This is a genomic window from Streptomyces sp. NPDC005266, from assembly GCF_040607655.1.
Classification (GTDB): domain Bacteria; phylum Actinomycetota; class Actinomycetes; order Streptomycetales; family Streptomycetaceae; genus Streptomyces.
The window spans coordinates 79,745-193,669 of record NZ_JBEXHC010000003.1 but is presented as its reverse complement, the minus strand read 5'-3'; the positions used below and the strand labels follow the sequence as shown (position 1 = coordinate 193,669).

Sequence of the window (113,925 nt, the reverse complement as noted above, 5' to 3'; positions counted from 1 at the left end):
CGTGGCCCGTGCCGCCTCACGAGGTGCAGGATGGAGTGACCGGCACCCATCGCCAGGAGGTCCCGATGCTGACCGACACTGTCTGCGCCGCGGTGTCCGCGGCCGGTCTGGGCATCGCCTGTCTGACCGCGTACCGCAAGCGTTTCCTGGCCGCGACCCGGATCGCCGCCTTCGCGCTGATCCCGGTGGGCCTCGCGATGACCGGAGTTCTGGACTGGCTGGCCGATCTCGTCTTCAAGCCGAGCGTATGGCTGGGGTTCGGCCTCCTCGGTCTCTCCTGGGCGCTCCTCGCGGTGAGCCGAGCGGTCGAGCGCCGCGCCGGCGGCACCCGCAAGGAGCGGCGTGCGGCGGCCGCGGCCGAGCGGGGCGGGGCACTCGCGCCGGCCGCCTCGGATCCCTCCGAGCCGTCCAAGGCGCCGAAGGCATCCAAGCCGAAGGCCGGAACAGGTTCGGGCACAGAAGACTTCTCAGACATCGAAGCCATTCTCAAAAAGCACGGGATCTGACGAAGTACCGGTCAAAAATCACACGCTGGTCGCAGCCGGGCTCCGGGCTGCGTCATGATCTTTCGCGAGATGCTGCAATCACCCGGGGAGCAGTCCCCTGTCGAAGGTATCGAACGCCCCCCTGTGCCCCCCAGCGAGGAACCGCGTGGCTGTCTCTTCGCTCTCTCCCAGCCGCCGCTGATGCTTTTCCTGGCGGTCATATTCACCCTGCTCCTCGGCACCGCCGTGCATGATCTCTACCGGTGGTGAGGTCAGTTCGCGGCCTCACGGCGCCGGGCGCGATACGCGGCGACATGCAGCCGATTGCCACAGGTGCGGCTGTCGCAGTAGCGCCGGGAGCGATTGCGGGACAGATCCACGAAGGCGTACCCGCAGTCCGGGGCCTCGCAGCCGCGCAGTCGCTCCCGCTCGCCCGCGACCACCAGGAACGCGAGGGCCATGCCGCCGTCGGCGGCGAGGTGGTCGGCGAGCGACGCGCCCGGCGCGAAGTAGTGCACATGCCAGTCGTAGCCGTCGTGGTCGGTGAGACGGGGTGTGGTGCCCGCCGCGGCGATCATGGCGTTGAGCAGCTCGGCGGTGCGCCGGGTGGCGGTCTCGCTCCCGGCGGCGGCGAAGACCTCGGCGAACCTGGTCCGCACGGCCTGTACGGCGGCGAGGTCCCCCTCGCTCAGCGTGCCGATATCGCTGATGGCGTTGCGCTCGACGAACCGGCGCAGCGCCGCGAGGTCGGCGAGGTCGTCCTGGTCCCCGCCCTCCGGCGCGGTGTTCACCAGATCGACGACCACGTCGAGCGCGCACCGGGTGTCGTGGTTGATCAGCACGATTGCTCCCTGGCCGGCTGGGGTCGGCGGCTGCCCTTGGCTGCCCCTCGATCTGCCCGACTCTAGCCGCGTACGGCTACGGTCGTGACACGACGGTGCCGTCGCCGCGGACGGTTCCGCGGCGACGGCACCGTCGCCCGCCTCTGCTCTGCCGTGGTCGGGATGCCTTTGTCGGGATGCCATGGTCGGGATGGTCTCTACCGGAATGTCGCGTCCCGGCTCGCGCCGTCTCCCCGAGTCGGACGGCCGCGCGCTCAGCTCTCGCCGGGTCTCAGCTCTCCGCCAGGATGTGGGAGAGCTCTGTGTCGAGGTCGAAATGGCGGTGTTCGGTGCCGGGTGGCACAGCGGCGTCGGTCCGCTTCAGGAACGACTCCAGGGCCCGCGCCGGGGCCTCGAGCAGGGCCTCTCCCTCCGGGGAGCTCAGGGCGATGCAGACGACGCCCTGGCCGTGGCTGCGGGACGGCCACACCCGGACGTCGCCGGTGCCGGTGGGCCGGTGCAGGCCCTCGGCGAGAAGATCGCGGGCGAACACCCATTCGACCGTCTCTTCGGCTCCGGTGTGGAAGGTGGCGTGCACGGCGTAAGGGTCGGCCGTGTCATACCGCAGGCCCGCGGGTACAGGCAGTGAGGATTCGCTCGACACAACGAGGCGCAGGTGCAGCTCGCAGCTGACCGTGGTGTTCATAAGCGCCAGGGCCTTTCGCTCAGTGTGCGCTCGGGGATTCGCACGTCGGCGAAATCGACATGCCACCTACGGTGCCGTTGTAAACCCCTCTGACCGTTTTGTGGGTGTTCCGGTAGCTCGTGCGGCCCAGCTCTCGGGCGGCCTCTACCACCATTCCGGTGACTTCGGCCGATCAGGTAAGTTGGGTCACATGGATGCGGAGAGTGACGAGCGGCGGGAGGGTGCCACACCGGCGCCGCCTCAGGCCGCGACGGGGGACGATGCGCCGACGAAGGAGCCGGTCTTCGGCTCCCGGGCACCCGGATTCATCCGGCGGTCGCGCGCGCTGCACCTGAGCTGGCAGGTCGGCGTGTTCATCGTGGGGCTCGCGGTCGTGGGCGCGGGCATCATCATGCTGCCCCTGCCCGGTCCGGGGTGGCTGGTGATCTTCGCCGGCATGGCGATCTGGGCCACCGAGTTCGTCTGGGCCCAAATGGTGCTGCTGTGGACCAAGCGCAAGGTCACCGAGGCGGCGAAGCGCGCCCTCGACCCGAGGGTGCGCCGGCGGAACATCCTCCTCACCACGATCGCGGTGGTGATCTGCGCCGTGGCGATCTCGGTGTACGTGTGGAAGTTCGGCGCCATGATGCCGTGGAAGATCGAGCAGTGACCGGTCCCCGGTCGCGGGACTGGTCATGAGCACGGCCCGGCATACGCTAATCTTAGGCGTGCGCCAGGGCGATTAGCTCAGCGGGAGAGCGCTTCGTTCACACCGAAGAGGTCACTGGTTCGATCCCAGTATCGCCCACCCCGGACCGAGGGCCCGGAGGCTCCATGCCTCCGGGCCCTCGGCGTTGAGGCACGTCCCAGCCGGCCGCGAGCCGCAGCGCGAGCGCCGCTCGGCAACAGGCTCCCCCGGACAGCCCGGGCGGCCGCAGACTGGCGGCATGGACTGGTGCCACTACCGCTTCCGCAGCCGCTGGGACCTCGACGCTCCCCCCGACGCCGTCTACGCGGCGCTCGCGGACGGCGACGCCTATCCGCGGTGGTGGCCCCAGGTCCGTGAGGTGCGGCGGATCGACGGCCGCAGGGGCGCAGCCCGCTTCCGCTCCCTCGTCCCGTACGACCTGCACGTGACCGTCAGCCAGGCACGCCAGGACCCGGCGGACGGAGTGCTGGAGGCCGCCGTCTCCGGCGATTTGGAGGGATGGGTGCGCTGGACGGTGAGGGCGCACGGCGCCGGCACCCGCGCCCTCTTCGAACAGGAGGTCGTGGCCCGCAAGCCCCTGCTGCGCCGTCTCGCGCTTCCTGGCCGCCCGGTCTTCCGCGCCAACCACGCCCTGATGATGCGCGCGGGACGGCGGGGGCTGCGGGCGCACCTGGCGGCGTCGTCACCCGGGCCGTCCGGCGGGAAAGCGGTTTGAACCGAACCCGCCGCGACCTGTATTGTTCAGATCGTTCCGCCGGGGGAGACCCCGACCGGACAACCCGGGCGATTAGCTCAGTGGGAGAGCGCTTCGTTCACACCGAAGAGGTCACTGGTTCGAACCCAGTATCGCCCACCACCTAGCGATCATCTCATTTGGCATGACCTGTGGTCTGTCTGTGTGTGATGGCGAAGCGGTTGGTCCCGGACGGACTGTGGGAGTTGGTCCAGCGGGTGGTGCCGGAGGCGCCGACGCGTCCGCAACGGGGATGGTCGACGTCGGCACGATGACCGCGAGTTACTGGCGCCGATCATCTTTGTGGCCACGACAGGCCGCACGTGGGCGCAGATTCCCCCCGTTTTCCGCCCGTCCAGGGCGATGGCCCACCGTCGGTTCATGGCGGCCGCCGCACGACCGCACCAGTGGCCGGCGCTGTCGCCCGCACCATGCGCTTGCCCGAGTCCCTCGGCCATCAGGTGGAGGAGGCCAAGGTCGACCTCGGAGTCGACTGGGAAGAGTTCGTCCTGGCCAACGCCCGTCTGTGGACGGCGAATCCAGAGAGCCTTGAGGTGGGACCACACGGCCTCGACCGGGGTTCAGCTCCGGCGCATACGAGGGCAGCCGGCAGACCACGAGCCAGGTCCGGGCGGCGATCAGCTGTTAAGGCCGGGCCGCCAGCAGGCGGCCCGGCCTTCGCCGTTGTGCGCCTACATCCCGGCCGTCGGGGTATCCGGAGAAAACTTCCGTGGGTGATGACTGGAGGGGAACTCATGGCCGTTGTGACCGCCGCCGTTCTGTCCCTGGACTGTGCCGAGCCCGAAGAACTCGCCGAGTTCTACGCCAAGGTGCTCGGCGCCGAGATCCAGGCGATCACGACCCTCGACCGCATAGACATCGCCGCACCCGGCGGGACCCGCATGGCCTTCCTCCGGGACCACGGCTACGCCCCGCCGAGCTGGCCGCGGCCCGACGACTCCCAGCAGGCACATCTGGAACTGCTGGTCGAGGACATCGACGCCGCCGAGCGCAAGGTCGTGGACCTGGGCGCCCGGCCGCTGGACACCAAGGACAACGGAGGCCCGCGCGACGTCCGGCTCTACTCCGACCCGGCGGGGCACCCCTTCCGGCTCCGCCTCGTCTGATCCGCCTCGTCCGAGGGGCGGGGGCGGGTGCGGGCGGGGCCCGCGGGACGCCGGACGCCCGTCAGGCGGCGGCCGGGAGGTCCGGTCGCAGCGGCCAGGCCGGATCGCAGACCTCGTCCGACCCGTTGAGCGCGAACCAGGCCTGCAGGCCGCGGGCCTGCGCCGCGTACCAGGCCGTCTGGCGGGCGTGCAGCTCGGTGGGCGTCAGCGTCTCCACCCGTGAGGCGAACCGGCGGCCCACCGCCCGTACGACATCCAGGGCGGCCATGGCGTCCGCCGCCGCGTCATGCGCCCCCATCAGCTCCACGCCGTAGTGCTCGCACAGATCGGTGAGCGTTCGGCGCCCCTTGCGATAGCGGTCCAAGTGCTTGTCCAGCACCCGGGGATCGAGCACACACAGCGAGCGCAGCGACAGATAGCCCGCCAGACTCGTATTGCGGTGCCGCTTCAACTCGCGGTCCAGCAGCGTCAGATCGAACGGCGCGTTCATCACCACCAGCGGGGTGCCGCGCGCGGTCTGCTCCGCTATCGCCCGCGCCACCTCCTCCATCACCGGCGCGGGCCACCTGCCGTTATGCTGCAGGTGAGCGTCGGTCAGGCCGTGTATCCGCGTGGCGGAAGCGGGTACCGGCACGCCTGGACTGACCAGCCACCGCCGGATCTCCGGCAGACTGCCGGTCCCGCGCTGCACCACCAGGGCGGCCGACACGATCCGGTCGTGCTCGACATCGACGCCCGTGGTCTCCGTGTCGAACGCGGCGAGCGGCCCCTCGAACCAGGACGGCATGGCCTCAACTCCTCGTGCGTGGAACGGCGATGACACCTACAACCCGCCCCGACCAGGTGATACCCGAAGCCGGGTGGCCGAACCGCCGCTGTTTGCCGCGGTCCTGACGCGGAGACAACACAGATGTACGTGTAAGGCCGGCAACGACCGGAAGGCGTCACGGACATGGCGCTCGCGCAGCCCGATCCGGCCCCGACGGCGAGCGGTCTGCTTCCCGAGCGGATCGCCCCGGCGCGCGGCCATATCGCCACCACCGCTTGTATGGAGACCCTTCAGGTGGGCTATCTGCACGCGGTCGCGGCGGCCGCGGGCTGCTCGCTGGCCCAGCCCTTCCCGGACCACGGCATCGACTGGCATGTCAGCCACAGCTCACGAGGCCACACCGTGGACGACGAGGTGACGATCAAGGTGCAGCTGAAGGCCACCTACCAGCTGCCGCCGCGTCCGCGCGGCCCGACCTTCGCCTTCACGCTCGACAACGACCACCTGGTCAAGCTCGCCCGCACCCCGGTCTCCGTGCACAAGATTCTCGTCGTGATGATCGTGCCGCGCAGCCAGGACGACTGGCTGCGGGCCGGCCACGACCGCCTCGCACTGCGGCACTGCTGCTACTGGATCAACCTGGCGGGCCACCCGGTCACGGGCAGCCGCCGGACCACCGTGCGGATCCCGACCTCGCGCGTCTTCGACGACCGCGCCCTCTGCGAGATCATGACCCGGGTCGGGGCGGGAGGGAGACCGTGATGGACCGGTACCGGCCGGGGGACGAGCCCGCGCCCCCAGCGGCCCCGCACCCCGATGAGATCGAGCCGGCCGTCCTCGGCGCCCTGCTCGCCCGGCACGGCTGGCGCCGCCGCGGCGGCGCCCCGGGGCGGTACGCCCGCTGGACCCCGCCGGGCCGGCTCGCGGGCGGCACCAGCCTGCTCGTCCCCGAGAACCGGGACTTCCCCGACAGCGGCGATCTGCTCGCCGAGGCACTGCTGGCCCTCACTCACAGCGCCGCCCCCTCCGCCCGCGAGGTGCTCACCGGCCTCGCCGTGCCCAGCGATGAGATCCGCTGGTGGCGCGAGGTGCCCGAGTCCCGTGGCGGCACCGCCGCCTGGACCGCGCAGGAGCGGCTGCGCACCGCCGCCCGCGACACCCTGCTGGCGGGCGCGCTCGCCTCCCGGGCCCGCGCGGGGTATTACGGGGCGCGGCACCGCCGCGCGGCCGAGGCATCGCTGGAACGGGTGCTGACCGGGCCCTCCGGCGCCGCCTCCGGCGGGCGCGAGCTCACCGTCTTCGTCCCCGTCGAGGACGGCCGCGCCATCACCGCCACCCTGCTGCGTGCCCTGTACGCGCTCCGTGACGCCGCCGACTACCAGCGGGCCACGGGCGGGATGGAGGCGTTCGACGCCGCGGTCGAGGCGGGGGTGTGCCGGGAGCTGACCGAGGCCGTCGTCTCGCTCGTCCAGGGCACCGAGGGGGCGCGGGTGGGGCTGGAGTGGGCGCCCGCCGCGGGCCCGCCGCCGGGGTTCGCGGCCCGCCCCGAGCCGGTGGAGTTCTCGCCCGGCGACCTCCCGGGGCTCAGGGAGGCCGGGGCCCGCTTTCTCCGGGACGAGCCGTCCGTGCCCGTGCGGATCACGGGCGCGGTGGTGCGGCTGCGCCGGACCACCCCGGGCGGCCCGGGGGCCGTGCGGCTGCGGGTGTTGGCCGGGGCGGATGTGCCGCAGGTGCGGATGGTGCTGGACGAGGACGACTACCGCATCGCCGGCCACGCCCACCTGGTCGGGCTGCCGATCCGGGTCAGCGGGCGGCTGGAGAGCCGGGGCGGCTTCCGGCGGCTCGGCGAGCCCACGGGCGTCACCCCCGTCCAGGTCGACGAGGCCGAGCGGGACCGGCTGCTCAAGTCGCTCCAGGAGAACCTGGACTTCTTCGAGGAGGCGTGCGGCGGCCCCTGACCGCCGGGGGTGGAGCCGAGCGCGCCCACAACCGTTTCGCGGTCGGAGCCGTCGGCTCGGTACGATTCACGCTGCGCGGCATTCGCCGCGGTGAGCCACCCATCAGTCAGGAGAGACCGGTGTCAGACGTCCGTGTGATCATCCAACGCGATTCCGAGCGGGAAGAACGCGTGGTGGCCACGGGCACTACGGCCGCGGACCTCTTCGCCGGCGACCGGTCGATCGTCGCCGCACGCGTGGGCGGGCAGCTCAAGGACCTGGCGTACGCACCGGCCGACGGCGAGGAGATCGAGCCGGTCGAGATCACCAGCCAGGACGGTCTGGACATCCTGCGCCACTCCACCGCGCATGTGATGGCGCAGGCCGTGCAGGAGCTCTTCCCGGAGGCCAAGCTCGGCATCGGACCGCCGATCAAGGACGGCTTCTACTACGACTTCGACGTCGAGACCCCCTTCCACCCGGACGACCTCAAGCGCATCGAGAAGAAGATGCAGGAGATCCAGAAGCGGGGGCAGAAGTTCTCCCGCCGCGCGGTCACCGACGAGGACGCCCGCGAGGAGCTGGCGGCCGAGCCGTACAAGCTGGAACTCATCGGCCTCAAGGGATCGGCCGCGGACGCCGCCGAGGGCGCCTCCGCCGAGGTCGGCGCGGGCGAGCTGACCATCTACGACAACCTCGACGCCAAGACCGGCGAGCTGTGCTGGCGCGACCTGTGCCGCGGTCCGCACCTGCCGACCACCCGGAACATCCCCGCCTTCAAGCTGATGCGCAGCGCCGCCGCGTACTGGCGGGGCAGCGAGAAGAACCCGCAGCTGCAGCGGATCTACGGCACCGCCTGGCCGACCAAGGACGAGCTGAAGGCGTACCTGGACTTCCTGGCGGAGGCCGAGAAGCGCGACCACCGCAAGCTCGGCTCGGAGCTGGACCTGTTCTCCTTCCCGGACGAGCTGGGCTCGGGCCTCGCGGTGTTCCACCCCAAGGGGGGTGTGATCCGCAAGGAGATGGAGGAGTACTCGCGGAAGCGGCACGAGGAGGCGGGGTACGAGTTCGTCAACACCCCGCACATCACCAAGGCCAAGCTCTTCGAGACCTCCGGCCATCTGCCGCACTACATGGACGGCATGTTCCCGCCCATGGAGTTCGAGGGCCAGGACTACTACCTCAAGGCCATGAACTGCCCGATGCACAACCTGATCTTCAGGGCGCGCGGGCGGTCCTACCGTGAGCTTCCGCTGCGGCTCTTCGAGTTCGGCACGGTCTACCGGTACGAGAAGTCGGGTGTCGTCCACGGCCTGACCCGGGCCCGCGGCTTCACCCAGGACGACTCGCACATCTACTGCACCAAGGAGCAGATGGCCGATGAGCTCGACAATCTGCTCACCTTCGTGCTGAACCTGCTCCGCGACTACGGCCTGAGCGACTTCTATCTGGAGCTGTCCACCCGGGACGACTCCGACAAGTTCATCGGTGGGCCGGAGCAGTGGGAGGAGGCCACCGAGGAGCTGCGCAAGGCCGCCGAGAAGCAGGGCCTTGAGCTGGTCATGGACCCGGGCGGCGCGGCCTTCTACGGACCCAAGATCTCGGTCCAGGCGCGGGACGCGATCGGCCGTACCTGGCAGATGTCGACCATCCAGGTCGACTTCAACCAGCCGGCCCGGTTCGAGCTGGAGTACACCGCGGCGGACGGCTCCCGGCAGCAGCCCGTCATGATCCACCGGGCGCTCTTCGGATCGATCGAGCGCTTCTTCGCGGTCCTGCTGGAGCACTACGCGGGCGCCTTCCCGGTGTGGCTCGCCCCGGTCCAGGCGGTCGGCATCCCGATCGGCGACACCCACGTGCCGTACCTGGAGGAGTTCGCCGCGCAGGCCAAGGCGAAGGGCCTGCGGATGGAGGTGGACTCGTCCTCGGACCGGATGCAGAAGAAGATCAGGAACGCGCAGAAGTCCAAGGTGCCGTTCATGGTGATCGCCGGTGACGACGACGTGGCGGCCGGGGCCGTGAGCTTCCGCTACCGCGACGGCTCCCAGAAGAACGGCATCCCGATCGACCAGGCACTGGCCGAGATCGCCGACGCCGTGGAGCGCCGCATCCAGGTGTGACCCTCTCCCCGCGTCAGCGGGGGGTGATCCGGACCTGTGCCGTGGTCCGGATCTACCGACCACGTGCTCCCCGCCTACGCGGGGGTCTGAGGGGCGGCCCCAGCCGGGGCCGCCCCTCACCGCTTCTCACCCTTCGTGGGCGAATATGCTGGCCCGCATGACGAGTGAGCCGGAGCAGCAGATCGGACTGGGGACGCCTGACGCGTTCCAGCGCCTGTGGACGCCCCACCGGATGGCCTACATCCAGGGCGAGAACAAGCCGACCGGCCCGGGTGCGGGTGACGGCTGTCCGTTCTGCTCGATCCCGGAGAAGTCCGACGAGGACGGCTTGATCATCGCTCGCGGCCGCTCCGTGTACGCCGTGCTCAATCTGTACCCGTACACCGGCGGTCATCTCATGGTCGTCCCGTTCCGGCATGTCGCCGACTACACCGAGCTGGATGCCGAGGAAACGGTGCAGCTGGCCGAGTTCACCAAGGCCGCCATGACCGCGCTGCGTACCGCCTCGGGTGCGCACGGTTTCAATATCGGCATGAACCAGGGCGCCATCGCGGGCGCCGGGATCGCCGCGCATCTGCATCAGCATGTGGTGCCGCGCTGGGGCGGCGACACCAATTTCATGCCCGTGATCGGCAGGACCAAGGTGCTGCCGCAACTCCTCGCCGACACCCGCGTGTTGCTCGCCAACGCCTGGCCCAAGCCGCAGGCTTGAGCCCCCCGCGGGCCCCCGCCCCGGCCGCACGCCGGGGCCACCGCGGCAAGGGGCCGCACGACCTCACGCGTCGTACAGATCGGCCTTCTTCGGGGCGGCCTCCTGCACCTGGCCGCTGAGCACCAGCGAGCGGCTGCCGAACCGCTCGGTGTCCACGCCGTGGTGCTTGAGCACCCCGATGGCCGCCTCATGGACCACGCGCAGCACGGGCGTGGCCGCCCGCAGCGCGTCGTCGGCCATGAAGCGGTGCCGCCAGGGCTTGTCCGCCCAGGCGTGGCGCACGCCGAACGGCTCCGGGAGGACGAGCTTGCCGCCCAGGTGGTCCAGCATCGGCGGATACCAGGTGAAGGGGGCGCGTGCGGCCAGCCGCACGACCTCCCGGGGCTTCACGAGCGGCAGGGGGACGGCCTTGGTCTCCCAGAACCGGAAGGTCTTGGAGACGGTCTTCGTGGGCGCCGTGGGCTTGCTGGTGAACAGCGGGTGCACCGGGCCCAGCGCGTGGCCGGTGACCTCGATCCGCAGCGTCTTGTGCAGCAGCGTCACCGTGATCATCAGGGTGATCACCAATTGGCCGTCCCAGAGCACGAACTGCACACCCAGATAGTGCCGGTCACCGGCGCCGAACTGCTGCTGGTCGCAGATGCGCTGCAGCTCGACGCCCTTTATCTGGAACCCTTCCTCCTCGGAGGTGCCGCCGCGCTCGACCGCCTTCGCCCCCTCGCCGATCGGCGAGACCACCCAATGGCGCACGGATGGCGTGGGGAAGCCACCGGTGTGCAGCGGGGTGCGCTCCAGCATGCGCAGCTGGTCGTGGATCGCCCGTATGACGTCCCAGCTGCGGAAGGGGTCGATCTCCTTGTCCGGTTCGGCGGAGACCAGGTCCTCGGCCAGCTGCCAGCTGCCCCATCGGGTGCCCATGCCCAATATGCCCTTGGGGCCGGCGTAGAAGACCACATTGCTGTGCTGCTCGGCGGTGAGCTTGTGCAGCGCCTTGCGCAGCTCCTCGGCGGATGTCTGGCCCGGGTGGTTGGGCACCGTCTCGGGCACCTTGGCGCCGATGCCGCCGCCCGAGAGCAGTCCGTCCCAGGAGTCCCTGAGCTCCTTGGCGGTGCGCTCGCAGATCTGCTTGGCGATGTACCAGCCGATCAGGGGGGCGACCACGACGCCCCGCAGATAGATGCCCCAGAAGCCGCCGAAGGGCAGCTTGATCAGGAAGATGGCGACCATCACTCCGAGCGCCACGAGCAGCGCGGTGCCGAGCGCCCCCATCCGCTTGTCCTGGGCGCCGGCGACCGAGCGGCGCAGCTGGAAGGCGCCGAGCCAGAGCAGCACCCCGGGGAGGAACAGCAGCCCGAAGATCAGCATGACGGCGGTGAGCCGGGCGTCGCGGGCCTTGCGGATGCGGTTGGCGGCCAGGCAGTGCTCGACGACCGTCTGGGGCTCGGTGCCGAACGACTGGATCACCTGGGCCCGGTCGCCGCCCAGCATCCTGCTCTGGACCGCGCGCGCGAACGCCTCGCCCAGGTTCGGCTCGAAGAGCGAGATCTTCGGCGCCTTGACCTCCGAGACCGTCCACTCGGAATTGGCCTCGAGCAGCTTTGCCACGGGGTCGTCGCGGTAGGCGGCCGAGGCGAGTGCCTGTGTCGCCGCCGTCTGTCCCGCCGCCCCCGAGAGGGGGACCTGCGCCCCGGGACTGAAGTCGAATCCGTCCGTCACCAACGCCCCCAATAAGGCCCGCCGCTTGCGCTGCGACCTCAGCGTATCGGGGGTGTGCACCGCCTGTCGCCAGGGCGTCCACGCCTGTGGAAAACCGCCCCCCGGACAACCGCCTCGGACAACCGCCTCGGACAACCGCCTCGGACAACCGTCCCGGGCGGCCGACTCCGGGCAGCGGCCTGTGGACAGCCGCCCGCCCCGGCGTGGTTGGGACGGGCGGCCGGTGAACTATGCCTCGACCGTCGCGCGTTCGCGCATGCGCTCGGCCAGCTGATGAGGCATCGGCTCATGCCGGGCGTACGAGCGGCTGAACCGCCCGGTGCCGTGCGAGAGCGAGCGGAGATCGACCGCGTACCGCCCGATCTCGATCTCCGGCACCTCCGCCTTGATCAGGGTCTGGCCGCCGCCCGCCTGCTCGGTGCCGACGACCCGGCCGCGGCGCCCGGACAGATCGCTCATGACCGCGCCGACGTAGTCGTCCGAGACCAGGACGCCCAGCTCGACGACCGGCTCCAGCAGGTCGATACGGGCGTCGGCGGCCGCCTCGCGCAGCGCGAGCGCGCCCGCCGTCTGGAAGGCGGCGTCGGAGGAGTCCACCGAGTGGGCCTTGCCGTCCAGCAGCGTGACCCGCACATCGACCAGGGGGTATCCGGCGGCCACCCCACGCGCCGCCTGGCTGCGCACGCCCTTCTCGACGGACGGGATGAACTGCCGGGGCACCGCCCCGCCGACGACCTTGTCCACGAACTCGATGCCCGAGCCGCCCGGCAGCGGATCCACCTCTATTTCGCAGATCGCGTACTGGCCGTGGCCGCCGGACTGTTTGACGTGCCGGCCGCGCCCGGCGGACTTGACGCCGAACGTCTCGCGCAGTGACACCTTGTACGGGACCGCGTCCACCTGCACGCCGTACCGGGTGCGCAGCCGCTCCAGCGCGACGTCCATATGGGCCTCGCCCAGGCACCAGAGCACCACCTGATGGGTGTCCGGATTCTGCTCCAGGCGCATCGTCGGGTCCTCGGCGACGAGCCGGGCCAGGCCCAGGGACATCTTGTCCTCGTCCGGTTTGCTGTGCGCCTGGATGGCCACCGGCAGCAGCGGGTCGGGCATCTGCCAGGGCTCCATGAGAAGCGGCTGGTCCTTGGCCGAGAGCGTGTCGCCGGTCTCGGCGCGGTTCAGCTTGGCCACACACGCCAGGTCGCCCGCGATGGCCTGGGCGAGGGTGCGCTGCTGTTTGCCGAAGGGCATGGAGAGGGCGCCGACCCGCTCGTCCACGTCGTGGTCCTCGTGGCCGCGGTCCGCCAGACCATGCCCGGAGACATGCACGGTCTCATCGGGGCGCAGCGTCCCGGAGAAGAGCCGTACCAGCGAAATCCGGCCGACATACGGGTCGGAGGAGGTCTTGACGACCTCGGCGGCCAGTGGCCCCTCCGGGTCGCAGATCAGCGGCGGTCGCGCGGCGCCCTGCGGGGTGGTGACGGCGGGTGCCTCGCGCTCCAGCGGAGTGGGGAAGCCGCCGGTGATCAGCTCCAGCAGCTCGGTGGTGCCCAGGCCCTGCTTGGAGCCCTCGGCGGCGGGCGCGGCGGCCAGCACCGGGTGGAAGCGGCCGCGGGCGACGGCCTTCTCCAGATCCTCGATCAGCGTCTTGACGTCGATCTCCTCGCCGCCGAGATAGCGGTCCATGAGGGTCTCGTCCTCGCTCTCGGCGATGATCCCCTCGATGAGCCGGTTCCGGGCCTCCTCGATCAGCGGCAGCTGGTCGGGGCCGGGCGGCGCCTCGGTCCGTACGCCCGAGGCGTAGTCGAAGACCCGCTGGGAGAGCAGGCCGATCAGCCCGGTCACGGGGGCGTGCCCGTCCGGTGCCGGTTCGCCGCGCAGCGGCAGATACAGCGGCAGCACGGCGTCGGGGTCGTCACCGCCGAAGGTCTCCCGGCACAGCTCGGTCATGTCCTCGAAGCCGGCGCGCGCCGCCTCCAGGTGTGTGATCACGATGGCGCGCGGCATGCCGACCGCCGCGCACTCCTCCCACACCATGCGGGTGGCCCCGGCGATGCCCACGGCGTCCTGGGCCGCCGAGACGATGAAGAGGGCCGCGTCCGCTGCCCGCAGACCGGCCCTGAGCTCCCCGACGAAGTCGGCGTATCCCGGAGTGTCCAGGAGATTGATCTTCACCCCGCCCCATTCGACGGGGACCAGGGACAGCTGCACCGACCGTTGCTGCCGGTGCTCGATCTCGTCGTAGTCGGAGAGGCAGCCGCCGTTCTCGACCCTGCCCGCCCGGTTGACCGCGCCCGTCGCCAGCGCGAGGGCTTCCACCAGCGTCGTCTTTCCGGTCCCGCTGTGGCCGACCAGCACCACATTCCGCAGAGAGCTGGGCCGGTCGGCCGCCGCTGCCCTTCCGGCGGCCCCTGGGTGCGTACCTGTCTTGTCGCCCATGTGTCTCGCCTCCCGGTCGACACCTTGCGATACTTCGAGCTTTCCACCGCGGTAACGGTGCGTCCATACGTCGCACATCCAGGCGGTCCGCGGGCGTGGTCCGGGAGCTGTCCGACAGGTGCACGGTGGCCCTGCGGCGCCTGGCTACGATGGGCGCGCCGGTGGTTTCTTGACCATCCGGCCCGTATCGACCCTTCGGGAAGGCCATGCTGAACAAGTACGCGCGTGCTTTCTTCACGCGTGTTCTCACACCGTTCGCCGCCCTGCTCATCCGGCTCGGGGTCAGCCCCGACGCGGTGACCCTCGTCGGAACCGGTGGGGTGTGCGCGGGCGCGCTGGTCTTCTACCCCCGGGGCGAGTTCTTCTGGGGCACGGTCGTCATCACGCTCTTCGTCTTCTCCGACCTGGTCGACGGCAATATGGCGCGGCAGTTGGGGCGCTCCAGCCGTTGGGGCGCGTTCCTGGACTCGACGCTGGACCGGGTCGCGGACGGTGCGATCTTCGGCGGTCTGGCGTTGTGGTACGCGGGCCTGGGCGAGGACAATGTGCTGTGTGCGGTGACGATTTTCTGCCTCGCCAGCGGCCAGGTGGTCTCGTACACCAAGGCGCGCGGCGAGAGTATCGGGCTGCCGGTGAACGTCAACGGGCTGGTGGAGCGTGCCGAGCGGCTGGTGATCTCGCTGGTGGCCTGTGGTCTCTCCGGGCTGCACACGTTCGGCGTGCCGCATATCGACATCCTGCTTCCGATCGCGTTGTGGATCGTCGCGGTGGGCAGCGCGGTGACCCTCGTCCAGCGCGTGGTGACCGTGCGCAGGGAGGCCGCCGAGGCCGACGCGGCGGAGCAGACGGTGCCCCGGGGGGGTGAGGCGCGGTGAAGGACAGGCTGACCGACGCGCTGTACGGGCTCGGCTGGAGCACGGTCAAGAAGCTCCCCGAGCCGGTCGCGGTGCGTCTGGGGCAGCGCGTCGCCGATCAGGTGTGGAAGCGGCGCGGCAAGGGCGTGCTGCGGCTGGAGGCCAATCTCGCGCGCGTGGTCCCGGACGCCTCCGCGCGGCGCCTGGCGGAGCTGTCGCGGGCGGGCATGCGTTCGTACACGCGCTACTGGATGGAGTCCTTCCGGCTCCCGACGTGGAGCCCGGAGCGCATACAGAGCGGCATCGACATCAAGGACCTGCATTATCTGGTGGACGGTCTCGCCACTGGCCGCGGAGTGGTCCTCGCGCTGCCTCACATGGGCAACTACGACCTCGCCGGGGCCTGGGTCACCACCCACCTCGGGGTGCCCTTCACGACCGTCGCGGAGCGGCTGAAGCCGGAGACGCTGTACGACCGCTTCGTGGCCTACCGCGAGGGGCTGGGCATGGAGGTGCTGCCACACCAGGGCGGAGCCGCGTTCGGGACGCTGGCGCGGCGGCTGCGCGCGGGCGGTCTGGTGTGTCTGGTCGCCGACCGGGATCTGTCGGCGTCGGGCGTGGCGGTGTCGTTCTTCGGCGAGCGGGCGAAGATGCCCGCCGGGCCCGCCGCGCTCGCCCAGCAGACCGGGGCGCTGCTGCTGCCGGTCACGCTCTGGTACGACGAGTCCCCGGTCATGCGGGGGCGGGTGCATCCGCCGGTCGAGGTGCCCGGGGACGGGAACCGCGCGCAGCGCACCGCCGTCATGACCCAGGAGGTCGCCGACGCGTTCGCCGAGGGGATCGCCGAGCACCCCGAGGACTGGCACATGCTGCAGCGGCTGTGGCTCAAGGACCTCGACCGGAGCCCCGGAATGGAGAAGCCTTGAGGATCGGGATCGTCTGCCCGTACTCCTGGGATGTCCCAGGCGGCGTCCAGTTCCACATCCGCGATCTGGCCGAGCATCTGATCCGGCGCGGCCACCAGGTCTCCGTGCTGGCCCCGGCGGACGACGAGACGCCGCTGCCGCCGTATGTCGTCTCCGCCGGGCGTGCCGTGCCGGTGCCGTACAACGGCTCCGTCGCGCGGCTCAACTTCGGCTTTCTGTCGGCCGCGCGGGTGCGACGCTGGCTGCACGACGGCGCCTTCGAGGTCATCCACATCCACGAGCCCACCTCGCCCTCCCTTGGGCTGCTCGCCTGCTGGGCGGCCCAGGGGCCGATCGTGGCGACCTTCCACACCTCCAATCCGCGCTCCCGGGCCATGATCGCGGCGTATCCGATCCTGCAACCCGCGCTGGAGAAGATCAGCGCGCGGATCGCGGTGAGCGAGTACGCGCGGCGGACGCTGGTCGAGCATCTGGGCGGCGACGCGGTCGTCATCCCCAACGGCGTCGATGTGGGCTTCTTCGCGGACGCGGAGCCAAAGGAGGAGTGGCAGGGGGACACCATCGGCTTCATCGGCCGCATCGATGAGCCCCGTAAGGGCCTTCCGGTGCTGATCCGGGCCCTGCCGAAGATCTTCGAGGCGCGGCCCGGGGCGCGGCTGCTGATCGCCGGGCGCGGCGACGAGAAGGAGGCCGTGGCCACTCTGCCCGCGGCGCTGCGCGAGCGCGTCGAGTTCCTGGGGATGGTCAGCGACGCGGACAAGGCGCGGCTGCTGCGCAGCGTCGACGTGTACATCGCGCCGAACACCGGAGGCGAGAGCTTCGGCATCATCCTCGTGGAGGCCATGTCGGCGGGGGCGGCGGTGCTGGCCAGCGATCTGGACGCGTTCGCGCAGGTGCTGGACGGGGGAGCGGCGGGGGAGCTCTTCGCCAACGAGGACGCCGATGCGCTGGCCGAGGCCGCGGTGCGGCTGCTGGGGGACGCGGACCGGCTGGCCGAGCTGCGGGAGCGGGGCAGCCGGCACGTACGGCGCTTCGACTGGTCGACGGTCGGCGCCGACATTCTCGCGGTCTACGAGACGGTGACGGACGGCTCGGCGTCCGTGGCCGCCGATGACCGTCTCGGGCTCCGTGCCCGGCTGGGGCTCGCCCGCGGTTAGATGACCGTTTCGGGCTCCGCGCCCGGCTGGGGCTCGCCGGCGGTTGGATGACCGTTTCGGGCTCTGCGCCCGGCTGGGGCTCGCCCGCGGCTAGGGCGCCCATGGGCTGCGGTAGCGCGGCGCTGAGCCACCACCGGCTGGCCGTTCCGTCGGGCCCGCGGACGGCGGCGCCCGGGCCGCCCCCTACCGACCGTGCTCCCATGCGCCGAAGGCGCGAGACGGCGCCGCGCCTGACCGAGCCGGGCAACCTGTCCAAGGCCCAGCCCGGTACGGGGGCGGAGCCCAAAGGCGGTAGGCGGTAGCGTGGCGGGCCGTGAGCACCTTGATCTGGATCGCGGTCGCCCTGGTCCTCGTGGCCGTCTATCTGAGCTGGACCGCGGGGCGGCTGGACCGGTTGCACAGCCGGCTGGACGCGGCGCGGGCCGCGCTCGACGCGCAGTTGCTGCGGCGGGCCTCGGTCGCGCAGGAGCTGGCCACCGCTGGACTGCTCGACCCCGCCGCCTCGATCGTGCTGTATGAGGCCGCGCACGCGGCCCGGCAGGCCGAGGAGGAGCACCGCGAGGTCGCGGAGAGCGAGCTGAGCCAGGCGCTGCGCGCCGTGTTCGAGGAGAGTGCGCAGGCCGATGCCGTACGGGAGGCGCCGGGCGGTGAAGAGGCGCTGGGGGAGCTGACGGAGGCGGTGCGGCGGGTGCCGATGGCACGGCGGTTCCACAACGACGCGGTGCGCGCGGCGCGGGCGCTGCGTCGCCATCGCGCGGTGCGCTGGTTCCGGCTGGCGGGGCACGCTCCGTTTCCGCTCGCCTTCGAGATGGACGATGAGCTTCCGGCGGCCCTCGCGGAGCGCGCCGGCTACTGACGGAGCGCGCCGGCTACTGACCGAGGCAGTCGGACACCGGCCGCCTTTGAGCCACCGGCCTTCGATTGGCCCTTGCCGAGCCCCGGCCCCACCCGCTTTTGTCATTGGTGTAGCACAGGCGCCTGCGACCTGGACCGGATGGCCGGGTCATGAACGGGTATCGAACGAGCCTACGATGGGCTCATCGCACTTTTCATTACCGAGTGAGGTCAAACCGTGTCCATCACGCCCGCCAGCACGTCCAACTCCGAGGCTCCCGCGACCGGCACCGCCCGCGTCAAGCGCGGCATGGCCGAGCAGCTCAAGGGTGGCGTGATCATGGATGTGGTCACGCCCGAGGAAGCCAAGATCGCCGAGGATGCCGGTGCCGTCGCGGTGATGGCCCTTGAGCGCGTTCCGGCCGACATCCGCAAGGACGGCGGCGTGGCCCGGATGTCCGACCCGGACATGATCGACGGCATCATCAGCGCGGTCTCCATCCCGGTCATGGCCAAGTCCCGGATCGGCCACTTCGTCGAGGCGCAGGTTCTGCAGGCCCTCGGCGTCGACTACATCGACGAGTCCGAGGTCCTCACCCCGGCCGACGAGGTCAACCACAGCGACAAGTGGTCCTTCACCACCCCGTTCGTCTGCGGTGCCACCAACCTGGGCGAGGCGCTGCGCCGGATCGCCGAGGGCGCCGCGATGATCCGTTCCAAGGGCGAGGCCGGCACCGGCAACGTCGTCGAGGCGGTCCGCCACCTGCGTCAGATCAAGGGCGAGATCGCCCGGCTGCGCGGCCTGGACAACCATGAGCTGTACGCGGCGGCCAAGGAACTGCGCGCCCCGTACGAGCTGGTCGCCGAGGTCGCGCGGACCGGCAAGCTGCCGGTCGTCCTGTTCTCGGCCGGCGGTGTCGCCACCCCGGCCGACGCCGCGCTGATGCGCCAGCTCGGCGCGGAGGGCGTGTTCGTGGGCTCCGGCATCTTCAAGTCCGGCGACCCGGCAAAGCGCGCCGCCGCGATCGTGAAGGCCACCACCTTCTACGACGACCCGAAGGTCATCGCCGACGCGTCCCGCGACCTGGGTGAGGCCATGGTCGGCATCAACTGCGACACCCTCCCCGAGGCCGAGCGGTACGCCAACCGCGGCTGGTAACCGGCGCCGTACGGCGCCCCATGGCACCACGCGTCCCGGTGGACGCGTGGTGCCCCTGACGTCCGAGAGGTACTTCGCTCCGTGACTACGTCGTCCACGTCGTCCATGTCGTCCACGTCGGCCACCGCGTCCCACGCCCCCGTCGTCGGTGTGCTCGCCCTCCAGGGCGATGTCCGCGAGCATCTGGCCGCGCTCGCCGCGTCCGGGGTGCAGGGCCGGCCGGTGCGCCGCCCCGAGGAGCTCGCCGAGGTCGCCGGTCTGGTGATCCCCGGTGGTGAGTCCACCACCATGTCCAAGCTCGCGGTCGCCTTCGGGCTGCTGGAGCCGCTGCGCGAGCGGGTGCGGGCGGGCCTGCCGGTGTACGGCACGTGCGCGGGCATGATCATGGTCGCGAACAAGATCCTCGACGGCCGGGACGACCAGGAGACCATCGGCGGCATCGACATGATCGTGCGCCGTAACGCCTTCGGCAGGCAGAACGAGTCCTTCGAGGCCGAGGTCGGGATCAAGGGCATCGAGGGCGGCCCGGTCGAGGGCGTCTTCATCCGGGCGCCCTGGGTCGAGTCCGTGGGAGGAGAGGCCGAGGTGCTCGCGACCTACGGCGGCCATACTGTCGCCGTCCGGCAGGGCAGCGTCCTCGCGACGTCCTTCCACCCCGAGCTGACCGGTGACCACCGGGTCCACGCGCTCTTCGTGGACATGATCCGCGCCGCAAGCTGACGGGGGATCCCGGTAGGATCTCAGGCGTTCGTACAGCAATGGGTTACGCGAAGGAGACAGGCGGATGTCCGGCCACTCTAAATGGGCTACGACCAAGCACAAGAAGGCCGTGATCGATGCCAAGCGCGGCAAGCTCTTCGCGAAGCTGATCAAGAACATCGAGGTCGCGGCCCGTACCGGCGGCGCCGACCTGGACGGTAACCCGACGCTCTTCGACGCCGTCCAGAAGGCGAAGAAGTCCTCGGTTCCGAACAAGAACATCGACAGCGCGGTCAAGCGCGGCGCCGGTCTGGAAGCGGGCGGCGCCGATTACGAGACGATCATGTACGAGGGCTACGGCCCCAACGGCGTGGCCGTGCTCATCGAGTGCCTGACCGACAACCGCAACCGCGCAGCCTCCGACGTCCGCGTCGCGATGACGCGCAACGGCGGTTCGATGGCCGACCCGGGCTCGGTCTCCTACCTGTTCAACCGCAAGGGCGTGGTCATCGTCCCCAAGGGCGACCTCACCGAGGACGACGTGCTGGCCGCGGTCCTGGAGGCGGGCGCCGAGGAGGTCAACGACCTCGGTGAGTCCTTCGAGGTGATCAGCGAGGCCACCGACCTGGTCGCGGTCCGCAGCGCACTCCAGGCCGCGGACATCGACTACGACTCGGCCGAGGCCAACTTCGTGCCCACCATGCAGGTGCAGCTCGAGGAGGAGGGCGCGCGCAAGATCTTCAAGCTGATCGACGCGCTCGAGGACAGCGACGACGTGCAGAACGTCTTCGCCAACTTCGATGTCTCCGACGAGGTCATGGCCAAGGTGGACGCCTGAGGCCTGAGGGCATCTCAGCACGCGCGGGGCGGCGGGTCGGCGGGGACACACCCCACCGGCCCGTCGGCGTTGTCGGTGGCAGCCGCTAGCCTGCAGGAACAGTTGACCGACTGGCTGTGAGCGGCCGTGAGGGGAGGGGTGCCGTGCGCGTGCTGGGCGTGGACCCGGGGCTGACCCGGTGCGGCATCGGCGTGGTCGAGGGGGTCGGGGGCCGCCCGCTGCGGATGCTCGGCGTCGGCGTCGTACGGACCCCGGCGGACGCCCTGATCAGCGACCGGCTCGTCCTCATCGAGCGCGGCATCGAGGAGTGGCTGGACGCGCACCGGCCCGAATTCGTCGCCGTCGAGCGGGTGTTCAGCCAGCACAATGTGCGCACCGTGATGGGCACCGCCCAGGCCAGCGCTGTCGCGATGCTGTGTGCGGCCCGCCGGGGACTGCCGGTCGCGCTGCACACCCCCAGCGAGGTCAAGGCCGCTGTCACCGGATCCGGGCGCGCCGACAAGGCGCAGGTGGGCGCCATGGTCACCCGGCTGCTGCGGCTCGACGCCCCGCCCAGACCGGCCGACGCCGCCGACGCCCTGGCGCTCGCCATCTGCCACATCTGGCGGGCGCCCGCGCAGAACCGGCTGCAGCAGGCCGTCGCCGCCCACCGCACCCTTGGCTCACCGCGCTCCACGAAAGGCCGTATGTCATGATCGCGTTCGTCTCGGGCCCGGTCGCGGCCCTCGGCCCGGACACCGCCGTGGTCGAGGTCGGCGGCGTCGGCATGGCGGTCAAGTGCGCCCCGGCCACTCTGTCCGGGCTCCGCGTCGGCCGGCAGGCCCGGCTCGCCACCTCCCTCGTGGTCCGTGAGGACTCGCTGACGCTCTACGGCTTCGCGGACGACGACGAGCGCCAGGTCTTCGAGCTGCTCCAGACCGCCAGCGGGGTCGGCCCCCGGCTGGCCCAGGCCATGCTGGCCGTGCACTCCCCGGACGCGCTGCGGCTCGCGGTGTCCACCGGGGACGAGAAGGCGCTCACCGCCGTACCCGGCATCGGCAAGAAGGGCGCGCAGCGGCTGCTGCTGGAGCTCAAGGACCGGCTGGGCGGGCCGGTCGGCGCCACCGTGCCGGGCGCTCGGTCCGCAGCCGCCGTCGGCTGGAGCGATCAGCTGCACACCGCGCTGGTCGGCCTCGGTTATGCCACCCGGGAGGCCGAGGAGGCGGTGGCCGCCGTCACCCCGCAGGCCGAGGCGGCCATGGCCGCGGGCGACGCGCCCCAGGTGGCCCAGCTGCTGCGGGCCGCCCTGCAGACCCTGAACCGCACACGGTGAGCGGCCGTCGGCGCGGCGCGCCGCGACCGGTGGGACCGCTCGAGACGACATCGCGAGGCGAAACGCAGTGAACTGGGACGAGACCGCACCGGCCACCGCCGACGACGCCCTGCCCGGTGCGGGCAACCGGCTGGTGGGCGCTGACGCCGACGGCGAGGACCAGGCGGTGGAGGCCGCGCTGCGCCCCAAGGACCTCGGCGAGTTCGTCGGGCAGGAGCGGGTGCGGGAGCAGCTGGACCTGGTGCTCAAGGCGGCCCGGCAGCGGGGCGGCACGGCCGACCATGTGCTGCTCTCGGGCGCGCCCGGCCTGGGCAAGACCACCCTTTCGATGATCATCGCCGCCGAGATGGGTGCCCCGATCCGGATCACCTCCGGCCCGGCCATCCAGCACGCGGGCGATCTGGCCGCGATCCTCTCCTCCCTCACCGAGGGCGAGGTGCTCTTCCTCGACGAGATCCACCGGATGTCCCGGCCCGCCGAGGAGATGCTCTATATGGCGATGGAGGACTTCCGGGTCGACGTCATCGTCGGCAAGGGGCCCGGCGCCACCGCCATCCCGCTGGAGCTTCCGGCCTTCACGCTGGTCGGCGCGACCACCCGGGCCGGGCTGCTGCCGCCCCCGCTGCGCGACCGCTTCGGCTTCACCGGTCATATGGAGTTCTACGCCCCGGCCGAGCTGGAGCGCGTCATCCACCGCTCCGCGGGGCTGCTCGACGTCACCATCGAGGCCGAGGGCGCTGCCGAGATCGCCGGCCGCTCGCGCGGCACACCCCGTATCGCCAACCGGCTGCTGCGCCGGGTGCGCGACTATGCCCAGGTCAAGGCGGACGGCGTGATCACGCGGGAGATCGCCGCGCGCGCCCTGGCGGTCTACGACGTGGACGGCCGCGGGCTCGACCGGCTGGACCGCGCTGTGCTGAGCGCCCTGCTCAAGTTGTTCGGTGGCGGCCCGGTGGGGCTGTCCACGCTGGCCGTGGCGGTGGGGGAGGAGCGCGAGACGGTCGAGGAGGTCGCGGAGCCGTTCCTGGTGCGGGAGGGGCTGCTGGCCCGTACCCCCCGGGGGAGGGTCGGGACGCCCGCGGCCTGGGATCATCTGGGGCTCACCCCGCCGCGGCAGGGCGCCGGCGGGGGTCAGGCGGGCCTGTTCGAGGGCTAAGCGCGCGCTTACCCGGCATCATGGCCAGGAGGGCGAATAATGGCGGGGTCAGGAACCCGGGTGCCGCGCCGAGCGTTGTTCCATAGGCGCGGGCTCGCTTAGACTCCGCCGATGCCGTCCGTATGCCGTGATCCGTCGGCATACCCATCCCCGTAGACCAGGCCGCTCCCCGCGGTCGTGCGAAGGAATCTCCGTCCCGTGAATATCGTGACTCTCCTGCCGTTCATCGTGCTCATCGGGGCCATGTTCCTGATGACCCGATCGGCCAAGAACAAGCAGCGCCAGGCCGCGCAGATGCGCGATCAGATGCAGCCGGGCACCGGCGTGCGGACCATCGGCGGCATGTACGCCACGGTCAAGGAGGTCCACGACGACACGGTCCTCCTCGAGGTGGCCCCCGGCGTCCACGCGATCTACGCGAAGAACGCGGTGGGTGCGGTCCTCGAGGACTCCGAGTACAACCGGATCGTGCACGGCATCGACCCCGATGAGGCCGGCGCCCCCGTCGTCCCCGACGACGCCTCCTCGCTGACCGCGGCCCCCGACGCCGACGATTCCTCCGCCGACAAGGCCGGCACCGCCGTCGACGCGGACGAGAAGGGCGACGTCAAGAAGATCGACCTGGGTAAGCAGGACGCCGACGAGGCGGACTCGGCCGAGGGCGGCAAGCGGGACGGCAGCACCGACGCGAAGTAGTCCGTACCGGGAACCACGGCGCACCACCGCTCGGTGCGTCGTGGTTCCCTGACGGTCTAGGCTCCGGCGGGGGCTCGTCCCCACAAGACTTCGTGGCCGCCCGGCGCACAGCCGATGCGGGGCGGTTGGACAGGGAGATACGAGAAGGTGGCAGCACCGAAGAAGGGCCGCAAGGCCTCCGGGTCACAGGGCAGGCCCGGGCGTGCCTTGGCCGTGATCCTGATCGCCATCGTGGCGCTGACCGGGGGGATGTTCGTCTCCGGTCACACCACGCCGCGATTGGGCATCGACCTCGCGGGTGGCACCAGCTTCACGCTGGAGGCCAAGAACCAGCCGGGCAAGCCCAACGCGATCAACACGGACAACATGAACACCGCCGTGAGCATCATCGAGCGGCGGGTCAACGGTCTGGGTGTGTCCGAGGCCGAGGTCCAGACGCAGGGCGACAAGCACATCATCGTGAACATCCCCAAGGGGACGGACGCGAAGCAGGCCCGGCAGCAGGTCGGCACCACCGCTCAGCTCTACTTCCGTCCGGTGGTCACCACCACCCAGCCGGGCCAGAAGCCCGCCCAGCCCACCCCGACCCCCTCGGCCGGCGCCAGTGACAAGGACAAGGGCGGCAAGAGCGACAAGGGTGGCAAGAACGACGGCGGCAAGGCGTCCAGCACGCCGTCCGCGTCCGCCAGCACCCAGGGGCGACCGCTCTCCCAGGGCCTGAAGGCCGACAAGACGCCGAGCGCGTCCCAGAGCCCCACGCCCTCCAAGACCCCCAAGGGCGAGCAGTCCAAGAAGCCGTCGGGCTCCTCCGGCCCGAAGGTCGACTGCACCACCGACAAGGGGCGGGCCGCGGCGGCCGAGAAGGCGGCCAACGCCAAGCCGAGCGACACCATCACGGCCTGCGGCCAGAAGGACGACCCCCGCCAGTTCGTCCTCGGCCCCTCCCAGGTCGAGGGCACTGACGTCGACGACGCCTCGGCCGTCTTCGAGACCCAGAACGCGTCGGGCTGGATCGTGCAGCTCGACTTCAACAACAAGGGCTCCAAGAAGTTCTCCAGCGTGACCAGCAAGCTGGCGACCCAGCAGCCCCCGCAGAACCGCTTTGCGATCGTCCTCGACGGCGAGGTCGTCTCCGACCCCGAGGTCAACACGGCCATCACCGGCGGCCGGGCCACCATCTCCGGCGGCTTCACCCAGCAGAGCGCCGAAGACCTGGCCAATGTGCTGTCCTACGGCGCACTGCCGCTGTCCTTCGACATCGCGGACGAGACCACCGTCTCCGCCGCGCTCGGCGGTGAACAGCTGCATGCCGGTCTGATCGCCGGCGCCATCGGCATGGCCCTCGTGGTCATCTACCTGGTCGTCTACTACCGCGGTCTGGCCCTGGTGGCCATGGCCAGCCTCGGGGTCTCCGCGATCCTGACCTACACGATCATGGTGCTGCTCGGCCCGGGCATCGGCTTCGCGCTGAACCTGCCGGCCGTCTGCGGTGCGATCGTGGCCATCGGTATCACCGCCGACTCGTTCATCGTCTACTTCGAGCGGATCCGCGACGAGATCCGGGAGGGCCGCTCGCTGCGCCCCGCCGTCGAGCGCGGCTGGCCGCGAGCCCGGCGCACCATCCTGGTGTCGGACTTCGTGTCGTTCCTGGCCGCCGCGGTGCTCTACATCGTCACCGTCGGCAAGGTGCAGGGCTTCGCCTTCACCCTGGGGCTGACCACGCTCCTCGACGTCGCGGTGGTTTTCCTGTTCACCAAGCCGCTGATGACGATCCTCGCCCGCCGCCCGTTCTTCGGGAACGGCCACCCGTGGTCCGGTCTGGACCCCAAGCGTCTCGGGGCCAAACCGTCACTGCGTCGCCGTCGCCCCGCCGCCCCCGGCCCCGCCGACACGAAGGAGGCGTGAGATGTCGCGACTCGGCAATCTCGGCGCCAGGCTCTACCGAGGCGAGGTCGGCTACGACTTCGTCGGCAAGCGGAAGATCTGGTACGGCATCTCGATACTGATCACCATCACGGCCATCGTGGGCCTGGCGGTGCGCGGCCTGAACATGGGCATCGAGTTCTCCGGCGGCGCGGTCTTCACCACCCCCAGCAGCAAGATCTCGGCCGTCGAGGCGCGCCACGCGGCGGAGGAGGCGGCCAGCGGCCACACCGTCGTCGTCCAAGAGCTCGGCGGTGGCGGGCTGCGGATCCAGATCAGCGAGGTGGACACCAAGGAGGCCGTACCGGTCCAGGAGAAGCTCGCCAAGGAGCTGGGCGTCAAGACCGACAAGATCGACACCCAGCTGGTCGGCCCGAGCTGGGGCGAGCAGATCGCCAGCAAGGCATGGCAGGGTCTGGCGATCTTCATGGTCCTGGTGGTGATCTATCTCGCCATCGCCTTCGAATGGCGGATGGCGCTGGCCGCCCTGATCGCGCTGATCCACGACCTCACCATCACCGTCGGGGTCTACGCCCTGGTCGGTTTCGAGGTCACCCCGGGCACCGTGATCGGTCTGCTGACGATCCTCGGATACTCGCTCTACGACACCGTCGTGGTCTTCGACGGCCTCAAGGAAGCGTCGAAGGACCTCACCAAACAGTCCCGCTTCACCTACAGCGAAATCGCCAATCGCAGCCTCAACTCCACCCTGGTGCGCTCCATCAACACCACGGTCGTGGCGCTGCTGCCGGTCGGCGCGCTGCTGTTCATCGGCGGCGGTCTGCTCGGCGCGGGCATGCTCAACGACATCTCGCTGTCGCTCTTCGTCGGCCTCGCCGCCGGCGCGTACTCCTCGATCTTCATCGCCACTCCGCTGGTCGCCGATCTGAAGGAGCGCGACCCGCAGATGAAGGCGCTGGCCAAGCGGGTGCGCGCCAAGCGCGCCGCGGCCGCCAAGGCCGAGGCCGGGGCCGCCCCGGCCGCGGCCGATGAGGACGACGAGCACGCTCTCGAGGACGCCGCCGCGGCCCCCGCCGGGGTCGTCGGCCAGCGACGCCAGCCCGCCCCCCGCAACCGGGGCCGTGGCCGGTCGTCGGGGAAGCGCCGATGAGCGCCGGGACGACGAACCCGGCCACGGGCGGCCCGGACGGATTCGGGGCCCTCGGCACGGAGGAGCTGCGCGCGTTGCTGCTCAGCCGGATCCAGGACGTGCCGGACTATCCCAAGCCGGGCGTGATGTTCAAGGACATCACCCCGCTGCTCGCCGACGCCGCGGCCTTCTCCGCGCTGACCGGCGCGCTCGCCGAGCTGTGCACCCGGCTCGGGGCGGACAAGGTGGTGGGCCTGGAGGCGCGCGGCTTCATCCTCGCCGCCCCGGCCGCCGTCCGCGCCGGAATCGGCTTCGTGCCGGTCCGCAAGGCCGGGAAGCTTCCCGGGGCGACGCTCGGCCAGGCGTACGAGCTGGAGTACGGCACCGCGGAGATCGAGATACACGCCGACGCCCTGGAGCCCGGTGACCGGGTCCTGGTGATCGACGACGTGCTCGCCACCGGCGGCACCGCCGAGGCCTCGCTCCAGCTCATCCGCCGGGCCGGCGCCCAGGTCGCCGGCGTCGCGGTCCTGATGGAGCTGGGCTTCCTCGAAGGCCGCAGCCGGCTGCTGGGCTCGCTCGACGGCGCCCCGCTGGAGGCGCTGATCACGGTCTGAGCGCCTTCGGGCACACACCACCGCCGGAGGGCGGGGACCTGCGCGGACATCGGGTCCCCGCCCTCCGGCGCGCCCGCCGTGGGCCGGTGGCTTCTCGGTCGGGAGGCAACCGGAGTGGCGGGATCAGTACCATGGCAACCCGACCTCTTGAGGTCCGGACCGCTTGAGGAGTGCTCTTGCCAGACGAGGCCCAGCCGCTCTCCCCCAGGACTCGTCCGGGGGGATCCCCTCCCGCGTCCGCGCACCCGGACGCGCCCACCGCCGCCGACCCGACGGCGGCCCCGGCCACGCCCCGGAACGGCGGCGACAGCCAGGCCGGGAGCGGCCCCGAGCAGACGCGGACCACCCCGCAGCCCCCCGCGGGCCGCGGAGGAGCCCCGCGGCCGTCCGTGGCGCCCGCCCGCCCCCTGCAGAGCCCGGCGCCCCGCTCCGGCTCGTCCAACCGCGTCCGGGCCCGGCTGGCCCGTCTCGGCGTCCAGCGCTCCAGCCCGTACAACCCGGTGCTGGAGCCCCTGCTGCGCATCGTGCGCGGCAATGACCCCAAGGCGGACGCCTCCACGCTGCGCCAGATCGAGCGCGCCTACCAGGTGGCCGAGCGCTGGCACCGCGGCCAGAAGCGCAAGAGCGGCGATCCGTACATCACCCACCCCCTCGCGGTGACCACGATCCTCGCCGAGCTGGGTATGGATCCGGCCACCTTGATGGCCGGGCTGCTGCACGACACCGTCGAGGACACCGAGTACGGCCTCGACACCCTGCGCCGCGACTTCGGCGACCAGGTGGCCCTGCTCGTCGACGGCGTCACCAAGCTGGACAAGGTCAAGTTCGGCGAGGCGGCCCAGGCCGAGACCGTGCGCAAGATGGTCGTGGCCATGGCCAAGGACCCGCGCGTCCTGGTCATCAAGCTCGCCGACCGGCTCCACAACATGCGCACCATGCGCTATCTCAAGCGGGAGAAGCAGGAGAAGAAGGCCCGCGAGACGCTGGAGATCTACGCCCCGCTCGCCCATCGGCTGGGCATGAACACCATCAAGTGGGAGCTGGAGGACCTCGCCTTCGCGATCCTCTACCCCAAGATGTACGACGAGATCGTCCGGCTGGTCGCCGAGCGGGCGCCCAAGCGCGACGAGTACCTGGCCGTCGTCACCGACCAGGTCCAGGGAGATCTGCGCGCGGCCCGCATCAAGGCCACCGTCACCGGCCGCCCGAAGCACTACTACTCCGTCTACCAGAAGATGATCGTGCGGGGCCGGGACTTCGCCGAGATCTACGACCTGGTGGGCATCCGGGTGCTCGTCGACACCGTCCGCGACTGCTACGCGGCGCTCGGGACCATTCACGCGCGGTGGAACCCGGTGCCCGGGCGGTTCAAGGACTACATCGCGATGCCCAAGTTCAACATGTACCAGTCGTTGCACACGACGGTCATCGGGCCCAGCGGCAAGCCGGTCGAGCTGCAGATCCGCACCTTCGACATGCACCGCCGCGCCGAGTACGGCATCGCCGCGCACTGGAAGTACAAGCAGGAGGCCGTCGCCGGCGCCTCCAAGGTGCGTACCGATGTGCCGCGTGGCAAGGCCGGCAAGGACGACGCCATCAACGACATGGCGTGGCTGCGGCAGCTGCTGGACTGGCAGAAGGAGACCGAGGACCCGGGAGAGTTCCTGGAGTCCCTGCGCTTCGACCTGTCCCGCAACGAGGTCTTCGTCTTCACGCCCAAGGGCGATGTCATAGCGCTTCCGGCCGGGGCCACCCCGGTGGACTTCGCGTACGCCGTGCACACCGAGGTCGGCCACCGCACCATAGGGGCGCGGGTCAACGGGCGGCTCGTCCCGCTCGAGTCCACCCTCGACAACGGCGACCTGGTGGAGGTCTTCACCTCCAAGGCCGCGGGCGCCGGACCCTCCCGCGACTGGCTGGGCTTCGTCAAGTCACCGCGCGCCCGTAACAAGATCCGCGCCTGGTTCTCCAAGGAGCGCCGCGACGAGGCCATCGAACAGGGCAAGGACGCGATCGTCCGGGCGATGCGCAAGCAGAACCTGCCGATTCAGCGGATCCTCACCGGCGACTCGCTGGTCACCCTCGCCCATGAGATGCGCTACCCCGACATCTCCTCGCTCTACGCGGCCATCGGCGAGGGCCATGTCTCCGCGCAGAACGTCGTCACCAAGCTGGTCACGGCCCTCGGCGGCGAGGAGGCCGCCAACGAGGACATCGCCGAGACCGCCCCGCCCGTCCGGCGCCGCGCCAAGCGCCGCTCCAGCGCCGACCCGGGCGTGGTGGTCAAGGGCGTCGAGGACGTATGGGTCAAGCTGGCCCGCTGCTGTACGCCGGTCCCCGGCGACCCGATCATCGGCTTCGTCACCCGCGGCAGCGGCGTCTCCGTGCACCGCGCCGACTGCGTCAACGTCGACTCGCTCTCCCAGCAGCCCGAGCGCATCCTCGACGTCGAATGGGCCCCCACCCAGTCCTCCGTCTTCCTGGTGGCCATACAGGTCGAGGCGCTGGACCGGTCCCGCCTGCTGTCGGACGTCACCCGGGTCCTGTCCGATCAGCACGTCAACATCCTCTCCGCGGCCGTCCAGACCTCCCGTGACCGGGTGGCCACCTCGCGCTTCACCTTCGAGATGGGCGACCCCAAGCACCTGGGCCACGTCCTGAAGGCCGTCCGCGGCGTCGAGGGTGTCTACGACGTCTACCGGGTGACCTCGGCCCGCGCACGCTGAGAGCAACACGCAGGGAGGCCCCCGACGCCTCGCGTCGGGGGCCTCCCTGCGTGGTCGGGCCGGCCGGCTTCAGCCGCCGAACTCCTCCAGGCCCTTCATCGCCTGGTCCAGCAGCGCCTGGCGGCCCTCGAGCTCCTTGGCGAGCTTGTCCGCCTTGGCGTTGTTGCCCCCCGCGCGGGCCGCGTCGATCTGGGAACGCAGCTTGTCGACGGCGTCCTGGAGCTGGCCGGTGAGACCCTGGGCGCGGGCCCGGGCCTCCGGGTTGGTGCGGCGCCACTCGACGTCCTCGGCCTCCTGGATGGCACGCTCGACCGCGTGGAGCCGGCCCTCGATGCGGGCGCGGGCGTCACGCGGGACATGGCCGATGGCCTCCCACCGCTCGTTGATCGACCGGAAGCCCGCGCGGGCCGCCTTCAGATCGGAAACGGGCAGCAGCTTCTCGGCCTCGACGACCAGCTCCTCCTTGCGGGTGAGGTTCTCCCGCTGCTCGGCGTCGCGCTCCGCGAAGATCTCGCTGCGGGCCTGGAAGAAGATGTCCTGCGCTCCGCGGAAGCGGTTCCACAGGTCGTCCTCGGCCTCGCGCTGGGCGCGGCCCGCGGCCTTCCAGTCCGACATCAGCTCCCGGTACCGGGCCGCGGTCGGGCCCCAGTCGGTGGAGCCGGACAGCGCCTCGGCCTCCGCGACCAGCTTCTCCTTGGTCTGGCGGGCCTCCTCGCGCTGTGCGTCCAGCGCCGCGAAGTGCGCCTTGCGCCGCTTGGAGAACGCCGAGCGGGCGTGTGAGAAGCGGTGCCACAGCTCGTCGTCCGTCTTGCGGTCGAGGCGCGGCAGGCCCTTCCAGGTGTCGACCAGGGCACGCAGCCGCTCTCCGGCCGCCCGCCACTGCTCGCTGGCGGCCAGTTCCTCGGCCTCGGCGACCAGCTCCTCCTTGGCCCTGCGGGCCTCGTCGGCCTGGTGCGCCTTGGCCGCCCGGCGCCGCTCGCGGCGCGCTTCGACGTCCCCGGCGAGCTTGTCGAGCCGCTTCCTCAGCGCGTCCAGGTCGCCGACCACATGGTGGTCGTCGACCTGGTGCCGGATGTGCTCGATGGCCGCCGTCGCGTCCTTGGCCGACAGATCGGTGGTCTTGACCCGGCGCTCGAGGAGGCCGATCTCGACGACCAGACCGTCGTACTTGCGCTCGAAGTAGGCGAGAGCCTCTTCCGGCGATCCCGCCTGCCACGACCCGACGACCTGCTCACCGTCGGCCGTACGCACGTACACGGTCCCCGCCTCGTCGACGCGGCCCCAAGGCTCGCTGCTCACAGCGCCTCCTCCACATGATGCCGGGCGGGCGCGCGGCCCGCGGGCATCGTCCACAGTTTCTTCCGGCCGGGCAGCACCCTGGCCGGTCTACACAACGCCAACATAGGCGAACCGTGCCCCGGCTGTCCGTATCCTGCGCGACCGAAATTTCGCAGTACGCACGTCAGCGACCTCAGGACGTGGTGACCGTCGCCTTGTTGATCACCACGGTGGCGTTCGGCGCGGTGTTCATCGTCCGGTCCGGGGGAGCCGCTCCGGCGTTCGCGATCTTCTTCAGGACCTTCATGCCGTCCTTGCCGACCGTGCCGAAGGGCGTGTAGTGGGGCGGGAGGTCGCTCTCCTGGTAGACGAGGAAGAACTGACTGCCGCCGGTGTTGCGGCCCTTCTTGGTCTGCGCGTTGTACCGGTTCGCCATCGCGACCGTGCCGGCCGGGTACTTGCCTCCCTTGAGCGAGGGGTCCTTCAGATTCTCGTCCGGGACGGTGTAGCCGGGGCCGCCCGCGCCGGTGCCCTGCGGATCACCGCACTGCAGCACATAGATCCCCTGGTTGACCAGCCGGTGGCACTTCGTGTGGTCGAAGTAGCCCTTCTTGGCCAGGAAGTCGAACGAGTTGACCGTGTGCGGCGCCTTCGCCGCGTTCAGGTCAATGGGGATGTCCCCGCAGGTCGTCTCGAGCTTCATCGTGTACGAGGCCGCCTTGTCGATGGCGACCGGGGGCTCCTTCTTCCACGACATCTTCTTCGGCTTCTTGCCCTTGGCGGCCTTCGCGCCCTTCGCGCAGGGGTCGGGCGCCTTGGTGGTGGGGGAGGCCGAGGGGGTAGCGGACGCGGCGGCGTCGTCCTTCTTCTTGCCCTTGCCGTTCCCGGACAGCGCGCCGGTGGCCGCCACGGCACCGCCGCCGGCCAGCACCACGGCCAGCACGGAGGCGATCACCACATTGCGGCGCTTCGCCTTGGCCCGGGCCGTCTGGCGGCGCTGCTGCTGACGAAGGTACTTCTCCCGGGCGAGTTGCCGCCGCCGCTGCTCGTTACTGACCACCGGGTCGTCTCCTCATGGCGTATGCCGTCGCTGTGATGTGTGAGGGCTCGGCCGTACCGTATACGGGTTCGCTGTGCCGGGGCCGCCGCCGGTAGGCTCTGGAGCTGCCGACATTCTTCCGCCGGACGACTTTTAAGGACGATCGTGCTCATTGCCGGGTTCCCCGCCGGGGCCTGGGGGACCAACTGCTATCTGGTCGCCCCCGCCGCCGGTGAGGAGTGCGTGATCATCGACCCGGGCCATCAGGCGGCCCAAGGCGTCGAGGAGGCGGTCGCCAAGCATCGGCTCAAGCCCGTCGCCGTGGTCCTCACCCACGGCCACATCGACCATGTCGCCTCGGTCGTCCCGGTCTGCGGCGCCCATGACGTACCGGCCTGGATCCACCCGTCCGACCGGTTCATGATGAGCGACCCCGAGAAGGCGCTCGGCCGCTCCATCGGCATGCCGCTGATGGGCGAGCTGACCGTGGGCGAGCCGGACGACGTCAGGGAGCTGGCCGACGGCGCCGAGCTGAGACTGGCCGGGATGGAGTTCTCCGTCGCGCACGCCCCGGGCCATACCAAGGGGTCGGTGACGTTCCGGATGCCCGAGCAGGCGGACATCCCGTCCGTCTTCTTCTCGGGCGATCTGCTCTTCGCCGGCTCCATCGGACGCACCGATCTGCCCGGCGGCGACCACGCCGAGATACTCCAGTCGCTGGCCCGTGTGTGCCTGCCGCTCGACGACTCGACGGTGGTGCTGTCCGGCCATGGCCCCAAGACCAGCATCGGCCGGGAGCGCGTCACCAACCCGTATCTGCGGGAGGTGGCCGCCGGCCTCGGAGGCGGCGTGCACGAGCCGGCTCCGCGACGAGGAATGTGACGAGAGACGTAACGTTGAGCACCTTCAAGGCCCCCAAGGGCACGTATGACCTGATCCCGCCGGTCTCCGCGACCTATCTCGCGGTGCGCGAGGCGCTCTCCGCGCCGCTTCGGCGGTCCGGGTACGGCTATGTCGAGACCCCCGGTTTCGAGAACGTCGAGCTCTTCGCGCGCGGTGTCGGCGAGTCCACCGACATCGTGACCAAGGAGATGTACACCCTCACCACCAAGGGCGGCGACGAGCTCGCGCTGCGCCCCGAGGGCACCGCCTCGGTGCTGCGCGCCGCCCTGGAGGCGAATCTGCACAAGGCCGGATCCCTGCCGGTCAAGCTCTGGTACTCGGGCTCGTACTACCGCTACGAGCGGCCGCAGAAGGGCCGCTACCGGCACTTCTCACAGGTCGGCGCGGAAGCGATCGGCGCCGAGGACCCGGCGCTGGACGCCGAGCTGATCATCCTGGCCCACGACGCCTACCGGTCGCTGGGGCTGCGCGACTTCCGGATCCTGCTGAACTCGCTGGGCGACGCCGAGTGCCGCCCCGTCTACCGGGCCGCCCTCCAGGACTTCCTGCGCGGGCTGGACCTTGACGAGGACACCCGGCGGCGCATCGACATCAACCCGCTGCGGGTGCTCGACGACAAGCGCGACGCGGTGCAGAGGCAGCTGCTCGACGCCCCCCTGCTGCAGGACTATCTGTGCCAGGCGTGCAAGGCGTACCACGCGGAGGTCCGCGAGCTGATCACCGTGCAGGGCGTGGAGTTCGAGGACGACCCGAAGCTGGTCCGCGGCCTGGACTACTACACCCGCACCACCTTCGAGTTCGTCCACGACGGCCTCGGCTCGCAGTCCGCGGTCGGCGGCGGTGGACGCTACGACGGCCTGTCCGAGATGATCGGTGGCCCGGCGCTGCCCTCGGTGGGCTGGGCGCTCGGCGTGGACCGTACGGTGCTGGCGCTCGAGGCCGAGGGGATCGAGCTGGACCTCCCCGACGCCACCAGCGTCTTCGCGGTGCCGCTGGGGGAGGAGGCCCGGAAGATCCTCTTCGGTGTGGTCACCGAGCTGCGCAAGGCGGGAGTCGCCACGGACTTCGCGTACGGCGGCAAGGGCCTCAAAGCGGCCATGAAGGCGGCCAACCGCAGCGGTGCGCGGTACGCGATCGTGGCGGGCGAGCGGGACTTCGCCGAGGGCGTGGTCCAGCTGAAGGACATGGAGTCCGGCGAGCAGACCGCCGTGCCGCTCGCCGAGGTCGTCAGCACCGTGCGGGCCAAGCTGGGCTGACCGCGCCGGTGAGCCCGCGCGCCCTGCCGCGCGGGCTCACGGACCTTGATCCGGCTGCCGGTCTTCTCCTTCGGCCCGACCAGTGCGATGACCTCGTCCGGGTCGCGCGGCCGGGGGTGGTAGCGGGCGAAGTGCCGCACCGTCTCACCCACCGTCAACTCGGCGGGGGCGGAGTCATCCTGCCAAATGATGCCGACCCGGGTACGCCACTCGCGCCCCGCGGTGGCGGGATCCCGGCCCAGCACCGAGACCTCGCCCCTGTCCCGCGCCCGATGCCCCTGGAGGATCTCCACCGTCGTGCTCTGCCCGCCCCGTTGGGGCCCAGGTTCCCGAACCCCTCGCCCTGCCGGATGCCCAGGTCAACGCCGTCCGGTGCGGTAACCGCGCCGTACCGCTCGCGCAGTCCGCGACCCGCACCGCTTGTTGTGTCATGGCTACGATCCTCGCTCCCCGGGGCGGTTCCGGGGGACGGCCGGGCGGCCATCCTTATGTCCGCCGAACGGGGGACCCGGGATGATGGCACGGCCGTGATAAGGGGGCAGTGCGGCGGTGCCGGGTGCGGCACAATGGCCGTGCCCGACGGGGCTGGACACAGTGGAGGGCGACGGACGGCGATATGGCGACGACAGTGATGGACGACGTGGAGTCCGGCGAGGCGCGGGAGAGCGCGCGGGCCGTGACGGGAGGCGGCCGTGCCTTCGCCCTCCTGCTCGTGATCACCGGTGCGCTCGGGCTGCTCGCTGCCTGGGTCATCACGATCGACAAGAACAAGATCCTTGAGTACAAGGCCGACGGCAAGGTCTTCACCCCCGGCTGCAGCCTCAACCCGGTCGTCTCCTGCGGCAACATCATGGAGAGCGACCAGGCCCAGGCGTTCGGCTTCCCGAACCCGATGCTCGGCCTGGTCGCCTACGGCATGGTGATCTGCGTGGGCATGTCACTGCTGGCCGGGGCCCGCTTCCCCCGCTGGTACTGGCTGACGTTCAACGCGGGCACGCTCTTCGGCGTCGGATTCGTGACCTGGCTCCAGTACGAGTCGCTGTACGTCATCGGCAACCTGTGCCTGTGGTGCTGCCTGGCCTGGGTCGCCACCATCGTGATGTTCTGCTACGTCACCGGCCACAACCTCAAGCACGGCTATCTCCCGGCGCCGGCCGGGCTGCGGCGCGGGCTCCTGGAGTTCCACTGGGTGGTGCCGGTGATGTGGATCGGCGTCATCGGGATGCTGATCCTGACCCGCTGGTGGGACTTCTGGACCGGGGCCCAGGGCTAAGCGGATGCGGTGAAGTGCGCCGCTGATCCCTCGCCGTTCGGCCTGGCCGAGGGCTTGGACGCCGAGAAGGATCAGCACTTGACTTCGCCGTAACCGCTTAGGCATGTGATCCACCGCACTGACAGCGCCGCCGTCCCGGCGGCGCTGTCAGTGCGGTGTCATAGGCTTCCGGGGTGGAGCCAGACCTGTTCACCGCCGCCGCGGAGGACCGCCAGGAGAAGGACCCGGCCAGCAGCCCGCTGGCCGTGCGGATGCGCCCGCGCACCCTTGACGAGGTCGTGGGCCAGCAGCATCTGCTGCGCCCCGGATCCCCGCTGCGCCGTCTCGTCGGCGAGGGCAGCGGCGGTCCGGCGGGACCGTCCTCGGTCATCCTGTGGGGCCCGCCCGGCATCGGCAAGACGACACTGGCGTACGTGGTCAGCCAGGCCACCCAGAAGCGCTTCGTCGAGCTGTCGGCGATTACCGCGGGGGTCAAGGAGGTCCGCGCCGTCATCGACGGCGCGCGCCGCTCCTCGGGGGCGTACGGGCGGGAGACCGTGCTCTTCCTGGACGAGATCCATCGCTTCAGCAAGGCCCAGCAGGACTCGCTGCTGCCCGCCGTCGAGAACCGCTGGGTGACGCTGATCGCGGCCACCACGGAGAATCCGTACTTCTCGGTGATCTCCCCGTTGCTCTCCCGCTCGCTGCTGCTCACCCTGGAGCCGCTGACCGACGAGGATCTGCGCGGGCTGCTGCGCCGCGCCCTCGCCGACGAGCGCGGACTCGGCGGCGCGGTCACCCTCCCCGAGGAGGCCGAGGCCCATCTGCTGCGGATCGCGGGCGGGGACGCCCGGCGGGCGCTGACCGCGCTGGAGGCGGGCGCGGGCGCGGCCATGGCCAAGAGCGAGGACGAGATCACGCTCACCTCGCTGGAGGAGGCGGTCGACCGGGCCGCGGTGAAGTACGACCGCGCGGGCGACCAGCACTACGACGTGGCGAGCGCCCTCATCAAGTCCATCCGGGGCTCGGACGTGGACGCGGCGCTGCACTATCTGGCCCGCATGATCGAGGCGGGCGAGGACCCCCGGTTCATCGCCCGCCGGCTGATGATCTCGGCGAGCGAGGACATCGGGCTCGCCGATCCGACCGCCCTGCCCACCGCCGTGGCGGCGGCGCAGGCGGTCGCGCTGATCGGCTTCCCGGAAGCCGCGCTCACCCTCAGCCACGCCACCATCGCGCTGGCGCTCGCGCCCAAGTCCAACGCCGCCACCACGGCGATCGGCGCGGCGCTGGCCGATGTGCGGGCGGGGCTCGCGGGGCCGGTGCCGCCGCATCTGCGCGACGGGCACTACAAGGGCGCCCAGAAGCTGGGCCATGCGCAGGGGTATCTCTACCCGCACGACCTGCCAGGCGGCATCGCCGCGCAGCAGTACGCACCGGACAAGATCCACGGCAAGCGGTATTACGAGCCGACGCGCTATGGGGCGGAGGCGCGCTACGCGGATGTCGTGGAGCGGGTGCGGGCCCGGCTGCGCGGTGCCGCGCAGCCGGAGGCGTAGCGGTCCGCCGACGGTAGCCGGCGAGTCAGCCGAAGGGGCGCGCCGCTGTCGAAAGGGAGAGCGCGCGGAGGCCCTGAGGCTGCGATCGATATGCGGCTACCGCCGCGTGGACGGAGGGCCGACCACGGTCGACCGTCGACAGGGGCTTGAGCGCCCCGGCGGGGGCACCTCCCAGCGGTAGCGGGGGGAGAACCGAGCCCTAAAAAGAGCCCTAAAAAGAGGGGTCGGCCGCATCGAAGAGCGTGTGCATCGCCCGCCTCAGCCCGGAGACGTTCCGTACCGGCTCCGGGAAGTCGAAGCGGGCGTCGAACGGCTGGCCGGCGTCGTCGGTGAAGCGGACCCGGAGGCCGAAGCGGTCCAGGGCCACGGGAATCGCCGGGCCCCGGGTGCAGACCACCGCCGAGCGCTCGCCGAGCAGGGCGCACAGGCCGCGCACCTGGTCGATGTGGGCCGCGTGCAGATGCTGGAGGAGGTCGGCCTCGTGCGGGGCGAGCGGGTCGGGGGTGGCCGTCGCGAAGTCCTCCGGCTCGACGCCGTCCGCGCCCCACAGGTCGTCCACCGACGCCTCGGCGACCTCCAGCCGCAGCAGCATCCATGCGGTCCGCCCGGCCGGTCCGGGGTCGGGCCGCAGGGCGTCTTCGATGCCGAGCAGCTCGCCGACCGGATGGCGCTGGGCCAGCAGGGCCGCGCTCGCCGCGCGCTCGGCGCCGCGTACGGGGGTGAGCCAGCCGGCGACCCAGGCGCGGCCGCGGATCCGGTGGGGCATGGCCACGGGGGCGACGTCCGTGATCTCCATCACGCAGGTCAGATCGTCGTCCTGGGCGTACGCCGCGGCACGCGCGGCGGGTGAGCCGCCGGGCACCAGCAGGAGCACATCGCCGTCGGGGGTGACGGTACGGGCGGCGGGACCGTCCGTACCGAGTTCGTCCAGGGGCTCGTTTCCGGGAATCGTCAATGACGCCGTAGCCTTGGATTCAACGAGAGTACGTACGCGCTCTGCCGGCGTCGGCCGCAGGGTGATTTCCACGGGACGCGGCTGACCCTCCTCGGCGCTCTGACCAGTGCTGGGCAGGGGGATCCCAGGTCGAAACATGCGTTCTCCTCGGCTAAGGTAAGGCTCACCTAACTTACATGGAGGTTCGTTCCACGTGAACCAGTCGCGTCCCAAGGTCAAGAAGTCGCGGGCGCTCGGCATCGCGCTGACCCCGAAGGCCGTCAAGTACTTCGAGGCCCGCCCGTACCCGCCGGGTGAGCACGGCCGTGGTCGCAAGCAGACCAGTGACTACAAGGTCCGGCTGCTGGAGAAGCAGCGTCTGCGCGCTCAGTACGACATCAGCGAGCGCCAGATGGCCCGTGCCTATGACCGCGCTCGCAAGGCCGGAGGCAAGACGGGTGAGGCCCTGGTCATCGAGCTTGAGCGTCGTCTGGACGCGCTCGTCCTGCGGTCCGGTATCGCCCGCACCATCTACCAGGCCCGCCAGATGGTGGTCCACGGCCACATCGAGGTCAACGGCCGCAAGGTCGACAAGCCCTCCTTCCGGGTCCGCCCGGACGACGTGGTGATGGTCCGCGAGCGCAGCCGCGAGAAGCACCCGTTCCAGGTGGCCCGTGAGGGCGGCTACGCCCCCGACGGCGAGACCCCGCGCTACCTGCAGGTCAACCTGAAGGCGCTCGCCTTCCGGCTGGACCGGGACCCCAACCGCAAGGAGATCCCGGTGATCTGCGACGAGCAGCTCGTCGTCGAGTACTACGCCCGCTGATCCAGCGGACCGGACATACGCGAACAAGCCCGCGGGTTCCCCTTCGACATGGGTCGACGGGGAACCCGCGGGCTGTTTGATCACCCGGCCCGGACCGCCGCCAATTCCGTTTCGAGAGGGCGTGCCCGGCGCGATAAGGTCGATACCTGCCGCCCGCACCCGGATGACCGCCCGAGAGCGACGGGTGACAAACGACCAGAACGACGACAGACAACGACGACCGACGACGAGCGGCAGCAGGGAGCGGTGCAACGTGTCCGGTGGAGAGGTGGCCGGGATCCTTGTGGCCGTCTTCTGGGCGATCCTCGTGTCCTTCCTTGCCCTCGCGCTGGTGAGGCTGGCGCAGACGCTCAAGGCGGCCACCAAGCTGGTGGAAGAGGTCACCGACCAGGCGGTTCCGCTGCTCAGCGAGGCATCCGCGACCGTGCGCTCGGCCAATACCCAGCTCGCTCGCGTGGACTCGATCGCGGCGGACGTCCAGGAGGTCACCTCCAACGCCTCCGCGCTCTCCTCGACCGTCTCCACCGCCTTCGGCGGCCCGCTGGTCAAGGTGGCCGCGTTCGGCTACGGCGTACGGCGCGCCATCGGCCGCAAGGGGCGCCCGGAGGAAGAACCCGCGCGCACCGTCGTCATCGGCAAGTCCCTGCCGTCCGCCCGCCGGGGCGGCCGTCGCAACCGTGGATCGAAGGGCTGACAGACCGGATGTTCCGCCGCACATTCTGGTTCACCACCGGCGTCGCCGCCGGTGTATGGGCCACCACCAAGGTCAACCGCAAGCTCAACCAGCTCACACCGGAGAGCCTGGCGGCGCGGGCCGCCGACCGCGCGGTGCTCGCGGGCCGGCGGATCAAGCTCTTCGCGCTCGACGTACGGGACGGCATGGCCGACCGCGAGGAGGCGCTCAAGGACGCGCTCGGCCTCACCGCGGCGCCCCCGAACGGGAGGAAGCAGCTGCCCGCCCAGCGCGGCCGCGCCCAGCTCACCCGCACCTACCCCTACAACCCCCACAAAGCCGGAAATGAGGACCACTGATGGAGTCGGCTGAAATCCGCCGCCGCTGGCTGCGCTTCTTCGAAGCGCGCGGGCACACCGTCGTGCCGTCGGCGTCGCTCATCGCGGACGACCCGACGCTGCTGCTGGTCCCCGCGGGCATGGTCCCCTTCAAGCCGTACTTCCTCGGCGAGGTCAAGCCGCCCTTCGACCGGGCCGTCAGCGTGCAGAAGTGCGTGCGCACCCCGGACATCGAAGAGGTCGGCAAGACCACCCGCCACGGCACCTTCTTCCAGATGTGCGGGAACTTCTCGTTCGGCGACTACTTCAAGGAAGGCGCCATCACCTTCGCCTGGGAGCTGCTGACCAGCTCGGTGGAGGAGGGTGGCTACGGCCTTGACCCCGAGCGGCTGTGGATCACCGTCTACGAGCAGGACGAAGAGGCCGAGCGCATCTGGCGCGAGGTCATCGGCGTCCCCTCGACGCGCATCCAGCGCCTGGGCATGGGCCCGAACTACTGGTCCATGGGCGTCCCTGGCCCCTGCGGCCCCTGCTCGGAGATCAACTACGACCGCGGCCCCGAATTCGGCGAAGAGGGCGGCCCGGCGGTCAACGACGAGCGCTACGTGGAGATCTGGAACCTGGTCTTCATGCAGTACGAGCGGGGTCCGGGCGAGGGCAAGGAGAACTTCCCGATCCTCGGCGAGCTGCCCAGCAAGAACATCGACACCGGCCTCGGCCTCGAGCGCCTCGCGATGATCCTGCAGGGCGTGCGCAACATGTACGAGACCGACACGCTGCGCGTCGTCATGGACAAGGCCACCGAGCTGACCGGGGTCGCCTACGGCGCCACCCATGACAGCGATGTCTCGCTGCGCGTGGTCGCCGACCACATGCGCACCTCCGTCATGCTCATCGGCGACGGCGTGACTCCCGGCAACGAGGGCCGCGGCTATGTGCTGCGCCGCATCATGCGCCGCGCCATCCGCAACATGCGCATCCTCGGCGCCACCGAGCCGGTCGTCGGCGAGCTCGTCGACGTCGTCCTGAAGACGATGGGCCAGCAGTACCCGGAGCTGCTGACCGACCGCAAGCGCATCGAGACCGTCGCCCTCGCCGAGGAGTCGGCCTTCCTGAAGACGCTGAAGGCCGGCACCAACATCCTCGACACCGCCGTCTCCGACACCAAGGCCGCCGGCGGCACGGTGCTCCCCGGCGACAAGGCGTTCCTGCTCCATGACACCTGGGGCTTCCCGATCGACCTCACCCTCGAGATGGCCGCCGAACAGGGCCTGAGCGTGGACGAGGCGGGCTTCCGCAGGCTGATGAAGGAGCAGCGGGAGCGGGCCAAGGCCGACGCCAAGGCCAAGAAGACCGGCCACGCCGACCTTTCCGCCTACCGCGAGGTCGCCGACACCTCCGGCTCGACCGTCTTCACCGGCTACTCCGACACCGAGGGCGAGTCCACCGTCGTCGGTCTGCTGGTCGACGGGGTCTCCTCGCCCGCCGCCTCCGAGGGCGACGAGGTCGAGGTCGTCCTGGACCGCACCCCGTTCTACGCGGAGGGCGGCGGCCAGCTCGCCGACACCGGCCGGATCAGGCTGGACACCGGCGCCGTCGTCGAGGTGCGGGACGTCCAGCAGCCGGTGCCCGGCGTCAGCGTGCACAAGGGCGTCGTCCAGGTCGGCGAGGTGACGGTCGGCTCCGGCGCGTACGCCCAGATCGACGTTGCCCGCCGGCGCGCCATCGCCCGGGCCCACAGCGCCACCCACCTCACCCACCAGGCGCTGCGCGACGCCCTGGGCCCGACCGCGGCCCAGGCCGGCTCGGAGAACTCGCCCGGCCGTTTCCGCTTCGACTTCGGCTCGCCGGCCGCCGTGCCCGGCACGGTGCTCACCGACGTCGAGCAGAAGATCAACGAGGTGCTCTCCCATGAGCTCGACGTCACCGCCGAGGTGATGAGCATGGACGAGGCCAAGAAGCAGGGCGCCATCGCCGAGTTCGGCGAGAAGTACGGCGACCGGGTACGCGTGGTGACCATCGGCGACTTCTCCAAGGAGCTGTGCGGTGGCACGCATGTGCACAACACCGCCCAGCTGGGTCTGGTGAAGCTGCTCGGCGAGTCCTCCATCGGCTCCGGCGTACGCCGCGTCGAGGCCCTGGTGGGCGTGGACGCCTACAACTTCCTCGCCCGGGAGCACACCGTCGTCTCGCGCCTCACCGACCTCGTCAAGGGCCGCCCGGAGGAGCTTCCGGAGAAGATCTCCGGGATGCTCGCCAAGCTCAAGGAGGCCGAGAAGGAGATCGAGCGGTTCCGCGCCGAGAAGGTGCTGCAGGCCGCCGCCGGGCTCGCCGCGGGCGCCAAGGACGTACGGGGCGTGGCCCTGGTCGCCGCCCGGGTGCCGGACGGCACCTCCGCCGACGATCTGCGCAAGCTCGTCCTGGACGTTCGCGGGCGGCTGGATCAACTGTCGGGGGCCGTCGACCGCCCGGCCGTCGTCGCCCTCTTCACCGTCGCGAACGGCCGTCCGCTGACCGTCATCGCCACCAACGCGGCGGCCCGCGAGCGCGGCCTCAAGGCCGGCGAGCTGGTCCGTACCGCCGCCAAGACGCTGGGCGGCGGGGGCGGCGGCAAGCCGGACGTCGCCCAGGGCGGCGGCCAGAACCCGGAGGCCGTCGGCGAGGCCATCGAGGCCGTCGAGCGGCTCGTCGCGGAATCGGCCCTGTAGCCGTGCGACGCGGCAGGCGCATCGCCATCGACGTCGGGGACGCCAGGATCGGGGTCGCCTCGTGCGACCCCGACGGGATCCTCGCCACCCCCGTGGAGACCGTGCCGGGACGTGACATCCCGGCAGCTCACAAGCGGTTGGTGGCGATCGTCGAGGAGTACGAGCCCATCGAGGTGGTGGTCGGCCTGCCGCGCTCGCTCAGCGGGCGCGAGGGGCCGGCCGCGGCCAAAGTGCGCACCTTCGCGCGGGAGTTGGCCAGACGCGTCGCACCGGTGCCGGTGCGGCTGGTCGACGAGCGTATGACGACTGTCACAGCGGCCCACGGACTGCGGGCTTCTGGTGTGACGTCGAAAAAGGGCCGTTCGGTAGTTGACCAGGCAGCCGCTGTCGTCATCCTCCAGAGTGCGCTGGAGGCCGAGCGGGCCTCGGGCAGGGCGCCGGGAGAGGCCGTCGAAGTGGTCATCTGATCGCGATACGGTAACGTTCCGCGCGACACGGCAGCCGTTGCCCGTGCCAAGCACACCTCACGGCCGCCACCACCGTCGCTAGGGGTTCGATGACTGAGTACGGCCGGGGTCCCGGCTCCCAACCGTGGCATCCTGATGACCCGCTGTACGGGGACCAGGGCTGGGGTGGGCACCAGACGGTGGCCGGTCAGGACCCCTACGCGCAGGACCCCTACGCGCAGGACCCGCAGGACCCCTACGGCAGCCAGGGCGCATACGGCCAGGAGCCCTACGGGCAGGATCCGTACGGGCACCAGCAGTACCCGGACGGATACCAGCGGGAACCCCACCCCTATCAGCAGCAGCCTCAGCCTCAGTGGAACGGCCAGAACGGCGGCTATCCGCAGCAGGACTACGCGGGCGGCGGCTGGGACGGCTCGTACGGAGGCATAGACCCGCACGACCCCTACGGCACGGGACAGGGCGTGCCGGGCGGGCACGGCGACTACTACGCCGGCCAGGACGGCTACCAGGGCCAGCCGCATGTGCCGCAGCAGGCGTCGGCGCCCGGGCAGGCGCCGCAGCATACGCAGCCGATGCCCGCGGTGCCTCAGGAGCACCAGGTGCCGCGGCAGACGCGACGGCTTCAGGAACCTCAGGAAGTTCAGGACCCCGCAGACGACCAGGGCGACCAGGAGGCGGAGGACCACCCCTTCTTCCTGAACGGCAGCGGCCCAAGCGGCCGGGTCACGGCGGACGATGAGGCCGAGGACGACGACCGCGAGCGCACCGGCAAGAAGGGCAGGAGCGGCAAGCAGCCCAAGCGTCGCAGCGGTGTCGCCTGTCTCTTCGTCACCGTCGTCCTGGTGGGTGCCGTCGGCGGAGGCGGCTACTACGCGTACGACTTCTGGCAGACCCGCTTCGGCCCGGCGCCGGACTACGCCGGTGAGGGCGCCGGCCAGGTCGAGGTGGAGATCCCCGGCGGTTCGGGCAACGCCCAGATCGGCACCATCCTCGCCGACAAGGGCGTGGTCAAGAGCAGCGGTGCGTTTGTGCAGGCCGTGGAGGACAGCGGCAAGTTCGTCCAGCCGGGCTCCTACACGCTCCGCAAGGAGATGTCCGGCGCGGCAGCGGTCAAGCTGATGCTCGACCCCGCCAGCAGCAACGGCCTGACCGTCACCGAGGGCATGCGTGACGCGGCGATCTACGCGGCGATCGACAAGAAGATCGGCCTGAAGGCGGGGACCACGGCGGGCGTCGCCAAGAAGCAGGTCAAGAGCCTCGGGCTGCCGTCGTGGGCCGATGACAACGCCAAGATCAAGGATCCGCTGGAAGGATTCCTCTACCCGTCCCGCTACAGCGTGGCCAAGGGCGCCAAGCCCGCGGAGGTCCTGCGGAAGATGGTCGCCCTCGCCAAGCAGAACTACGCGAAGCAGGACCTGGAGGGCAAGGCCGAGGAGCTGGGCCTGAAGTCCCCGCTGCAGCTGATCACCGCGGCCAGTCTGGTCCAGGCGGAGGGCGTCACCCACGACGACTTCCGCAAGATGTCCGAGGTCGTCTACAACCGGCTCAAACCCGGAAACACCGAGACCAACGGCAAGCTGGAATTCGACTCCACCTACAACTACATCAAGAACCAGAGCAAGATCGATATCCCGATCAATGAGATCAAGAAGTACAACAACCCCTACAACACGTACTTTTACCAGGGGCTGCCGCCCGGCCCGATCGGAAATCCGGGCCAGGACGCGCTGAAGGCGGCGATGAACCCGACCAGCGACGGCTGGTATTACTTCATCTCGCTCGACGGCAAGACGAGCCAATTCTCGAAGACCTACACGGAACACCAGAAGTGGGTCGACAAGTTCAACAAGCAGCGCACGAACGGCTGAGGAAAGAATGTCGCACAACCGCAGGGCAGCGGTGCTCGGCTCGCCGATCGCCCACTCCCTGTCCCCGGTGCTGCACCGCGCCGCGTACGCGGCGCTGGGGCTGACCGGCTGGACGTACGACCGCTTCGAGGTGGACGAGGCCGGTCTGCCGGCCTTCTTCAAGCGGCTCGACGAGACCGGGGGAGCGGCCTGGGCGGGTCTCTCCCTGACCATGCCGCTCAAGCGTGCCGTCATCCCGCTGCTGGACCGGATCAGCGACACGGCGACGTCGGTGGAGGCCGTCAACACGGTCGTCTTCACCGAGGACGGCGGCCGCGTCGGGGACAACACAGACATCCCGGGCATGCTGGCGGCGCTGAGTGAGCGCGGCGTGGAGCGCGTGGAGCGCGCCGCCGTGCTGGGCGCCGGCGCCACGGCCTCCTCTGCCCTGGCCGCGCTCTCCCGGATCTGCGACGGCGAGGTCACCGCGTACGTCCGCAGTGACGCGCGCGCGGCCGAGATGCGGCAGTGGGGCGAGCGGCTGGGCGTCGGAGTGCGCACCGCGGACTGGGGGAGCGCCGCAGAGGCGTTCAGTGCGCCGCTGGTGATCGCCACCACCCCCGCGGGCACGACGGACGCGCTCGCCGCGTCCGTGCCGGACCGTCCCGGCGCCCTCTTCGACGTCCTGTACGACCCGTGGCCGACGGCCCTCGCCGGCGCCTGGTCGGCGCGCGGCGGCGCGGTCGTCGGCGGGCTGGACCTCCTGGTTCACCAGGCGGTGCTCCAGGTCGAGCAGATGACGGGCCGCGCCCCCGCGCCGCTGGCCGCGATGCGCGAAGCGGGCGAGGCGGGGCTGGCCGCCCGCTGACCGCTCGCCGCCTCCGGTGATCTCTCGTCGGCCCCTCGCCGCTGGTTCGCGAAGGGGTCCATCCCATGGACCGCCAACCGGGACAAGCCCCGGACGTGGGAGGATCGGAGGTGGCGGGCCGGGGTCGCGCGCATCCGGCCGCGCCGCAGGACGTCAAGGCGCGAGCATGAGGGAGCACCGTTGAGCAGGTTGCGCTGGCTGACCGCGGGGGAGTCGCACGGCCCCGCACTCGTGGCGACGCTGGAGGGGCTGCCCGCCGGCGTGCCGATCACCACCGACATGGTGGCGGACGCCCTCGCGCGGCGGCGGCTCGGCTATGGCCGCGGTGCCCGGATGAAGTTCGAGCGCGACGAGGTCACCTTCATCGGCGGCGTCCGGCACGGACTGACCATCGGCTCCCCGGTCGCGATCATGGTCGGCAACACCGAGTGGCCGAAGTGGGAGCAGGTCATGGCGGCTGACCCGGTGGATCCCGAGATCCTCGCCGGCCTGGCCCGTAACGCGCCGCTCACTCGCCCCCGCCCCGGCCACGCCGACCTCGCCGGCATGCAGAAGTACGGCTTCGACGAGGCCCGGCCGATCCTGGAGCGCGCCAGCGCCCGCGAGACCGCCGCCCGGGTGGCGCTGGGCACCGTCGCCCGCTCCTACCTCAAGGAGACGACCGGGATCGAGATCGTCTCCCATGTCGTGGAGCTGGCCGGCGCCAAGGCGCCGTACGGCGTCCACCCCCAGCCGTCCGACGTCGAGCGGCTCGACGCCGACCCGGTGCGTTGCCTCGACAGTGACGCGAGCAAGGCGATGGTCGCCGAGATCGACCAGGCCCACAAGGACGGCGACACGCTCGGCGGCGTCGTCGAGGTGCTGGCGTACGGCGTGCCGGTCGGCCTCGGCTCGCATGTGCACTGGGACCGCCGGCTGGACGCGCGGCTGGCCGCCGCGCTGATGGGCATCCAGGCCATCAAGGGCGTCGAGGTCGGCGACGGCTTCGACCTCGCCCGGGTGCCCGGTTCGAAGGCGCATGACGAGATCGTGCCGACGGACGAGGGCATCAAGCGCTCCACGGGCCGCTCCGGTGGCACCGAGGGCGGGCTGACCAACGGCGAGCTGCTGCGGGTACGGGCCGCGATGAAGCCGATCGCGACCGTGCCGCACGCGCTGGCCACCGTCGATGTGACCACCGGCGAGCCGACCCAGGCCCACCACCAGCGCTCGGACGTCTGCGCCGTCCCGGCGGCGGGCATCGTCGCCGAGGCCATGGTCGCGCTGGTCCTCGCGGACGCGGTCGCGGAGAAGTTCGGCGGTGACTCGGTCGCCGAGACCCGCCGCAATGTCGAGGGCTACCTCGACAACCTGGCGATCCGGTGAACGGCGCCGTGAGCGCGGGTCCGGCCGTGGTGCTGGTCGGGCCCATGGGCGTCGGCAAGACCACCGTCGGGCGGGCGCTCGCGGACCGCCTCGGCACCACCTTCCGCGACACCGACACCGATATCGTCGAGACGGCGGGCAAGGAGATCTCGGAGATCTTCTTCGACGAGGGCGAGCCGCACTTCCGCGAGCTGGAGCGGCAGGCCGTGCGGGCCGCCGTCGCCGAGCACTCGGGCGTACTCGCCCTCGGCGGCGGCGCGGTCATGGACGAGGGCACCCGGGCACTGCTCGCCGGCCTTCCGGTCGTCTTCCTGGAGATGGGCGTCGCCGAGGCCGTCAAGCGCACCGGGCTCGACGCCCCGCGCCCGCTGCTCGCCGTCAACCCCCGTCAGCGCTGGCGCGAGCTGATGGAGCAGCGCCGTCCGCTGTACACCGAGGTCGCCCGCGCCGCGGTGTCGACCGAGGGCCGCACCCCCGAAGAAGTCGCCGATGCCGTCCTCGACGCACTGGAGCTGAAGAACGCATGACCACCGACACCCCTACGCGCATCCAGGTCGGAGGCACCGCGGGCACCGATCCGTACGAGGTGCTGGTCGGCCGGCAGCTGCTCGGCGAGCTGCCCGGGCTGATCGGGGGCGCCGCCCGCCCGTCTCCCACCGCCACCCTCAACGGAGGCGCCGCGCGCCACGGCCATGTTCAACGTGTCGCCGTACTGCACCCCGAGGCGCTGGCCGAGACCGGTGAGGCCGTCCGCCAGGACCTCGCCGACCAGGGCTACGAGGCCATCGCCATCCAGCTGCCGAACGCGGAGGAGGCCAAGACCGCCGAGGTCGCCGCCTACTGCTGGAAGGCGCTCGGCCAGACCGGCTTCACCCGCACCGATGTGATCGTCGGCGTCGGCGGTGGTGCCACCACCGACGTCGCGGGGTTCGTGGCCGCGACCTGGCTGCGCGGGGTGCGCTGGATCGCCGTTCCGACGACGGTGCTCGGCATGGTCGACGCGGCGGTCGGCGGCAAGACCGGTATCAACACCGCCGAGGGCAAGAACCTCGTCGGCGCCTTCCACCCCCCGGCCGGTGTGCTGTGCGACCTGGCCGCCCTGGACTCGCTGCCGGTCAACGACTACGTCAGCGGGCTCGCCGAGGTCATCAAGGCGGGCTTCATCGCCGACCCGGAGATCCTGGAGCTGATCGAGCGGGACCCGGCCGGCGCCCGTACGCCGAACGGCCCGTACGCCGCCGAGCTCATCGAGCGGTCGATCCGGGTCAAGGCGGAGGTCGTCTCCAGCGACCTCAAGGAGTCGGGGCTGCGCGAGATCCTCAACTACGGCCATACGCTGGCGCACGCCATCGAGAAGAACGAGCGCTACAACTGGCGGCATGGGGCGGCCGTCTCCGTCGGCATGGTCTTCGCCGCCGAACTGGGCCGCCTCGCGGGCCGCTTGGACGACGCCACGGCCGACCGGCACCGCACCGTCCTGGAGGCGGTCGGCCTGCCGCTCACCTACCGCGGCGACCAGTGGCCCAAACTGCTGGAGACCATGAAGGTCGACAAGAAGTCCCGGGGTGACCTGCTGCGCTTCATCGTCCTCGACGGTCTGGCCAAGCCCACCGTGCTGGAGGGCCCGGACCCGGCGGTGCTGCTCGCCGCGTACGGGGAGATCTCGGCCTGACGCATCCTGGCGTGTCCTGACGCGTCCTGGCACGTCCTGGCACGTCCTGGCACGTCACAACTCTGTCATCGCGTGCCGGAGCCCGCGGCGGTGCCGCGGGCTCCGCAATCGGCTGTTTCGCCTCGCACTTGCGGGCACTGACACACGAATTGCCTGGCTGACGGTGCGCGCCGGGCACTCATCGGGTTTGCCGGGCGTTCACACAGCGGCGTCCGGGGCAGGTACCGTTCGCTGGGAGCGGCCTCACCGCCGCGTCATCACACGTCAGTTGTCAGTCGAGAACTGCTGTACGAGACGGAGTGCCACCGGATGCAGCACGCAGTGGGAGCTCCGCTGCCACCGCCCCACCGGCCCGGTCAGGGACCCGGGCCGCAGGGCGCAGGCTGGGCCCAGGGCGCGAGCCATCACCCCGGTCCTCACCCGAACCCCCCCGCCCCGCCCGGCCCCCCGCCGCCCCCCGGGGCGCCGGTCGAGCCCGTGAACACCACCGGCCATATCCAGCTGCCGCCCGGCGGCCCCGTGCCGCTGCCGCATCCTCCGGCCGACCCGGCGGTCGCCGACGCCTCGCAGGCGGCGGTGGCGGTGCTGCTGATCGGACCGGCCGGGGCGGGCAAGACGACGGTCGCCCGCCACTGGGCCGACCGCCGCCGGGTGCCGACCGCGCACATCAGCCTGGACGACGTACGGGAATGGGTCAGGTCCGGTTTCGCCAACCCCCAGTCCGGCTGGAACGAGCACTCCGAGGCGCAGTACCGTCTCGCCCGCCGCACCTGCGGCTTCGCCGCCCGTAACTTCCTGGCCAACGGGATCTCCTGCATCCTCGACGACGCGGTCTTCCCGGACCGCCCGGTCGTCGGCCTCGGCGGCTGGAAGCGTCATGTGGGCCCCGGTCTGCTGCCCGTGGTGGTGCTGCCCGGTCTGGAGATCGTCCTGGAGCGGAACGCGGCCCGCAGCGGCAACCGCCGCCTCAGCGACGAGGAGGTGGCGCGGATCCACGGCCGGATGGCCGGGTGGTACGGCTCCGGGCTGCCGATCATCGACAACTCGACGTACGACGTGGAAACCACGGCCCGCATGCTGGACGAGGTCGTCGCCCGCTCGATCGCGTCCCCGCCCGCCTGGTGACAACGCGAGTGAGCCGAAGGGGCGCGCCGCTGTCGAAAGGGAGAGCGCGCGGAGGCCCTGAGGCTGCGATCGATATGCGGCTACCGCCGTGTGGAGCGAGCACGGTCGACCGTCGACAGGGGCTTGAGTGCCCCGGCGGGGGCGCCTCCCAGCGTAGCTGGGGGAGAACCGAGCGCTGATGAACCGGCCCCGGCCGCCCATCCGGCCGCGCTCGACCGGCCGCCTCGCCCGGTACTGCGTACGCTCGGGGTATGTCCGAGGTGTACGCGGCCCGACGCGCCCGCCTGCACGATCAGTGCGCCACGGCCGGGAGCGCGGCCGCGCTGGTCTCCCGGCCCGCCAATGTGCGCTATTTGTGCGGCGCCGCGCCGCCCGGCGCGGTGTTGCTGCTCGGGCCCGCGCAGGATGTGCTGGTGGCGTCCGAGACGCCGTCCTGGGGGGTTGGGCCGGGCTCGCACCCCGATGACCTGCGGCTGCTCGTACTGCCCGGTCCGGACGGCGATCCGGCGGTGGCCGCCGCCGATCTGGCGGCGGCCGACGGCGCCGACTCGCTGGCCGTGGAGGAGCACGATCTGACCGTCGCCCGCCACCGGAGGCTCGGCTCCACGGCCCCGGGCCTGTGCCTCGCCGATCTGGGCCGGGCGGTGGAGCAGCTGCGGCTCGTCAAGGACGACGAGGAGATCTCGTGCATGCGGATCGCCGGGGAGCTCGCCGACCAGGCGCTCGGTGAGCTGCTGGAGTCGATCCTGGTGGGCCGTACCGAGCGCCATCTCGCGCTGGAGCTGGAGCGCCGGCTGGTGGACCACGGGGCGGACGGACCGGGCTTTCCCACCGTGGTCGCCGCCGGACCCAACGCGGGCCGGCCCGGCCATCTGCCCACCGACCGGCGGGTCGAGGAGGGCGATTTCCTCACCATCCGGCTCGGCGCCGACTACCGCGGCTACCGCTGCCAGGTGGGCCGTACGTTTGTCATCGGGCCCTCGCCGGCGGACTGGCAGGTGGAGCTGTACGACGTCGTCTTCGCCGCTCAGCGGGCCGGGCGGGAGTCGCTGCTGCCGGGCACCGGGTACCGGGACGTGGACCGGGTGACGCGCCAGGTGCTGGACGCGGCGGGGTACGGAGAGGCGCTGGAAGCCCGGATGGGACACGGTGTGGGCCTGGAAATCGACGAGGACCCTCGGCTGGCGGCGTCAGCCATGGGTAAACTGGACGCTTGTGTGCCGGTCACCGTCGAGCCGGGGGTCCACCTTCCGGGCCGGGGCGGTGTCCGGATCGATGACACGCTCGTCGTCCGCCCCGAGGCGGACGGCGGACCCGAGCTACTCACCATCACGACCAAAGAGCTGCTCGCGCTCTAGCCCGGCTTCGGCCGGATGCTGGCGCGCCGCACTTTCTGGTCTCCACCAGCTGCAGTCCAGGAGATCCCGCAACCGTGGCATCCACGAACGACCTCAAGAACGGCATGGTGCTCAAGCTCGAAGGCGGCCAGCTCTGGTCCGTCGTCGAGTTCCAGCACGTCAAGCCCGGCAAGGGCCCTGCATTCGTGCGCACCAAGCTCAAGAACGTGCTCTCCGGCAAGGTGGTCGACAAGACTTTCAACGCCGGTGTGAAGGTCGAGACGGCCAATGTCGACAAGCGCGGCATGCAGTTCTCGTACAAGGACGGCGAGAGCTTTGTGTTCATGGACATGGACACGTTCGACCAGATCTACATCACCCCCGAGGTCGTCGGGGACAACGCCCGGTACCTGCTCGAGGGGTTCGAGGCGGTCGTGGCGATGTACGAGGGCAACCCCCTGTACGTCGAACTGCCCGCCGCCGTCGAGCTGGTGATCGAGTACACCGAGCCGGGCGTCCAGGGTGACCGCTCCACCGGTGGCACCAAGCCGGCCAAGCTCGAGACCGGCTACGAGATCGGCGTCCCGCTGTTCATCACCACCGGTGAGAAGATCAAGGTCGACACCCGCTCCGGTGAGTACCTCGGTCGGGTGAACAACTAACCGTGGCTGCCCGCAACAAGGCCCGTAAGCGTGCCTTTCAGATCCTTTTCGAGGCCGACCAGCGTGGCAGCTCCGTGCAGACGGTCCTCGCGGACTGGATTCGGCACGCCCGGACCGACGACCGGCAGCCGCCGGTCAGCGAATACACGATGCAGCTCGTCGAGGGGTATGCGCAGCACACCGCCCGGATCGACGAGCTGCTCGCCACCTATGCGGTGGGCTGGACGCTGGACCGGATGCCGGTCGTCGACCGGAACATCCTGCGGCTCGGCGCGTACGAGCTGATCTGGGAGGACGCGACCCCCGACGCTGTGGTGATCGACGAGGCGGTGCAGCTCGCCAAGGAGTTCTCCACCGATGACTCGCCGGCCTTTGTCAACGGTCTGCTGGGCCGTATCAAGGAGCTGAAGCCGAGTCTGCGCCGCGACCCGGAAGGCCAGGCCCCGGAAAGCCAGGCATAGCCGCGCCGCACCGCACGCACCAGACATGACAAAGCCGCCGGGGGCGGTGGAGACCTTCAGGGCCCTCCACCGCCCCCGGCGGCACGTTTCTGCTGGTTGAGGCTGGTTGAGGGGGTAGTCGACTCAGACATCCTCGTGCTGGACCGCGCGCCGGGCGTCGGCGCCGAGCACGCCCCAGCTGATCAGCTGCTCGGTCAGCACGGACGGAGACTGGTCGTAGATAACGGCGAGGGTGCGCAGATCGTCCTGGCGGATCGAGAGCACCTTGCCGTTGTAGTCACCGCGCTGGCTCTGGATCGTGGCGGCATACCGCTGCAGCGGGCCCGCCTTCTCGACCGGCACATGGGCCAGCCGCTCCAGGTCCAGTACCAGCTTCGGCGGCGGCTCGGCGGCCCCTGCCGGGCTCGTGCCCGGGAGCAGCTCTTGCACCGGGACGCCGTAGAAGTCGGCCAGCTCGGCGAGACGCTGCACGGTCACTGCACGGTCGCCGCGCTCGTACGATCCCACCACCACGGCCTTCCAGCGGCCCTGGGACTTCTCCTCGACGCCGTGAAGGGAGAGGCCCTGCTGGGTGCGGATGGCGCGGAGCTTGGCCCCGAGCTGTTTGGCGTATTCGCTGGACATAAAGCTCCCCGGACGAAGACTGGTAACTCACTGTGAGGTTACGCAGCGTAATCTCCATTCGTCAAGCCGAATGGAGCGGAGGGGCTCCCGTCAGGGGCGTTGACGGACGGCCGCCAGGCGCCTGCTATTGTGAATGGCGCAATTTCCGACGTCCTTTAAGGTCCGTCCCGTGAGGCGGAGAAGGAGGTCCGTGTCGTATGGACGCACGTACTTCGGACGCCGCGCGCTCCGTGCTGGAAGCACCGGATATCGCGCGGGTTCTCACCCGTATCGCCCACGAGATCGTCGAGCGCGCCAAGGGCGCCGACGACGTGGTGCTGCTCGGCATTCCCACCCGGGGTGTCCATCTCGCCCGGCGGCTGGCCGCCCGGCTGGAGGAGATCACCAAAAGGGCGCCCGGCGAGGTTCCGGTCGGTTCGCTCGACATCACCATGTACCGCGACGACCTGCGGCTGCGCCCGGCCCGTGCGCTTGCCCGCACCGACATCCCCGGTGACGGCATCGACGGCCGTCTGGTGGTCCTCGTGGACGATGTGCTCTTCTCCGGCCGCACCATCCGCGCCGCCCTGGACGCCCTGGGCGACATCGGGCGGCCGCGCGCGGTGCAGCTCGCGGTCCTCGTCGACCGCGGCCACCGTGAACTGCCGATCCGCGCCGACTACGTCGGCAAGAACCTCCCCACGTCGCTGCGGGAGACGGTCAAGGTCCAGCTCAGCGAGGAGGACGGCCGCGACAGCGTGCTCCTCGGTGTGCGCGAGACAGCCCCCGCGGACGGGAAATAGCGCCCTCGCACCGACGGCGCGGTCCCCGGTGATCCCGGTACCCGCCCGCCGGACACCGGTGCCGGCCACCACGGCCGTGCCACCGGTCGCCGCGCCTGCCCGCCCGCACGCCCGCATCCCTCCTTCACCCACGGAGCACCCGGATGAAGCGCCATCTCATCTCGGCCGCCGACCTCTCGCGCGACGACGCCGTCCTGATCCTCGACACCGCCGAGGAGCTGGCCCGGCTCGCCGACCGGCCGATCAAGAAACTGCCGACCCTGCGCGGCCGTACCGTCGTCAACCTCTTCTTCGAGGACTCGACCCGCACCCGCATCTCCTTCGAGGCGGCCGCCAAGCGGCTGTCCGCCGACGTCATCAACTTCTCCGCCAAGGGCTCCTCGGTCTCCAAGGGCGAGTCGCTGAAGGACACCGCGCTCACCCTGGAGGCGATGGGCGCCGACGCCGTCGTCATCCGGCACCACGCCTCCGGCGCCCCGCACCGGCTCGCCACCTCCGGCTGGATCCGCGGCTCCGTCGTCAACGCCGGTGACGGCACCCATGAGCACCCCACCCAGGCGCTGCTCGACGCCTTCACGATGCGCCGCCGGCTGAGCCCGGAGGGCGCCGGCACCGGAGAGGACCTGGCCGGCCGCCGGGTCACGATCGTCGGTGATGTGCTGCACAGCCGCGTCGCCCGCTCCAATGTCCATCTGCTGTCCACCCTCGGCGCCGAGGTCACCCTGGTCGCCCCGCCGACCCTGGTCCCCTTCGGCGTCGAGAGCTGGCCCTGCGAGGTCTCGTACGACCTGGACGCGGTGGTCGGCAAGTCCGACGCCGTGATGATGCTGCGCGTCCAGCGCGAGCGCATGAACGCCGCGTTCTTCCCCACCGAGCGGGAGTACGCCCGCCGCTACGGCCTGGACGGCGACCGCATGGCGCGGATGCCCGAGCACGCGATCGTCATGCACCCCGGCCCGATGAACCGCGGCATGGAGATCGCCGCCGAGGTGGCCGACTCCGACCGCTGCACCGCCGTCGAGCAGGTCGCCAACGGCGTCTCGATCCGCATGGCCGTCCTGTATCTGCTGCTCGGCGGCAATGAGTCCGCCGTTGCCGCCGCCCGCACCGAGGAGAGCAAGTAACCATGACCGAGACGAACAAGACGCTGCTGCGCGGTGCGAAGGTGCTCGGCGGCGAGCCGCAGGACGTGCTGATCGAGGGCGAGCGGATCGCCGCCGTCGGCACCGGCATCGACGCGGGCGACGCCACCGTGATCGACGCGGCGGGGCAGATCCTGCTCCCCGGCCTCGTCGACCTCCACACCCATCTGCGCGAGCCCGGCCGTGAGGACTCCGAGACGGTCCTCACCGGCACCAGGGCCGCCGCCGTCGGCGGCTTCACCGCCGTCCACGCCATGGCCAACACCTTCCCGGTCGCCGACACCGCGGGCGTCGTGGAGCAGGTGTGGCGGCTCGGCAAGGAGTCCGGCTACTGCGATGTCCAGCCCGTCGGCGCCGTGACCGTCGGCCTGGAGGGCAAGCAGCTCGCCGAGCTCGGCGCCATGCACGAGTCCGCCGCCGGGGTGCGGGTCTTCTCCGACGACGGCAAGTGCGTGGACGACGCCGTGATCATGCGCCGGGCCCTGGAGTACGTGAAGGCGTTCGACGGTGTCATCGCCCAGCACGCCCAGGAGCCGCGGCTGACCGAGGGCGCCCAGATGAACGAGGGCATCGTCTCCGCCGAGCTCGGTCTCGGCGGCTGGCCGGCCGTCGCCGAGGAGTCGATCATCGCCCGCGATGTGCTGCTCGCCGCGCACGTCGGCTCCCGGGTGCACATCTGCCATCTGTCCACCGCCGGCTCGGTGGAGATCGTCCGCTGGGCCAAGTCCAAGGGCTGGCACGTCACCGCCGAGGTCACCCCGCACCATCTGCTGCTGACCGACGAGCTCGTACGCTCCTACGACCCGGTCTACAAGGTGAACCCGCCGCTGCGCACCGAGGCCGACGTCATGGCGCTGCGCGAGGCGCTCGCCGACGGCACCATCGACTGCGTCGCCACCGATCACGCCCCGCATCCGCACGAGGACAAGGACTGCGAGTGGGGCGCCGCGGCCATGGGCATGGTGGGCCTGGAGACCGCGCTGTCCGTCGTCCAGCACACCATGGTCGACACCGGGCTGCTGGACTGGGCGGGCGTCGCCGACCGAATGTCGGCACGCCCCTCGGCCATCGGCCGGCTCGTGGGCCACGGCCGCCCCATCGCCGCCGGGGAGCCCGCGAACCTCACCCTGCTCGACTCCGCTTACCGTGGTGTGGTGAACCCCGCGGGCTTCGCCTCCCGCAGCCGCAACACCCCCTACGAGGGCCGTGAACTGCCGGGCCGCGTGACACACACCTTCCTGCGGGGCCGGGCGACGGTCGTGGACGGGAAGTTGGCGTGACACCTCTGAGCAATCCGGCCGCGGACCTCATGGTCCTGGCGGCCGGACAGAAGTCGCAGGACGTGACGGACTGGGCCGCGCGCATCGGCTGGGTCGTCGGGCTGCTGCTGGTCATCGGGCTCGTCTACTGGCTGATGCGCGAGGGCTGGAAGTGGCGCGGCACGCTGCAGGGCGATCTGCCCGAGCTGCCCGCCGTCCCGGAGGAACCCGGCGAGGCCACGCCGGCCCACCCGTCGCCCGCCGCCCACCCGTCGCCCGCCGCCCACCCGTCACCCGCCACCACCCTCAACGGAAAGCCCCTTAGACTCAGCGGCCGCTACCACGGCTCGACCACCGCCGGGCAATGGCTCGACCGGATCGTCGCCCAGGGCCTCGGCACCCGAAGCCGCGTCGAGCTCACCCTCACCGACCAGGGCCTCGTCGTCCTGCGGCCCGGAGCCCGGGACTTCTTCATCCCCGCCGCCGCTCTGCGCGGCGCCCGGCTCGACAAGGGCATCGCGGGCAAGGTCCTCTCCGAGGGCGGGCTGCTGGTGATCACTTGGCGGCTGGGCGACCGGCTGATCGACTCCGGCTTCCGCTCCGACCACGCCGCCGAGCACACCACCTGGGTTTCCGCCCTGAGCACCGAGAAGACCGAGCAAGAACAGCAAGAACAGGAAGGCGCACGATGACGACCTCCACCCGGGGGGCCAAGACCCCCGCCGTACTCGTCCTGGAGGACGGCCGCACCTTCCGCGGCCGTGCCTACGGGGCCGTGGGGGAGACCTTCGGCGAGGCCGTGTTCTCCACCGGTATGACCGGCTACCAGGAGACCCTGACCGACCCGTCCTACCACCGCCAGGTCGTCGTCATGACCGCCCCGCACATCGGCAACACCGGCGTCAACGACGAGGACCCCGAGTCCCAGCGGATCTGGGTCTCCGGCTATGTGGTGCGCGACCCGGCCCGTACGCCGTCCAACTGGCGCTCCCGCCGCACCCTGGACGACGAGCTCGCCGCCCAGGGCGTCGTGGGCATCAGCGGCATCGACACCCGCGCCCTCACCCGCCATCTGCGCGAGCGCGGCGCCATGCGCGTCGGCATCTTCTCGGGTGAGGCGATCACGGACGAGGCCACGCTGCTGGCCAAGGTGCAGGCCGCCCCGCAGATGAAGGGCGCCGACCTCAGCGGCGAGGTCGCCACCGCCGAGACCTATGTCGTCCCGGCGATCGGCACCAAGCGGTTCACCGTGGCCGCCGTCGACCTCGGCATCAAGGGCATGACCCCGCACCGGATGGCCGAGCGCGGCATCGAGGTGCACGTCCTGCCCGCGACGGCGACGGTTGAGGACATCTACGCGGTGAACCCGGACGGGGTGTTCTTCTCCAACGGGCCGGGCGACCCGGCCACCGCCGACCACCCCGTCTCCCTCATGCGGGGTGTGCTGGAGCGGTCCACCCCCCTGTTCGGCATCTGCTTCGGCAACCAGATCCTCGGCCGGGCGCTCGGCTTCGGCACGTACAAGCTGAAGTACGGGCACCGCGGGATCAACCAGCCGGTGCAGGACCGCACCACCGGCAAGGTCGAGGTCACCGCGCACAACCACGGCTTCGCCGTGGACGCCCCGCTCGACCGGGCCTCCGACACGCCCTACGGGCGGGCCGAGGTCTCCCATGTCTGCCTCAACGACAACGTGGTCGAGGGGCTGCGGTTGCTCGAGCGCCCCGCTTTCAGCGTCCAGTACCACCCGGAAGCCGCCGCGGGGCCGCATGACGCCGCCTACCTGTTCGACCGCTTCGTCTCCCTGATGGAGGGCCAGCGTGCCTAAGCGCACCGACATCCAGTCCGTTCTGGTCATCGGCTCCGGCCCGATCGTCATCGGCCAGGCAGCCGAGTTCGACTACTCCGGCACCCAGGCGTGCCGCGTCCTCAAGGCCGAGGGACTGCGGGTCATCCTGGTCAACTCCAACCCGGCCACGATCATGACCGACCCGGAGATCGCCGACGCCACCTATGTCGAGCCGATCACCCCGGAGTACGTCGAGAAGATCATCGCCAAGGAGCGCCCCGACGCGCTGCTGCCCACCCTCGGCGGCCAGACCGCGCTCAACACCGCGATCTCCCTCCATGAGGCGGGCACCCTCGACGAATACGGCGTCGAACTGATCGGCGCCAACGTCGAGGCGATCCACAAGGGCGAGGACCGCGACCAGTTCAAGGACGTCGTCAAAGCCGTCAAGGCCAAGATCGGCCACGGCGAGTCCGCCCGCTCGGTCATCTGCCACTCCATGGACGACGTGCTGGCGGGAGTGGACGAGCTCGGCGGCTACCCCGTCGTCGTCCGCCCCTCCTTCACCATGGGCGGCGCGGGCTCCGGCTTCGCGCACGACGAGAACGAACTGCGCCGTATCGCCGGGCAGGGCCTGGCCCTCTCGCCCACCACCGAGGTGCTCCTGGAGGAGTCCATCCTCGGCTGGAAGGAGTACGAGCTGGAGCTGATGCGCGACAAGCACGACAACGTCGTGGTCGTCTGCTCGATCGAGAACTTCGACCCGATGGGCGTGCACACCGGCGACTCGATCACCGTCGCCCCGGCGATGACGCTGACCGACCGGGAGTACCAGATTCTGCGGGACATCGGCATCGCCGTGATCCGCGAGGTCGGTGTCGACACCGGCGGCTGCAACATCCAGTTCGCCGTCAACCCCGAGGACGGCCGGGTCATCGTCATCGAGATGAACCCGCGCGTCTCCCGCTCCTCCGCGCTGGCCTCCAAGGCGACCGGCTTCCCCATCGCCAAGATCGCCGCCCGGCTGGCCGTCGGCTACACGCTCGACGAGATCCCGAACGACATCACCGAGAAGACCCCGGCGTCCTTCGAGCCCACGCTCGACTACGTCGTCGTCAAGGTGCCCCGCTTCGCCTTCGAGAAGTTCCCGGGCGCCGACGCTCGCCTCACCACCACCATGAAGTCGGTCGGCGAGGCCATGGCCATCGGCCGTAACTTCACCGAGGCGCTTCAGAAGGCGCTGCGCTCGCTGGAGAAGAAGGGCAGCCAGTTCGACTTCACCGGCGAGCCCGGCGACCGGGCCGAGCTGCTGGCCCGGGCCGTGGAGCCGACCGACGGCCGGATCAACACCGTCATGCGGGCGATCCGGGCCGGGGCCACCCCGCAGGAGATCTTCGACGCGACGAAGATCGACCCGTGGTTCGTGGACCAGCTCTTCCTGATCAAGGAGATCGCGGACGGGCTCGCCGCCGCCGACAAGCTGGACCCCGGGCTACTGGCCGAGGCCAAGCGACACGGCTTCTCCGACGCCCAGATCGCCGGGATCCGCTCGCTGCGCGAGGACGTGGTCCGCGAGGTGCGGCACGCGCTTGGCATCCGGCCCGTCTACAAGACGGTCGACACCTGCGCCGCCGAATTCGCCGCCAAGACCCCGTACTTCTACTCCTCCTACGACGAGGAGTCCGAGGTCGCCCCGCGCGAGACCCCCGCGGTGATCATCCTCGGCTCGGGACCCAACCGGATCGGCCAGGGCATCGAGTTCGACTACTCCTGCGTCCACGCCTCCTTCGCGCTGCACGACGCGGGCTACGAGACCGTCATGGTCAACTGCAACCCGGAGACCGTCTCCACCGACTACGACACCTCCGACCGGCTCTACTTCGAGCCGCTCACCCTGGAGGACGTGCTGGAGATCGTCCACGCCGAGCAGCAGGCGGGCCCGGTCGCCGGCGTGATCGTCCAGCTCGGCGGCCAGACCCCGCTGGGCCTGGCCCAGGCGCTCAAGGACAACGGGGTGCCGATCGTCGGCACCTCGCCCGAGGCGATCAACCTCGCCGAGGAGCGCGGCGCCTTCGGCCGGGTGCTCACCGAGGCCGGGCTGCCCGCCCCCAAGTACGGCACCGCCTTCTCCTTCGAGCAGGCCAAGGGCATCGCCGCCGAGATCGGCTACCCGGTCATGGTCCGCCCCTCGTACGTCCTGGGCGGGCGCGGCATGGAGATCGTCTACGACGAGCCCTCGTTGGCCGGGTATCTGGAGCGGCACGCGGGGCTCATCTCCGAGCATCCGGTGCTCATCGACCGCTTCCTCGACGACGCCATCGAGATCGACGTCGACGCGCTCTACGACGGCCATGAGCTCTACCTCGGCGGCGTCATGGAGCACATCGAGGAGGCCGGTATCCACTCCGGCGACTCGGCCTGCGCCCTGCCCCCGATCACCCTCGGCGGCTTCGACATCAAGCGGCTGCGCGCCTCGACCGAGGCCATCGCGCGGGGCGTCGGCGTCCGCGGCCTGATCAACATCCAGTTCGCGATGGCCGGGGACATTCTCTACGTGCTGGAGGCGAACCCGCGCGCGTCCCGTACGGTCCCCTTCACCTCCAAGGCCACCGCCGTACCGCTGGCCAAGGCCGCCGCCCGGATCTCGCTGGGCGCGACCATCGCCGAGCTGCGGGCCGAGGGGCTGCTGCCCTCCAGTGGCGACGGCGGCACGCTGCCGCTGGACGCGCCGATCTCCGTCAAGGAGGCCGTGATGCCCTGGTCGCGCTTCCGGGACGCGTCCGGGCGCGGGGTGGACACCATCCTCGGCCCGGAGATGCGCTCGACCGGCGAGGTCATGGGCATCGACTCGGTCTTCGGCTCGGCGTACGCCAAGTCGCAGGCCGGGGCATACGGCGCGCTGCCGACCAAGGGGCGCGCGTTCGTCTCCGTCGCCAACCGCGACAAGCGTTCGATGATCTTCCCGGCCCGGGAGCTGGTCGGCCTCGGCTTCGAGCTGCTGGCCACCTCGGGGACGGCCGAGGTGCTCAAGCGCAACGGCATCAACGCGACCGTCGTGCGCAAGCAGAGCGAGGGTGAGGGGCCGGGCGGTGAGAAGACCATCGTCCAGCTCATCCACGACGGCCAGGTCGATCTGATCGTCAACACCCCGTACGGCACCGGCGGCCGCCTCGACGGCTATGACATCCGCACGGCGGCCGTCGCCCGCGGTGTCCCCTGCCTGACCACGGTCCAGGCGCTCGCCGCCGCCGTCCAGGGCATCGAGGCGCTGGGACGGGGCGCCGTCGGGGTCCGGTCCCTCCAGGAACACGCGGAACATCTGACCGCCGCCCGCGAGGAGTGAGACGAGAGGGGGACACCGTCCGGTGTCCCCCTCTTCACGAGACCGCCTCCTTCCCCCCGCGCGCAGAAAGCCGCCATGTACGCACTCCTGTTCAACCTGATCTTCCGGCGCATGGACCCCGAGAAGGCCCACCATCTGGCCTTCGGCTGGATCCGACTGGCCGCCCGCGTCCCCGTCCTGCGCACCCTCGTCGCGGCCGTCCTCGCGCCCCGCCACCCGGCGCTGCGCACCGAGGCGCTGGGCCTGCGGATGCACGGGCCCTTCGGGCTCGCCGCCGGATTCGACAAGAACGCCGCCGGCATCGACGGCATGGCCATGCTCGGCTTCGGCCATGTCGAGATCGGCACGGTCACCGCCCAGCCGCAGTCCGGCAACCCCAAGAAGCGGCTCTTCCGGCTGGTCGCCGACCGGGCTCTGATCAATCGCATGGGCTTCAACAACGAGGGCTCGGCCGCCGTCGCCGCCCGGATCGCCGCCCGGCGTCCCGCCTTCGTCACGACGGTCGGCGTCAACATCGGCAAGACCAAGGTCGTCCCGGAGGCGGAAGCCGTCGCCGACTATGTGACGTCCACCGAACGGCTCGCCGCCCACGCGGACTATCTGGTCGTCAACGTCTCGTCGCCCAATACCCCCGGACTGCGGAATCTTCAGGCCGTCGATCATCTGCGGCCGCTGCTGACCGCCGTCCGCGAGGCCGCGGACCGCACGGTCACCGGGCGCCGGGTGCCGCTTCTGGTCAAGATCGCGCCGGATCTCGCCGACGAGGACGTGGACGCGGTCGCCGACCTCGCGGTCGAACTGGGGCTGGACGGCATCATCGCCACCAACACGACCATCGCGCGGGACGGCCTCGGCCTCACCTCCCCCACGAAGCTGACCGCCGAGACCGGCGGCCTCTCCGGCGCCCCGCTGAAGGCCCGCTCGCTGGAGGTGCTGCGCCGCCTGTACGCCCGGGTGGGGGACCGGCTGACCCTCATCGGCGTCGGCGGGGTCGAGACCGCGGACGACGTCTGGGAGCGGATCGTGGCGGGGGCCACCCTGGTTCAGGGCTACAGCGCCTTCATCTACCGGGGTCCCCTGTGGTGCCGCGAGATCCACCGCGGTCTGGCCGCCCGCCTGGCGGCTTCCCCCTACGCCACCCTCGCCGACGCGGTCGGTGCCGAGGCCCGCAAGGAGACCGTATGACCACCGCCCCCTTCGGTGCGCGCCTGCGCGCCGCCATGGACAGCCGCGGCCCCCTGTGCGTCGGCATCGACCCGCACGCCTCCCTCCTCGCCGACTGGGGGCTGGGGGACGATGTCGCCGGGCTCGAGCGGTTCACCCGCACCGTCGTGGACGCGCTGGCCGAGCGGGTCGCCGTCCTCAAGCCGCAGTCGGCCTTCTTCGAGCGCTTCGGCTCGCGCGGCATCGCCGTGCTGGAGCGGGCCGTGGCGGACGCCCGGGCCGCCGGGGCGCTGGTGCTGATGGACGCCAAGCGCGGTGACATCGGGTCGACCATGGCCGCTTACGCCTCCGCCTACCTCGACCCCGGCAGCCCGCTGTTCTCGGACGCGGTCACCGTCAGCCCGTACCTCGGCTTCGGCTCGCTGCGCCCCGCGCTGGACGCCGCGCGGGCGAGCGGAGCGGGCGTGTTCGTCCTGGCGCTGACCTCCAACCCGGAGGGCGCCGAGGTGCAGCACGCGGTACGGCCGGACGGGACGACCGTCGCCGCCTCGATGCTGGCCGCCCTCAAGGCCGAGAACGCCGAGGAGGCCGCACGGGGCCGGCTCGGCTCGTACGGCGCGGTCGTCGGTGCCACGCTGGGCGGTGCCGCGGACCGGGCCGGGGCCGCTCTCGCCATTGACGGGCCGCTGCTGGCCCCCGGCATCGGCGCCCAGGGGGCGACCCCCGCCGATCTTCCGGAGGTCTTCGGGGCGGCGGTGCGCGACGTCGTTCCGAGCGTCAGCCGAGGGGTGCTCCGGCACGGTCCGGACGCCGCCGCGCTGGTCGAGGCGGCGGCCCGATTGGCTGATGACGTGCGTGCTGTGACCGAATAACTCGGTTATTTTGTCCAGAAATGTACCAGTCGAGCGAGTCTGACCAGGACTTTTCGTCTGTTCTCGCTGACTGGAGCGGGATCGGCCGCTAGTCTCCGACGAGAGCGAACGTGCTGCTGCGTTGCGCGTTGCTCCCCAGGTGAGGGGCGACTAGGTTCCTCACCGGTCCATATCCGACAGTTCGACATCCGAGGTGACGTAGGCGTGGCTCTTCCGCCCCTTACCCCTGAACAGCGCGCAGCCGCGCTCGAAAAGGCCGCCGCGGCTCGCCGGGAGCGCGCCGAGGTCAAGAATCGGCTCAAGCACTCCGGCGCGTCTCTGCACGAGGTCATCAAGCAGGGCCAGGAGAACGATGTCATCGGCAAGATGAAGGTGTCCGCTCTCCTGGAGTCCCTGCCCGGCGTCGGCAAGGTCCGCGCCAAGCAGATCATGGAGCGTCTGGGCATCTCCGAAAGCCGCCGTGTGCGGGGTCTTGGCTCCAACCAGATCGCGTCGCTCGAGCGTGAGTTCGGCGGCGCCGCCGGCTGACGTTTCCAGGGACCCCCGGGAACCTGGATAATCTGCTGCATGGCAGCAGCACACTCGGCACGTCCGCGACTGACCGTGCTCTCCGGCCCCTCGGGGGTCGGCAAGAGCACGGTCGTCGCCCATTTGCGCAAGGAACACCCCGACCTCTGGCTCTCGGTCTCCGCGACGACCCGCAGGCCGCGCCCCGGTGAGCGGGACGGCGTCCACTATTTCTTCATGGACGACGGGGAGTTCGACAAGCTCATCGCCAACGGTGAGCTGCTGGAGTGGGCCGAGTTCGCGGGCAACCGCTACGGCACCCCGCGCGAGGCGGTCATGGAACGGCTCGACGCGGGCGAGCCGGTGCTGCTGGAGATCGACCTGCAGGGCGCCCGGCAGATCCGGGAGTCCATGCCGGAGGCGCAGCTGGTCTTCCTCGCGCCGCCGAGCTGGGACGAGCTGGTGCGCCGGCTCACCGGCCGGGGGACCGAACCGCCCGAGGTCATCGAGCGGCGTCTGGAGGCCGCCCGGACCGAGCTGGCCGCCGAGTCCGAGTTCGATCAGACCCTGGTCAACACCTCCGTCGAGGACGTGTCGCGTGAGCTGCTAGCCTTGACGAAGGTTCCATAGATCTTTTTCCCCTTTTCGGAAGGTAGAGCGTGTCCTCTCCCATGACCGCGCCCGAGGGCATCATCAACCCGCCGATCGACGAGCTGCTCGAGGCCACTGACTCGAAGTACAGCCTCGTGATCTACGCGGCCAAGCGCGCCCGTCAGATCAACGCGTACTACTCCCAGCTCGGCGAGGGCCTGCTCGAGTACGTCGGCCCCCTGGTGGACACCCACGTCCACGAGAAGCCGCTGTCGATCGCCCTTCGCGAGATCAACGCGGGTCTGCTGACCTCCGAGGCCATCGAGGGCCCGGCTCAGTAAGTTTCAGATCACTCAACACCGGCCCGGCAGGGGGCGCCCCCAGTGGTAGCTGGGGGATGACTGCCGGGCTTGTGGTGTGTCATGGGTGCGTACCGTATGGACGCAACCCAGTGGGGAGAGTCGAGCGATGGTCACGGCGGACAGGCCCAGGGTCGTTCTGGGCGTCAGCGGCGGGATCGCCGCGTACAAGGCGTGTGAGCTGCTGCGGCGCCTCACCGAGTCCGGGCATGACGTACGCGTCGTCCCGACCGCCTCGGCGCTGCACTTCGTCGGCGAGGCGACCTGGTCGGCGCTGTCCGGGCATCCGGCGGCGACCGAGGTGTGGGAGTCGGTCCACGAGGTGCCGCACGTCCGCATCGGCCAGTCCGCCGACCTTGTGGTGATCGCCCCCGCCACCGCCGACCTGCTCGCCAAGGCCGCCCACGGCCTCGCCGACGATCTGCTCACCAATACGCTCCTCACCGCGCGATGTCCGGTCGTCTTCGCGCCCGCCATGCATACCGAGATGTGGGAGCACCCCGCCACCCAGGAGAACGTGGCGACCCTGCGCCGCCGCGGCGCCGTCGTCATCGAGCCCGCCGTGGGCCGGCTGACCGGCGTGGACACCGGCAAGGGGCGGCTGCCCGATCCCGGGGAGATCTTCGAGGTCTGCCGCCGGGTGCTGGCCCGCGCGGAGCGGACCGCCGAACAGGACCTCGCGGGGCGCCATGTGGTGATCAGCGCGGGTGGCACCCGCGAGCCGCTGGACCCGGTGCGCTTCCTCGGCAACCGCTCCACCGGCAAGCAGGGCTACGCACTGGCCCGCGCCGCCGTGGCCCGGGGCGCCAGAGTGACTCTTGTCTCGGTCAACAGCGAGCTGCCCGACCCGGCCGGCGCCGATGTTGTGCGCGCCGGCACGGCGAGCCAGCTGCGCGAGGCGGTCCTCAAGGCCGCCGCGGACGCCGATGCCGTGGTCATGGCCGCCGCCGTCGCCGACTTCCGCCCCGCCCACTACGCCCAGGGGAAAATCAAGAAACGGGAGGGGCAGGAGCCCGAGCCGCTCGCCCTGGTGCGAAATCCGGACATTCTCGCGGAGATCTCCGCCGAGCGTGCCCGCCCCGGCCAGATTGTCGTCGGCTTCGCCGCAGAGACCGACGACGTGCTCGTCAACGGCCGGGCGAAGCTCGCCCGCAAGGGATGCGATCTGCTCGTGGTCAACGAGGTCGGGGAGCACAAGACCTTCGGCTCCGAGACCAATGAAGCCGTCGTGCTGGGAGCCGACGGCACCGAGACGCCCGTCCCGCACGGCCCCAAGGAGGCCCTCGCCGACACCGTCTGGGATCTGGTGGCCCACCGGCTGGGCTGAGGCGCCGCTCCACCTGGCCGGGCGCGCCCGATCGGGCCATGACACCTCTCTCCACCAGTGCCGTGCTGTTTTTCGCCGCCCGGCGAGGTATGTTCCAGGTCACGGCCTGCCCGTTCTGTGGGACGGGGATGCTCGACCGGCCAACGTGCCGGATAAACTGGCCGAGGAACCGCACCGGGCGCAGCCCCCGGGTGGTTCCGCCCATGATCAGCCAGCAGCCGCTGCAACCCCAGGGAGCGATGTGTCCCGCCGCCTGTTCACCTCGGAATCCGTGACCGAGGGTCACCCTGACAAGATCGCTGACCAGATCAGCGACACCATTCTCGACGCGCTCCTCAAGGAGGACCCGACCTCGCGGGTCGCCGTTGAGACGCTGATCACCACCGGCCTGGTGCACGTGGCCGGCGAGGTGACGACGAAGGCGTACGCCCCGATCGCGACGCTCGTCCGTAACAAGATCCTCGAGATCGGCTACGACTCGTCGAAGAAGGGCTTCGACGGCGCGTCCTGCGGCGTCTCGGTGTCGATCGGCTCCCAGTCCCCCGACATCGCCCAGGGCGTCGACTCGGCCTACGAGCTCCGGGTCGAGGGTGACGAGGACGAGCTGGACAAGCAGGGCGCGGGCGACCAGGGCCTGATGTTCGGCTACGCGTGCGACGAGACCCCCGAGCTGATGCCGCTGCCGATCAACCTGGCACACCGGCTCTCCCGCCGCCTGTCCGATGTGCGCAAGAACGGGACCATCCCCTACCTGCGCCCGGACGGCAAGACCCAGGTCACCATCGAGTACGACGGCCACAAGGCGGTCCGCCTGGACACCGTCGTCGTCTCCTCGCAGCACGCCTCCGACATCGACCTGGACTCGCTCCTCGCCCCCGACATCCGGGAATTCGTCGTCGAGCACGTCCTGAACGAGCTGGTCGAGGACGGCATCAAGCTCGACACCGAGGGCTACCGGCTGCTGGTCAACCCGACCGGCCGCTTCGAGATCGGCGGCCCCATGGGCGACGCCGGCCTCACCGGCCGCAAGATCATCATCGACACCTACGGCGGCATGTCCCGCCACGGCGGCGGCGCCTTCTCCGGCAAGGACCCGTCCAAGGTCGACCGCTCCGCCGCCTACGCCATGCGCTGGGTCGCCAAGAACGTCGTCGCCGCGGGCCTCGCCCAGCGCTGCGAGGTCCAGGTCGCCTACGCCATCGGCAAGGCCGAGCCGGTCGGTCTCTTCGTCGAGACCTTCGGCACCGCCGCGGTGGACGTCGAGAAGATCGAGAAGGCCATCGCCGAGGTCTTCGACCTTCGCCCGGCCGCCATCATCCGCGACCTCGACCTGCTCCGCCCGATCTACGCCCAGACGGCGGCCTACGGCCACTTCGGCCGCGAGGTGCCCGACTTCACCTGGGAGCGCACCGACCGCGTCGACGCGCTGCGCGCGGCGGCGGGTCTGTAACCCCTCCACGGCTTGAGCGAAGGCCCGGATCCCTTGCGGGGTCCGGGCCTTCGCGTTGTGTGCCGGTGTCGGTGGCTTCTGCTAAGACTTGAGCTGTGAGCAGCGAGAACGAGCGGCCGGACCGCGATCCGGCGCGGCCGGAGCCGCAGGGGGATGAGCAGCTCGCGCTCATTCGGGAGACCGTGCGCAAGGCCAAGGTGCCCAAGGCCAAGCCGCGGACGTGGCGGGGGGCCGCGCTGGCGGAGGAGCTGCCCGTGGCGCGGGTACTGGTGGACAAGGGGCCGGTGCATCTCGACAAGCTGTGGGACTACGCGGTACCGGCGGAGATGGACGCCGAGGCGCGACCCGGGGTGCGGGTGCGGGTGCGGTTCGGGGCCGGCACGGGGCGGGTCCGGGAGGGGCGTCGGGAGGGCGGGGGGCTGCTCGACGGATACATCGTCGAGAGGGTCGCGGAGTCCGACTACCGGGGGCCGCTGGCGGCCATCGCGCAGGTGCTCTCGCCCGAGCCGGTGCTGGGGCCGGGGCTGCTGGCGCTGTGCCGGGCGGTCGCCGACCGGTACGCCGGGTCGCTCGCCGATGTGCTGCAGCTGGCCATGCCGAAGCGCAGCGCACGCGCCGAGGCCGAGCCGTCCCCGCCTGCGCTGCCCCCGCCGCCGGTGCCCGCGCCCGGGAGCTGGGCGCGCTATCCGGCCGGGCCCGGGTTTGTGGAGGCGCTCGCGCGCGGGGACCGGCCGCGTGCCGTGTGGACCGCCCTGCCCGGACCGCACTGGCCGGGCGAATGGGCCACCGCCGTGGCCGCCACGCTCGCCTCCGGGCGCGGCGCGCTCGTCGTCGTACCCGACGGGCGGACCGCCGCGCGGGTGGACGCGGCGCTCACCGAGGCGCTCGACGGCCCGGGCCGGCATGTGCTGCTCACCGCCGACCTCGGGCCCGAGGAGCGCTACCGCCGTTGGCTGGCCGTCAGCCGGGGCTCGATACGGGCCGTGGTGGGCACCCGGGCGGCGATGTTCGCGCCGGTGGCGGACCTCGGACTGGTCGGGATCTGGGACGACGGTGACCGCAGCCACAGCGATGACCATCTGCCGCAGCCGCACGCCCGCGATGTGCTGCTGCTGCGCGCCGTCCACGAGAAGACGGGCTTTCTGCTGGGCGACCTCGGCCGCACGGTGGAGGCCGCCCAGCTGGTGGAGAACGGCTGGGCCAGGCCGCTGGAGGCCGACCGTGAGCAGGTCCGCGCGGCCGCCCCGCTGATCCGTACGGTCGACGAGGGCGAGGTGGCCCGGGACGCGGAGGCCCGCGCCGCCCGGCTGCCCACGCTCGCCTGGCAGACCGTGCGCGAGGCGCTGACCCGCGGCCCGGTGCTGGTGCAGGTGCCGCGGCGCGGGTATGTGCCGCGGCTGGCCTGTGAGCGGTGTCGCGAGCCCGCGCGCTGTGCGCACTGCTCGGGCCCCCTGGAGGCGCGGGACGCCGACCATCTGGAGTGCGGGTGGTGCGGGCGGCCCGAGGCGGCCTGGCACTGCGCCGAATGCGGGGGCGTACGGCTGCGGGCGAGCGTCGTCGGCGCCCGGCGCACCGCCGAGGAACTGGGCCGGGCCTTCCCCGCCGTGCCGGTGCGCACCTCCGGCCGTGACCATGTCCTCGCGACGGTCCCCGACCGCCCGGCGCTCGTCGTCTCCACCCCGGGCGCCGAGCCGGTCGCCGAGGGCGGTTACGCCGCCGCGCTGCTGCTGGACGGCTGGGCGCTGCTCGGCCGCCCCGATCTGCGCGCGGGCGAGGACGCGCTGCGGCACTGGCTGGAGGCGGCGTCCCTGGTGCGCGGCCATGGCGACGGCCGGGGGAGTGGGGGCGAGAGCGGCGGTGGAGGCGGCGGCACGGTGGTGGTGCTCGCCGAGCCGACGCTGCGGCCCGTCCAGGCACTGGTGCGATGGGATCCGGCCGGTTACGCGGCGCGCGAGCTGGCCGAGCGGTCCCAGCTGGGCTTTCCTCCGGTCTCACGGATGGCGGCGGTGACCGGCCCGCCGGAGTCGGTGGCCGAGCTGATCGCCTCGGCCGATCTGCCGGACGGCGCCGAGACACTGGGTCCGGTCCCGCTGCCCCCGACACCCCCCGGGCGACCACGCCGCCCCGGCGATCCACCGCCGGGTGAGGACTGGGAGCGCGCCCTGATCCGCGTCCGCCCCGGCCAGGGCAGTGTGCTGGCGGCGGCCCTCAAGGAGGCGAAGGCGCAGCGCTTGGCCCGGGGAGAGAAGGATCCGGCGGTCCGCGTGGATCCCTTGGAGATCGGCTGACCACCGGCCGAGGTTCCGGCTGGGGTTCCCGGCCGCAGAAGCTCAGCCGTTGCGCGGGCCCGGGAAGGCGCTCGGGCGGACTTCCTCGCGGAGGGCCGGTGCGGGTTGCGGCGGGACCGAGCGGGCCGCGGGGACCGAGGGCAGCGGCGGTACGGCGGCGGCCCCTTCGGCGCGCACCGGGGACGGCTCGCCGCCCTCGGGGGCGCTCTGGGCGGCGGCCCGGCGGGCGCCGTAGCGGCGGTGCACCGCCTGCTTGGTGACGCCGAGCGCCGACCCCACCGCGTCCCACGAGAAGCCGAGCGAACGGTCGAAATCCACCGCCGCCGTGACCAGCGTCTCGACGCTGTCCCGCAGCTCCTGGGCGAGCCGCACGGTGGGCGCCGGGGCGCGTCCGTAGACCACGAAACCGGCGGACGGGCCGGTGCGCCGGGGACGGTAGACGTTGCCGAGCTGGGCGGTGAGCGTGCGCAGCGCGTCCACCTGTCGGCGGACCCGCTCGATGTCCCGGACCAGGAGGTGCAGGCTGGCCCGTGCCTGGGCGTCGTGGGTTGCGTGGTCGGCCATGAACAAGCCTCTCGAACCGGCGTGGATGCGGATGGAAGACAGACAAACGGACAAAGGGGCATGGCGGGGTGACGGGAAACGCATCGGGCCGCGGCTGCGGCCCGATGCGGTCAATCTGCCTTGACCAACGCGGCACCCCGCCCGTCGGTCACGGTCCGGGGCGTGCGGGAGTCCGCTCGTACGCCCCCTCGGGCGGCGGCCCCATAGACTGGGGCGCCTGTTCCGCTGTGTGTGAGAGGTAGTTCGCCACCCATGAGGCTCGTCTTCGCCGGTACCCCCGAGGCCGCCCTGCCCGCGCTGGACGCGCTGATCGCGTCGGAGAGGCATGAGGTGGTGGCCGTGGTGACCCGCCCCGACGCGCCCGCCGGGCGTGGCCGTCGGCTGGTGGCCAGCCCGGTCGCCGAGCGGGCCGAGGAGGCGGGTATCGAGGTGCTCAAGCCCGCCAAGCCACGGGACCCGGACTTCCTCGCCCGGCTGAGCGAGATCGCACCGGATTGCTGCCCGGTGGTGGCGTACGGGGCGCTGCTGCCCAAGGCCGCGCTGGAGATTCCGGCGCACGGCTGGGTCAATCTGCACTTCTCGCTGCTGCCCGCGTGGCGGGGCGCGGCGCCCGTTCAGCACGCCGTGCTCGCGGGGGACGAGGTGACCGGAGCGTCGACCTTCCAGATCGAGGAGGGGCTGGACTCCGGTCCGGTGTTCGGGGTCGTGACGGAGGACATCCAGGCCACGGACACCAGCGGCGATCTGCTGACCCGGCTCGCCTTCGCCGGGGCCGGGCTGCTCACGGCGACCATGGACGGCATCGAGGACGGCACCCTGCGCGCCGTACCGCAGCCCGCCGAGGGCGTCTCGCTCGCCCCGAAGATCAACGTCGAGGACGCGGAGATCGACTGGACGGCGCCCGCGCTGCGCGTCGACCGTCTGGTGCGCGCGTCCGCCCCCGCGCCGGGCGCGTGGACCACCTTCCGGGGCGAGCGGCTGAAGGTTGTCGCGACGGCGATGGCGGCGGACCGTACGGATCTGGCGCCCGGTGCGCCGGCCGCCACCAAGAAGGCCGTGTACGTGGGCACGGGCAGCCACGCGGTGGAGCTGACCTGGGTGCGGCCGCAGGGCAAGAGGCCGATGCCCGCGGCGGACTGGGCTCGTGGCGTGCGGATCGCCGAGGGCGAGCGGCTCGGCGGCTGAGGCCCGCGGGGCGCGCGGGGCGCCGGTAGGTCGACCCAACGGCGGCACTCCAACAGCGGCGAGGAGTTGACCTCAACCTTGGTTGAAGTCATACGTTCCTGGTGTGCCGCCGGTCCGGACCAGCCGGCGAACCCAGGGCGGCACCCCGAGACCTCGGAGGTGCGCGATGGACATGGAAGTCACCGCGTGGCATTCCCTGCACCACGCCTCGAACGCCAGGGACGACCGGCGGCCCTTCTCCCGCCCGACGCTGCGCCGCATCGGCGCCTTCGCCCGCCCCCATCGCCGCCCGCTGCTGCTCTTTCTGGTGCTGAGCACGGTCATGGCGGTGCTCGCGGTGGCGACACCGCTGCTCGCGGGCCGGGTGGTGGACGCGATCGTCCACCATTCGGGGCAGGGCACGGTCCTCGGGCTGGCCGGGCTGATCGCCGTCATCGCCGTCGCCGAGGCGACGCTCGGGCTGCTGACCCGCTGGCTGTCCTCGAACATCGGCGAGGGGCTGATCCTCGATCTGCGGACCGTCGTGTTCGACCACGTCCAGCGCATGCCGGTGGCGTTCTTCACCCGCACCCGCACGGGCGCGCTGGTCAGCCGCCTCAACAACGATGTCATCGGTGCGCAGCGGGCGTTCAGCGACACCCTGTCCGGCGTCGTCGGAAACTTCGTCACCCTGCTGCTCACCCTCGTCGTGATGATCGGGATCTCCTGGCAGATCACTCTGCTGGCGCTGCTGCTCCTGCCCCTCTTCCTGCTGCCGGCCCGCCGGGTGGGCTCCAGGCTGGCCAGGCTCAGGCGCGAGGCGGCGGCCCACAACGCCGCGATGAGCACCCAGATGACCGAGCGCTTCTCCGCGCCCGGGGCGACGCTGGTCAAGCTCTTCGGACGGCCGGCGGACGAGTCCGCCGAGTTCGCCGCGCGGGCCCGGCGGGTGCGGGACATCGGGGTGCGCACGGCGATGGTCCAGGTCTCCTTCGTCACCGCGCTGACCCTTGTCTCGGCCCTGGCCCTCGCCCTCGTCTACGGCCTCGGCGGCTACTACGCGCTGCACGGCCGGCTCGACCCGGGCGCCGTCGTCTCGCTCGCGCTGCTGCTCACCCGGCTGTACGCGCCGCTGACCGCGCTGGCCGGGGCGCGGGTGGAGGTCATGAGCGCGCTGGTCAGCTTCGAGCGGGTCTTCGAGGTGCTGGATCTTGAGCCGCTGATCACCGAGCGGCCGGACGCCCGGCGGGTCCCGGAGGGTCCGGTGTCGGTCGAGTTCGACCGGGTCGGCTTCGGCTACCCGGCCGCGGACAAGGTCTCCCTCGCCTCGCTGGAAGAGGTCGCGAACCTCGACACCCGCGGCGGCGTCCAGGTGCTGCACGAGGTCTCCTTCCGCGCCGAACCGGGCCGGATGGTCGCGCTGGTGGGCTCCTCCGGCGCCGGGAAGTCGACCATCGCGCAGCTGCTGCCGAGGCTCTACGACGTCGACAGCGGCGCCGTGCGGCTCGGCGGCGTGGACGTCCGCGATCTGTCCGCCACCTCGGTCCGCGAGACGCTTGGCATGGTCACCCAGGACGGCCATCTCTTCCATGACTCGATCCGCGCCAATCTGCTGCTGGCCCGGCCCGAGGCCACCGACGACGAGTTGTGGGAGGTGCTGCGGCGGGCCCGTCTGGAGGGACTGATCGCGGCCCTGCCGGACGGTCTGGACACGGTCGTGGGCGAGCGCGGCTACCGGCTCTCCGGCGGCGAGCGCCAGCGGCTGACCATCGCCCGCCTGCTGCTGGCCCGCCCCCGGGTGGTGATCCTCGACGAGGCCACCGCACATCTGGACTCCACCTCGGAGGCGGCCGTGCAGGAGGCGCTGGCCGAGGCGCTGGACGGGCGGACCGCCGTGGTCATCGCCCACCGGCTGTCCACCGTGCGGGCAGCCGACCTCATTCTCGTCGTGGAGGACGGACGGATCGTGGAGCGCGGTACGCACACGGAGCTGCTGGCCGCCGCAGGCCGTTACGAGGAGCTGTACCGCACCCAGTTCGAGCAGCCGTCCATCCCGGGCGGAGTGGCCATCGCGGGCGGCGCGGCCATGGACGGGACCGGCACGGACGGGACCGGCGGGGGCCCGGGGGAGACGGCGGCGACCGCCGAGGCCCCGGCCACGTAGGCTGGACTCTTCAGCCCCATCCGTCTCCCCGGAGCACATTTCCCGTGACCGACCAGTCCCGTCGTCGCCGTCCCGCCACCTCGAACCGGCCCGGCAAGCCCTATCGCCGCCCGCAGAAGGACCCCGTGCGGATCCTCGCCTTCGAGGCGCTGCGGGCGGTCGACGAACGGGACGCGTACGCGAACCTCGTGCTGCCGCCGCTGCTGCGCAAGGCCCGCCAGGACGGGACCTTCGACGCCCGGGACGCGGCGCTCACCACCGAGCTGGTCTACGGCACCCTGCGCCACCAGGGCACCTATGACGCGATCATCACCGCCTGTGTGGACCGCCCGCTGCGCGAGGTGGACCCGCCCGTGCTCGATGTGCTCAGCCTCGGCGCGCATCAGTTGCTGGGAACCCGTATCCCCACGCACGCCGCGGTCTCCGCGAGCGTCGAGCTGGCCCGGGTGGTGCTCGGTGACGGGCGGGCCAAGTTCGTCAACGCGGTGCTCCGCAAGATCGCCTCCGATGACCTCGACGGCTGGCTGGAGCGGGTCGCCCCGCCGTACGAGGAGGACCCCGAGGAGCACTTGGGCGTCGTCCACTCCCATCCGCGCTGGATCGTCTCCGCGTTGTGGGACGCGCTCGGCGGCGGCAGCGCCGGGATCGAGGACCTGCTGGAGGCCGACAACGAGCGGCCCGAGGTCACCCTTGTCGCCCGGCCCGGCCGGTCCACGGCCGATGAACTGCTGGCGGCGGTCGGCGGGGAGTCCGCGCTGCCGGGCCGCTGGTCCCCGTACGCCGTGCGCCTCACCGAGGGCGGTGAGCCCGGTGCGCTGGACGCGGTGCGCGAGGGGCGGGCCGGGGTGCAGGACGAGGGCAGCCAGCTCGTCGCCCTCGCGCTCGCCGGCGCCCCGCTGGACGGGCCCGATCAGCGCTGGCTGGACGGTTGTGCCGGACCCGGTGGCAAGGCCGCGCTGCTCGGCGCGCTCGCCGCGGAGCGCGGCGCCTGGCTGCTCGCCGCCGAGAAGCAGCCGCACCGGGCCCGGCTGGTGGGCAAGGCCCTGGCGGGAAACCCCGGCCCGTACCAGGTCATCGCCGCGGACGGCACCCGGCCGCCGTGGCGGCCGGGCACCTTCGACCGGGTGCTGGTCGACGTCCCGTGCACCGGGCTCGGCGCGCTCCGTCGCCGCCCCGAGGCGCGCTGGCGGCGCCGCCCCGAGGACCTGGAGGGCTTCGCCCCGCTGCAGCGCGGGCTGCTGCGCGAGGCACTGGCCGCCGTGCGGGTCGGCGGCGTGGTCGGCTACGCGACCTGTTCACCGCATCCGGCCGAGACCCGGGCCGTGGTCGAGGACGTCCTGCGGGGCCGGGGCGGCCCGGCCGCCTCGGCGGAGTGGGTCGACGCCCGCCCGCTGATGCCCGGGGTGCCCGCGCTGGGCGAGGGCCCGGACGTCCAGCTGTGGCCGCATCTGCACGGGACCGACGCCATGTATCTGGCGCTGCTGCGCCGGACGGCCTGACGGGCCCAGAGACCGGCGGACCGGCCTCACTCCCTGGGGACCGCCGGCAGCGCCTCCTGGGGGTGGTCGGTGGGTGCGTAGCGCGTGGCGGCGTGTGCGGTGGGGTTGAGGTCCCTGTGCACCGCGCGTGCGACGGCCTCTATGGTCTCCACGCCCGCCTTCATGCTGGAGTTGTCCTGGGTGAGCACCGTGAGCGTGTAGGTGTGGCCGCCGCCGGTGAAGGCGCCGATGCTGTGCACCCGCCAGCCGTGCGTGGAGCGGGACAGCCAGCCGTTCTTCACACGGATGTGCGTGCCGCTCGGCGCACCGGCCGGGGTGCCCCAGCGCTGCTCGGGGATGACCTCGCCCATCAGCGTGAGGATGTACGCGCGGGCGTTGTCGCTCAGCACCGAGTTCGGATGGGTGATCAGCTCCAGGAGCTTCTCCTGGTCGTTCGCGGTGATCTGGGTGAGCCCCCAGTAGCCATCGCTGCCCGGGACGGTCCGGGTCATCCCGGCGGCCTTCAGGAACGCCTGGACCTTGGCGGGCCCGAGCTGCTTCCACAGCTTGCTGGTGGCGGCGTTGTCGGACCGCGTGATCATGTCGGTGGACAGGGTGTGCTCGCGGTCGGTCAGAAACCGGTGGTGCTTCTTCGCGTCCCACAGCAGTGTGGCCAGCACGGTCACCTTGACGACGCTCGCGGAGTCGAACTTCTGGTCCGCGCGCAGCGTGCAGCGGGTGTGGGTGCTGTCGTCGCGGAGGCTGACCGCCGTGGTCGCGGACCGGCCGTGCAGCGCCGCCGCGATGTCCTTGGACAGCTTGGCGGCGAGCCTCGCCTGGTCCGAGGCGCAGACCGGCCGTGGTGTCGTGGACGGCGCGGCGACGGCGGACGCCGCCCCGGCCGCCGGTGGCACGAGCACCGCCGCGGCCAGCGCCGCGGACAGTGCGGCGCCGGAGCGCCGGGGTATTCGGTCTCTCGTCATGGTTGCTATGCCCGTTCCCTTGTCTCGTCGCTCGTCACAAGAGCCTCTTCGGTGCTCTCGGTCCACAAGACACACGCGCGACGGCCAAGGGTTGTCTCTGAGGTGTAGGTGTTTTTTCATGTCGTGTTCTTCGCTGCGAGTACCCGCGATCATCCCGACTCCCATGACCGGACCCGGTCATGGGAGGCTGGTGTCATGGCCGTGCAGATCAATCCCAGCATCCTGTCCGCAGACTTCTCGCGCCTGGCGGATGAGGCGAAGGCAGTCCAGGGCGCCGACTGGCTCCATGTGGACGTGATGGACAACCACTTCGTCCCCAACCTGACCCTCGGTGTGCCGGTGGTCGAATCGCTGGGCAAGGCGACGGACACGCCGCTGGACTGCCATCTCATGATCGAGGACCCGGACCGCTGGGCCCCGCAGTACATCGAGGCGGGGGCCGGCTCGGTCACCTTCCATGTCGAGGCCGCGGCCGCTCCGGTGCGGCTGGCGCGTGAGATCCGGGCCAAGGGCGCCCGGGCGGCGATGGCGCTCAAGCCCGCGACCGCCATCGAGCCGTACGAGGATCTGCTGCCCGAGCTGGACATGCTGCTCGTCATGACGGTGGAGCCCGGCTTCGGCGGGCAGGCGTTCCTCGACATCATGCTGCCGAAGATCCGCCGTACCCGTGAGTTGATCTCCAAGCACGGTCTGGAGCTGTGGCTCCAGGTGGACGGCGGGGTCTCCGCCGCCACCATCGAGCGGTGCGCCGAGGCGGGTGCCGACGTGTTCGTGGCGGGCTCCGCGGTGTACGGCGCGGAGGACCCGGCCAAGGCGGTACGGGAGCTGCGCGGTCTCGCGGAGCAGGCGGCCGGCGCACCCGGCCTGTGCGGCCACTCCGCTACCGGCCGGTGAACGTAAGGGTAAAGGCCGGACCAACTCCACCGTTTCTGACAGGATGACGGTGAGTCCGGAACAGTGACAAGTGAGGAGACCGCGGTGTCGACGGGCCGTTCAGCCACGCGGATGGGACCCGCCGAACTGGTGCAGGCGGCGGCCATGGCGCGCCGCTTCTACCTCGAGGGCAAGTCCAAGATCCAGATCGCCGAGGAGTTCGGTGTCAGCCGCTTCAAGGTCGCGCGCGTGCTGGAGACGGCGCTCGAGCGCGATCTGGTGCGCATCGAGATCCGGGTTCCCGCCGAGCTCGACGCGGAGCGCTCCGACGCGCTGCGCGCCCGGTACGGGCTGCGGCACGCGGTCGTCGTCGAGTCCCCGGCCGACGCCGAGGCCGACACCCCGGACCCGGAGAACCTGGGCGAGGTCGCCGCGGATCTGCTGGGCGAGCTGGTGACCGAGGGGGATGTGCTGGGGCTGGCCTGGGGCCGGTCCACGATCCATATGGCGGCCGCACTGCACCGGCTGCCGCCGTGCACCGTCGTCCAGCTCACGGGCGTGTACGACGCGGGCACGGCCGAGCGCGGCTCGGTCGAGGCGGTGCGCCGGGCCGCCGCGGTTTCGGGCGGTGAGGCGCACCCCATCTACGCACCGATGCTGCTGCCCGACACCGCCACGGCGGACGCGCTGCGCGGTCAGACCGGTATCGCCCGCGCCTTCGAGTACTTCGACAAGGTGACCGTGGCCTGCGTCTCCATCGGGTCGTGGGAGGCCGGGATCTCGACGGTCTACGACATGCTGTCGGAGGAGGAGCGGGCCCACTACGAGAGCCTGGGCGCCGCCGCCGAGATGTCGGCGCACCTCTTCGACGCGGAGGGCCGCCGGATCGGCCGCGACCTGGGCGAGCGGTGCATCACGGTGGAGGCCGACCGGCTGCGGCGGATCCCCGAGGTGGTGGCCATCGCGGGCGGGCGCAGGAAGGCCGACGCGATCGGTGCGGTGCTGCGGTCCGGCCTGGTGACGAGCCTGGTGACGGATACGGCAGCGGCGGACCATCTGCTCAAGGAGACGGGCCCCGGCCCCGAGCCGGCCCTGGAGCGGGTCGACCCCGACGGCTCGTGAGCCCGTAGGCGGGATACGACAGCCCGTAGGCCGGTACGACGGCGGGGCCGGGAACTTCCCCGGCGTCGTACCAGGGCGCGCATGGGACAATGAAGTACGTGCGTTTCCTCAATGATCAAAAGCCGCCGTACGACCTGACCTACGACGATGTGTTCATGGTGCCGAGCCGCTCCGCGGTCGGCTCCCGCCAGGGCGTGGACCTGGCCTCGCCCGACGGCACCGGTACCACCATCCCGCTCGTCGTCGCCAACATGACCGCGATCGCCGGCCGCCGCATGGCGGAGACGGTCGCCCGCCGCGGTGGCCTCGTGGTCATTCCGCAGGACATCCCCATCGGCGTCGTGACCGATGTGATCCGGTGGGTCAAGAGCCGGCACCTCGTGCTCGACACCCCGATCGTGCTCGCACCGTCCGGGACCGTCGCCGACGCCCTGTCGCTGCTGCCCAAGCGGGCCCACGGCGCGGGGGTCGTGGTGGAGGACGGGCGCCCGGTGGGCGTGGTCACCGAGTCCGACCTGACCGGCGTGGACCGGTTCACCCAGCTCTCCGAGGTGATGTCCAGGGACCTGCTGGTCCTCGACGCGGACATCGACCCGCAGGAGGCCTTCACCCGGCTCGACGCGGCCCACCGCAAGTTCGCCCCCGCCGTGGACGCGGACGGCAAGCTCGTGGGCATCCTGACCCGCAAGGGCGCCCTGCGTGCGACCCTCTACAGCCCCGCGGTGGACGCCGAGGGCAAACTGCGGATCGCCGCCGCCGTCGGCGTCAACGGCGACGTCGAGGGCCGTACGAAGGCGCTGCTGGACGCCGGGGCGGACACGATCGTCGTGGACACCGCCCACGGCCACCAGGAGTCGATGATCACCACGCTCAAGACGGTCCGGGGCCTCGGCCCGCGGGTGCCGGTCGTGGCGGGCAATGTCGTGGCCGCCGAGGGCGTGCGCGATCTCATCGAGGCGGGCGCCGACATCGTCAAGGTCGGCGTCGGACCGGGCGCCATGTGCACGACCCGCATGATGACGGGCGTGGGCCGGCCGCAGTTCTCTGCGGTGCTCGAATGCGCTGCCGAGGCGCAAAAGTTCGGCAAGCACATCTGGGCGGACGGCGGCGTGCGGCACCCGCGCGACGTCGCGATGGCGCTGGCCGCCGGGGCGTCCAACGTCATGATCGGCTCATGGTTCGCGGGGACGTACGAGTCGCCGGGTGACCTTCAGCACACCGCCGACGGGCGTCCGTACAAGGAGAGCTTCGGCATGGCGTCGGCACGCGCCGTGCGCAACCGCACCAGCGAGGAGTCGGCCTACGACCGTGCCCGCAAGGGCCTGTTCGAGGAGGGCATCTCAACCTCGCGGATGTTCCTGGACCCGGCCCGGCCGGGCGTCGAGGACCTGATCGACTCGGTCATCGCGGGCGTGCGGAGCTCTTGCACGTACGCGGGCGCGGGCACGCTGGAGGAGTTCCACGAGCGGGCCGTGGTGGGCGTTCAGAGCGCCGCGGGCTACGCGGAGGGCAAGCCGCTGCACGCCTCCTGGGACTGATGCCTTCTGGGACTGATGCCTCCTGGCACTGATGCCTCCTGGGACTGATGGTGGCGCACCCCGGCCCCCACTCGCTCGGGTGAGTGGGGGCCGGGGTGCGCGGCGGGATGCCCTGGGTCACCGCACCATCCCGCGCTGCTCACCGCGGGTGCGGGGCAGGGCGTGGCGGGGCGGGCTGGTGAGGGTGATCTGACGCACCAGCTGGTGGAACGAGACCAGCGCGGCGACCGGCGGGAGACCGGCGACGGCCATGCTGGGTGCGTTCTTCGGAGCGTGCGCGACGCACAGGAACACCGCGATGGTGGAGAAGAGCACGACCACGGCCCACGAATGCGCGGCCCCGCGGCGGTGCAGGGCGGCCCGCAGCACCGACAGCGAGGCGACCAGCCAGGGCCCGTAGACCAGCAGGGGCCACCACGCCGCCATGGACTCCGAGGTGCTGGGGGAGGCCAGATAGCGCAGCGGGGGGTACGAGATCATTCCACCGAGCACGCTCAGCATCGCGACGATGACCGTGGTGACCGCGGCGAAGATCAGGCTGATCAGCTGGAGCCACGGCATCGTCGGCAGCCGGAAGCGGACCCGGCGGCGCTTGCCGCGGCCGCGGACGTGCGCGGGGGAGGGGGAACGGATGGGACCGACGGGGCCGACGGGGCCGACGGGGCCGACGGGGCCGATGGGGCCGGTGTTGTGCACCGACTCCTCGGGGGAGGCGGAGCTCGTCTGGAGCAGCCGGGCCAGGTCTCCCTCCAGGTCCCAGCGGCTCTCGAGGGTTTCCGGATCGGGCAGGGGGAAAGGATTCATCTCGTAGTCGACGCCCGCGTCGAACCGCTCCCCGGGACCGGGAGCGGGGGCGGGGCGGTGGCCGGTGGGTGGGGGCCCGTAGCCGCCCGGCCTCGGCTCGGTATAGGTCATGCCTTGACGCCCGGTTCCGTCGTACCGGAGCGTCGCACGAAGTCCGCCTCGATCCTGCCGAGCGTCCGGAGGAAGTCCTCCCATACGCGCGAGCAGTATTCGAGCGGATAGTGGTCGTCCTCACCTCCGTGGTCCCGGGCCCGGAACACGGGTTCGATCGTAAGCGGGGAGTGATCGGGTGGCTGCAGGCTGTCAGTGGTCACGTCCCCACCAACGACCGCTAAAATGGTGCCGTATCGCGGCATTCGGGTGAATCGCGCGCTGACTCGCGCAGTGTCTCGCAACAATTCCCCGCCGAGCGCCCCCGTGCGCAACGTTGCAACACGTATGCGCAAGGGTGGTGCATTACGACCGTGGGCGGACGACTCATAAAGTCTCGCTGACGTGGAGTAGCGGGAACCGACTGCTCGGCGATTGTTCACCTGTGGGTCTGTCACCCGACATCCGCATGTCCGCCGTCAGTCGCCACTACCCGACCGGCAGCGATAAAGGAGCCACCTCAGTGTTGGAGCACGGCGCAGCACCGCCCGCCACCCAGCGACCGGAACCAGAGCCTCCGGCTAACGGGCTCGGCGCCCGGTTGATGCGGCGCAAGCCGGTGGAGCAGCTGGTCGCCGAGGGCGGCCAGGGTGAGGGTGGGTCCCTGCGGCGCTCCCTCGGCATGTGGCAGCTCACCATGATCAGCATCGGTGCCACCCTCGGCACCGGTATTTTTGTCGTCCTCGGCGAAGCGGTGCCCGACGCGGGCCCCGCCGTCATTGTGTCCTTTGTCATAGCCGGGCTCACCGCGCTGTTCTCGGCGCTGTCGTACGCGGAGCTGGCAGGCACCATCCCGGTCTCCGGATCGTCCTACTCCTACGCCTACGCCACCCTGGGCGAGCTGATCGCCTGGGTGTGCGGCTGGTGTCTGATCCTGGAGTACGGCGTCTCGGTGGCGGCCGTCGCCGTCGGCTGGGGCGAGTACCTCAATGAATTGCTCGATGGCACGCTCGGCATCACCATCCCCGACGCGCTCTCCGCGCCGCCCGGTGACGGCGGCATCTTCAACCTGCCCGGGCTGCTCGTGGTGCTGCTGGCCATGGCGTTCCTGCTGGGCGGGGCCAAGGAGAGCGCCCGTGCCAACACGATCATGGTCGGTGTGAAGATCGCCGCACTGATCCTCTTCTGCGCCGTCGCCTTCACCGGCATCCGGGCCGGGAACTACACCCCCTTCATGCCGCTGGGCATGGCGGGCGTCAGCGCCGCCGGCGCCACCCTCTTCTTCTCCTACATCGGCTTCGACGCCGCCTCCACCGCCGGTGAGGAAGCCAAGAACCCGCAGCGTGACCTGCCCCGCGCGATTATGCTCTCCCTGATCATCGTCACCACGCTGTACTGCCTGGTCGCCGCGGTGGCGGTGGGCGCGCTGCCGTGGAAGAAGTTCACCGGCTCCGAGGCCGCGCTCTCCGGGATCATGGAGAGCGTCACCGGTCAGAGCTTCTGGGCCGTGCTGCTGGCGGCCGGCGCCGTCATCGCCATCGCCTCCGTCGTCCTGACCGTGCTCTACGGACAGACCCGCATCCTCTTCGCGATGTCCCGCGACGGGCTCGTGCCCAAGGCCTTCTCCACCATCCACGAGCGGACCGGGGTGCCGCGCGCCAACACCATCATCGTCTCCCTCTTCTGCGGCATCCTCGCCGCCGCGATCCCGCTCGGCCAGCTCGCCGACGCCACCAGCATCGGCACGCTGTTCGCCTTCGCGCTCGTCAACATCGCGGTGATCGTGCTGCGCCGGACCCGGCCCACCATGACCCGCACCTTCCGGGTGCCGCTGTCCCCGCTCTTCCCGCTGATCGGCCTCGGGCTGTGCCTGTGGATGATGGGCAGCCTGGAGGTCGTGACCTGGGTGGTCTTCGGGGTCTGGATGGCCGTCGGCCTTGTGCTGTACTTCGGTTACGGCATGCGCCGTTCCCGACTGGCCACAGCAGAAAAGTGATCCCCCCGCAGTGCGACTGAACGATCTCGACGAACGCATCGTCCACGCCCTCGCCGAGGACGCCCGCCGCAGCTACGCCGACATCGGCGAGCTGGTCGGCCTGTCCGCGCCCGCCGTCAAACGGCGGGTGGACCGGCTGCGTGCCGAAGGCGCCATCACCGGCTTCACCGTGCGGGTCGACCCCGCGGCGCTGGGCTGGGAGACCGAGGGCTTCATCGAGATGTACTGCCGCCGGAACACCTCACCCGAGGACATCCGCCGCGGCCTGTCGCGCTACCCGGAGGTGGCGTCCGCGTCGACCGTCACCGGTGACGCGGACGCCATCGTCCAGGTCTTCGCCGCCGATATGCGCCACTTCGAGCGGGTGCTGGAACGGATCGCGGGCGAGCCGTTCGTGGAGCGCACCAAGTCGGTGCTGGTGCTGTCGCCTTTGCTGCGGCGGTATACGTCGGGGGCCCCGGCGTAAGGGGCCCCTGGGGTTTGTTCCCCCACCCCGCCCCTCCCCGAACCCGGGGCTCCACCCCGGCCCCCGACCGGCGGCTCCGACCCCTGGCCCCCGCCGGACCCCCGCCGGACCCCCACTGGGGCTGCGCCCCTGGGCCCCACTGGGGCTGCGCCCCCGAACCCCGCTGGGACTACACCCTCGAACCCGAGCCGGGGGCTGCGCACTGGACCCCTTGGGGGCTGTGACCTCCGCCGGGGGCTGCGCACTGGACCCCTTGGGGGCTGCCTCCGCCGGGGGCTGCGCACTGGACCCCTTGGGGGCTGCCTCCGCCGGGGGCTGCGCACTGGACCCCTTGGGGGCTGTGACCTCGCACCCTCGCCGGGGGCTGCGCCTCGGGCCCCTGTCGGGGCTGGGTCCCCGGACCCGCGCCGGGGTTGTGCTCCCGGCCCCTCGCTGGGGCTGCGCCCCGGGCCCTTGCCGGGGCTGGGTCCCCGGGCGCCTGCTGGGGTTGTGCTCCCGGCCCTCGCCGGGGGCTGCGCCTCGGGCTCCTGTCGGGGCTGGGTCTCCGGAGCCGCGCCGGGGTTGTGCTCCCGGCCCTCGCCGGGGCTGCGCCTCGGGCCCTTGCCGGGGCTGCGTCCCCGGGCGCCTGCTGGGGGTGCGCTCCGGAACCCCGCCAGGGGCTCGCCCCTGGCCCCCGTGGGGCGTATGCGGGGCTGCGCCCCTGTCCTCGGCCAGTGCGGCTTGTCGCTGCGTCCTCGGGGTCGTAGGGGCCTGGGGTGCCGCCCCGGGGCTGTGGGTCCTTGCCCTCGCGGCCGTGCGGGGCCGCGTCGCTGCCGCCAGGGTGGGCCGGGATGGAGCCGCGCCCGGCCACCGGCGCATGCGGGGGAACGGCCTCCCCGCACGCGTCCGGGCGTCGGGGGCCCAGAGCCGAGGCCCTGGCGGCGCTGGTCGGGCCGGGCGCGCAACGAATCTTCGGGGTCTGGGTAAAACCCGTAACGAAACGACGGCGGATGCGCAACATCCGGACCTTGTCGCCCGACCCCCCCATCCGTACCGTCGTTATATCGCTACGTCTCTCCCCAAGGTCTGCCCATGCCGCCGCTGCGCACCGCCCTGCTCCAGAGCTCCGGTCACCCCGGCGACCCCGCCCATAACCTCAAGGTCCTCGATGAGGCAGCCGGGCGCGCCGCGGCCGGTGGGGCTGGGCTGCTTGTCACCTCGGAGATGTTCCTCACGGGCTATGCCATCGGTGAGGGCATCCATCGGCTGGCCGAGCCCGCCGATGGCCCGGGTGGCCGGGCCGTGGCCGAGATCGCTGCCGCGCACGGTCTCGCCGTCCTCTACGGTTACCCGGAGCGGGATGTTGAGCGGCACGGCACCGTCTACAACTCGGCGCGGCTGGTCGGCCCGGACGGGGCCGAGCTCGCGAACTACCGCAAGACCCATCTGTTCGGCTGCTTCGAGCGGGACTGGTTCACCCCCGGTGACACCCCCGTCGTCCAGGCCGCGCTCGGCGGGCTCACGGTGGGCGTCATGATCTGCTACGACGTGGAGTTCCCGGAGAACGTCCGGGCTCACGCCCTGGCCGGGACCGATCTGCTGCTGGTCCCGACCGCGCAGATGCATCCCTTCCAGTTCGTCCCCGAGTCCCTCATCCCGGTCCGGGCCTTCGAGAACCAGCTGTACGTCGCGTACGTCAACCGCACCGGCTCCGAGGGCGAGTTCGACTTCGTCGGGCTGAGCTGTCTGGCCGGGCCCGACGGCACCACGCGCGCGCGGGCCGGTCGCGGTGAGGAGCTGGTCATCGGCGACGCCGATCCCGAGCTGCTGAGCGCCTCGCGCACGGCCAATCCCTATCTGCGCGACCGCAGGCCCGGACTGTACGGGTCGCTGAGCTGACCCAGCCCCCCGCCCCAGCCCCCAGCCAGCCCGAGCCCGAGCCCTGATCCCGGCCCCGCCCCTCAACTTCCCGCCTCGCAAGGAGTCCGTACCCCCATGTCCATGGTGCCCACCGCCGTCCCCGGCGAGCACGAGCCGCAGCAGGCCGAGACCCTCCCGCCCATCACCATGTTCGGCCCGGACTTCCCGTACGCCTACGACGACTTCCTGGCCCACCCCGCGGGGCTCGGCCAGATTCCGGCGACCGAGCACGGCAGCGAGGTCGCGGTGGTCGGCGGCGGGCTGTCCGGCATCATCACCGCGTACGAGCTGATGAAGATGGGCCTGAAGCCCGTCGTCTACGAGGCCGACAAGATCGGCGGCCGGCTGCGCACCGTCGGCTTCGAGGGCTGCGACGACTCGCTGACCGCCGAGATGGGCGCGATGCGCTTCCCGCCGAGCTCGACCGCGTTCCAGCACTACATCGACCTGGTGGGCCTGAAGACCGAGCCGTTCCCCAACCCGCTGGCCCCCGACACCCCCTCGACGGTGGTCGACCTCAAGGGCGAGTCGCACTACGCCCGCACCATCGACGACCTGCCGCCGGTCTACCGCGAGGTGATGGACGCCTGGAACGCCTGTCTGGAGGAGGGCGCCGACTTCTCCGACATGAACCGCGCCATCCGCGAGCGGGACGTTCCCCGCATCCGTGAGATCTGGGCCCGGCTGGTGGAGAAGCTCGACAACCAGACCTTCTACGGCTTCCTCTGCGAATCCGCGGCCTTCAAGTCCTTCCGTCACCGGGAGATCTTCGGTCAGGTCGGCTTCGGAACCGGCGGCTGGGACACCGACTTCCCGAACTCCATCCTGGAGATCCTGCGGGTCGTCTACACCGAGGCCGACGACCACCACCGCGGCATCGTCGGCGGCAGCCAGCAGCTTCCGCTGCGGCTGTGGGAGCGCGAGCCCGAGAAGATCGTCCACTGGCCGCAGGGCACCTCGCTGTCCTCCCTGCACGGCGGCGAGCCGCGCCCGGCCGTGACCCGGCTGCACCGCGCCGCGGGTGACCGGATCGTGGTCACCGACGCGAGCGGCGACATCCGCTCCTACAAGGCGGTTGTCTTCACCGCGCAGTCCTGGATGCTGCTCTCCAAGATCGACTGCGATGACTCGCTCTTCCCGATCGACCACTGGACGGCGATCGAGCGCACCCACTACATGGAGTCCAGCAAGCTCTTCGTCCCGGTCGACCGCCCCTTCTGGCTGGACAAGGACGAGGTGACGGGCCGGGACACGATGAGCATGACCCTCACCGACCGGATGACCCGCGGCACCTACCTGCTGGACAACGGCCCGGACAAGCCCGCCGTCATCTGCCTCTCGTACACCTGGTGCGACGACAGCCTCAAGTGGCTGCCGCTGTCCGCGAACGAGCGGATGGAGGTCATGCTGAAGTCGCTGTCGGAGATCTATCCGAACGTCGACGTCCGCAAGCACATCATCGGCAGCCCGGTCACGGTCTCCTGGGAGAACGAGCCCTACTTCATGGGCGCCTTCAAGGCCAACCTCCCCGGCCACTACCGCTACCAGCGCCGGCTGTTCACCCACTTCATGCAGGACCGGCTGCCGGCCGACCAGCGCGGCATCTTCCTCGCGGGCGATGACATCTCCTGGACCGCGGGGTGGGCCGAGGGCGCCGTACAGACCGCGCTCAACGCGGTGTGGGGCGTGATGCACCGCTTCGGCGGCAGCACGGACGCCAAGAACCCGGGGCCGGGCGATGTGTACGACGACATCGCGCCGGTCGAGCTCCCCGAGGACTGAGCCGCTCATCCGCTCGCCCGCATCCCCTGCCGTCAGCCCGACGGCAGGGGAGTGAGCAGACAGCGCCCGACCAGGCCCACGCTCGCGTCGACGCGCTGCACGAACTCCTCCGTCAGCTCCGGCAGTCCGCGCAGACCCCACAGGGTGCGGAAGGTCGCCCACGCGGCGTCCCGGGCCGCGTCCAGGCTCCATGAGCCCACCAGATGGGTCAGCGGATCGGCCACGTCCAGCACATCCGGACCGGGCATCAGATCCTCGCGGATCCGCTCCTCAAGCCCGGTGAGCACCAGCCCGACCCGGTCGAAGTCGCCCTCCAGGGCTGCCGGTTCCGATGTGCGTGCCCGGCAGGTGTCCAGGAGCGCGACGGCCAGGTCATGGCCGATATGCGCATTGATCCCCGCGAGCGCGAACTGCACCGGGCGGACCGCCGGATGGCGCCGCAGCTGGAACAGCGGCCGCCAGCAGGCGGGCGGGCGCCGCCCCGCCGCCACCGCGTCGACCGCCCCCAGATAGCGCCCGGCGAAGCGGACGTCCAACTCCTCGGTGGCGGCCGGATCCTGGAAGTACCCGGTGGTGAGCCGGCGGCCGATCTCCTCGGTGACCGGCAGATACACCCGGTTGAAGACCGCCACCCCGTCTCCGGGCGGCAGCGCCGCGCCGAGCGCACGCATGCGCGCCACAACGCTCTTGACCGTCCGCGGTGCGAGCCGCGGCGCGTGGGTCGGCATCGTCATGGACGTCAGCGTGGCAGCCGCGCCCCGTCCCGTCCGGCCGCGCGGCGTCGCTTCCCCTGGACGGCCTAACCATCCGTCACAGCGCGCCCGCGTCGCGGGCCGTCCACATCGTCGGGTACAGCGGCCGCCAGCCCAGCTCCTCGCGGAGCCGGGCGTTGGAGGTGATCCCGAACCACGGGTCGTCGTCCGTCCGTTCGCCCATGCCCTCCGGGATCGCCGCGCCGTTGATCCGGTGCAGTTCCACGGCGGTCGCCGGGGCGTCGTCGACGATGTTGTACCGGCGCCCGGAGGCCGAACCGCCCGCCGTGCCGCCGGGCGCGCGCAGCAGCCGCAGCAGCGCCTGGCTCACATCGGCGTGGTGCACCAGCGCGAGCCGCTGGTTCCCGGCCCAGTTCCCGGCCCACTGCAGGGCGTTCCGCAGATGCGGATCGCCGTCCCCGTACACAAAGGCCAGACTGCCGATCCGCAGATCGAGGCCGTGATCGCGGTGGAGAGCGAGGAGCTCGCGCTCCGCCTCCGCCTTCGAGGCCGGGTACGCGCCCCACATCGGCCCGCCGGGCACGCTCTCGTCGTCCTCCGTCAGCGGTCGTCCGCGCGAGGCCCCGTACACGAGATTGGTGCTGACCTGGACGAACCGGCTCGTCCCTGCCTCGACCGCGGCTCGCCCCAGCGCCACGGCGGCGTCCCGGTTGACCGCCCAGGCCTCCTCGTCCGGTACCCCGCGGAACGCCGCCGCGATGTTGACCACCGCGTGCACCCCCTCCATCGCCTTCCGCAGATCCTTCTCCTCGCGCAGATCGCCCACCGCGATCCGCGCGCCCAGCGCCCCGAGCGGCGCGCCGCGCTCCTCGTCGCGGACCAGCACCCGCACCTCGGTGTCCGGCCGGCGCCGCTCCAGCAGCCGTGCCGTGAACCGCCGCCCCACTTGACCGGTGGCTCCCGTCACCAAAATCAACGGCATCGCACTCGCCTCTCGTCTCGATCGCTTGCCGTATCAGGCTGCGGCGGACGGTCCGGTGGCGGGAGAGACGTCCCGATCCAGGGATCGGCAGACCCTGGATAACGCCATGGCGGCCGGGCGACCATGGGGAGGTGCACCGATCGGAGCTCGCGGACTTCCTGCGCCGCTGTCGCGCCCGCCTCGCCCCCGCCGAGGTGGGCCTCGTCCCCGGCGTCCGGCGCCGTACGCCCGGGCTGCGCCGGGAGGAGGTGGCCCAGCTCGCCGGGATGTCGCCGGACTACTACACCCGGCTGGAACAGGCCCGCGGTCCGCGCCCGTCCCGCCAGATGCTCACCGCGCTTGCCCGCGCGCTCCGGCTCACCGACGACGAGCGCGACCATCTCTTCCACCTGGTGGGGGAGGAGCCGCCGCGCGACCGCACCACCTCAGGACATGTACGGCCCGGTCTGCTGCGGGTCCTGGACCGGCTGTACGACACCCCGGCGCAGGTCGTCACCGACTGGGGCGATGTGCTGGCCCAGAACGCGATGGCCGCGGCCCTGGTCGGCGACATCACGGCGCGGCCGCCCGAGGACCGCAACATCGTCCGCAGCTTCTTCACCCGGAGCCACAACCCCGGGCTCTTCCCGCCGGAGGACCGCGAGGAACACGCCCGGATCCATGTCGCCAACCTCCGCGCCGTCCTGGCAGCCCGCCCCGACGACCCGGGCCCGGCGGCCCTCGTCGCCGAACTGCGCGCCGTGAGCGGCGAGTTCGCGGAGCTGTGGGAGGCGCATGAGGTGGCGGTGCGGCGCTCGTCGGTCAAGCGGTTCGTGCATCCGGTGGTGGGGGTGCTGGAGCTGGACTGCGAGGTGCTGCTGTCCACGGAGCAGGCCCAGCGGCTGATCGTCCACACGGCCCGGCCCGGGACCGAGTCCGCCGAACGGCTGGAGCTGCTGCGGGTGGTGGGTCTGCAGGACCTCGCCCCGCGGGGGTGAGCCTGCGGGGTGAGCCCGCAGGGGTGAGGCCGCGGGGGTGAGGCCGCGGGGGTGAGCCCGCAGGGGTGAGGCCGCGGGGGTGAGGCCGCGGGGGTGGGGCCGCGGGGGTGAGGCCCTACGCGGGCCGCTCGTCGTCGTTGTAGCCGCTGGTGCCCGCGTCCAGCAGCGGCTCCTGCCGCTTGAGATGGGCCGGGGCCAGGGCGCGCAGCACGTGGTAGCCGGTCAGCACCACGATCGTCCCCAGCGCGATCCCGCTCAGCTCGAAGTTCCGGCTGATCTTCAGGCCGACCCCGCCGACGCCGATGACGACGCCCGCGGCGACCGGCACGAGGTTGAGCGGATTACGCAGATCCACGTTGTTGTGCACCCAGATCTGGGCGCCGAGCAGCCCGATCATGCCGTAGAGGATGACGGTGATACCGCCCAGCACCCCACCCGGCACCGCCGCCACCACCGCGCCGAACTTCGGGCACAGCCCGAAGAGCAGCGCGAAGCCCGCCGCTGCCCAGTACGCGGCGGTGGAGTAGACGCGGGTGGCTGCCATGACGCCGATGTTCTCGGAGTACGTGGTGGTGGCCGGGCCGCCGACCGCCGTGGAGAGCACCGTCGCCGCGCCGTCCGCCGCGATGGCCGTGCCGAGCTGGTCGTCCAGCGGGTCGCCGATCATTTCGCCGACGGCCTTCACATGCCCGGCGTTCTCGGCGATCAGGGCGATCACGACCGGCAGCGCGACCAGCACCGCGGACCACTGGAAGCTCGGCGCGTGCAGGGACGGCAGGCCGATCCAGTCCGCCTTGGCCACACCGGACAGATCCAGCCGCCAGTGGTCGGTGACCCGCCCGCTGCCGTCGATCGAGTGGATCTTGCCGAGGAGGCGGTCGAAGAGCCAGGAGACCGCGTAGCCGAAGACCAGCCCCAGGAAGATCGCGACACGGGACCAGAAGCCGCGCAGACAGACCACGGCCGCCCCTGTGACCAGCATCGTGAGCAGCGCGGTCCATTGGTCGGCGGGCCAGTACGTCCCGGCGGTCACGGGGGCGAGATTGAACCCGATCAGCATGACCACCGCACCGGTCACCACCGGCGGCATCGCCGCGTGGATGACGCCCGCGCCGAAGCGCCGTACCGCCAGCCCGCTCAGGAACAGCACCGCGCCGACCACCAGGATCGCCCCGGTGACGGCGGCGCTGCCGCCGCCCTGCGCCCGGATCACCGCCGCCACGCCGACGAAGGACAGGCTGCACCCCAGATAGCTGGGCACCCGGCCGCGGGTCGCGAGCAGGAACAGCATGGTCGCGACCCCGGACATCATGATCGCGAGGTTGGGGTCGAGGCCCATCAGCACCGGGGCGACAAAGCTCGCTCCGAACATGGCCACGACATGCTGTGCGCCCAGGCCCAGCGTCCTCGGCCAGGACAGCCGCTCATCCGGCCTGACGACCGCTCCGGGGGCGGGGGTGCGCCCATCGCCGTGCAAGGTCCAGCGCACGCCGAGGCCCATGACTGCTCCACTTCATTGCTGCGGGGGGATCGCACCAATGTTAGATGGCCGAAAATGTGCTCCTTGCAGCTATGCCGTCGCCGTGAAGGGATCGGACAGCGACTGAGCCTCGGCATAGCCGGGCGGATCACCGGCCGGATCGGCGCCCGGGTGGGCGCCCGGGTGGGCGATCGTCCAGGCCAGCTCGACGGCGCGGTGCAGGGCGGCGCGGAAGAGCAGCGATCCGCAGCTGATCCGCCGCACGCCGAGCTCGGCCAGCTGGCCGTAGGTGTGGCGGCCGGGGGCGAACAGGATGTTCAGCGGGGTCTCGCCGAGGTCACGGACCAGGGCGGCGATGTCCCGCTCATCGGTGAGCGCGGGTACGAAGACGCCGTCGGCACCCGCCCGTACATACGCCTCGGCGCGCTCGGCGGCGGCGGCCAGTGGGGGCGTCATTCCGCCACCGATGGCGGCGAGCCAGTGGGTGTCGGTGCGCGCGTTCACAAAGAGGCGGGGCACCCGCTCCTTGACCGCCGCGATCACCGCGTACTGGTGTGCCAAGGGCGCGAGGGTGCCGTCCGGGCGTCCGTCCTCGATGTTCACCCCGGCGACCCCGGCCTCGTCCAGCTCGGCCGCGAGCGCCGCGACCCCCTCGGGCCGTTCGCCGAACCCGCCCTCGATGTCGACGGTCACCAGCACCGGCAGCCGCACGATGCCGCGCGCGAGGGCGAGCGTCTGCTCGCGCGTGGCGCCGGTCGCGTCCGGCAGCCCGGCCGCCACGGCCACGCCGAGGCTGGTGGTGCCGATGGCGGGAAAGCCGCGCCGGGCGAGGGCGGCGGCGGAGGCGTGGTCCCAGGCGTTGGGGAGGAGCAGAGGGCGCTCAGCGTGGTGGAGTCGGCGGAAATCCGCGTGGGGAGAGGCGTTCATGCCGCCGACCGTAGGCGCGGATCGTTTCGGCGCCGGCCGAAGCCTGGCGCCGGCGCGTCATTGCGCGCGTCACTCGGCGAGAGTGACGCCGAGCAGCTCGCGCATCGCCCGCTCGCCGTGCGCACTGACGCGCAGCGCCCGCCCGCTGCCGATCCGTACGCACCAGCCGGCGTCCAGCGTGTGCCGGCACAGCGCGGCCCCGGCCACCCCGGCCAGATGCGGGCGGCGCTCGGTCCAGTCGAGACAGCTGCGGACCATCGGCCGCCGCCCGCGCGCGGCGGCGGCCGTGAGATCGATGCCCAGGTCCTGGAACCAGGCCATCCCGGGCTCCGTCAGCGCGAACCCCGTCGCGCCCTGCAGCAGCCCGCGCTCCAGCATCGCGTCCGTGATCGCGGTGCCCAGGCGCCCGGCGAGATGGTCGTAGCAGGTCCGGGCCCGCGCCATGGCCCCGCTCGCGCTGGAGGCGCGCAGCGTACGGGGCGGGGGCGGGGGCGCGGCGTGCGCGGACAGATCCTCGATCAGCTGTGCGATCTGCGGCCCGGCCAGCCGTACGTAGCGATGCCGGCCCTGGCGCTCCTCCGCCAGCAGCCCGCCCTCGATGAGCCGGCTCAGATGCTCGCTCGCCGTTGACGCGGCGACCCCGGCGTGGCGCGCCAACTCCCCGGCGGTCCATGCGCGACCGTCGAGCAGCGCGAGACAGATGGTGGCGCGTGTCTCATCGGCGATGAGGGAGGCCAGCCGCGCGAGTTGCGGCCCGCGGAGTCCGCCTCCGCTGTGTGCGGTGGGGGTCATGTGTCCATGATGCGCTGCCGGCGTTTCGGTCCCCACCGAACCCTTCGGGCCGGGTCAGGGGAGGGTGGCCCGGGAGGACGGGCCGGGTTGGAGGGTGGGGTCCTTGGGCGCCGTGCGCAGGACGCCCGCCCCCGCCACCAGGCCCAGCGTCAACACCGTGACCAGGCAGAACGAGACCGTCAGCGAGGTCAGGTCCGCGATCGAGCCCATGGCGGCCGGGGCGATCAGACCCGAGGTGTACGTGATCGTGGCGACGCCCGCGATGGCCTGGCTGGGGGCCGGGCCGCTGCGGCCGGCTGCGGCGAAGGCCAGGGGCACGACGACCGCGATGCCGAGGCCGATCAGGCCGAAGCCGGCGATGGCGAGGGCCGGGCCGGAGGCCGTGACGAGGAGGAGGCCGCCGAACGTGGCGAGGACGCCGCCGGTCCGTACGGTCCGTACGGCCCCGAAGCGGGCCACCACGGCGTCGCCGATCAGCCGCGCTCCTGCCATCGTGCAGGAGAAGGCGGTGGTGCAGGCGGCGGCGACACCGGGGGAGGAGCCCATGACGTCGCGCAGGTAGACCGCGGACCAGTCCAGGCTGGCCCCCTCGGCGAAGACCGCGCAGAACCCCACCGCGCCGATGATCAGCGCGGAGCGGGGCGGGAGGGCGAAGCGGGGCGGGGGGCGCTCCTCGGGGGCGCCGCGCAGGTCGAGGACCCAGTGGCAGGCCACCGCGCCGAGCACCGCGAGGACGGCGGCGGCGATGCCGAGGTGCAGCCGGGCGTCCGCGTCGGCGTGGGCGGCGACCGTGCCCGCGGCCGAGCCGGTGAGCGCGCCCACGCTCCACATACCGTGCAGCCCGGACATGATCGGGCGGCCCAGGCGGTTCTCGATCTCCACGCCGAGCGCGTTCATGGCGACGTCGGACATCCCGGCACTCGCGCCGAACAGGAAGAGCACACCGCACAGCCAGATCGGCCCCGGGGCGAGCGGCGGCATCACCAGCCCCGCGCACCACAGGGCGAGCAGCCCGCGCAGCGCCGCGCGGGCGCCGAAAAGGTGGCTGATCCGCCCGGCCAGCGGCATCGCGACGGAGGCGCCGATCGCGGGGAAGGCGAGCGCTAGCCCGAGTTGACCGGCGCTGATGTCCAACCGCTCCTGGATCCAGGGGATGCGGGTGGCGAAGTTGCCGGTGACCGCGCCGTGGACGGCGAACACCGTCGCGACGGCCACGCGCGCCCGCCGAACCTGGGGCATCCGCGGTGCCCGGGATTCCGTACCACTGCTCATGTCTGTCGCACCCTCCCCGTAGCGCGGTCTTGTCGGCACATGGTCCTCGGCCGGATGCCCGGCCGAGCGGAAACTATCAGGAAGGCTGCCTGATAAATAGAGCTTTTCCGGTAGCCGTCTGGAAGGATCCCCGCATGACGTCGACGCACGTACCCGCGGTGGCCCGCACCGCCTCTCCGCGTACGGCGCGGGCCATCAACGACCGCCTGGCCCTGCAACTCCTCAAGGACGAGGGCCCGTTGACCGCGGGGCAGCTCAAGACGCTGACCGGCCTGTCCCGCCCCACCATCGCGGACCTTGTCGAGCGGCTGCAGTCGGCCGGGCTGGTGGCGGTCGTGGGGGAGACGGGGGCGCGGCGACGCGGCCCCAACGCCCGGGTGTACGGGATCGTGGCCGACAGCGCGCATGTGGCCGGAGTGGACGTGCGCACGGACGGCGTCGCCGTCTGTGTGGCCGATCTGCTCGGCCGCACCCTGGCCGAGGCGTCGCTTCCGGTCGACCCGGACTCCGACCCCGTACGGACCGTGGCGGACTCGGTGGCGCTGGTGCAGCGCGCGGCACAGCGGGCCGGGGCGGCCCGGCTGCACCACATCGGCATCGGGGCGCCCGGCCTGATCGACCCGGCCACGGGCGAGCTCAACTCACCCGCCAGGCTGCCCTCCTGGCACCGCGAGCTGGCCGCCGCGCTGCAGCGCGCTCTCGCGGCGCCGGTCCTGCTGGAGAACGAGGTCAACCTCGCGGCGGTCGCGGAGCAGCGGCTCGGCACGGCCCGCGACCGGGACACCTTTGTGCTGCTGTGGCTCGGTCATGGCGTCGGCGCCGCGGTGGTGCTCGACCGGGTGCTGCGGCGCGGGGCGTCGGGCGGGACCGGGGAGATCGGCTTTCTGCCGGTGCCGGGCACCTCGGCGCTGCCCTCGGCGAGCTGCTGCGACGGCGGCTTCCACTCCCTTGTGGGCGGCGCCGCGGTCTGCGAACTCGCCCGCGAGCACGGTCTGGAGACCGGCGGCAGGCAGGGCGTGGAGGACGCCGGGGCCGCGGAGGCCGTCATACGGGCGGCCGTCGAGGCGGGGGAGCGGGGCGGGCCGTTCCTGGACGCGCTCGCGGCCCGGATCGCGCTGGGCGTCGCCGCGATGTGCGCGGTGCTCGACCCGGGGTGTGCGGTACTCGGCGGCGAGGCGGGCCGGGCCGGGGGCGAAGCGCTCGCCCGGCGCGTGGAGGTCCATGTCGCGCGCATGTCGCCGCTGCGTACGCAGGTCCGCGCCGGGGTGGTGGGCGGCGGTGGGGTGCTGCGCGGTGCGGTGCTGACCGCGATGGACGCGGCTCAGGACGCGCTGTTCGGCGCCCGGTAGGCCCCGTGGTGCGGGGCGGGTGAGGCAGACCACATGGGGTCCGGCTCCACCCGCGGTGATGACCCGTGGCACACTGGGGCCGTACCAGTGACGTCAGCGCACTCCGGGGTCGGTGAAAATCCGAACCGGCGGTTACAGTCCGCGACCCGTCCGCTGCCAGCGGCCGGTTGACCAGGTGAAATTCCTGGACCGACGGTTAAAGTCCGGATGGGAGGCAGTGCGCGGCGGGAGCGACATCACCGGTGCGCCGTCATCGGCGGGCCGCCCTTTGGGCGCGGGCCCGTTCACCCGATCAACGGCGTGCTGGCGGCGGCGTTTTCCGTTCCTTGTCTACTTTGACAGCCCCGGAGTCCGTGCCCGAAGAGGCAGGAGGACCCGGTGGCCACCGCAGCCGAAGCCGCAGCGATGCGCCGTGCCGTCGCGCTCGCCGCCCGCGGCCTTGGCCACACCAGCCCCAACCCCGTCGTCGGCTGCGTCGTGCTCGATGCCGACGGCCAGGTCGTCGGCGAGGGCTGGCATCAGCGGGCCGGCGGCCCCCACGCCGAGGTCCACGCGCTGCGCGAGGCGGGGGAGCGGGCCCGCGGCGGCACCGCCCTGGTCACCCTCGAACCCTGTAACCACACCGGCCGCACCGGCCCCTGCGCACAGGCGCTCATCGACGCCGGGATCGCCCGCGTCCGCTACGCCGTCGCCGACCCCACCGCGCAGGCCCGGGGCGGCGCCGCCACCCTCGCCGCCGCGGGGATCGACGTCGCGGCCGGGCCGCTGACCGACGAGGCCGAGGCGGTCAACGAGCCCTGGCTGACGTCGATGCGGCGCGGCCGTCCCTTCGTGCTGTGGAAGTACGCGGCCACCCTCGACGGGCGCAGCGCCGCCGCCGACGGCACCAGCCGCTGGATCACCTCGGCCGCGTCCCGTGCCGATGTGCACCGGCTGCGCGCGGAGGCGGACGCCGTCGTCGTCGGCTCCGGCACCCTGCGCGCCGACGACCCCCAGCTGGCCGTACGGGACCGGGAGGGCGTCACCCAGCCGCTGCGGGTCGTCGTCGACACCAACGCCACCGTGCAGCCCGGCGCCCGGGTCCTGGACGGTGCGGCGCCCACCCTGATCGCGGTGGCCAAGGACGCCGGCACCGGCCATCTGCCGGGCGGCGCCGAGACCGTACGGCTGCCGCGCGCCCAGGGCGGCCGGGGGCTCGACATCGCCGCGCTCCTCGCCGAGTTGCACGGCCGCGGGGTGCGCTCGGTCCTGCTGGAGGGCGGCCCCACGCTCGCCGGGGCGTTCCTGGCCGCGGGCGCCGTCGACAAGGTCGTCGGCTATCTCGCCCCCGTACTGCTCGGCGCGGGCCCGGCGGCCCTCGCCGACGCCGGAATCACCACCATCGCCCAGGCGTTGCGCCTGGATGCGGCCGACGTCACCCGGCTCGGCCCCGACCTGCGCATCACCGCACGCCCCGTCGCCCCCGCCCCCCTCGCCGAGGAGAACTGAAGTGTTCACCGGAATTGTCGAAGAACTGGGTGAGATCGTCGCCATCGAGAACCTCGGCGACGCGTCCCGCTTCCAGGTGCGCGGCCCCGTCGTCACCGAGGGTGCGAAGCACGGCGACTCCATCGCCGTCAACGGCGTCTGTCTCACCGTCGTCGACATCCACGAGGGCGGCGGGGGCGCCGAGTTCAGCGCCGATGTCATGGCCGAGACCCTCGACCGCTCCAGCCTCGGCGCGCTCGCCGTCGGCTCCCGGGTCAACCTGGAGCGCCCGATGGCACTCGGCGGGCGGCTCGGCGGCCACCTCGTCCAGGGCCATGTCGACGGCACCGGCACGATCGTCGAGCGCAAGCCCTCCGAGCACTGGGAGATCGTGAAGATCTCGCTGCCCGCCGGGCTGAGCCGCTATGTCGTCGAGAAGGGGTCCATCACGGTCGACGGCATCAGCCTGACCGTCGTCGACGCGGGCCCCGACTACTTCACCGTCAGCCTCATCCCGACGACGCTCGCGCTCACCACGCTCGGGGTCAAGCAGGCCGGGGACCCGGTCAACCTCGAGGTGGACGTGCTCGCCAAATACGTGGAGCGGCTGCTGGGCCGGGACACCGGCGCCCAGGACAAGGAGGCCATCGCATGAGTGAGGCATACGCGGTCACCGAGCCGCAGCCGGCCCCGACGACCACCGCCGCACCGCTGCGGGCCGCGCGCGGCACGAGGGAGTGGCCCGACGAGCTGGCGCTGGACACCGTCGAGCGGGCCATTGCCGACATCGCCGCGGGCCGCCCGGTCGTGGTCGTGGACGACGAGGACCGGGAGAACGAGGGCGATCTCATCGTCGCCGCCGAGACGATCACCCCGGAGATCGTCGCGTTCATGATGACCGAGTGCCGCGGGCTGATCTGCGCCACCCTGGACGCCACCGACATCGCCCGGCTCGATCTGCCGCAGATGGTCGAACAGAACTCCGAGTCCATGGGCACCGCCTTCACCGTCTCGGTCGACGCCACCGCCGGGCACGGCGTCACCACCGGCATCTCCGCCGCCGACCGGGCCACCACCCTGCGGCTGCTGGCCGCCCCGGACAGCACCCCCGGCGACTTCGCCCGCCCCGGCCACATCTTCCCGCTGCGCGCCCGCCCCGGCGGCGTGCTCGCCCGCAACGGCCACACCGAGGCCGGGGTCGACCTCGCCCGGCTCGCGGGGCTGCGCCCGGCGGCCGCGATCGTGGAGATCGCGGGGGAGGATGGTGCGATGCTGCGCCTGCCCGAGCTGGTCGCCTTCGCCCGTAAGCACGGTCTGGCGATCATCTCCATCGAGGACCTGATCGCCCACCGCAGGCCCGCCGAGCCCCTGGTGCGGCGCGAGGCCGAGACCCGGCTGCCCACCGCCTTCGGGGACTTCCGGGCGTACGGCTACCGCGCGACCACCGACGGGGTCGAGCACATCGCACTCGTCCAGGGCGAGATCGGCGACGGCGAGGACGTCCTCGTGCGGGTCCACTCCGAATGCCTCACCGGCGATGTCTTCCACTCCCTGCGCTGTGACTGCGGCCCCCAGCTGCACGCCTCGCTGGAGCGGGTCACCGCCGAGGGGCGCGGCGTCGTGCTGTACCTGCGCGGCCACGAGGGGCGCGGCATCGGGCTGCTGTCCAAGCTGCGCGCCTATGAGCTCCAGGAGCTGGGCCGGGACACCCTGGACGCCAATCTGGAGCTCGGCCTGCCCGCCGACGCCCGCGACTACGCCGCGGGCGCGGAGATCCTCGCCGACCTCGGCGTGCGCTCCCTGCGGCTGATGACCAACAACCCCGAGAAGACCACGGCGCTGGTCCGGCACGGGCTGCGGGTCACCGGCAGGGAGCCGATGCCCGTCCAGGCCGGGGAGCACAATCTGCGCTATCTGCGGACCAAGCGGGACCGGATGGGGCATGACCTGCCGTGGCTGGACGGCGACCGCGCGGAGCCCGTGTGCGCCTGCGGCAATCAGTGAGCACGCCCAGTACACCCAGCACATCCAGCACACCCAGCACACCCAGTACACCCGTACGTATGAAAGATCTGCACCGAGGAGAGACGTGAGCGGTAAGGGTGCCCCCGAACTGTCCGTGAAGAACTGCGGGGACCTGCGCGTCGCCGTCATCGCCGCACAGTGGCACGAGAAGGTGATGGACGGGCTGGTAGACGGCGCCCTGCGCGCCCTCGGCGAGCTGGGCATCGACGAGCCCACCCTGCTGCGGGTGCCCGGCAGCTTCGAGCTGCCGGTGGTCGCCAAGGTCCTCGCGGGCCGCGGCTACGACGCGATCGTGGCGCTGGGCGTCGTCATCCGCGGTGGCACTCCCCACTTCGACTACGTCTGCCAGGGCGTCACCCAGGGCCTCACCCAGGTCAGCGTGGACACCGGTGTCCCCATCGGCTTCGGGGTGCTGACCTGCGACACCGAGGAGCAGGCCCTGGACCGGGCCGGGCTCGCCGGCTCCAACGAGGACAAGGGCCACGAGGCGGTCACCGCCGCCGTCGCCACCGCCACCACCCTGCGCTCGGTCGCCGAACCCTGGCGCTGAGTGGTGGCGCCCCACCCAAGTAGGATGACGGACATCATGTCCAAGAAGACGTTCGAGGAGCTCTTCACCGAGCTCCAGCAGAAGGCCGCCACGGCGGACCCCGCCACCTCCCGCACCGCCGAGCTGCTCCAGGCCGGTGTGCACGCCATCGGCAAGAAGGTGGTGGAGGAGGCGGCCGAGGTGTGGATGGCCGCGGAGTACGAGAGCGACGCGGCCACCGCCGAGGAGATCTCGCAGCTCCTCTACCACCTCCAGGTGATGATGGTCGCCCGGGGCCTGACCCTCGACGACGTCTACGCTCACCTCTGACTCACCCGTATCCCAGCCTGTCCCTCGCGACCGAAGGAAAGAACACTCATGCTGCGCATCGCCGTCCCCAACAAGGGTTCACTCTCCGAGCCTGCGTCGGCGATGCTCCATGAGGCGGGCTACCGGCAGCGGAAGGACCGCAAGGAGCTCGTCCTCGTCGACGCCGACAACGGGGTGGAGTTCTTCTTCCTGCGCCCCCGGGACATCGCCGTGTACGTCGGCTCCGGGCGGCTGGACATCGGCATCACCGGCCGTGACCTGCTGCTGGACTCCGGCTCCCAGGCCGAGGAGATCATGCAGCTGGGCTTCGCCGGGTCCACCTTCCGCTACGCCACCCGCCCCGGCACGGCCAAGGACGTCAGCGAGTTCGGCGGCATGACGGTGGCCACCTCCTTCGCCGGCCTGGTCACCAAGCACCTCGCGGACCACGGTGTGGACGCCGACGTGGTGCACCTCGACGGGGCGGTCGAGACCGCCATCCAGCTCGGCGTCGCCGAGGTCATCGCCGATGTCGTCGAGACCGGCACCACCCTGCGCAACGCGGGCCTGGAGATCATCGGCGAGCCGATCCTGGAGTCGGAGGCGGTCGTCATCCGCCGCACCGGCGACCCCTCCGACGATCCCAAGGTGCAGCAGTTCCTCCGCCGGATGCAGGGCGTCCTGGTGGCCCGGCGCTACGTGATGATGGACTACGACATCCGGGTCGAGCAGGTGGAGCGCGCCGTGGCGCTCACCCCCGGCCTCGAGTCGCCCACCGTCTCCCCGCTGCACCACGAGGGCTGGGTCGCGGTCCGCTCGATGGTCCCGGCCAAGGACGCCCAGCGGATCATGGACGAGCTGTACGAGCTGGGGGCGCGGGCGATCCTCACCACCGGCATCCACGCCTGCCGCCTCTGAGCCCGCCGCCTCCGAGACCCCTGCCGCCCCTTCCCGCTTCCTCGCACGAGAGACCGACCACGTGTCCGCCGCCGCGCCCCCGCCCGCCCTGCCCGTCACCTTCCGGCCGACCAGGACCCGTGCCGTCCTGATGGCCGTCGGTGTCGCCGTTGTGATCGTCCTCACCGCGATCGGGCTGCTCCTGGAGAACCTGACCCCGGGCCAGAAGACCAGCTTCATCGTCACCGGACTGCTGTTCTTCGGGGTGCTGGTGCTGCTCTGCCGCCCCAAGGTGGTGGCCGAGGCGGACGGGGTGACCGTCGTCAACCTCACGACCAAGCGGCGCTTGGAGTGGGCCGAGGTGCTCCGGGTCAATCTGCGCCCCGGTGACCCCTGGGTCTACCTGGACCTGGCCGACGGCACCAGCCTGCCCGCCATGGGCATCCAGCCGGGCATCGCCAAGGCACAGGCCATCAGCGACGCGCGCGCCCTGCGCGCGCTCGCCGAGCGGCACGGCACGGGCCGGGCCGGTGACACAAGCCACTGATCGGCCCTGGGGGCCTGCCCTCCCCAGCCCATCCTTGATTACTCTGTTGCCCGGGGCCGAACGGTGCCCCACCCCGCCGTCAGTCTGCCCGCGCTCCGCGCGCGCAGCCGGCGGGCTTTCCCTGCGACCCGAGGAGTGACTCCCTCCGCAGATGGACGGATCGTCCTGTAGTACCTGCGCCGCCGCCGACCACAAGGCGGCGGCATGAGTATCACCCTGTCCCTCCTGCTGCTTGCCGCGGCACTCGTCCTCATCCTCGCCAACGGCTTCTTCGTGGCCGCCGAGTTCGGCCTGGTCACCGTCGAGCGGCAGGACGCCGAGCGCGCGGCCGACGAGGGCGACCGGCGCGCCCGTACCGTCGTCAACGCGCTGCGCCAGCTGTCCTTCCAGCTCTCCGGCACCCAGCTCGGCATCACCATCACCTCGCTGGTCGTCGGCATGCTCGCCGAGCCGGCGCTCGGCCGTCTGCTGACCCCGCCGCTGGACGCGGTGGGACTGCCGCACGGCGCCGTCCCCGGCGTCGCCGTCGTGCTCGGCATGCTGGTGGCGTCCGCCGTCCAGATGGTCATCGGCGAGCTCGTGCCCAAGAACTGGGCGGTCTCCCGGCCGCTGCAGGTCGCCCGCTTCGTGGCGGGCCCGCAGTACGCCTTCGCCCGCTTCTTCCGGCCCGTCATCGCCCTGCTCAACACCGTCGCCAACCGGCTGGTGCGGGCCCTGGGCGTCGAGCCCACCGAGGAGCTGGCCTCCGCCCGCACCCCGGGTGAACTGGTCTCGCTCGCCCGCCACTCGGCGCGGGCCGGCGCGATCGAGCAGGACACCGCCGATCTGTTCGTCCGGACCCTCTCGCTCGGCGAGCTGACGGCCCAGCATGTGATGACCCCCCGGGTGCGGGTCAGCGCGCTCCAGTCCTCGGCGACCGCGGTGGACGTGCTCAACCTCACCCGCGCCACCGGGCTGTCCCGCTTCCCCGTCTACCGCGACCGGCTGGACGAGGTCATCGGGATGGTGCACCTCAAGGACGCCCTCGCGGTGCCCGCCGAGGACCGGCTGCGCACCTCCGTCCGGCGGATCGCCCGGCCCCCGCTGCTCGTCCCCGAGACGCTGCCCGTCCAGCCGCTGCTGGAGCGGCTGCGCAACGAGCAGCCGATAGCCGTCGTCGTCGACGAGTACGGGGGCACGGCGGGCGTCGTCACCCTGGAGGACATCGTGGAGGAACTGGTCGGCGAGGTCCGCGACGAACACGACGACGCGGCCGCCGACACGCCCGATCTGGTGCCCACCGTCACCGACGACGGCCGCCCCGCCTGGGACGCAGACGGCGGCTGCCGCGTCGACGCGCTGCGCCGCATCGGCCTGGAGGTGCCCGACGGGCCGTACGAGACCGTGGCCGGACTCGTCGCCGATCTGCTGGCGCGGATCCCCGCCCCCGGTGACATCGCCGAGCTGCCCGGCTGGAAGCTGGCCGTCCGGCAGGTCGGCCACCATCGCGCGGAGCTGGTGCGCATCGTCCGCACGAAGACGGGTACGCCCCTCATCCAGTCCGGTGCCGCCGCCAGGGAGAAGGTGAACGGCCGATGAGCCTCGTACAACTCCTGTTCGCCGCCCTTCTGGTGCTCGCCAACGGCTTCTTCGTGGGCGCCGAGTTCGCCCTCGTCTCGGTGCGCCGCAGCCAGATCGAGCCGCGCGCGGCCGAGGGCTCGGGGCGCGCCCGGACGGTCCTCACCGGCCTGGAGAGCCTGCCGCAGATGATGGCGGCCGCCCAGTTCGGCATCACCGTCTGCTCGCTGACCCTCGGGGCGGTCGCCGAGCCGACCGTCGCCCATCTGCTGGAGCCGGTCTTCCACGCCGTCCATCTGCCCGAGCAGCTTGTGCACCCTCTCGGCTACGCCGTCGCGCTCGCCTTCGTCGTCTGTCTGCACCTGGTCATCGGCGAGATGGTGCCGAAGAACCTGGCCATGGCGGCGCCGGCGAAGACCGCGCTGTGGCTGGGCCCCGGGCTGGTCGCCTTCGCCCGGCTCTGCCGGCCGGTCACCGCGCTGCTCGGGGCCTGCGCCCGGCTGGTGCTGCGGCTGTTCCGCGTCGAGCCCAAGGACGAGGTCGAGGCCGTCTTCACCAGTGAGCAGCTGACCCATCTGGTCGAGGACTCCCACCAGGCCGGGTTGCTCGACCCCGGCGAGCACGAGCGGCTGGCCGACGCCCTGGAGCTCGGCAGCCGCCCGGTCACCGATGTGCTCCTGGACCCGGCGGGGCTGGTCACCGTCGACCCCTCGGTCACGCCCCGGCAGATCGAGGAGCTGACGGTGCGCACCGGTTACTCGCGCTTCCCGGTGCGCGGGCCCGGCGGCGCCTTCATGGGCTATCTCCATGTGAAGGACGTCCTGGACCTGGAGTCCCCCGAGCGGGCCGTGCCGCAGCGGGTCTGGCGGCCCATCGAGACGCTGCGGGCCGAGCTGCCGCTGGACGACGCCCTCACGGTGATGCGCCGCGCCGCCTCCCATCTGGCCGCCGTCGCCGACGCTTCGGGGAAGGTACTGGGGCTGGTGGCCCTGGAGGACGTCCTGGAAATGCTGGTCGGCGAGGTCCGCGACCCCGCCCACCGGGACGAGGACCGCGGACGGGTGCGCGAGCCGCGCGGTGCGTCCACGACCGGGGGCGCGTCCTCGGCACCGCCGTCGGCGGACGAGCGGGCGATGGCGGGGCGGTAGGCGCGGCAGGGACCGGAGCTACACCGGCGGGGGGTCCTGGGGGTCGCGGTACATGGGGCCGCGACCGGACAGGACCTCCCCGTACGCCTGCATCAGATCCGCCAGCCGCAGGGTGGCGAGGTCGTCACGGGTCGGCGTCCCCGTCCAGCCGGACAGCCGCAGATCCCGGTACGCACAGCTCTTCTCGTACAGCGTGCGCAGAAACCGCCCGTTCCCCAGCTCGTCGATCCAGCCCTGATCCACCACATGACCGCTGATGCTGCGCAGCTCCTCGACGGACTCCTCGTCCCACACATCGCCGTTCTCGGCGGCGAGCACCTCCCCGATGCGGGTGAGTTCGAGCGGGCGGTAGCTGGGGAAGTCCACGCGGGTGGTGAAGCGGGAGCCGAGGCCGGGGTTGGCGGCGAGCAGCCGGTCCATGCCCTCGGGATAGCCGGCGAGGATGACGACGAGCCGGTCGCGATTGTCCTCGGCGCGCTTGAGCAGGACCTGGAGCGCCTCGTCGCCGTAGGCGTCGCCCTTGCTGTAGCCGGAGTTGGACAGGCTGTACGCCTCGTCGACGAAGAGCACCCCGCCGAGCGCCGAGTCGATGAGCTCATTGGCCTTGACCGCCGTCTGGCCGAGGTATTCGCCCACCAGATCGGCCCGCCCGGCCTCGACCAGATGGTCGCCGCCGAGGAGCCCGAGGGCGTAGAAGACCCGGCCCAGGATGCGGGCCACGGTGGTCTTGCCGGTGCCGGAGGGGCCGGAGAAGACGAAGTGCCGCTTGGGCGGCTGGACCGGGAGGCCCTGCCCGGCGCGCAGCCGCGCCATATGGAGCTGTGCCGACAGCGCCCGCACCTGCCGTTTGACGGGCTCCAGCCCGACCATGCGCTCCAGCTCCCGCAGGGCGCTCTCCAGCATGACCGGGTCGGAGGGGCCGGGCTGGGGCGGCAGGCCGGACCGCTCTCGCGTCCCGCCCGCGCCCACCACGGAGGGGCCGATGAGCGGCGGGCCGTCGGGGCCTTCGCCGGCGGGCCGCGGATCACGGCCGTCCCCCGGATCGGGTGCGGCCGGCGGGTCGGCCGGGTCGGTGGTGGTGACCTCCCGGCCGTCCTGGCCGCCGACCCCCGCTAACGTGACGGCGGCCAGGTCCGCGGGCTCGTCCAGACCGTCGGACTCCGCTATCGCCGCGAGCCGCGCCGAGGTGTCCATGAAGGTGGGGTCGATACGGTGCACCGCGCGGTAGAGGGGGTGCGCGGCGGCGCTGCGCCCGGTGCCCTCATGGGCGCGGGCGAGCCAGTAGCGCAGCTCCTTGCGCTGGGGCTGTTCGCTGCGGCAGCGCATCAACGCGGCGGAGAGCAGAGGTTCGGCCTGGCTGTACATCTCCAGCCGGACCCGGGCCATGCCGCCGAAGAGCCCCGACTCGATGCCCAGGAAGGCATCGTCCAGCAGCGGTTCGGTGTGGCGCACCAACTGCTCCCAGTCCTTGACCAGGTAGGCGCGGCAGGCGTGCAGAAAGCGGGCCTGGGGATCGGCCTCCACGGGCGGGCAGCCGGCCAGCGCCCGGTCCAGCTCGGGGACATGGCGGCCGTCGAGCCAGTGCGAGGCGTGCGCGAGGAGCAGATCCCGGCTGGTCTCCAGCACCGGCTGGACCCACCACCCCAGCCAGTACCAGGAGTTGAGGGTGCGGCGATGGCGGGCGCGCTGCTCGCCGAAGCGGTCGCGGTGCCGGTACATCCGCAGCAGCGCGGTGGCGGTGTCGGCGCGCAGCGCGTGCAGTCCGAGCCAGGCGTCGGCCATGCCGGGGTCGTGCCGCACCGCGGTCCGGAACTCCTCCTCGGCCTGCGCGTACGCGCCCATCGTGTAGGCGTCGACGGCCCGCAGCCAGGCGAGATCGGCCGGGGCGTGCGAACTCTGCGTGCCGAAATCCATCACGTCCCCCACAACCCCTGCCCCCGTGGATGCCGCAGGGGCGACTGCCCCTTTTCGCATCGTACCTGCGCAGGCGGCACCGGCCGAGGGTGCCGGACGGTTGTTCGTCGCAATGGCACAAGGTCGGGCGGGTGTGCGCGGGGGCGTGTAAGGGGCGCGCAAAGGCCGGAACCACATGGTCACCCAGGGTGAGGGCGTGGCCGCGCAATCCACCCGAAAAGCGGCGACGGAAAGGCGGCGGAAAGGGCGAAGCCCCCGATCACGGGGGAACGACCGGGGGCTTCGCGTTCTGGGGCGACTCGCACGAGTCACACATTGGAAACGTAAGACCTGTATGGCCCCCGGGTCAAGCCGAGTTGAGGCACGCGTCACACGCCGGGGCGGGGGTGCGGGCGGGCCGGTCACACGGGATCACGCTGTGTGAGGCCGAGGGGCGTTTCCGTGGTTCGCAGCGGGCCCGGGTAGCACCTCGTACCCCGTCCTGCGCTCCAGAATCAGTGTTCCTGCGTGCGGACGCGAGGGGTCGGCGGCGAAATGCGCACGCTCGGCGGGCCGCCAGCCGTCCCAGAATGCGGACAGCTCCGGTCCGTCCCTCAGCTGTCCCCGGCGCCAGGACGCGAGGTCGGGCAGGTCCATCCACACCAGATGGGCCAGATACGGACGTACCGCGCGGCGGCCGCTGCCCACTCCCTCGAGCAGCACGACCGGGGCCGGGTCGAGCCGTCGCCGCGCGGCCGCGAAACGGCGCTCCACCCAGTCGTACGGCGCATAACAGGCGGCGGAGCCCCGGGCGAGCGGGGCCAGGATGCGCTCGTGCAACCGCCCGGCCCACCCGAACAGCTCCTCATGGGTGGCGAAGTCGTCGGTGTGCACCATGGGGGCGTCACCGAGTGCCGCCGCCAGCCGGGCGGCGAAGGTGGTCTTGCCGGAACCGGCGTGGCCGTCGACCGCCACCAGCCGGACCCCACCGCAGGAGGGCGGCAGGGCGAGCAGCCGCCGGGCGAGGGCATCGAGGGGGCCGGCCGGGTCCGAAGTCCGCATCGCCGACCACCTTACGGCCCCCCGGGCCCGTTCACTCCACTGGTCCACACCACTATTGACGACCGCGGGAGGCGGGGAACCACTGGTATGGGACCGCGTGCGGCGGCATAGTTGTGCGACCGTCGCGCGCACCCGCCGACCCAATGGACTGGACGACGACTGGGGGAACCCCGCATGACCGGATCCGGATTCACGCCTCGCCGCTCCGTACTCGCCGCCGCTCTCGGCGTCGCGGGGGCGGCCGCCGTCTCCACGACCGCCGCCGCGGCCTCCGGGGCGCACCGCCCGGACGCGGCACCGGCCGGGACCGCGGCGGGGAAGGCGGCGGGCAGGAAGGCCGGCCCCGTCGCGGAGTACCACGGCTGGAGCAGCCACGCCCAATGGCGGACCGGCGCCGCCAAGGGCGTGCGCGCCGAGGCCGGCGCCCGCCCCGGCATCGTGATCTCCCGCCCGCTCGGCACCGTGGACTACACCGATCCACACACCGGCACCAAGGCGGCGTGGGAGTACGCGACCTGGACCTCCCCGGTCCGCAAGCTCTCCGTCCCCGCGACCGAGGCCATCGTCTCCTGGAACGCCCGCACCCCGGCCGGCACCTGGATCCAGGCCGAGCTGAAGGGCACCTACTCCGATTCCACCGCGACCCCCTGGTATGTGATGGGCCGCTGGGCATCCGACGACGGCGCCGCCTCGATCCGGCGGACGTCCGTGGACGGCCAGAGCGACGACAAGAGCTCGGTGTGGACCGACACCCTCGCCATCGACACCCCCGGAAGCGGGCTGCGGCTGGTCTCCTACCAGGTGCGGCTCACCCTCTACCGCACGCCCGGCTCCACGCTCACTCCCACGGTGTGGCGGGTCGGCGCGATGGGCTCGGACGTCCCCGACCGCTTCGAGGTGCCCGCCTCGAAGCCGAGCCTGAGCGGCGGGCGCGAACTCGTCGTACCGCGCTACTCGCAGGAGACCCACAAGGGCCAGTACCCGGAGTACGACAACGGCGGCGAGGCATGGTGCAGCCCCACCTCCTCGCAGATGATCATCGAGTACTGGGGACGCAAGCCCACCGCCGAGGACCTGGCCTGGGTCAACCCGGACTTCGCCGATCCGCAGGTCTGCCACGCCGCCCGGTCCACCTTCGACTACCAGTACAACGGCTGTGGCAACTGGCCGTTCAACGCCGCCTACGCCGCCACGTACCGCGACCTGCAGGGCGTGGTCACCCGGCTCGGCTCGCTCACCGACGCTGAGAAGCTGATCAGCGTCGGCATTCCGCTGATCACTTCGCAGTCCTTCCTCAAGACGGAGCTGGACGGGGCGGGGTACGGCACCTCGGGCCATCTCATGACCGTCATCGGCTTCACCGCCGACGGCGACGTCATCGCCAACGACCCCGCCTCGCCCACCAACCAGGCGGTCCGCCATGTCTACAAGCGGCGGCAGTGGGAGAACATCTGGCTGCGGACGAAGCGCTACAACGCCGACGGCAAGGTGGTCTCCGGCACCGGCGGCGTCTGCTACCTGTACTTCCCCGCTAAGGTTTCTGCAGCTCAGCGGGCTGCACTGGCCAGCGTCGGGGTCCGCTGACGGACGACTGAAGGCCCCGACCTCTCCCGGTCGGGGCCTTCGAATCAGCTTGATCATTTTCGCCCAGTGGTCCAAAGCGCGGGTGTGGGCCCGGCTGCACCGTGTCATCCTCGACGAACTCGGTGTCCGTGGCGAGTTGGACTGGTCGCGCTGCGCCATCGATTCCGTCAGCGTCCGCGCCCTCGAAGGGGGCGACTGACGGGACCGACCCCGACCGATCATGGCGAACTCGGATCGAAAATCCACCTCATAGTCGACTGATCGAATCTGCCGATCTCCGTCGCTAACGCCTCGCCCTGCGGCCTCGCGTAACAGGCATACCTCCCATCCGCAGTCCACGCGGGCCACGACGCCGTCGACCATGCAAACTGCACGGAGACAAGGGCTCACCAACTGATACGACATCTCGCAATGCCAGTTACACCACTCGTTTGACAGTCCCGCGTGGTATAGCGGGCGATGCCGTAGGTCGATGGTCCAGGTTCCGGCAGCCTCGTTGTCGATGCGCGCACCGGTCGGCTGGATCCCCACCTCGTGCGTCTCGCTGATCGCGACGGTCACGGCGAAGAACGCGCTGAAGGCATCGGTGGGCGCGGTGCGTTCCAAGGCGCCATGGCGTGCTCGGAGGGGGCGACGGCTCAGTCGTTGTCTTCGTCGCACTCGCTCACGCTGCCCCGGCGGCGGTGCCCGCCCGGCCGATGGCGTCCCAGTCGATGTGCCGGGCACCACGGCGCTCGTGCATGGAGTCGATCTTGGTCCGGTCGATCGCGCCGTCGGCGCCGTACGAGGACGCCATCCCCGCGAGCGCTCAGCGGCGGCATCTACGGAGAGAATCCTGAGGGGCTGGTGCCCGGCCACACGGTCGGATGCCGGTTCCCCAGGCCTCGATGCCCGGACGCTACTCAGCCGGCGGGGAGCGGTCCTGTCGACTCTCGGATCTTCAGCGAGACCGACGAAGGCGGCGGAGAGGCCGGCTCGGCGCCGTCCACCATGCCGAGCAGCAGCTTGGCGGCCTTCACGCCCATCTCCCGCGCGGGCTGCCGGACGGTGGTGAGACCCGGAGTGAGGAGGGAAGCGAACGGCAGGTCGTCGAACCCGACCACTGAGACGTCCTCCGGCACCCGCAGGCCGGCGCGGCGACAGTAGGAGAGAGCACCGATCGCCATCAGGTCGTTCGCGCAGATCAGCGCTGTCGGCCGCTCGCCCGCGGGGCGGCTCAGGATCTCCGCGGCCAGTTGCTCGCCCGACGACATCCGGTAGTCGCCGACGAGCAGAGGTACGGTGTCGGGATCCAGCCCGGCGGCGGCGATGGCTTCGCGGTAGCCCGAGAGGCGCTGTTCGGCCGTCCAGAGCTCGAGCGGGCCGCTGAGGATGGCCAGTTGCTCGTGCCCGAGAGAGGTAACGTGGGCCGCGATCTCCCGCGCGCCCCGACGGTTCTGCGAGACCACGCACGGCAGGCCGAAGCCGGGGAGCTTCTCGTCAACGAGGACGACGGGACCGACCCGGGTCAGCTCCACCAGAGGCTCCATCCGCGTCTCGGCTCCGGACAGGTAGATGAGCCCGTCGAGCCGCTGGCTGCGCAGCAACCGGCTGTTCCAGGACTCGCCGTCACCGGTTGCCTCCGGCGTGCAGAAGACCACCAGGACATCCTTCTCGGACGCGGCCTGCTCCACTCCCTCGGCGATCATCGCGAAGTACTGGTTCGCCAGGTCGGGGACTACAAGACCGACGGTGGCCACACTGCGACGCTTGAGGTTGCGGGCCGACTCGTTCGGCAAATAGCCCAGCGCGCGGACGGCCTCCAGCACCCGTACGCGCCGGTCGGCGGCGACGGGTCCGCTGTCGTTGAGCACATAGCTCACCGTGCTGACCGCGACTCCCGCCCGCTCAGCGACATCCTTCATCGTGGGCCTGCGCGTCGGCATGGCTCCCCGAACCCCATCCCTTTATGTCGGTATGTCGCGCTCCACTCACGATCGCGTGAGACAACCATACTCGATTCTACCCAGCGACCGGCCCGCCTGATCGGTCGCACGGAGGCGACCGTCGTATCGTCCCGCGACAGAGCGTCTTGGGATAACGCTGTGGCTCCATCTGGAATACGCCGGAGGAAGCGGTGCGGCCCGTTGCCTCCCGCATTGCGGTGGACCGGATCGGGTGTAGAGCGTCCAAGCCGGTCACTGCGGTCGACACGACCGGTGCCGGCGACACGTTCAGTGGCGTACTCGCGAAGTGCCTGGCCAGTGGTGACGACACCGGGGCCGCTGTCCGGGCCGCGGCCACGGCCGTATCGCTGACTGTCACCCGTCGCCCGCGCCCGGTCCGGGGTGCCTCAAGCGGCACGGATCGAGTGGGCCGACGCCGGGCGCACGCGACGACTGCAGCGGGGGCCTACGGGAACAGCCGGGCCGCCGTCGACGCCTTCGCTTCGGCCTGGGCCGTCGGGAACGTGGACGCGCTGATGGCCCTGATGGCGCCGGAGTGCGAGTTCCAGCTCTCGGTGGGTCCCGAGTCCGGCGTCCGGTCCGTCGGTCGTGCCGAGGTCGAGCGAGATCTCCGGATGCACCTCGCCCCTGCGGCGGGCCGGCGGCCGGAGGCTGTCGGCACGGGGAAACTCTTCAGCGACCACTTCGCGGTCACCCGGTGGACGATCCGCGCGATCGGCGGGGACGGGCAGACGTCCGAAGCCCACGGCTGCGACGTCTTCGAGCTGGACGGCGACCTTGTCCGGGTCGAGGACGCCTGCCCCAGGGCCAGGAGCACGGATCTCCTAAGCCACCTGACAACCGATCGAAACGAACCGTTTACACGGTGGATCTCTCTGTGCGACAGTGACCGACTAGAAAGGTTTCTACAAGGCAGATCGATGATCGGATGAGGGTGAAATGGGCGGTTCAGGTCGACTGCTCCACCTTCGTGTTAGAACCGTTAATAGTCCGCTGCGGCCGACTCGGCCGTCAGAGGGCCACCCAGAGGGAGGGTGCAACCGATGTCCTTGGGCGAGCAGTTCGACAACATCATCATCAACACCGACAACTACAAGCACTGCCACTATCCGCTGTACCCGCCGGGCACTGAGTACATCTCGTCGTACATCGAGTCCCGCGGCGGCACGTACCCCGTGACCATGTTCGTCGGCCTCCAGGCCTTCATACGCGACTACCTCATGCGCCCGGTGACGCTGGAGGATGTCGACGCGGCGGAGTACCTCATGCGTGAGCAGGGGATGCACTTCAACCGCCAGAACTGGTTGGGCGTCATCAACGACCACGGCGGCTACCTGCCGGTGGAGATCGAGGCAGTCCCCGAGGGCACGGTCCTCCCCACCCGCAACGTCCTCGTGCAGCTCGTCAACACCGACCCGAAGTACTACTGGGCGACCAGCTTCTTCGAGACGGCACTGCTGCGTGCAGTGTGGTACCCGACATCGGTCGGCACCATCAGCTGGCTCACGAAGCAGGTGATCCGGACGGCCCTTGAGCGCACCTCCGACAACGAGCACCTCGTGCGCTTCATGCTCCACGACTACGGTGCACGCGGTGTCAGCTCGCAGCAGTCTGCTGCACTCGGGGGCATGGCGCACCTGGTGAACTTCAACCAGAGCGACACAACGCCAGGCATCCTCGCCGCGAAGCGCTGGTACAACGCCGTCGCGCCGTCCAACTCCGGCCCGAACTCCGAGCACGCGGGATTCACAGCCTGGGGCCGCGACCATGAGGTCGAGGCGATCCGGAACATGCTGGAGACGCACCGCGACCACGGTGTCGCGCTGGTCCTCACCGACACCTACGACCACGAGAACTGCGTCAAGAACATTCTCGGCGGTGAGCTGAAGGAGATGGTCCAGAAGTTCCCCGGCTTCGTGGGAGCGCGCCCCGACTCCGGAGACGTCGTGCAGGTGACGGCCGACACGACCGAGTGGCTGATGGACTCCTTCGGCTACGAGACCAACAGCAAGGGCTTCAAGCTGCTGCCTCCGTTCATCCGGGTCGTCCAGGGAGACGGCCTCACAGCGACGAGCCTCCGAGACGTGTTGATCGAGCTCGAACGCCGTGGTCTGGCCGCAGACAACGCAGTCTTCGGCATGGGCGGCGGTCTGCTTCAGCACGTCAACCGCGACACGATGAACTTCGGCCAGAAGGCCAACGCCGTCTGCGTCGACGGCGAGTGGCGCAACATTTCCAAATCCCCGACCGGTGCCGACTTCAAGGTGTCGAAGGCCGGCCGACTGGCTCTCATCAAGGAGAACGGCGAGTACAAGACAGTCCCGCGGGACTCGGTCGCCCCCGAGCAGAACCTCCTCCAGCCCGTCTTCCGCAACGGGAAGCTCCTGAAGAAATGGGACTTCTCGGAGCTGGTTGCCGCCAGCGAGGAACCGGTGCCGCAGAAGTGGTACGAGAGCTGGATCGCTCCGATGCTGGAGACCACTCCGGCCGTGGAGCCGGTCGCCACCTGAACCCACAGATGCACGGGGCGTGGATGATGCCGTCCCGGGCATCGTGGTTTCCGAACGTTGCCGTGGATGACTGGGGCCGGGCGCGTCGGCAACCGTTTCCGGCCCCTGGTCAAGAGCGAACACAGTTGAGGAGTGCACGATGGCAATGAAATTCTGGGTAACGGCTCCGTTCTTCTACCCGGACATGACTCGGCCCTGGTCAGAGGTCTTGGACAGCATGATCAGGATCGTCGATGCCGCCGAGGAGCTCGGCTTCGAGGGGATCACGATCAACGAGAACCAGTTCCAGAACTACGTGAGCAATCCCTCGGCGATGATGTTCGCGGCGGTTGCAGCAGCGCGGACCGAGCGGCTCAGGATCGTCCCGGGCGTTGTCGTCCTGCCGGCCTACAATCCGCTCCTGGTCGCCTCTGAGATGAGCCTCCTGGATCATCTCGCGCCGGGGCGAATCGGCATCGGTGTGGCACGCGGCGGCAGCCGGTTCCAGCTCGACCGGCTCGGGGTGAAGCCGGAGAACCAACGTGCGCTGTACGAAGAGGCGCTGGAGATCGTCCGTCGCCTCTTCACCGAGGACGACGTGTCCTATGACGGTCAGTTCTTCTCGTTCCCGCCGACGACCCTGGTTCCGAAGCCGACGACGAAGCCGCACCCCGAAATCTGGGTCGCATCGCAGAGCACCAACGGTGTCCGCAGGGTCGCCCAACAGGGCCTGAACCTGATCACGGCGCC

104 protein-coding genes, 2 tRNA genes, 3 pseudogenes and 1 riboswitch (1 of these 110 running past the window's edge) are annotated in these 113,925 nt (G+C 71.4%); of the genes and pseudogenes, 85 read left to right on the top strand and 24 right to left on the bottom strand.

The window, feature by feature from the left end; genetic code table 11:
• Positions 1-65: 65 nt before the first annotated feature.
• Together ABZU99_RS07225 and ABZU99_RS07220 are read left to right on the top strand one after the other, a co-directional pair.
• Positions 66-506 carry a hypothetical protein gene (locus ABZU99_RS07225; RefSeq protein WP_355941108.1) on the top strand — a complete coding sequence of 147 codons (441 nt, stop codon included), beginning with the start codon at positions 66-68 and terminating at the stop codon, positions 504-506.
• A 54-nt stretch (positions 507-560) separates the two neighbouring features.
• Positions 561-755: a hypothetical protein gene (locus ABZU99_RS07220; RefSeq protein ID WP_356043627.1), complete on the top strand. Its 195-nt coding sequence runs from the start codon at positions 561-563 to the stop codon at positions 753-755.
• Between the two features lie 2 nt (positions 756-757).
• Here the strand turns inward: ABZU99_RS07220 and ABZU99_RS07215 are convergent, their stop codons facing one another.
• A complete protein-coding gene (locus tag ABZU99_RS07215) occupies positions 758-1,327 on the bottom strand; it encodes a CGNR zinc finger domain-containing protein (protein ID WP_355941113.1) in 570 nt (189 codons plus the stop codon).
• A 271-nt stretch (positions 1,328-1,598) separates the two neighbouring features.
• Positions 1,599-2,012: an SsgA family sporulation/cell division regulator gene (locus ABZU99_RS07210; RefSeq protein WP_003959770.1), complete on the bottom strand. Its 414-nt coding sequence runs from the start codon at positions 2,010-2,012 to the stop codon at positions 1,599-1,601.
• Positions 2,013-2,202: 190 nt separating this feature from the next.
• Between ABZU99_RS07210 and ABZU99_RS07205 the strand changes: the two genes are divergently transcribed.
• The 6 genes and pseudogenes from ABZU99_RS07205 to ABZU99_RS07180 all read left to right on the top strand — a co-directional run bounded on the left by ABZU99_RS07205 (position 2,203) and on the right by ABZU99_RS07180 (position 4,560).
• The gene (locus tag ABZU99_RS07205; RefSeq protein ID WP_355941116.1) at positions 2,203-2,661 is read left to right on the top strand and encodes a TIGR02611 family protein; all 459 of its coding nucleotides are present in this window, start codon (positions 2,203-2,205) and stop codon (positions 2,659-2,661) included.
• A 66-nt stretch (positions 2,662-2,727) separates the two neighbouring features.
• Positions 2,728-2,799: transfer RNA gene (locus ABZU99_RS07200), tRNA-Val, on the top strand.
• Positions 2,800-2,938: 139 nt separating this feature from the next.
• Positions 2,939-3,415, top strand: coding sequence for an SRPBCC family protein (locus ABZU99_RS07195; protein WP_356043625.1), 477 nt, complete (start codon positions 2,939-2,941; stop codon positions 3,413-3,415).
• 66 nt (positions 3,416-3,481) lie between these two features.
• Positions 3,482-3,556: transfer RNA gene (locus ABZU99_RS07190), tRNA-Val, on the top strand.
• 47 nt (positions 3,557-3,603) lie between these two features.
• Positions 3,604-3,781, top strand: a pseudogene (locus tag ABZU99_RS07185) (transposase); the annotation flags it as partial.
• A 407-nt stretch (positions 3,782-4,188) separates the two neighbouring features.
• Positions 4,189-4,560: a VOC family protein gene (locus tag ABZU99_RS07180; RefSeq protein ID WP_356043623.1), complete on the top strand. Its 372-nt coding sequence runs from the start codon at positions 4,189-4,191 to the stop codon at positions 4,558-4,560.
• 61 nt (positions 4,561-4,621) lie between these two features.
• Here the strand turns inward: ABZU99_RS07180 and ABZU99_RS07175 are convergent, their stop codons facing one another.
• Positions 4,622-5,347, bottom strand: a complete 726-nt coding sequence (locus ABZU99_RS07175) for a 3'-5' exonuclease (protein ID WP_355941125.1) — start codon at positions 5,345-5,347, stop codon at positions 4,622-4,624.
• Positions 5,348-5,512: 165 nt separating this feature from the next.
• On the opposite strand from ABZU99_RS07175, the gene ABZU99_RS07170 reads away from it, so the two are divergent.
• The 4 genes from ABZU99_RS07170 (at position 5,513) to ABZU99_RS07155 (ending at position 10,098) form a co-directional block, all read left to right on the top strand.
• Positions 5,513-6,091: a DUF4365 domain-containing protein gene (locus ABZU99_RS07170; protein WP_355941128.1), complete on the top strand. Its 579-nt coding sequence runs from the start codon at positions 5,513-5,515 to the stop codon at positions 6,089-6,091.
• A complete protein-coding gene (locus tag ABZU99_RS07165) occupies positions 6,091-7,287 on the top strand; it encodes a hypothetical protein (protein WP_356043620.1) in 1,197 nt (398 codons plus the stop codon). The genes ABZU99_RS07170 and ABZU99_RS07165 overlap by 1 nt, the downstream gene beginning before the upstream one ends.
• Before the next feature lie 119 nt (positions 7,288-7,406).
• Positions 7,407-9,386, top strand: coding sequence for a threonine--tRNA ligase (gene thrS / locus ABZU99_RS07160; RefSeq protein WP_356043617.1), 1,980 nt, complete (start codon positions 7,407-7,409; stop codon positions 9,384-9,386).
• A gap of 145 nt (positions 9,387-9,531) precedes the next feature.
• Positions 9,532-10,098 (top strand): HIT domain-containing protein, encoded by a 567-nt coding sequence (locus tag ABZU99_RS07155; RefSeq protein WP_356043615.1) that lies wholly within the window; start codon positions 9,532-9,534, stop codon positions 10,096-10,098.
• A 63-nt stretch (positions 10,099-10,161) separates the two neighbouring features.
• Here the strand turns inward: ABZU99_RS07155 and ABZU99_RS07150 are convergent, their stop codons facing one another.
• Both ABZU99_RS07150 and ABZU99_RS07145 read right to left on the bottom strand, forming a co-directional pair.
• A complete protein-coding gene (locus ABZU99_RS07150) occupies positions 10,162-11,814 on the bottom strand; it encodes a hypothetical protein (RefSeq protein WP_356043613.1) in 1,653 nt (550 codons plus the stop codon).
• A 228-nt stretch (positions 11,815-12,042) separates the two neighbouring features.
• Complete coding sequence (locus ABZU99_RS07145; protein ID WP_356043610.1) at positions 12,043-14,250, bottom strand: elongation factor G-like protein EF-G2; 2,208 nt, start codon at positions 14,248-14,250, stop codon at positions 12,043-12,045.
• Between the two features lie 206 nt (positions 14,251-14,456).
• Here ABZU99_RS07145 and pgsA point away from each other — a divergent pair, with 206 nt between their 5' ends.
• The 15 genes from pgsA to ABZU99_RS07070 all read left to right on the top strand — a co-directional run bounded on the left by pgsA (position 14,457) and on the right by ABZU99_RS07070 (position 30,237).
• The gene (gene pgsA, locus ABZU99_RS07140; RefSeq protein ID WP_355941143.1) at positions 14,457-15,125 is read left to right on the top strand and encodes a phosphatidylinositol phosphate synthase; all 669 of its coding nucleotides are present in this window, start codon (positions 14,457-14,459) and stop codon (positions 15,123-15,125) included.
• A complete protein-coding gene (locus ABZU99_RS07135; RefSeq protein WP_355941146.1) occupies positions 15,122-16,030 on the top strand; it encodes a phosphatidylinositol mannoside acyltransferase in 909 nt (302 codons plus the stop codon). Before pgsA ends, ABZU99_RS07135 begins: the two co-directional genes overlap by 4 nt.
• Positions 16,027-17,187, top strand: coding sequence for a glycosyltransferase family 4 protein (locus tag ABZU99_RS07130; protein ID WP_356043606.1), 1,161 nt, complete (start codon positions 16,027-16,029; stop codon positions 17,185-17,187). Before ABZU99_RS07135 ends, ABZU99_RS07130 begins: the two co-directional genes overlap by 4 nt.
• A gap of 313 nt (positions 17,188-17,500) precedes the next feature.
• A complete protein-coding gene (locus tag ABZU99_RS07125) occupies positions 17,501-18,043 on the top strand; it encodes a hypothetical protein (protein ID WP_356043603.1) in 543 nt (180 codons plus the stop codon).
• Between the two features lie 216 nt (positions 18,044-18,259).
• The gene (gene pdxS / locus ABZU99_RS07120) at positions 18,260-19,180 is read left to right on the top strand and encodes a pyridoxal 5'-phosphate synthase lyase subunit PdxS (protein ID WP_355941155.1); all 921 of its coding nucleotides are present in this window, start codon (positions 18,260-18,262) and stop codon (positions 19,178-19,180) included.
• 105 nt (positions 19,181-19,285) lie between these two features.
• On the top strand, positions 19,286-19,900 hold the full coding sequence (gene pdxT / locus ABZU99_RS07115; protein WP_356043888.1) for a pyridoxal 5'-phosphate synthase glutaminase subunit PdxT: 615 nt from the start codon (positions 19,286-19,288) through the stop codon (positions 19,898-19,900).
• Between the two features lie 64 nt (positions 19,901-19,964).
• Positions 19,965-20,717 (top strand): YebC/PmpR family DNA-binding transcriptional regulator, encoded by a 753-nt coding sequence (locus ABZU99_RS07110; RefSeq protein ID WP_355941158.1) that lies wholly within the window; start codon positions 19,965-19,967, stop codon positions 20,715-20,717.
• 143 nt (positions 20,718-20,860) lie between these two features.
• Positions 20,861-21,412: a crossover junction endodeoxyribonuclease RuvC gene (gene ruvC, locus ABZU99_RS07105; RefSeq protein WP_356043600.1), complete on the top strand. Its 552-nt coding sequence runs from the start codon at positions 20,861-20,863 to the stop codon at positions 21,410-21,412.
• Positions 21,409-22,029 carry a Holliday junction branch migration protein RuvA gene (ruvA, locus tag ABZU99_RS07100; RefSeq protein ID WP_356043597.1) on the top strand — a complete coding sequence of 207 codons (621 nt, stop codon included), beginning with the start codon at positions 21,409-21,411 and terminating at the stop codon, positions 22,027-22,029. Before ruvC ends, ruvA begins: the two co-directional genes overlap by 4 nt.
• A gap of 67 nt (positions 22,030-22,096) precedes the next feature.
• Entirely contained in the window at positions 22,097-23,185 is a 1,089-nt protein-coding gene (gene ruvB, locus ABZU99_RS07095; RefSeq protein ID WP_355941167.1) for a Holliday junction branch migration DNA helicase RuvB, read from the top strand.
• 198 nt (positions 23,186-23,383) lie between these two features.
• The gene (gene yajC / locus ABZU99_RS07090) at positions 23,384-23,881 is read left to right on the top strand and encodes a preprotein translocase subunit YajC (protein WP_355941170.1); all 498 of its coding nucleotides are present in this window, start codon (positions 23,384-23,386) and stop codon (positions 23,879-23,881) included.
• A 147-nt stretch (positions 23,882-24,028) separates the two neighbouring features.
• Entirely contained in the window at positions 24,029-25,786 is a 1,758-nt protein-coding gene (secD, locus tag ABZU99_RS07085) for a protein translocase subunit SecD (protein WP_355941173.1), read from the top strand.
• 1 nt (position 25,787) lies between these two features.
• The gene (secF, locus tag ABZU99_RS07080; RefSeq protein ID WP_356043592.1) at positions 25,788-26,915 is read left to right on the top strand and encodes a protein translocase subunit SecF; all 1,128 of its coding nucleotides are present in this window, start codon (positions 25,788-25,790) and stop codon (positions 26,913-26,915) included.
• On the top strand, positions 26,912-27,511 hold the full coding sequence (locus ABZU99_RS07075; protein WP_355941179.1) for an adenine phosphoribosyltransferase: 600 nt from the start codon (positions 26,912-26,914) through the stop codon (positions 27,509-27,511). The genes secF and ABZU99_RS07075 overlap by 4 nt, the downstream gene beginning before the upstream one ends.
• A 176-nt stretch (positions 27,512-27,687) precedes the next feature.
• On the top strand, positions 27,688-30,237 hold the full coding sequence (locus ABZU99_RS07070) for a bifunctional (p)ppGpp synthetase/guanosine-3',5'-bis(diphosphate) 3'-pyrophosphohydrolase (RefSeq protein WP_355941182.1): 2,550 nt from the start codon (positions 27,688-27,690) through the stop codon (positions 30,235-30,237).
• Between the two features lie 69 nt (positions 30,238-30,306).
• Here the strand turns inward: ABZU99_RS07070 and ABZU99_RS07065 are convergent, their stop codons facing one another.
• Entirely contained in the window at positions 30,307-31,536 is a 1,230-nt protein-coding gene (locus tag ABZU99_RS07065; protein ID WP_355941185.1) for a DUF349 domain-containing protein, read from the bottom strand.
• Positions 31,537-31,708: 172 nt separating this feature from the next.
• Complete coding sequence (locus ABZU99_RS07060) at positions 31,709-32,575, bottom strand: peptidylprolyl isomerase (protein WP_356043589.1); 867 nt, start codon at positions 32,573-32,575, stop codon at positions 31,709-31,711.
• 144 nt (positions 32,576-32,719) lie between these two features.
• Between ABZU99_RS07060 and ABZU99_RS07055 the strand changes: the two genes are divergently transcribed.
• Together ABZU99_RS07055 and hisS are read left to right on the top strand one after the other, a co-directional pair.
• Positions 32,720-33,436, top strand: a complete 717-nt coding sequence (locus tag ABZU99_RS07055) for an MBL fold metallo-hydrolase (protein WP_356043586.1) — start codon at positions 32,720-32,722, stop codon at positions 33,434-33,436.
• 14 nt (positions 33,437-33,450) lie between these two features.
• Complete coding sequence (gene hisS / locus ABZU99_RS07050) at positions 33,451-34,713, top strand: histidine--tRNA ligase (RefSeq protein WP_355941193.1); 1,263 nt, start codon at positions 33,451-33,453, stop codon at positions 34,711-34,713.
• A gap of 44 nt (positions 34,714-34,757) precedes the next feature.
• On the opposite strand, the pseudogene ABZU99_RS07045 reads toward hisS, so the two are convergent.
• Positions 34,758-35,116: pseudogene (locus tag ABZU99_RS07045) on the bottom strand (ATP-binding cassette domain-containing protein); the annotation flags it as partial.
• Positions 35,117-35,344: 228 nt separating this feature from the next.
• Here ABZU99_RS07045 and ABZU99_RS07040 point away from each other — a divergent pair.
• Positions 35,345-35,986, top strand: coding sequence for a vitamin K epoxide reductase family protein (locus ABZU99_RS07040; RefSeq protein WP_355941550.1), 642 nt, complete (start codon positions 35,345-35,347; stop codon positions 35,984-35,986).
• Between the two features lie 173 nt (positions 35,987-36,159).
• Positions 36,160-37,524 carry a replication-associated recombination protein A gene (locus ABZU99_RS07035; protein ID WP_355941196.1) on the top strand — a complete coding sequence of 455 codons (1,365 nt, stop codon included), beginning with the start codon at positions 36,160-36,162 and terminating at the stop codon, positions 37,522-37,524.
• Positions 37,525-37,735: 211 nt separating this feature from the next.
• Here the strand turns inward: ABZU99_RS07035 and ABZU99_RS07030 are convergent, their stop codons facing one another.
• Positions 37,736-38,617, bottom strand: a complete 882-nt coding sequence (locus tag ABZU99_RS07030; protein WP_356043582.1) for a DUF2470 domain-containing protein — start codon at positions 38,615-38,617, stop codon at positions 37,736-37,738.
• Positions 38,618-38,672: 55 nt separating this feature from the next.
• On the opposite strand from ABZU99_RS07030, the gene rpsD reads away from it, so the two are divergent.
• The 14 genes from rpsD to nusB all read left to right on the top strand — a co-directional run bounded on the left by rpsD (position 38,673) and on the right by nusB (position 52,810).
• Positions 38,673-39,284 carry a 30S ribosomal protein S4 gene (gene rpsD, locus ABZU99_RS07025; protein WP_355941203.1) on the top strand — a complete coding sequence of 204 codons (612 nt, stop codon included), beginning with the start codon at positions 38,673-38,675 and terminating at the stop codon, positions 39,282-39,284.
• Positions 39,285-39,537: 253 nt separating this feature from the next.
• Positions 39,538-39,978, top strand: a complete 441-nt coding sequence (locus tag ABZU99_RS07020) for a DUF948 domain-containing protein (RefSeq protein WP_355941206.1) — start codon at positions 39,538-39,540, stop codon at positions 39,976-39,978.
• Positions 39,979-39,986: 8 nt separating this feature from the next.
• Complete coding sequence (locus tag ABZU99_RS07015; RefSeq protein WP_355941209.1) at positions 39,987-40,316, top strand: DUF6167 family protein; 330 nt, start codon at positions 39,987-39,989, stop codon at positions 40,314-40,316.
• Positions 40,316-43,003: an alanine--tRNA ligase gene (gene alaS, locus ABZU99_RS07010; RefSeq protein ID WP_356043579.1), complete on the top strand. Its 2,688-nt coding sequence runs from the start codon at positions 40,316-40,318 to the stop codon at positions 43,001-43,003. The genes ABZU99_RS07015 and alaS overlap by 1 nt, the downstream gene beginning before the upstream one ends.
• A gap of 2 nt (positions 43,004-43,005) precedes the next feature.
• Positions 43,006-43,470 carry a Holliday junction resolvase RuvX gene (ruvX, locus tag ABZU99_RS07005; protein ID WP_355941215.1) on the top strand — a complete coding sequence of 155 codons (465 nt, stop codon included), beginning with the start codon at positions 43,006-43,008 and terminating at the stop codon, positions 43,468-43,470.
• Between the two features lie 89 nt (positions 43,471-43,559).
• Positions 43,560-45,341, top strand: coding sequence for an endolytic transglycosylase MltG (mltG, locus tag ABZU99_RS07000; protein ID WP_356043576.1), 1,782 nt, complete (start codon positions 43,560-43,562; stop codon positions 45,339-45,341).
• A gap of 7 nt (positions 45,342-45,348) precedes the next feature.
• A complete protein-coding gene (locus tag ABZU99_RS06995) occupies positions 45,349-46,188 on the top strand; it encodes a shikimate dehydrogenase (RefSeq protein WP_355941220.1) in 840 nt (279 codons plus the stop codon).
• A 180-nt stretch (positions 46,189-46,368) separates the two neighbouring features.
• Entirely contained in the window at positions 46,369-47,553 is a 1,185-nt protein-coding gene (aroC, locus tag ABZU99_RS06990; RefSeq protein WP_355941223.1) for a chorismate synthase, read from the top strand.
• Positions 47,554-47,597: 44 nt separating this feature from the next.
• On the top strand, positions 47,598-48,080 hold the full coding sequence (locus ABZU99_RS06985; protein ID WP_356043885.1) for a shikimate kinase: 483 nt from the start codon (positions 47,598-47,600) through the stop codon (positions 48,078-48,080).
• A complete protein-coding gene (aroB, locus tag ABZU99_RS06980) occupies positions 48,077-49,225 on the top strand; it encodes a 3-dehydroquinate synthase (RefSeq protein ID WP_355941226.1) in 1,149 nt (382 codons plus the stop codon). Before ABZU99_RS06985 ends, aroB begins: the two co-directional genes overlap by 4 nt.
• A gap of 309 nt (positions 49,226-49,534) precedes the next feature.
• Positions 49,535-50,350 carry an AAA family ATPase gene (locus tag ABZU99_RS06975; protein ID WP_356043572.1) on the top strand — a complete coding sequence of 272 codons (816 nt, stop codon included), beginning with the start codon at positions 49,535-49,537 and terminating at the stop codon, positions 50,348-50,350.
• 251 nt (positions 50,351-50,601) lie between these two features.
• On the top strand, positions 50,602-51,708 hold the full coding sequence (locus ABZU99_RS06970) for a M24 family metallopeptidase (protein WP_356043569.1): 1,107 nt from the start codon (positions 50,602-50,604) through the stop codon (positions 51,706-51,708).
• A 74-nt stretch (positions 51,709-51,782) separates the two neighbouring features.
• Complete coding sequence (gene efp, locus ABZU99_RS06965) at positions 51,783-52,349, top strand: elongation factor P (RefSeq protein ID WP_060950464.1); 567 nt, start codon at positions 51,783-51,785, stop codon at positions 52,347-52,349.
• A 2-nt stretch (positions 52,350-52,351) separates the two neighbouring features.
• The gene (gene nusB, locus ABZU99_RS06960; RefSeq protein WP_355941235.1) at positions 52,352-52,810 is read left to right on the top strand and encodes a transcription antitermination factor NusB; all 459 of its coding nucleotides are present in this window, start codon (positions 52,352-52,354) and stop codon (positions 52,808-52,810) included.
• Positions 52,811-52,933: 123 nt separating this feature from the next.
• Here the strand turns inward: nusB and bldD are convergent, their stop codons facing one another.
• Positions 52,934-53,434: a transcriptional regulator BldD gene (gene bldD / locus ABZU99_RS06955; RefSeq protein WP_014056259.1), complete on the bottom strand. Its 501-nt coding sequence runs from the start codon at positions 53,432-53,434 to the stop codon at positions 52,934-52,936.
• Between the two features lie 197 nt (positions 53,435-53,631).
• Here bldD and pyrR point away from each other — a divergent pair, with 197 nt between their 5' ends.
• The 14 genes from pyrR to ABZU99_RS06885 all read left to right on the top strand — a co-directional run bounded on the left by pyrR (position 53,632) and on the right by ABZU99_RS06885 (position 70,307).
• On the top strand, positions 53,632-54,216 hold the full coding sequence (pyrR, locus tag ABZU99_RS06950) for a bifunctional pyr operon transcriptional regulator/uracil phosphoribosyltransferase PyrR (RefSeq protein WP_355941237.1): 585 nt from the start codon (positions 53,632-53,634) through the stop codon (positions 54,214-54,216).
• Positions 54,217-54,359: 143 nt separating this feature from the next.
• Positions 54,360-55,340 carry an aspartate carbamoyltransferase catalytic subunit gene (locus ABZU99_RS06945; RefSeq protein ID WP_355941240.1) on the top strand — a complete coding sequence of 327 codons (981 nt, stop codon included), beginning with the start codon at positions 54,360-54,362 and terminating at the stop codon, positions 55,338-55,340.
• Between the two features lie 2 nt (positions 55,341-55,342).
• Positions 55,343-56,638, top strand: coding sequence for a dihydroorotase (locus ABZU99_RS06940; protein WP_356043564.1), 1,296 nt, complete (start codon positions 55,343-55,345; stop codon positions 56,636-56,638).
• Positions 56,635-57,309 carry a hypothetical protein gene (locus ABZU99_RS06935; RefSeq protein WP_356043562.1) on the top strand — a complete coding sequence of 225 codons (675 nt, stop codon included), beginning with the start codon at positions 56,635-56,637 and terminating at the stop codon, positions 57,307-57,309. The genes ABZU99_RS06940 and ABZU99_RS06935 overlap by 4 nt, the downstream gene beginning before the upstream one ends.
• Positions 57,306-58,445, top strand: coding sequence for a glutamine-hydrolyzing carbamoyl-phosphate synthase small subunit (gene carA / locus ABZU99_RS06930; RefSeq protein WP_355941246.1), 1,140 nt, complete (start codon positions 57,306-57,308; stop codon positions 58,443-58,445). The genes ABZU99_RS06935 and carA overlap by 4 nt, the downstream gene beginning before the upstream one ends.
• Positions 58,438-61,749: a carbamoyl-phosphate synthase large subunit gene (gene carB / locus ABZU99_RS06925; RefSeq protein WP_356043559.1), complete on the top strand. Its 3,312-nt coding sequence runs from the start codon at positions 58,438-58,440 to the stop codon at positions 61,747-61,749. The genes carA and carB overlap by 8 nt, the downstream gene beginning before the upstream one ends.
• A gap of 75 nt (positions 61,750-61,824) precedes the next feature.
• Positions 61,825-62,934, top strand: coding sequence for a quinone-dependent dihydroorotate dehydrogenase (locus tag ABZU99_RS06920; protein WP_355941252.1), 1,110 nt, complete (start codon positions 61,825-61,827; stop codon positions 62,932-62,934).
• A complete protein-coding gene (gene pyrF / locus ABZU99_RS06915; RefSeq protein WP_355941254.1) occupies positions 62,931-63,785 on the top strand; it encodes an orotidine-5'-phosphate decarboxylase in 855 nt (284 codons plus the stop codon). Before ABZU99_RS06920 ends, pyrF begins: the two co-directional genes overlap by 4 nt.
• A 204-nt stretch (positions 63,786-63,989) precedes the next feature.
• A complete protein-coding gene (locus ABZU99_RS06910; protein ID WP_009713618.1) occupies positions 63,990-64,313 on the top strand; it encodes an integration host factor in 324 nt (107 codons plus the stop codon).
• 39 nt (positions 64,314-64,352) lie between these two features.
• Entirely contained in the window at positions 64,353-64,922 is a 570-nt protein-coding gene (gene gmk / locus ABZU99_RS06905) for a guanylate kinase (protein WP_355941257.1), read from the top strand.
• A gap of 29 nt (positions 64,923-64,951) precedes the next feature.
• Positions 64,952-65,224: a DNA-directed RNA polymerase subunit omega gene (gene rpoZ / locus ABZU99_RS06900; protein WP_009713616.1), complete on the top strand. Its 273-nt coding sequence runs from the start codon at positions 64,952-64,954 to the stop codon at positions 65,222-65,224.
• A 127-nt stretch (positions 65,225-65,351) separates the two neighbouring features.
• On the top strand, positions 65,352-66,569 hold the full coding sequence (coaBC, locus tag ABZU99_RS06895) for a bifunctional phosphopantothenoylcysteine decarboxylase/phosphopantothenate--cysteine ligase CoaBC (RefSeq protein WP_355941261.1): 1,218 nt from the start codon (positions 65,352-65,354) through the stop codon (positions 66,567-66,569).
• A gap of 241 nt (positions 66,570-66,810) precedes the next feature.
• Positions 66,811-68,019: a methionine adenosyltransferase gene (gene metK, locus ABZU99_RS06890; protein WP_356043555.1), complete on the top strand. Its 1,209-nt coding sequence runs from the start codon at positions 66,811-66,813 to the stop codon at positions 68,017-68,019.
• 95 nt (positions 68,020-68,114) lie between these two features.
• Positions 68,115-70,307 (top strand): primosomal protein N', encoded by a 2,193-nt coding sequence (locus ABZU99_RS06885; RefSeq protein ID WP_356043553.1) that lies wholly within the window; start codon positions 68,115-68,117, stop codon positions 70,305-70,307.
• Between the two features lie 42 nt (positions 70,308-70,349).
• On the opposite strand, the gene ABZU99_RS06880 is transcribed toward ABZU99_RS06885, so the two are convergent.
• On the bottom strand, positions 70,350-70,871 hold the full coding sequence (locus ABZU99_RS06880) for a hypothetical protein (RefSeq protein WP_355941270.1): 522 nt from the start codon (positions 70,869-70,871) through the stop codon (positions 70,350-70,352).
• A 252-nt stretch (positions 70,872-71,123) separates the two neighbouring features.
• Here ABZU99_RS06880 and fmt point away from each other — a divergent pair, with 252 nt between their 5' ends.
• The 3 genes from fmt to ABZU99_RS06865 all read left to right on the top strand — a co-directional run bounded on the left by fmt (position 71,124) and on the right by ABZU99_RS06865 (position 75,698).
• Positions 71,124-72,056, top strand: a complete 933-nt coding sequence (gene fmt, locus ABZU99_RS06875) for a methionyl-tRNA formyltransferase (RefSeq protein WP_356043551.1) — start codon at positions 71,124-71,126, stop codon at positions 72,054-72,056.
• Positions 72,057-72,222: 166 nt separating this feature from the next.
• Positions 72,223-74,199, top strand: a complete 1,977-nt coding sequence (locus ABZU99_RS06870; protein ID WP_356043548.1) for an ABC transporter ATP-binding protein — start codon at positions 72,223-72,225, stop codon at positions 74,197-74,199.
• A 44-nt stretch (positions 74,200-74,243) separates the two neighbouring features.
• Positions 74,244-75,698 (top strand): transcription antitermination factor NusB, encoded by a 1,455-nt coding sequence (locus ABZU99_RS06865; protein WP_355941279.1) that lies wholly within the window; start codon positions 74,244-74,246, stop codon positions 75,696-75,698.
• A gap of 26 nt (positions 75,699-75,724) precedes the next feature.
• On the opposite strand, the gene ABZU99_RS06860 is transcribed toward ABZU99_RS06865, so the two are convergent.
• A complete protein-coding gene (locus tag ABZU99_RS06860) occupies positions 75,725-76,660 on the bottom strand; it encodes a serine hydrolase (RefSeq protein WP_356043545.1) in 936 nt (311 codons plus the stop codon).
• Positions 76,661-76,855: 195 nt separating this feature from the next.
• On the opposite strand from ABZU99_RS06860, the gene rpe reads away from it, so the two are divergent.
• The 3 genes from rpe (at position 76,856) to ABZU99_RS06845 (ending at position 80,193) form a co-directional block, all read left to right on the top strand.
• Positions 76,856-77,554: a ribulose-phosphate 3-epimerase gene (gene rpe, locus ABZU99_RS06855; protein WP_355941284.1), complete on the top strand. Its 699-nt coding sequence runs from the start codon at positions 76,856-76,858 to the stop codon at positions 77,552-77,554.
• Between the two features lie 111 nt (positions 77,555-77,665).
• Positions 77,666-78,655: a sugar-binding domain-containing protein gene (locus tag ABZU99_RS06850; protein ID WP_355941559.1), complete on the top strand. Its 990-nt coding sequence runs from the start codon at positions 77,666-77,668 to the stop codon at positions 78,653-78,655.
• Between the two features lie 89 nt (positions 78,656-78,744).
• Complete coding sequence (locus ABZU99_RS06845; RefSeq protein WP_356043542.1) at positions 78,745-80,193, top strand: GuaB1 family IMP dehydrogenase-related protein; 1,449 nt, start codon at positions 78,745-78,747, stop codon at positions 80,191-80,193.
• 117 nt (positions 80,194-80,310) lie between these two features.
• Here ABZU99_RS06845 and ABZU99_RS06840 read toward each other — a convergent pair whose 3' ends face one another.
• The gene (locus tag ABZU99_RS06840; RefSeq protein ID WP_356043539.1) at positions 80,311-81,108 is read right to left on the bottom strand and encodes a DUF2637 domain-containing protein; all 798 of its coding nucleotides are present in this window, start codon (positions 81,106-81,108) and stop codon (positions 80,311-80,313) included.
• A complete protein-coding gene (locus ABZU99_RS06835; protein WP_355941293.1) occupies positions 81,105-81,257 on the bottom strand; it encodes a hypothetical protein in 153 nt (50 codons plus the stop codon). Before ABZU99_RS06835 ends, ABZU99_RS06840 begins: the two co-directional genes overlap by 4 nt.
• Before the next feature lie 353 nt (positions 81,258-81,610).
• Between ABZU99_RS06835 and ABZU99_RS06830 the strand changes: the two genes are divergently transcribed.
• The 4 genes from ABZU99_RS06830 (at position 81,611) to ABZU99_RS06815 (ending at position 87,230) form a co-directional block, all read left to right on the top strand.
• Positions 81,611-83,083, top strand: a complete 1,473-nt coding sequence (locus tag ABZU99_RS06830; RefSeq protein ID WP_355941296.1) for an amino acid permease — start codon at positions 81,611-81,613, stop codon at positions 83,081-83,083.
• 10 nt (positions 83,084-83,093) lie between these two features.
• Entirely contained in the window at positions 83,094-83,549 is a 456-nt protein-coding gene (locus ABZU99_RS06825; protein WP_355941299.1) for an Lrp/AsnC family transcriptional regulator, read from the top strand.
• Between the two features lie 1,071 nt (positions 83,550-84,620).
• Complete coding sequence (locus tag ABZU99_RS06820) at positions 84,621-85,427, top strand: carbon-nitrogen hydrolase family protein (protein WP_356043535.1); 807 nt, start codon at positions 84,621-84,623, stop codon at positions 85,425-85,427.
• A gap of 96 nt (positions 85,428-85,523) precedes the next feature.
• Entirely contained in the window at positions 85,524-87,230 is a 1,707-nt protein-coding gene (locus ABZU99_RS06815) for an NAD(P)/FAD-dependent oxidoreductase (protein WP_355941305.1), read from the top strand.
• Positions 87,231-87,262: 32 nt separating this feature from the next.
• On the opposite strand, the gene ABZU99_RS06810 is transcribed toward ABZU99_RS06815, so the two are convergent.
• Positions 87,263-87,958, bottom strand: a complete 696-nt coding sequence (locus ABZU99_RS06810; protein ID WP_356043882.1) for a DUF5995 family protein — start codon at positions 87,956-87,958, stop codon at positions 87,263-87,265.
• 82 nt (positions 87,959-88,040) lie between these two features.
• Positions 88,041-88,925 (bottom strand): NAD(P)-dependent oxidoreductase, encoded by an 885-nt coding sequence (locus tag ABZU99_RS06805; RefSeq protein ID WP_356043532.1) that lies wholly within the window; start codon positions 88,923-88,925, stop codon positions 88,041-88,043.
• Positions 88,926-89,056: 131 nt separating this feature from the next.
• Here ABZU99_RS06805 and ABZU99_RS06800 point away from each other — a divergent pair, with 131 nt between their 5' ends.
• Positions 89,057-89,902, top strand: coding sequence for a helix-turn-helix transcriptional regulator (locus tag ABZU99_RS06800; RefSeq protein WP_356043529.1), 846 nt, complete (start codon positions 89,057-89,059; stop codon positions 89,900-89,902).
• A gap of 115 nt (positions 89,903-90,017) precedes the next feature.
• On the opposite strand, the gene ABZU99_RS06795 is transcribed toward ABZU99_RS06800, so the two are convergent.
• From ABZU99_RS06795 to ABZU99_RS06780, 4 genes are all read right to left on the bottom strand, one after another.
• Complete coding sequence (locus tag ABZU99_RS06795) at positions 90,018-91,403, bottom strand: solute carrier family 23 protein (protein ID WP_356043527.1); 1,386 nt, start codon at positions 91,401-91,403, stop codon at positions 90,018-90,020.
• Positions 91,404-91,472: 69 nt separating this feature from the next.
• Positions 91,473-92,309: an isocitrate lyase/phosphoenolpyruvate mutase family protein gene (locus ABZU99_RS06790; RefSeq protein WP_356043524.1), complete on the bottom strand. Its 837-nt coding sequence runs from the start codon at positions 92,307-92,309 to the stop codon at positions 91,473-91,475.
• A 69-nt stretch (positions 92,310-92,378) separates the two neighbouring features.
• Entirely contained in the window at positions 92,379-93,101 is a 723-nt protein-coding gene (locus ABZU99_RS06785; protein ID WP_355941320.1) for a winged helix-turn-helix domain-containing protein, read from the bottom strand.
• Positions 93,102-93,155: 54 nt separating this feature from the next.
• Positions 93,156-94,373 carry an MFS transporter gene (locus ABZU99_RS06780; RefSeq protein ID WP_356043521.1) on the bottom strand — a complete coding sequence of 406 codons (1,218 nt, stop codon included), beginning with the start codon at positions 94,371-94,373 and terminating at the stop codon, positions 93,156-93,158.
• A 134-nt stretch (positions 94,374-94,507) separates the two neighbouring features.
• Here ABZU99_RS06780 and ABZU99_RS06775 point away from each other — a divergent pair, with 134 nt between their 5' ends.
• The 10 genes from ABZU99_RS06775 (at position 94,508) to ABZU99_RS06730 (ending at position 104,201) form a co-directional block, all read left to right on the top strand.
• Entirely contained in the window at positions 94,508-95,722 is a 1,215-nt protein-coding gene (locus ABZU99_RS06775) for an ROK family transcriptional regulator (protein ID WP_356043518.1), read from the top strand.
• Positions 95,723-95,816: 94 nt separating this feature from the next.
• A riboswitch (FMN riboswitch) is annotated at positions 95,817-95,947 on the top strand.
• Between the two features lie 153 nt (positions 95,948-96,100).
• Positions 96,101-97,210, top strand: coding sequence for a bifunctional diaminohydroxyphosphoribosylaminopyrimidine deaminase/5-amino-6-(5-phosphoribosylamino)uracil reductase RibD (ribD, locus tag ABZU99_RS06770; RefSeq protein ID WP_356043515.1), 1,110 nt, complete (start codon positions 96,101-96,103; stop codon positions 97,208-97,210).
• 1 nt (position 97,211) lies between these two features.
• On the top strand, positions 97,212-97,844 hold the full coding sequence (locus ABZU99_RS06765) for a riboflavin synthase (RefSeq protein WP_356043512.1): 633 nt from the start codon (positions 97,212-97,214) through the stop codon (positions 97,842-97,844).
• Positions 97,841-99,193, top strand: coding sequence for a bifunctional 3,4-dihydroxy-2-butanone-4-phosphate synthase/GTP cyclohydrolase II (locus ABZU99_RS06760; protein ID WP_355941335.1), 1,353 nt, complete (start codon positions 97,841-97,843; stop codon positions 99,191-99,193). Before ABZU99_RS06765 ends, ABZU99_RS06760 begins: the two co-directional genes overlap by 4 nt.
• An 85-nt stretch (positions 99,194-99,278) precedes the next feature.
• Positions 99,279-99,764 carry a 6,7-dimethyl-8-ribityllumazine synthase gene (ribH, locus tag ABZU99_RS06755; protein ID WP_355941338.1) on the top strand — a complete coding sequence of 162 codons (486 nt, stop codon included), beginning with the start codon at positions 99,279-99,281 and terminating at the stop codon, positions 99,762-99,764.
• Positions 99,765-99,800: 36 nt separating this feature from the next.
• Positions 99,801-100,073: a phosphoribosyl-ATP diphosphatase gene (locus ABZU99_RS06750; protein ID WP_355941565.1), complete on the top strand. Its 273-nt coding sequence runs from the start codon at positions 99,801-99,803 to the stop codon at positions 100,071-100,073.
• Between the two features lie 48 nt (positions 100,074-100,121).
• Positions 100,122-100,970: an ATP phosphoribosyltransferase gene (gene hisG, locus ABZU99_RS06745; protein WP_356043508.1), complete on the top strand. Its 849-nt coding sequence runs from the start codon at positions 100,122-100,124 to the stop codon at positions 100,968-100,970.
• 61 nt (positions 100,971-101,031) lie between these two features.
• Positions 101,032-101,496 (top strand): PH domain-containing protein, encoded by a 465-nt coding sequence (locus ABZU99_RS06740; RefSeq protein WP_356043505.1) that lies wholly within the window; start codon positions 101,032-101,034, stop codon positions 101,494-101,496.
• Between the two features lie 210 nt (positions 101,497-101,706).
• Complete coding sequence (locus ABZU99_RS06735; protein ID WP_356043879.1) at positions 101,707-103,074, top strand: hemolysin family protein; 1,368 nt, start codon at positions 101,707-101,709, stop codon at positions 103,072-103,074.
• Positions 103,071-104,201, top strand: coding sequence for a hemolysin family protein (locus ABZU99_RS06730; RefSeq protein WP_356043502.1), 1,131 nt, complete (start codon positions 103,071-103,073; stop codon positions 104,199-104,201). Before ABZU99_RS06735 ends, ABZU99_RS06730 begins: the two co-directional genes overlap by 4 nt.
• 18 nt (positions 104,202-104,219) lie before the next feature.
• On the opposite strand, the gene ABZU99_RS06725 is transcribed toward ABZU99_RS06730, so the two are convergent.
• A complete protein-coding gene (locus ABZU99_RS06725; RefSeq protein ID WP_355941349.1) occupies positions 104,220-106,115 on the bottom strand; it encodes an AAA family ATPase in 1,896 nt (631 codons plus the stop codon).
• 411 nt (positions 106,116-106,526) lie between these two features.
• Entirely contained in the window at positions 106,527-107,156 is a 630-nt protein-coding gene (locus tag ABZU99_RS06720; RefSeq protein WP_355941352.1) for a hypothetical protein, read from the bottom strand.
• 174 nt (positions 107,157-107,330) lie between these two features.
• Between ABZU99_RS06720 and ABZU99_RS06715 the strand changes: the two genes are divergently transcribed.
• Together ABZU99_RS06715 and ABZU99_RS06710 are read left to right on the top strand one after the other, a co-directional pair.
• On the top strand, positions 107,331-108,740 hold the full coding sequence (locus ABZU99_RS06715) for a peptidase C39 family protein (protein ID WP_356043499.1): 1,410 nt from the start codon (positions 107,331-107,333) through the stop codon (positions 108,738-108,740).
• A gap of 64 nt (positions 108,741-108,804) precedes the next feature.
• Positions 108,805-109,126, top strand: a pseudogene (locus ABZU99_RS06710) (IS5/IS1182 family transposase); the annotation flags it as partial.
• A gap of 278 nt (positions 109,127-109,404) precedes the next feature.
• Here the strand turns inward: ABZU99_RS06710 and ABZU99_RS06705 are convergent.
• Together ABZU99_RS06705 and ABZU99_RS06700 are read right to left on the bottom strand one after the other, a co-directional pair.
• On the bottom strand, positions 109,405-109,536 hold the full coding sequence (locus ABZU99_RS06705; RefSeq protein WP_356043496.1) for a hypothetical protein: 132 nt from the start codon (positions 109,534-109,536) through the stop codon (positions 109,405-109,407).
• Between the two features lie 106 nt (positions 109,537-109,642).
• Positions 109,643-110,644 carry a LacI family DNA-binding transcriptional regulator gene (locus tag ABZU99_RS06700; protein WP_356043491.1) on the bottom strand — a complete coding sequence of 334 codons (1,002 nt, stop codon included), beginning with the start codon at positions 110,642-110,644 and terminating at the stop codon, positions 109,643-109,645.
• A 239-nt stretch (positions 110,645-110,883) separates the two neighbouring features.
• Here ABZU99_RS06700 and ABZU99_RS06695 point away from each other — a divergent pair, with 239 nt between their 5' ends.
• The 3 genes from ABZU99_RS06695 to ABZU99_RS06685 form a co-directional block, all read left to right on the top strand.
• Positions 110,884-111,618, top strand: a complete 735-nt coding sequence (locus ABZU99_RS06695) for a PfkB family carbohydrate kinase (RefSeq protein WP_356043489.1) — start codon at positions 110,884-110,886, stop codon at positions 111,616-111,618.
• 111 nt (positions 111,619-111,729) lie between these two features.
• Positions 111,730-113,196, top strand: a complete 1,467-nt coding sequence (locus ABZU99_RS06690) for a nicotinate phosphoribosyltransferase (RefSeq protein WP_356043487.1) — start codon at positions 111,730-111,732, stop codon at positions 113,194-113,196.
• A 139-nt stretch (positions 113,197-113,335) separates the two neighbouring features.
• Positions 113,336-113,925 carry the 5' portion of an LLM class flavin-dependent oxidoreductase gene (locus ABZU99_RS06685; protein WP_356043484.1) on the top strand. The gene runs 505 nt beyond the window's last position, so 590 of the gene's 1,095 nt are visible here — the first part of the coding sequence; it begins with the start codon at positions 113,336-113,338; the stop codon falls past the right edge of the window.

Coding starts and splice junctions, on each gene's coding strand:
- ABZU99_RS07225 (WP_355941108.1), top strand. CDS start 66: ATGCTGACCGACACTGTCTGCGCCGCGGTGTCCGCGGCCGGTCTGGGC.
- ABZU99_RS07220 (WP_356043627.1), top strand. CDS start 561: ATGATCTTTCGCGAGATGCTGCAATCACCCGGGGAGCAGTCCCCTGTC.
- ABZU99_RS07210 (WP_003959770.1), bottom strand. CDS start 2,012: ATGAACACCACGGTCAGCTGCGAGCTGCACCTGCGCCTCGTTGTGTCG.
- ABZU99_RS07205 (WP_355941116.1), top strand. CDS start 2,203: ATGGATGCGGAGAGTGACGAGCGGCGGGAGGGTGCCACACCGGCGCCG.
- ABZU99_RS07195 (WP_356043625.1), top strand. CDS start 2,939: ATGGACTGGTGCCACTACCGCTTCCGCAGCCGCTGGGACCTCGACGCT.
- ABZU99_RS07180 (WP_356043623.1), top strand. CDS start 4,189: ATGGCCGTTGTGACCGCCGCCGTTCTGTCCCTGGACTGTGCCGAGCCC.
- ABZU99_RS07175 (WP_355941125.1), bottom strand. CDS start 5,347: ATGCCGTCCTGGTTCGAGGGGCCGCTCGCCGCGTTCGACACGGAGACC.
- ABZU99_RS07170 (WP_355941128.1), top strand. CDS start 5,513: ATGGCGCTCGCGCAGCCCGATCCGGCCCCGACGGCGAGCGGTCTGCTT.
- ABZU99_RS07165 (WP_356043620.1), top strand. CDS start 6,091: ATGGACCGGTACCGGCCGGGGGACGAGCCCGCGCCCCCAGCGGCCCCG.
- ABZU99_RS07155 (WP_356043615.1), top strand. CDS start 9,532: ATGCTGGCCCGCATGACGAGTGAGCCGGAGCAGCAGATCGGACTGGGG.
- ABZU99_RS07145 (WP_356043610.1), bottom strand. CDS start 14,250: ATGGGCGACAAGACAGGTACGCACCCAGGGGCCGCCGGAAGGGCAGCG.
- pgsA (WP_355941143.1), top strand. CDS start 14,457: ATGCTGAACAAGTACGCGCGTGCTTTCTTCACGCGTGTTCTCACACCG.
- pdxT (WP_356043888.1), top strand. CDS start 19,286: ATGTCGTCCACGTCGGCCACCGCGTCCCACGCCCCCGTCGTCGGTGTG.
- ABZU99_RS07110 (WP_355941158.1), top strand. CDS start 19,965: ATGTCCGGCCACTCTAAATGGGCTACGACCAAGCACAAGAAGGCCGTG.
- ruvA (WP_356043597.1), top strand. CDS start 21,409: ATGATCGCGTTCGTCTCGGGCCCGGTCGCGGCCCTCGGCCCGGACACC.
- secF (WP_356043592.1), top strand. CDS start 25,788: ATGTCGCGACTCGGCAATCTCGGCGCCAGGCTCTACCGAGGCGAGGTC.
- ABZU99_RS07075 (WP_355941179.1), top strand. CDS start 26,912: ATGAGCGCCGGGACGACGAACCCGGCCACGGGCGGCCCGGACGGATTC.
- ABZU99_RS07040 (WP_355941550.1), top strand. CDS start 35,345: ATGGACGACGTGGAGTCCGGCGAGGCGCGGGAGAGCGCGCGGGCCGTG.
- ABZU99_RS07030 (WP_356043582.1), bottom strand. CDS start 38,617: ATGTTTCGACCTGGGATCCCCCTGCCCAGCACTGGTCAGAGCGCCGAG.
- ABZU99_RS07015 (WP_355941209.1), top strand. CDS start 39,987: ATGTTCCGCCGCACATTCTGGTTCACCACCGGCGTCGCCGCCGGTGTA.
- alaS (WP_356043579.1), top strand. CDS start 40,316: ATGGAGTCGGCTGAAATCCGCCGCCGCTGGCTGCGCTTCTTCGAAGCG.
- mltG (WP_356043576.1), top strand. CDS start 43,560: ATGACTGAGTACGGCCGGGGTCCCGGCTCCCAACCGTGGCATCCTGAT.
- ABZU99_RS06995 (WP_355941220.1), top strand. CDS start 45,349: ATGTCGCACAACCGCAGGGCAGCGGTGCTCGGCTCGCCGATCGCCCAC.
- ABZU99_RS06985 (WP_356043885.1), top strand. CDS start 47,598: ATGGGCGTCGGCAAGACCACCGTCGGGCGGGCGCTCGCGGACCGCCTC.
- aroB (WP_355941226.1), top strand. CDS start 48,077: ATGACCACCGACACCCCTACGCGCATCCAGGTCGGAGGCACCGCGGGC.
- ABZU99_RS06975 (WP_356043572.1), top strand. CDS start 49,535: ATGCAGCACGCAGTGGGAGCTCCGCTGCCACCGCCCCACCGGCCCGGT.
- ABZU99_RS06970 (WP_356043569.1), top strand. CDS start 50,602: ATGTCCGAGGTGTACGCGGCCCGACGCGCCCGCCTGCACGATCAGTGC.
- bldD (WP_014056259.1), bottom strand. CDS start 53,434: ATGTCCAGCGAATACGCCAAACAGCTCGGGGCCAAGCTCCGCGCCATC.
- pyrR (WP_355941237.1), top strand. CDS start 53,632: ATGGACGCACGTACTTCGGACGCCGCGCGCTCCGTGCTGGAAGCACCG.
- ABZU99_RS06945 (WP_355941240.1), top strand. CDS start 54,360: ATGAAGCGCCATCTCATCTCGGCCGCCGACCTCTCGCGCGACGACGCC.
- ABZU99_RS06940 (WP_356043564.1), top strand. CDS start 55,343: ATGACCGAGACGAACAAGACGCTGCTGCGCGGTGCGAAGGTGCTCGGC.
- carA (WP_355941246.1), top strand. CDS start 57,306: ATGACGACCTCCACCCGGGGGGCCAAGACCCCCGCCGTACTCGTCCTG.
- ABZU99_RS06920 (WP_355941252.1), top strand. CDS start 61,825: ATGTACGCACTCCTGTTCAACCTGATCTTCCGGCGCATGGACCCCGAG.
- pyrF (WP_355941254.1), top strand. CDS start 62,931: ATGACCACCGCCCCCTTCGGTGCGCGCCTGCGCGCCGCCATGGACAGC.
- gmk (WP_355941257.1), top strand. CDS start 64,353: ATGGCAGCAGCACACTCGGCACGTCCGCGACTGACCGTGCTCTCCGGC.
- coaBC (WP_355941261.1), top strand. CDS start 65,352: ATGGTCACGGCGGACAGGCCCAGGGTCGTTCTGGGCGTCAGCGGCGGG.
- ABZU99_RS06880 (WP_355941270.1), bottom strand. CDS start 70,871: ATGGCCGACCACGCAACCCACGACGCCCAGGCACGGGCCAGCCTGCAC.
- fmt (WP_356043551.1), top strand. CDS start 71,124: ATGAGGCTCGTCTTCGCCGGTACCCCCGAGGCCGCCCTGCCCGCGCTG.
- ABZU99_RS06870 (WP_356043548.1), top strand. CDS start 72,223: ATGGACATGGAAGTCACCGCGTGGCATTCCCTGCACCACGCCTCGAAC.
- ABZU99_RS06860 (WP_356043545.1), bottom strand. CDS start 76,660: ATGACGAGAGACCGAATACCCCGGCGCTCCGGCGCCGCACTGTCCGCG.
- rpe (WP_355941284.1), top strand. CDS start 76,856: ATGGCCGTGCAGATCAATCCCAGCATCCTGTCCGCAGACTTCTCGCGC.
- ABZU99_RS06850 (WP_355941559.1), top strand. CDS start 77,666: ATGGGACCCGCCGAACTGGTGCAGGCGGCGGCCATGGCGCGCCGCTTC.
- ABZU99_RS06845 (WP_356043542.1), top strand. CDS start 78,745: ATGAAGTACGTGCGTTTCCTCAATGATCAAAAGCCGCCGTACGACCTG.
- ABZU99_RS06840 (WP_356043539.1), bottom strand. CDS start 81,108: ATGACCTATACCGAGCCGAGGCCGGGCGGCTACGGGCCCCCACCCACC.
- ABZU99_RS06820 (WP_356043535.1), top strand. CDS start 84,621: ATGCCGCCGCTGCGCACCGCCCTGCTCCAGAGCTCCGGTCACCCCGGC.
- ABZU99_RS06815 (WP_355941305.1), top strand. CDS start 85,524: ATGTCCATGGTGCCCACCGCCGTCCCCGGCGAGCACGAGCCGCAGCAG.
- ABZU99_RS06810 (WP_356043882.1), bottom strand. CDS start 87,958: ATGCCGACCCACGCGCCGCGGCTCGCACCGCGGACGGTCAAGAGCGTT.
- ABZU99_RS06805 (WP_356043532.1), bottom strand. CDS start 88,925: ATGCCGTTGATTTTGGTGACGGGAGCCACCGGTCAAGTGGGGCGGCGG.
- ABZU99_RS06795 (WP_356043527.1), bottom strand. CDS start 91,403: ATGGGCCTCGGCGTGCGCTGGACCTTGCACGGCGATGGGCGCACCCCC.
- ABZU99_RS06790 (WP_356043524.1), bottom strand. CDS start 92,309: ATGAACGCCTCTCCCCACGCGGATTTCCGCCGACTCCACCACGCTGAG.
- ABZU99_RS06785 (WP_355941320.1), bottom strand. CDS start 93,101: ATGACCCCCACCGCACACAGCGGAGGCGGACTCCGCGGGCCGCAACTC.
- ABZU99_RS06780 (WP_356043521.1), bottom strand. CDS start 94,373: ATGAGCAGTGGTACGGAATCCCGGGCACCGCGGATGCCCCAGGTTCGG.
- ABZU99_RS06775 (WP_356043518.1), top strand. CDS start 94,508: ATGACGTCGACGCACGTACCCGCGGTGGCCCGCACCGCCTCTCCGCGT.
- ABZU99_RS06760 (WP_355941335.1), top strand. CDS start 97,841: ATGAGTGAGGCATACGCGGTCACCGAGCCGCAGCCGGCCCCGACGACC.
- ABZU99_RS06750 (WP_355941565.1), top strand. CDS start 99,801: ATGTCCAAGAAGACGTTCGAGGAGCTCTTCACCGAGCTCCAGCAGAAG.
- hisG (WP_356043508.1), top strand. CDS start 100,122: ATGCTGCGCATCGCCGTCCCCAACAAGGGTTCACTCTCCGAGCCTGCG.
- ABZU99_RS06730 (WP_356043502.1), top strand. CDS start 103,071: ATGAGCCTCGTACAACTCCTGTTCGCCGCCCTTCTGGTGCTCGCCAAC.
- ABZU99_RS06725 (WP_355941349.1), bottom strand. CDS start 106,115: ATGGATTTCGGCACGCAGAGTTCGCACGCCCCGGCCGATCTCGCCTGG.
- ABZU99_RS06720 (WP_355941352.1), bottom strand. CDS start 107,156: ATGCGGACTTCGGACCCGGCCGGCCCCCTCGATGCCCTCGCCCGGCGG.
- ABZU99_RS06715 (WP_356043499.1), top strand. CDS start 107,331: ATGACCGGATCCGGATTCACGCCTCGCCGCTCCGTACTCGCCGCCGCT.
- ABZU99_RS06705 (WP_356043496.1), bottom strand. CDS start 109,536: ATGGCGTCCTCGTACGGCGCCGACGGCGCGATCGACCGGACCAAGATC.
- ABZU99_RS06700 (WP_356043491.1), bottom strand. CDS start 110,644: ATGAAGGATGTCGCTGAGCGGGCGGGAGTCGCGGTCAGCACGGTGAGC.
- ABZU99_RS06690 (WP_356043487.1), top strand. CDS start 111,730: ATGTCCTTGGGCGAGCAGTTCGACAACATCATCATCAACACCGACAAC.